This window comes from Mesorhizobium sp. BAC0120, assembly GCF_033542235.1.
In the GTDB taxonomy this organism is placed as follows: domain Bacteria; phylum Pseudomonadota; class Alphaproteobacteria; order Rhizobiales; family Rhizobiaceae; genus JAWRCU01.
In genome coordinates this window covers 56,382-171,724 of the sequence record NZ_JAWRCU010000003.1, presented here as the reverse complement: position 1 = coordinate 171,724, position 115,343 = coordinate 56,382, and the positions used below count along the sequence as shown (strand labels likewise).

Annotated in this window: 93 protein-coding genes, 1 pseudogene and 1 riboswitch (2 of these 95 cut by a window edge); of the genes and pseudogenes, 56 read left to right on the top strand and 38 right to left on the bottom strand. The window is 60.9% G+C overall.

The window, feature by feature from the left end; all coding sequences use genetic code 11:
• Window positions 1-740, top strand: partial view of an ABC transporter permease gene (locus tag SAZ10_RS07645; protein WP_318608618.1) — the 3' portion only. 217 nt of this gene lie to the left of the window's left edge; the window shows 740 of its 957 coding nt (coding positions 218-957); the start codon falls outside the window, past its left edge; the stop codon is at window positions 738-740.
• A complete protein-coding gene (locus SAZ10_RS07640; RefSeq protein ID WP_318608617.1) occupies window positions 740-1,990 on the top strand; it encodes a M20 family metallo-hydrolase in 1,251 nt (416 codons plus the stop codon). Before SAZ10_RS07645 ends, SAZ10_RS07640 begins: the two co-directional genes overlap by 1 nt.
• 252 nt (window positions 1,991-2,242) lie before the next feature.
• Here SAZ10_RS07640 and tet read toward each other — a convergent pair.
• Window positions 2,243-3,358, bottom strand: a pseudogene (tet, locus tag SAZ10_RS07635) (Tet(A)/Tet(B)/Tet(C) family tetracycline efflux MFS transporter); the annotation flags it as partial.
• A 157-nt stretch (window positions 3,359-3,515) separates the two neighbouring features.
• Between tet and tetR the strand changes: the two are divergent.
• Window positions 3,516-4,145 (top strand): tetracycline resistance transcriptional repressor TetR, encoded by a 630-nt coding sequence (gene tetR, locus SAZ10_RS07630; protein ID WP_318608616.1) that lies wholly within the window; start codon window positions 3,516-3,518, stop codon window positions 4,143-4,145.
• 6 nt (window positions 4,146-4,151) lie between these two features.
• Here tetR and SAZ10_RS07625 read toward each other — a convergent pair whose 3' ends face one another.
• Window positions 4,152-4,946, bottom strand: coding sequence for a GNAT family N-acetyltransferase (locus SAZ10_RS07625; protein WP_318608615.1), 795 nt, complete (start codon window positions 4,944-4,946; stop codon window positions 4,152-4,154).
• Window positions 4,947-5,070: 124 nt separating this feature from the next.
• Complete coding sequence (locus tag SAZ10_RS07620; RefSeq protein ID WP_318608614.1) at window positions 5,071-5,994, bottom strand: LysR family transcriptional regulator; 924 nt, start codon at window positions 5,992-5,994, stop codon at window positions 5,071-5,073.
• Between the two features lie 257 nt (window positions 5,995-6,251).
• Here SAZ10_RS07620 and SAZ10_RS07615 point away from each other — a divergent pair, with 257 nt between their 5' ends.
• From SAZ10_RS07615 to SAZ10_RS07575, 9 genes are all read left to right on the top strand, one after another.
• Window positions 6,252-7,286 (top strand): extracellular solute-binding protein, encoded by a 1,035-nt coding sequence (locus SAZ10_RS07615; RefSeq protein WP_318608613.1) that lies wholly within the window; start codon window positions 6,252-6,254, stop codon window positions 7,284-7,286.
• A gap of 131 nt (window positions 7,287-7,417) precedes the next feature.
• On the top strand, window positions 7,418-8,272 hold the full coding sequence (locus tag SAZ10_RS07610) for an ABC transporter permease (RefSeq protein ID WP_318608612.1): 855 nt from the start codon (window positions 7,418-7,420) through the stop codon (window positions 8,270-8,272).
• Window positions 8,269-9,063, top strand: coding sequence for an ABC transporter permease (locus tag SAZ10_RS07605; protein ID WP_318608611.1), 795 nt, complete (start codon window positions 8,269-8,271; stop codon window positions 9,061-9,063). The genes SAZ10_RS07610 and SAZ10_RS07605 overlap by 4 nt, the downstream gene beginning before the upstream one ends.
• A 41-nt stretch (window positions 9,064-9,104) precedes the next feature.
• Complete coding sequence (locus SAZ10_RS07600) at window positions 9,105-9,932, top strand: nucleoside phosphorylase (RefSeq protein ID WP_318608610.1); 828 nt, start codon at window positions 9,105-9,107, stop codon at window positions 9,930-9,932.
• Window positions 9,929-11,023, top strand: a complete 1,095-nt coding sequence (locus tag SAZ10_RS07595; protein ID WP_318608609.1) for an ABC transporter ATP-binding protein — start codon at window positions 9,929-9,931, stop codon at window positions 11,021-11,023. Before SAZ10_RS07600 ends, SAZ10_RS07595 begins: the two co-directional genes overlap by 4 nt.
• Complete coding sequence (locus tag SAZ10_RS07590) at window positions 11,020-11,958, top strand: carbohydrate kinase family protein (protein WP_318608608.1); 939 nt, start codon at window positions 11,020-11,022, stop codon at window positions 11,956-11,958. The genes SAZ10_RS07595 and SAZ10_RS07590 overlap by 4 nt, the downstream gene beginning before the upstream one ends.
• Window positions 11,955-13,013 carry an ADP-ribosylglycohydrolase family protein gene (locus tag SAZ10_RS07585; protein ID WP_318608607.1) on the top strand — a complete coding sequence of 353 codons (1,059 nt, stop codon included), beginning with the start codon at window positions 11,955-11,957 and terminating at the stop codon, window positions 13,011-13,013. Before SAZ10_RS07590 ends, SAZ10_RS07585 begins: the two co-directional genes overlap by 4 nt.
• Before the next feature lies 1 nt (window position 13,014).
• Entirely contained in the window at window positions 13,015-13,848 is an 834-nt protein-coding gene (locus SAZ10_RS07580; protein ID WP_318608606.1) for a creatininase family protein, read from the top strand.
• Window positions 13,849-13,883: 35 nt separating this feature from the next.
• Window positions 13,884-14,123, top strand: coding sequence for a hypothetical protein (locus tag SAZ10_RS07575; protein ID WP_318608605.1), 240 nt, complete (start codon window positions 13,884-13,886; stop codon window positions 14,121-14,123).
• A gap of 195 nt (window positions 14,124-14,318) precedes the next feature.
• On the opposite strand, the gene SAZ10_RS07570 is transcribed toward SAZ10_RS07575, so the two are convergent.
• The 7 genes from SAZ10_RS07570 to SAZ10_RS33565 all read right to left on the bottom strand — a co-directional run bounded on the left by SAZ10_RS07570 (window position 14,319) and on the right by SAZ10_RS33565 (window position 21,639).
• Complete coding sequence (locus tag SAZ10_RS07570; protein WP_318608604.1) at window positions 14,319-15,767, bottom strand: sulfatase-like hydrolase/transferase; 1,449 nt, start codon at window positions 15,765-15,767, stop codon at window positions 14,319-14,321.
• Between the two features lie 38 nt (window positions 15,768-15,805).
• Window positions 15,806-16,723 carry an NAD(P)-dependent oxidoreductase gene (locus tag SAZ10_RS07565; RefSeq protein ID WP_318608603.1) on the bottom strand — a complete coding sequence of 306 codons (918 nt, stop codon included), beginning with the start codon at window positions 16,721-16,723 and terminating at the stop codon, window positions 15,806-15,808.
• A 70-nt stretch (window positions 16,724-16,793) separates the two neighbouring features.
• Window positions 16,794-18,086 carry a sugar ABC transporter substrate-binding protein gene (locus tag SAZ10_RS07560; protein WP_318608602.1) on the bottom strand — a complete coding sequence of 431 codons (1,293 nt, stop codon included), beginning with the start codon at window positions 18,084-18,086 and terminating at the stop codon, window positions 16,794-16,796.
• A 62-nt stretch (window positions 18,087-18,148) separates the two neighbouring features.
• The gene (locus tag SAZ10_RS07555; protein WP_318608601.1) at window positions 18,149-19,009 is read right to left on the bottom strand and encodes a carbohydrate ABC transporter permease; all 861 of its coding nucleotides are present in this window, start codon (window positions 19,007-19,009) and stop codon (window positions 18,149-18,151) included.
• On the bottom strand, window positions 19,002-19,886 hold the full coding sequence (locus SAZ10_RS07550; protein WP_318608600.1) for a sugar ABC transporter permease: 885 nt from the start codon (window positions 19,884-19,886) through the stop codon (window positions 19,002-19,004). Before SAZ10_RS07550 ends, SAZ10_RS07555 begins: the two co-directional genes overlap by 8 nt.
• Before the next feature lie 230 nt (window positions 19,887-20,116).
• On the bottom strand, window positions 20,117-21,313 hold the full coding sequence (gene rhmD / locus SAZ10_RS07545; RefSeq protein ID WP_318608599.1) for an L-rhamnonate dehydratase: 1,197 nt from the start codon (window positions 21,311-21,313) through the stop codon (window positions 20,117-20,119).
• A complete protein-coding gene (locus tag SAZ10_RS33565) occupies window positions 21,310-21,639 on the bottom strand; it encodes an L-rhamnose mutarotase (RefSeq protein ID WP_412535176.1) in 330 nt (109 codons plus the stop codon). Before SAZ10_RS33565 ends, rhmD begins: the two co-directional genes overlap by 4 nt.
• A 121-nt stretch (window positions 21,640-21,760) precedes the next feature.
• Between SAZ10_RS33565 and SAZ10_RS07540 the strand changes: the two genes are divergently transcribed.
• From SAZ10_RS07540 to SAZ10_RS07530, 3 genes are all read left to right on the top strand, one after another.
• Window positions 21,761-22,831 (top strand): LacI family DNA-binding transcriptional regulator, encoded by a 1,071-nt coding sequence (locus tag SAZ10_RS07540; RefSeq protein WP_318608598.1) that lies wholly within the window; start codon window positions 21,761-21,763, stop codon window positions 22,829-22,831.
• A gap of 63 nt (window positions 22,832-22,894) precedes the next feature.
• Window positions 22,895-24,025, top strand: coding sequence for an ABC transporter ATP-binding protein (locus SAZ10_RS07535; protein ID WP_318608597.1), 1,131 nt, complete (start codon window positions 22,895-22,897; stop codon window positions 24,023-24,025).
• Between the two features lie 123 nt (window positions 24,026-24,148).
• On the top strand, window positions 24,149-25,069 hold the full coding sequence (locus SAZ10_RS07530; RefSeq protein WP_318608596.1) for an amidohydrolase family protein: 921 nt from the start codon (window positions 24,149-24,151) through the stop codon (window positions 25,067-25,069).
• Here SAZ10_RS07530 and SAZ10_RS07525 read toward each other — a convergent pair.
• Entirely contained in the window at window positions 25,066-25,695 is a 630-nt protein-coding gene (locus tag SAZ10_RS07525) for an XRE family transcriptional regulator (protein ID WP_318608595.1), read from the bottom strand. The two genes, SAZ10_RS07530 and SAZ10_RS07525, sit on opposite strands and share 4 nt — an antisense overlap.
• Window positions 25,696-25,812: 117 nt before the next feature.
• On the opposite strand from SAZ10_RS07525, the gene SAZ10_RS07520 reads away from it, so the two are divergent.
• From SAZ10_RS07520 to SAZ10_RS07500, 5 genes are all read left to right on the top strand, one after another.
• Window positions 25,813-27,408 carry an ABC transporter substrate-binding protein gene (locus SAZ10_RS07520; protein ID WP_318608594.1) on the top strand — a complete coding sequence of 532 codons (1,596 nt, stop codon included), beginning with the start codon at window positions 25,813-25,815 and terminating at the stop codon, window positions 27,406-27,408.
• 11 nt (window positions 27,409-27,419) lie between these two features.
• On the top strand, window positions 27,420-28,529 hold the full coding sequence (locus SAZ10_RS07515; protein ID WP_318608593.1) for a serine hydrolase domain-containing protein: 1,110 nt from the start codon (window positions 27,420-27,422) through the stop codon (window positions 28,527-28,529).
• Window positions 28,530-28,753: 224 nt separating this feature from the next.
• A complete protein-coding gene (locus SAZ10_RS07510) occupies window positions 28,754-29,728 on the top strand; it encodes a helix-turn-helix transcriptional regulator (protein WP_318608592.1) in 975 nt (324 codons plus the stop codon).
• A gap of 487 nt (window positions 29,729-30,215) precedes the next feature.
• Window positions 30,216-34,571, top strand: a complete 4,356-nt coding sequence (locus SAZ10_RS07505) for an autotransporter domain-containing protein (RefSeq protein ID WP_318608591.1) — start codon at window positions 30,216-30,218, stop codon at window positions 34,569-34,571.
• Window positions 34,572-34,831: 260 nt separating this feature from the next.
• Window positions 34,832-35,833, top strand: coding sequence for a S41 family peptidase (locus SAZ10_RS07500; protein WP_318608590.1), 1,002 nt, complete (start codon window positions 34,832-34,834; stop codon window positions 35,831-35,833).
• Window positions 35,834-35,920: 87 nt separating this feature from the next.
• On the opposite strand, the gene SAZ10_RS07495 is transcribed toward SAZ10_RS07500, so the two are convergent.
• Together SAZ10_RS07495 and SAZ10_RS07490 are read right to left on the bottom strand one after the other, a co-directional pair.
• On the bottom strand, window positions 35,921-36,436 hold the full coding sequence (locus tag SAZ10_RS07495; RefSeq protein ID WP_318608589.1) for a GNAT family N-acetyltransferase: 516 nt from the start codon (window positions 36,434-36,436) through the stop codon (window positions 35,921-35,923).
• Window positions 36,437-36,817: 381 nt separating this feature from the next.
• Window positions 36,818-37,702, bottom strand: a complete 885-nt coding sequence (locus SAZ10_RS07490) for an alpha/beta hydrolase (protein ID WP_318608588.1) — start codon at window positions 37,700-37,702, stop codon at window positions 36,818-36,820.
• 474 nt (window positions 37,703-38,176) lie between these two features.
• Window positions 38,177-38,384, top strand: a riboswitch (cobalamin riboswitch).
• A 206-nt stretch (window positions 38,385-38,590) separates the two neighbouring features.
• On the opposite strand from SAZ10_RS07490, the gene SAZ10_RS07485 reads away from it, so the two are divergent.
• Genes SAZ10_RS07485 through SAZ10_RS07475 form a run of 3 tightly spaced genes read left to right on the top strand, consistent with a single transcriptional unit; the run spans window position 38,591 to window position 41,365 of the window.
• Entirely contained in the window at window positions 38,591-39,379 is a 789-nt protein-coding gene (locus tag SAZ10_RS07485; RefSeq protein ID WP_318608587.1) for an ABC transporter ATP-binding protein, read from the top strand.
• A gap of 22 nt (window positions 39,380-39,401) precedes the next feature.
• On the top strand, window positions 39,402-40,349 hold the full coding sequence (locus SAZ10_RS07480; RefSeq protein ID WP_318608586.1) for an ABC transporter substrate-binding protein: 948 nt from the start codon (window positions 39,402-39,404) through the stop codon (window positions 40,347-40,349).
• 2 nt (window positions 40,350-40,351) lie between these two features.
• A complete protein-coding gene (locus SAZ10_RS07475; protein ID WP_318608585.1) occupies window positions 40,352-41,365 on the top strand; it encodes an iron ABC transporter permease in 1,014 nt (337 codons plus the stop codon).
• Between the two features lie 62 nt (window positions 41,366-41,427).
• Here SAZ10_RS07475 and SAZ10_RS07470 read toward each other — a convergent pair whose 3' ends face one another.
• From SAZ10_RS07470 to SAZ10_RS07450, 5 genes are all read right to left on the bottom strand, one after another.
• Window positions 41,428-42,624 carry a mandelate racemase/muconate lactonizing enzyme family protein gene (locus SAZ10_RS07470; protein WP_318608584.1) on the bottom strand — a complete coding sequence of 399 codons (1,197 nt, stop codon included), beginning with the start codon at window positions 42,622-42,624 and terminating at the stop codon, window positions 41,428-41,430.
• A 9-nt stretch (window positions 42,625-42,633) separates the two neighbouring features.
• Complete coding sequence (locus SAZ10_RS07465) at window positions 42,634-42,960, bottom strand: NIPSNAP family protein (protein ID WP_318608583.1); 327 nt, start codon at window positions 42,958-42,960, stop codon at window positions 42,634-42,636.
• Between the two features lie 47 nt (window positions 42,961-43,007).
• Window positions 43,008-44,369 (bottom strand): mandelate racemase/muconate lactonizing enzyme family protein, encoded by a 1,362-nt coding sequence (locus tag SAZ10_RS07460; protein WP_318608582.1) that lies wholly within the window; start codon window positions 44,367-44,369, stop codon window positions 43,008-43,010.
• Window positions 44,370-44,463: 94 nt separating this feature from the next.
• The gene (locus SAZ10_RS07455; protein ID WP_318608581.1) at window positions 44,464-45,630 is read right to left on the bottom strand and encodes a mandelate racemase/muconate lactonizing enzyme family protein; all 1,167 of its coding nucleotides are present in this window, start codon (window positions 45,628-45,630) and stop codon (window positions 44,464-44,466) included.
• A gap of 57 nt (window positions 45,631-45,687) precedes the next feature.
• On the bottom strand, window positions 45,688-46,398 hold the full coding sequence (locus SAZ10_RS07450) for a GntR family transcriptional regulator (protein ID WP_318608580.1): 711 nt from the start codon (window positions 46,396-46,398) through the stop codon (window positions 45,688-45,690).
• A 222-nt stretch (window positions 46,399-46,620) separates the two neighbouring features.
• On the opposite strand from SAZ10_RS07450, the gene SAZ10_RS07445 reads away from it, so the two are divergent.
• The 8 genes from SAZ10_RS07445 (at window position 46,621) to SAZ10_RS07410 (ending at window position 55,532) form a co-directional block, all read left to right on the top strand.
• Entirely contained in the window at window positions 46,621-48,099 is a 1,479-nt protein-coding gene (locus SAZ10_RS07445) for a sugar ABC transporter substrate-binding protein (RefSeq protein WP_318608579.1), read from the top strand.
• A gap of 78 nt (window positions 48,100-48,177) precedes the next feature.
• Window positions 48,178-49,137 (top strand): sugar ABC transporter permease, encoded by a 960-nt coding sequence (locus SAZ10_RS07440; RefSeq protein WP_318608578.1) that lies wholly within the window; start codon window positions 48,178-48,180, stop codon window positions 49,135-49,137.
• The gene (locus SAZ10_RS07435; RefSeq protein ID WP_318608577.1) at window positions 49,134-50,024 is read left to right on the top strand and encodes a carbohydrate ABC transporter permease; all 891 of its coding nucleotides are present in this window, start codon (window positions 49,134-49,136) and stop codon (window positions 50,022-50,024) included. The genes SAZ10_RS07440 and SAZ10_RS07435 overlap by 4 nt, the downstream gene beginning before the upstream one ends.
• A gap of 10 nt (window positions 50,025-50,034) precedes the next feature.
• The gene (locus SAZ10_RS07430; RefSeq protein ID WP_318608576.1) at window positions 50,035-51,132 is read left to right on the top strand and encodes an ABC transporter ATP-binding protein; all 1,098 of its coding nucleotides are present in this window, start codon (window positions 50,035-50,037) and stop codon (window positions 51,130-51,132) included.
• Window positions 51,133-51,433: 301 nt separating this feature from the next.
• Window positions 51,434-52,588, top strand: coding sequence for a mandelate racemase/muconate lactonizing enzyme family protein (locus SAZ10_RS07425; protein WP_318608575.1), 1,155 nt, complete (start codon window positions 51,434-51,436; stop codon window positions 52,586-52,588).
• Between the two features lie 28 nt (window positions 52,589-52,616).
• Window positions 52,617-53,366, top strand: coding sequence for a ribonuclease activity regulator RraA (locus SAZ10_RS07420; protein ID WP_318608574.1), 750 nt, complete (start codon window positions 52,617-52,619; stop codon window positions 53,364-53,366).
• 99 nt (window positions 53,367-53,465) lie between these two features.
• Window positions 53,466-53,894 (top strand): hypothetical protein, encoded by a 429-nt coding sequence (locus tag SAZ10_RS07415; RefSeq protein WP_318608573.1) that lies wholly within the window; start codon window positions 53,466-53,468, stop codon window positions 53,892-53,894.
• 201 nt (window positions 53,895-54,095) lie between these two features.
• On the top strand, window positions 54,096-55,532 hold the full coding sequence (locus SAZ10_RS07410; RefSeq protein ID WP_318608572.1) for a LamG-like jellyroll fold domain-containing protein: 1,437 nt from the start codon (window positions 54,096-54,098) through the stop codon (window positions 55,530-55,532).
• Between the two features lie 210 nt (window positions 55,533-55,742).
• Here SAZ10_RS07410 and SAZ10_RS07405 read toward each other — a convergent pair whose 3' ends face one another.
• The 4 genes from SAZ10_RS07405 to SAZ10_RS07390 form a co-directional block, all read right to left on the bottom strand.
• Entirely contained in the window at window positions 55,743-56,468 is a 726-nt protein-coding gene (locus tag SAZ10_RS07405) for a hypothetical protein (RefSeq protein ID WP_318608571.1), read from the bottom strand.
• Between the two features lie 789 nt (window positions 56,469-57,257).
• Window positions 57,258-57,917, bottom strand: a complete 660-nt coding sequence (locus SAZ10_RS07400; RefSeq protein WP_318608570.1) for a PIG-L deacetylase family protein — start codon at window positions 57,915-57,917, stop codon at window positions 57,258-57,260.
• Window positions 57,914-58,729, bottom strand: coding sequence for a glucose-1-phosphate cytidylyltransferase (locus SAZ10_RS07395; RefSeq protein ID WP_318608569.1), 816 nt, complete (start codon window positions 58,727-58,729; stop codon window positions 57,914-57,916). Before SAZ10_RS07395 ends, SAZ10_RS07400 begins: the two co-directional genes overlap by 4 nt.
• The gene (locus tag SAZ10_RS07390; protein WP_318608568.1) at window positions 58,726-60,021 is read right to left on the bottom strand and encodes a class I SAM-dependent methyltransferase; all 1,296 of its coding nucleotides are present in this window, start codon (window positions 60,019-60,021) and stop codon (window positions 58,726-58,728) included. Before SAZ10_RS07390 ends, SAZ10_RS07395 begins: the two co-directional genes overlap by 4 nt.
• 402 nt (window positions 60,022-60,423) lie before the next feature.
• On the opposite strand from SAZ10_RS07390, the gene rfbC (SAZ10_RS07385) reads away from it, so the two are divergent.
• Window positions 60,424-60,969, top strand: coding sequence for a dTDP-4-dehydrorhamnose 3,5-epimerase (gene rfbC, locus SAZ10_RS07385; protein ID WP_318608567.1), 546 nt, complete (start codon window positions 60,424-60,426; stop codon window positions 60,967-60,969).
• Between the two features lie 60 nt (window positions 60,970-61,029).
• On the top strand, window positions 61,030-62,001 hold the full coding sequence (locus tag SAZ10_RS07380) for an NAD(P)-dependent oxidoreductase (RefSeq protein ID WP_318608566.1): 972 nt from the start codon (window positions 61,030-61,032) through the stop codon (window positions 61,999-62,001).
• A gap of 266 nt (window positions 62,002-62,267) precedes the next feature.
• Here SAZ10_RS07380 and SAZ10_RS07375 read toward each other — a convergent pair whose 3' ends face one another.
• The 3 genes from SAZ10_RS07375 to SAZ10_RS07365 are packed head-to-tail and all read right to left on the bottom strand — an operon-like array spanning window position 62,268 to window position 65,890.
• On the bottom strand, window positions 62,268-63,425 hold the full coding sequence (locus SAZ10_RS07375; RefSeq protein ID WP_318608565.1) for a hypothetical protein: 1,158 nt from the start codon (window positions 63,423-63,425) through the stop codon (window positions 62,268-62,270).
• 49 nt (window positions 63,426-63,474) lie between these two features.
• Window positions 63,475-64,791, bottom strand: coding sequence for a DUF4910 domain-containing protein (locus tag SAZ10_RS07370; protein ID WP_318608564.1), 1,317 nt, complete (start codon window positions 64,789-64,791; stop codon window positions 63,475-63,477).
• Window positions 64,792-64,822: 31 nt separating this feature from the next.
• Window positions 64,823-65,890: an SDR family oxidoreductase gene (locus SAZ10_RS07365; protein WP_318608563.1), complete on the bottom strand. Its 1,068-nt coding sequence runs from the start codon at window positions 65,888-65,890 to the stop codon at window positions 64,823-64,825.
• A 580-nt stretch (window positions 65,891-66,470) separates the two neighbouring features.
• Here SAZ10_RS07365 and SAZ10_RS07360 point away from each other — a divergent pair.
• Window positions 66,471-67,364 (top strand): glycosyltransferase family A protein, encoded by an 894-nt coding sequence (locus SAZ10_RS07360; protein WP_318608562.1) that lies wholly within the window; start codon window positions 66,471-66,473, stop codon window positions 67,362-67,364.
• 21 nt (window positions 67,365-67,385) lie between these two features.
• On the opposite strand, the gene SAZ10_RS07355 is transcribed toward SAZ10_RS07360, so the two are convergent.
• Both SAZ10_RS07355 and SAZ10_RS07350 read right to left on the bottom strand, forming a co-directional pair.
• Window positions 67,386-68,378, bottom strand: coding sequence for a hypothetical protein (locus SAZ10_RS07355; RefSeq protein WP_318608561.1), 993 nt, complete (start codon window positions 68,376-68,378; stop codon window positions 67,386-67,388).
• Window positions 68,379-68,851: 473 nt separating this feature from the next.
• Window positions 68,852-69,913, bottom strand: coding sequence for an acyltransferase (locus tag SAZ10_RS07350; RefSeq protein ID WP_318608560.1), 1,062 nt, complete (start codon window positions 69,911-69,913; stop codon window positions 68,852-68,854).
• A gap of 1,145 nt (window positions 69,914-71,058) precedes the next feature.
• Between SAZ10_RS07350 and SAZ10_RS07345 the strand changes: the two genes are divergently transcribed.
• The 4 genes from SAZ10_RS07345 to SAZ10_RS07330 all read left to right on the top strand — a co-directional run bounded on the left by SAZ10_RS07345 (window position 71,059) and on the right by SAZ10_RS07330 (window position 77,084).
• Window positions 71,059-72,300, top strand: a complete 1,242-nt coding sequence (locus tag SAZ10_RS07345) for an NAD(P)-binding domain-containing protein (protein WP_318608559.1) — start codon at window positions 71,059-71,061, stop codon at window positions 72,298-72,300.
• Window positions 72,301-72,302: 2 nt separating this feature from the next.
• Complete coding sequence (locus SAZ10_RS07340) at window positions 72,303-74,156, top strand: thioesterase domain-containing protein (protein WP_318608558.1); 1,854 nt, start codon at window positions 72,303-72,305, stop codon at window positions 74,154-74,156.
• A gap of 271 nt (window positions 74,157-74,427) precedes the next feature.
• The gene (locus SAZ10_RS07335; RefSeq protein WP_318608557.1) at window positions 74,428-75,870 is read left to right on the top strand and encodes an exopolysaccharide biosynthesis polyprenyl glycosylphosphotransferase; all 1,443 of its coding nucleotides are present in this window, start codon (window positions 74,428-74,430) and stop codon (window positions 75,868-75,870) included.
• Window positions 75,871-76,118: 248 nt separating this feature from the next.
• Window positions 76,119-77,084: a hypothetical protein gene (locus tag SAZ10_RS07330; RefSeq protein WP_318608556.1), complete on the top strand. Its 966-nt coding sequence runs from the start codon at window positions 76,119-76,121 to the stop codon at window positions 77,082-77,084.
• A 93-nt stretch (window positions 77,085-77,177) separates the two neighbouring features.
• On the opposite strand, the gene SAZ10_RS07325 is transcribed toward SAZ10_RS07330, so the two are convergent.
• The 4 genes from SAZ10_RS07325 to SAZ10_RS07310 all read right to left on the bottom strand — a co-directional run bounded on the left by SAZ10_RS07325 (window position 77,178) and on the right by SAZ10_RS07310 (window position 82,695).
• Window positions 77,178-78,074 carry a glycosyltransferase gene (locus SAZ10_RS07325; RefSeq protein ID WP_318608555.1) on the bottom strand — a complete coding sequence of 299 codons (897 nt, stop codon included), beginning with the start codon at window positions 78,072-78,074 and terminating at the stop codon, window positions 77,178-77,180.
• Window positions 78,075-78,089: 15 nt separating this feature from the next.
• Window positions 78,090-79,958 (bottom strand): asparagine synthase (glutamine-hydrolyzing), encoded by a 1,869-nt coding sequence (asnB, locus tag SAZ10_RS07320; RefSeq protein WP_318608554.1) that lies wholly within the window; start codon window positions 79,956-79,958, stop codon window positions 78,090-78,092.
• 115 nt (window positions 79,959-80,073) lie between these two features.
• On the bottom strand, window positions 80,074-81,318 hold the full coding sequence (locus tag SAZ10_RS07315; RefSeq protein WP_318608553.1) for a glycosyltransferase family 4 protein: 1,245 nt from the start codon (window positions 81,316-81,318) through the stop codon (window positions 80,074-80,076).
• Window positions 81,319-81,327: 9 nt separating this feature from the next.
• Window positions 81,328-82,695, bottom strand: coding sequence for a nucleotide sugar dehydrogenase (locus SAZ10_RS07310; protein ID WP_318608552.1), 1,368 nt, complete (start codon window positions 82,693-82,695; stop codon window positions 81,328-81,330).
• 822 nt (window positions 82,696-83,517) lie between these two features.
• On the opposite strand from SAZ10_RS07310, the gene SAZ10_RS07305 reads away from it, so the two are divergent.
• From SAZ10_RS07305 to SAZ10_RS07285, 5 genes are all read left to right on the top strand, one after another.
• Window positions 83,518-84,402 carry a DUF6492 family protein gene (locus SAZ10_RS07305; RefSeq protein WP_318608551.1) on the top strand — a complete coding sequence of 295 codons (885 nt, stop codon included), beginning with the start codon at window positions 83,518-83,520 and terminating at the stop codon, window positions 84,400-84,402.
• 24 nt (window positions 84,403-84,426) lie between these two features.
• Window positions 84,427-85,431: a glycosyltransferase gene (locus SAZ10_RS07300; protein ID WP_318608550.1), complete on the top strand. Its 1,005-nt coding sequence runs from the start codon at window positions 84,427-84,429 to the stop codon at window positions 85,429-85,431.
• A gap of 216 nt (window positions 85,432-85,647) precedes the next feature.
• Window positions 85,648-86,994, top strand: a complete 1,347-nt coding sequence (locus SAZ10_RS07295) for an O-antigen ligase domain-containing protein (RefSeq protein ID WP_318608549.1) — start codon at window positions 85,648-85,650, stop codon at window positions 86,992-86,994.
• Window positions 86,987-88,186: a glycosyltransferase gene (locus tag SAZ10_RS07290; RefSeq protein ID WP_318608548.1), complete on the top strand. Its 1,200-nt coding sequence runs from the start codon at window positions 86,987-86,989 to the stop codon at window positions 88,184-88,186. Before SAZ10_RS07295 ends, SAZ10_RS07290 begins: the two co-directional genes overlap by 8 nt.
• Window positions 88,187-88,190: 4 nt before the next feature.
• Window positions 88,191-89,720, top strand: a complete 1,530-nt coding sequence (locus SAZ10_RS07285) for a lipopolysaccharide biosynthesis protein (RefSeq protein ID WP_318608547.1) — start codon at window positions 88,191-88,193, stop codon at window positions 89,718-89,720.
• A gap of 186 nt (window positions 89,721-89,906) precedes the next feature.
• Here the strand turns inward: SAZ10_RS07285 and SAZ10_RS07280 are convergent, their stop codons facing one another.
• A complete protein-coding gene (locus SAZ10_RS07280; protein WP_318608546.1) occupies window positions 89,907-91,220 on the bottom strand; it encodes a polysaccharide biosynthesis/export family protein in 1,314 nt (437 codons plus the stop codon).
• Between the two features lie 317 nt (window positions 91,221-91,537).
• Between SAZ10_RS07280 and SAZ10_RS07275 the strand changes: the two genes are divergently transcribed.
• Both SAZ10_RS07275 and SAZ10_RS07270 read left to right on the top strand, forming a co-directional pair.
• Window positions 91,538-93,106: a hypothetical protein gene (locus SAZ10_RS07275; RefSeq protein WP_318608545.1), complete on the top strand. Its 1,569-nt coding sequence runs from the start codon at window positions 91,538-91,540 to the stop codon at window positions 93,104-93,106.
• A gap of 11 nt (window positions 93,107-93,117) precedes the next feature.
• Window positions 93,118-94,008 carry a CpsD/CapB family tyrosine-protein kinase gene (locus SAZ10_RS07270; RefSeq protein WP_318608544.1) on the top strand — a complete coding sequence of 297 codons (891 nt, stop codon included), beginning with the start codon at window positions 93,118-93,120 and terminating at the stop codon, window positions 94,006-94,008.
• Window positions 94,009-94,041: 33 nt separating this feature from the next.
• Here the strand turns inward: SAZ10_RS07270 and rfbA are convergent, their stop codons facing one another.
• Window positions 94,042-94,920, bottom strand: coding sequence for a glucose-1-phosphate thymidylyltransferase RfbA (rfbA, locus tag SAZ10_RS07265; protein WP_318608543.1), 879 nt, complete (start codon window positions 94,918-94,920; stop codon window positions 94,042-94,044).
• A gap of 1,133 nt (window positions 94,921-96,053) precedes the next feature.
• Here rfbA and SAZ10_RS07260 point away from each other — a divergent pair.
• The 7 genes from SAZ10_RS07260 (at window position 96,054) to rfbD (ending at window position 105,501) form a co-directional block, all read left to right on the top strand.
• A complete protein-coding gene (locus SAZ10_RS07260) occupies window positions 96,054-96,410 on the top strand; it encodes a transposase (protein ID WP_318608542.1) in 357 nt (118 codons plus the stop codon).
• A gap of 1,087 nt (window positions 96,411-97,497) precedes the next feature.
• Entirely contained in the window at window positions 97,498-99,483 is a 1,986-nt protein-coding gene (locus SAZ10_RS07255) for an Ig-like domain-containing protein (protein WP_318608541.1), read from the top strand.
• Window positions 99,484-99,558: 75 nt separating this feature from the next.
• A complete protein-coding gene (locus SAZ10_RS07250; protein ID WP_318608540.1) occupies window positions 99,559-101,436 on the top strand; it encodes a type I secretion system permease/ATPase in 1,878 nt (625 codons plus the stop codon).
• Window positions 101,421-102,737 carry an HlyD family type I secretion periplasmic adaptor subunit gene (locus tag SAZ10_RS07245; protein WP_318608539.1) on the top strand — a complete coding sequence of 439 codons (1,317 nt, stop codon included), beginning with the start codon at window positions 101,421-101,423 and terminating at the stop codon, window positions 102,735-102,737. Before SAZ10_RS07250 ends, SAZ10_RS07245 begins: the two co-directional genes overlap by 16 nt.
• Window positions 102,738-102,965: 228 nt before the next feature.
• Window positions 102,966-103,544, top strand: coding sequence for a dTDP-4-dehydrorhamnose 3,5-epimerase (rfbC, locus tag SAZ10_RS07240; protein WP_318608538.1), 579 nt, complete (start codon window positions 102,966-102,968; stop codon window positions 103,542-103,544).
• Window positions 103,541-104,599, top strand: coding sequence for a dTDP-glucose 4,6-dehydratase (gene rfbB, locus SAZ10_RS07235; RefSeq protein ID WP_318608537.1), 1,059 nt, complete (start codon window positions 103,541-103,543; stop codon window positions 104,597-104,599). The genes rfbC (SAZ10_RS07240) and rfbB overlap by 4 nt, the downstream gene beginning before the upstream one ends.
• Window positions 104,599-105,501, top strand: coding sequence for a dTDP-4-dehydrorhamnose reductase (gene rfbD / locus SAZ10_RS07230; RefSeq protein ID WP_318608536.1), 903 nt, complete (start codon window positions 104,599-104,601; stop codon window positions 105,499-105,501). The genes rfbB and rfbD overlap by 1 nt, the downstream gene beginning before the upstream one ends.
• A 400-nt stretch (window positions 105,502-105,901) precedes the next feature.
• Here the strand turns inward: rfbD and SAZ10_RS07225 are convergent, their stop codons facing one another.
• Both SAZ10_RS07225 and SAZ10_RS07220 read right to left on the bottom strand, forming a co-directional pair.
• Complete coding sequence (locus SAZ10_RS07225) at window positions 105,902-106,582, bottom strand: response regulator transcription factor (protein WP_318608535.1); 681 nt, start codon at window positions 106,580-106,582, stop codon at window positions 105,902-105,904.
• 475 nt (window positions 106,583-107,057) lie between these two features.
• The gene (locus SAZ10_RS07220) at window positions 107,058-107,786 is read right to left on the bottom strand and encodes a Crp/Fnr family transcriptional regulator (protein ID WP_318608534.1); all 729 of its coding nucleotides are present in this window, start codon (window positions 107,784-107,786) and stop codon (window positions 107,058-107,060) included.
• 532 nt (window positions 107,787-108,318) lie between these two features.
• Here SAZ10_RS07220 and SAZ10_RS07215 point away from each other — a divergent pair.
• Window positions 108,319-109,434 (top strand): calcium:proton antiporter, encoded by a 1,116-nt coding sequence (locus SAZ10_RS07215; protein WP_318608533.1) that lies wholly within the window; start codon window positions 108,319-108,321, stop codon window positions 109,432-109,434.
• A gap of 2 nt (window positions 109,435-109,436) precedes the next feature.
• Here the strand turns inward: SAZ10_RS07215 and SAZ10_RS07210 are convergent, their stop codons facing one another.
• From SAZ10_RS07210 to SAZ10_RS07200, 3 genes are all read right to left on the bottom strand, one after another.
• Window positions 109,437-110,183, bottom strand: a complete 747-nt coding sequence (locus SAZ10_RS07210; RefSeq protein ID WP_412535187.1) for an RES family NAD+ phosphorylase — start codon at window positions 110,181-110,183, stop codon at window positions 109,437-109,439.
• Window positions 110,177-110,590: an MbcA/ParS/Xre antitoxin family protein gene (locus tag SAZ10_RS07205; protein ID WP_318608531.1), complete on the bottom strand. Its 414-nt coding sequence runs from the start codon at window positions 110,588-110,590 to the stop codon at window positions 110,177-110,179. Before SAZ10_RS07205 ends, SAZ10_RS07210 begins: the two co-directional genes overlap by 7 nt.
• A gap of 150 nt (window positions 110,591-110,740) precedes the next feature.
• Entirely contained in the window at window positions 110,741-112,078 is a 1,338-nt protein-coding gene (locus SAZ10_RS07200; protein WP_318608530.1) for a UDP-glucose/GDP-mannose dehydrogenase family protein, read from the bottom strand.
• Between the two features lie 474 nt (window positions 112,079-112,552).
• On the opposite strand from SAZ10_RS07200, the gene SAZ10_RS07195 reads away from it, so the two are divergent.
• The 3 genes from SAZ10_RS07195 to SAZ10_RS07185 form a co-directional block, all read left to right on the top strand.
• The gene (locus tag SAZ10_RS07195; RefSeq protein WP_318608529.1) at window positions 112,553-113,425 is read left to right on the top strand and encodes an alpha/beta hydrolase; all 873 of its coding nucleotides are present in this window, start codon (window positions 112,553-112,555) and stop codon (window positions 113,423-113,425) included.
• Window positions 113,426-113,604: 179 nt separating this feature from the next.
• The gene (gene alr / locus SAZ10_RS07190) at window positions 113,605-114,768 is read left to right on the top strand and encodes an alanine racemase (RefSeq protein WP_318608528.1); all 1,164 of its coding nucleotides are present in this window, start codon (window positions 113,605-113,607) and stop codon (window positions 114,766-114,768) included.
• Window positions 114,765-115,343: the 5' portion of a D-amino acid dehydrogenase gene (locus SAZ10_RS07185; protein WP_318608527.1), read on the top strand. 678 nt of this gene lie beyond the right edge of the window; the window shows 579 of its 1,257 coding nt (coding positions 1-579); it begins with the start codon at window positions 114,765-114,767; its stop codon lies off the right edge, out of view. Before alr ends, SAZ10_RS07185 begins: the two co-directional genes overlap by 4 nt.

Here is a 115,343-nt window from a genome sequence, read left to right as displayed (position 1 = left end):
CCTTTGTGTCGATGCTCACTGCGATCCTGAGCGCCCGCATCGGCGTGCCGATCGGGTACATAATCCCTATCGCGCTCGCAGCGGGCGCCCTGGTCGGCCTGCTCAACGGGGCGATCACTCTCTATTTCCGCGTCCACTCGCTGATCGTAACGCTGGGCGTCGGCACCTTCCTGCATGGCATCACCTTGTGGATGAGCGACAGCCAGACGATCAGCGGCGTGTCCCGCGTGCTCATGCAGTACGTCATCATCCAGCGGATCTTCGGCGTTCCCGTCAGCTTCTACTACGCAGTCGTGCTGGCCGCGCTCGTCTGGTATGCCCTGTCCTATACCGCCTTCGGCCAGCAGCTGCTGTTTACGGGCCGCGGCCGCGAAGTCGGACGCCTGACCGGTGTCGCCGTCGGCCGCGTGCGCATCACCGCCTTTGTCGTATCGGGCATGATGGGAGCCTTCGCCGGTATTCTCTATACGGGCACGACAGGGTCGGCTAACCCCACTTCGGGCACGACGCTGCTGTTGCCGGCCTTCGCCGCTGCCTTCCTTGGCGCCACCTGCATCAAGCCGGGCCGCTTCAATGCGTGGGGCTCCGTGATTGCTGTCTATTTCCTCGTCACCGGCATCAATGGCCTGTCGGTGCTCGGCTTCCGCACCTTTGTCCACGACCTCTTTTATGGCGGGGCGCTCGTGGTTGCGGTGATGGTTTCGCAGCTCGTCAGCGGGCGCAAGGAAAGGACCCTCTGATGAACTATCCGGCAAACAGGTCGCCTTCGACGATCTCGATCGACGCGGAGCGGCTCTGGTCACGACACATGGAAATGGCGCGAATAGGCGCGATCGACGGAACCGGGTCATGCCGGCTGGCCATGACGGCCGAGGATGCGGAAGCCCGCGAACTACTCGCGTCCTGGTGCAGACAGGCCGGCCTTGATGTGCATGTCGACGGGGCCGGCAACATGTTCGCAGTTCGCCCGGGCAGTGATCCCCAGCGCCTGCCTGTCGCCTCGGGCAGCCATCTCGACACGCAGCCGCATGGCGGCCGCTTCGACGGGATTTCCGGCGTGCTCGCTGCGCTCGAAGTCATCGAGACGCTGAACGACGAAGGGATCGAGACCGCTGCGCCGCTCGCCGTCGTGAACTGGACGAACGAGGAGGGGGTCCGCTACGCTCCCGGCCTTCTTGGTTCGGCCTGGTATGCTGGCCTGCTCGACGACGAAGCGCTTGCCCGCGTCAAGACGGCCGACGGCACGCCGTTCCTGCAAGAAGCGCGCGAGCGCGGCTGGCTCGGCGACAGCGCCGACAAGTTTCCATTGGGTGCCTTCGTGGAACTGCACATCGAACAGGGCCCGACCCTCGAGCGGGAAGGTCTTCAGGTGGGGATCGTGACCTCTGTGCAGGGGCTGCGCTGGCTTGACGTCGAGGTCAGGGGGACCGACGCGCATGCCGGAACGACGCCGCTGGACCAGCGGCAGGACGCGCTGTTCGCCTCGGCCCGCATGCTGGTGGCTCTGAACGAAATAGGACGCCGGTACGGCTCCGCGGCGCGGGTAAGCGTCGGCCAACTGCGGACGGCGACAGACGGTCCAAGCACCATCGTCGGTCATGCATCGTTCGTCGTCGACATCCGGCATCCGGATGCAGACACGCTCGAACAACTGACCCAGGAATGCGTAGCCGTCTGCGGGACGACCGGCAAAGCGTCCGGCTGCGAGGTGGCTGTTTCCGAACGCATCACCATTCCTCCGACGGCATTCCACGACACCTGCATCACGGCCCTGGAGCGCAGTGCGGAAGAGCAGGGATACTCCTGTCGCCGCATGGCAAGCGGCGCCCTTCACGACGCGGCCAATGTCGCCAAGGTCGCCCCGACTGCGATGATCTTTGTGCCGTGCCGCGACGGCGTCAGCCACAATGTGAAGGAATATGCTTCGCCGGAAGATCTGGCCGCGGGGACAAATGTACTGCTGCATGCGGTTCTGAAGCTCGCACGATAGAGCGGCAGCATGGGCCCGACCTCAAGCCGCGGCAGCTTTGCGCTCGGCGCAAAGCCGGGTGTCGGGCCTGGTCGAACGGAACGTTGACAGAGACATTCGGGACGGCTTGCGCTCCTGCTGAACGACCAGGCTCTTATGAAGCTCTTATAAGTCTCGCCGGCGATCGCCGTCGTCTGAGTTTGGGCCCCAATCTTCGCTTCGGGTACCGAGGCTGACCATTTCTTCGTAATTGCGGATCAGCGGCCGGCGCGCGGCAAGAGGTCTGCGGAGTATCGGCAGGCACACCAGATAGAGCGCCGCGCCCACGACCCAAGCCCAACCACTCCACGTTACCCTGGTCGAGGAATAAAGCACCGTGAACCCGAGCGGCCCAATAATAGAGCTTAGATTGGTCAGACTCGTGAGCATTCCTTGCAACGCTCCTTGCTCATCGCCACTGACGCTTCTTGAGAGCATCGCCTGCAAGGCGGGCATACCGATTCCACCGGCAGCAAGCAGGAAAAGTATCGGGAGCACCATCCATCCTTGGGTGGCAAATGCCAGAAAAAAGAATCCTGCCGCATCCGCTGCCATGGCAAAGAGAAGTGTGCGGTGTTCTCCGAGCCAAGTTGAAAGCGGTCCAGTTACGAACGCCTGGAAGATCGCATGCACTGCACCAAACGCCGCCAGCGACAGGCCGACTGTCGTGGTGTCCCACTGAAAACGGTCCTCCCCATAGATGACCCACAGGGCAGCAGGTACTTGGCCGATCAGTTGAACAATAAAAACGACGGCAAGAAGCGCCGCCAACCCGCGTAGCGGATTATCCAGCCGGAACAGGATGATTGGGTTGAAGCGAACCGGAATCCCGGTCTTGCCATGACCGCGGCCAGTCTCCTTGAGGAAGATGTAAGCAAGCAGGAACCCTCCGCCATTGATCATCGCGGCGGCAATGAATGGAGCATGAGCGGAGATGCCACCGAGCGCTCCCCCGAGTGCGGGTCCGGCAATCATTCCAGTGCCATAGCAAGCCCCCATGTAGCCGAACCAGCGCGCGCGGGAACTTTCCTTTGTCGAATCCGCAATGGTGGAGGCAGCCACCGCCCCGGTTGCTCCCGTGACGCCGGAGACAAGCCGGCCGATATAGAGCACCCATAATACAGGCGCTGATGCCATGATCATGTAATCGACCGCTGCTCCTGCAAGAGAAGCCAGAAGCACCGGCCGACGGCCTCGGACATCCGACAGTTGACCGAGAAGCGGCGCAAAAAGGACCTGCATCAATGCATAGAGGGATAGCAAAGCGCCATAATGTCCGGCCACCTGCCCGGAGGGCACAAGCTCACGCAAAAGCGTGGGCAGCACCGGCATTATGAGGCCGAACCCCATTGCGTCGAGGCTGATTATCAGCAGGGCAATGATGGAGGGCTTGTTCACTTGAAAAGACCCAGGACCTACTCCGGTAAGAACGGAATTTATCAATGATAAGGACGTGGACACGAACCTTATCAATGATAAATTGTCAAGCCATGAGAGCGGAAGATGGATGTCCAAACTGGATAAAGAGACCGTGGTCGAGGCGGCGTTGGAGTTGCTGAATGAAGTCGGCATGGACAGGCTGACCACACGGAAGCTTGCTGAGCGCCTCAACGTTCAGCAGCCAGCGCTTTACTGGCATTTTCAAAACAAGCGCGCCCTTCTCGATGCGTTGGCCGAGGCAATGCTGGCGAAAAGACACGCACGCGCGCTCCCCCATGAGGGCGAGGACTGGCGTGTATTTCTGAAAGAGAATGCCCTGAGCTTCCGAACCGCGCTACTAGCCTATCGCGATGGCGCGCGCGTCCATGCAGGCACGCGGCCGACACAGCCGCAGTTTGGAACTGCCGAGGCACAGATCCGGTTGCTCTGCGCTGCGGGCTTCGACCCGAAAGCTGCTGTCTGGGCGCTCGCAGCGATCAGCCATTATGTCATAGGGTCTGTTCTTGAGCAGCAGGCGGCCGACGTCGACCACGCGGTGCGACAAGAGTTGGACGCGCCTGAAGGGGCAGTACCCCCCTTTTTGCATGATCTTTTTTGCGAACTGCAAGATTGCGGAATGGATGCTGCCTTCAACTTTGGGATTGAAAGCCTCATTTCCGGATTTGAGCAGATGCTTGGCTCACCGAAGGCAAACTAGACTTGCCTAACGGGTGAAACTCGCGCTGTCGTTGGAAGTCGCGATCCCACAGACCAGATCCGGCTCGGGCCGAAGCCCGCACGACTCGACCATACGCCGGGATGGCACGTTCGAAGGCGACACGAGCTCATAGATGTGTGTGGCATCCAGCTCGCGGAACACACTGACGATCATGCGAGCGTTGACATAGTTGCCAAGGCCTTTGCCTCGCTGCGATTGCGCCACCGCGACGAGCCCACCCCAAGCATAGCCGTGATATGGACTGTAGGTATTGTGCGGCAGGTAGCCATGCGCAGCCGCCAAAACGGCTCCCTTGTCGTCGCCTACTGCCAAAGTTGTCGCCGGGCCAAACGCTCCAACGAGCAGCGAACCGGAAAACGGCACCACACCGGCTCCCCCCATGAGCGCCTGAATGCGCGCCGTGTACTCGCCTTCGGGATCGGTCGGCCTCTCCAAATCGATCAAGCCATTCGGCGGGCCCCGGGAGACGATCGTCTCCGACGCCGCCAGAGCAGTGGCCCGGTCGGCCAGGAACACATCCCAGGTGTCGAACCGGAAATTCCGCTCCGCCAGACGCGATTTGAGTTCCTCTGCCTTGCCCGCCGGGATCAGGCGGAAACCGCAGACGCCGTCACGGTCGATAAATTGCTCGATCCGCTCCCACCCGAGCCGATCCGTATCGTCGCAGCCCATCGTGCGGCCGGTCTGGCACAGGCCGGGCGTCGCGTTGCTGAAAGCGACGTTCGCTTCGGCCTGCGCTTGCAGGCGTCGCTGCATCTCCGTGCCGAAGTAGCCCGACATGGGAGTTCCCCTCTTGCAAGGAAAAGCATAATCGGTTCGGCGGACGCAGCCAATGAATTCCACATCTCGCCCCGTGAACCGTCACGCTCTTCAGGCGCTCACGGCACCACGTGACGTCATCTCGCTAAGCCGGCGGTGAATTCAGCCGGGCGTAATCGATGAACTCAGCCTTCAGGATTTCGATGAACAGTGAAAGGTAGCTGGGAAGCGGGCGGCGCCTCGGGCCAAGCATCGTCACGCGCGACGGTTCAATCACCCCGGGTTCGAGCGGAATCCAGATGAGCTTTCCTTCGCTGACTTCCGTCCGCACCCCGAGGGACGACATGAAGGCGATGCCGAGCCCTGCCTTGACCAGCGCGGTGACCATGCTCGGTCTTTCGGCGTGGGCCACGATCTGCTCAAACTCGTGCTCTCCCTGGAAGAGCGCGTTGAGGCGGCCGACCGAGAGCCAATGCCCGCCGGGAGCCACTACCGGATAGCGCGTGCAATCTTCCAAGGACACGCTGGCATGGTTTTCCAGCGGATGGCCCGGCGCGACAATGACACCGATCGGGTCGATCTCGGAATGGACGATGTCGACCCGGATGTTCGAGCTGACGTCGTAGGCAATAACGACATCGGCATCCTGGGTCAGCAATTCGTTGATCATGCGGTATGTGTCGCCGGACATCACAATATGATCGACACGTGGAAAGTGAGCTTGGAGGCGCGCCATCGCCCTCGGCAGGATGTTGTCGAAGAACGACTCGGAAATGGCGATCCGGATCGTGCCGCGCACGCCGTCGCTCCGCCCACCGATTTCCTGCATCAGGAGGGTGGTCTCGCGATCCCAGCGCTTGATCTGGGTCAGCAGCGCCTGCCCCGCCACAGTGGGACGTATCCCCCGCGGCAGCCGTTCGAACAGTTCGACGCCCATTTCCTGTTCGAGGAGCAGGAGCTGCCGGTTTACGGCCGAGGAGGCGACGTGAAGCTGATCGGCGGCCTTGCGGATCGAGCCGAGTCGGATGGCAGACTCGAAATAGCGAAGCGACGTCTTGAGAAGCTGCATCGATCCTGCCTGCCAGCGCTCGAAAAATTCGATCAGTAAGAGCCAATTTTGCTGCTAGCGCAACAATAAACGTTGCAGCTAGCATTCCGGAGTTGGGTGGCAAACCGCTTTGACAGGTCGGCTGTGCGAGTCTACCCGCACGGGCAGGAATCTCCCCGCAGGTATGAACGGGGAGCTCTCGCCGGCGGCGGCAGGCGTCGCGATTTCGATTTGCCTGCGTTTCGAAGGCGCAAGGCAAGAACAGTGAGGGGAGTGAGATGAGACTGAACAAGCTTCTGGGCACCGTATTCGCCGGCGCGACGCTGGCTTCGATGCCCCTTGGGGCACACGCGCAGGACTTTACCGGCAAAACCCTGGTCGTCGGCGTGTGGGGCGGCGATATCGAAAGGCTGCTGCGCCAGAACGCCGCAGAACCGCTGGAGAAGGAGACCGGAGCGAAGGTCGAGTTCGTGCTTGGCGGCTCGGGCGATCGGATGGCCCGCATCTATGCCGAGAAGAACAACCCGACCATGGATGTGGCGTTCGTCAACATCTACGAGGCCCCGCAGGCCCTGCAAGACGGCATTGTCGTGGCGCCCGATCCCGATGGCGACCTGTACAAGGCCATCTGGCCAGGCATGAACAATGGCTGCTACGCCATGAGCATCAACGCCCTGGGCATTGCGTACAACAAGAAGCTGATGCCGCAGCCGCCCGAATGGGCCGACATGTGGAAGCCCGAATTCAAGGGCAAGATCGCGCTTGCGCCGTACCCCAGCACGGAGTCCGACAGCATCCTCGGCATCGCCGCGCGGGTGGCGGGCAAGGACGAGCATGACGCCGACGCGGCTTTCGGCAAGCTGGCCGAGCTGACGCCGGTCGCGCTCACCTACACCAGCCTGGACGAGATCTTCGGCATGATGGACGCTGAGGAGGTGGCGATGGCGCCGATGATTTCCGGCTTTGTCATCGCGGCCCTCAAGGACCATCCCGACCTCGGCTTCGCCTTCCCGAAGAATCCCGGCCCGGTGGTCGTGCGCGACATGCTCTGCCTGGTGAAGAATTCCCCCAATCCGGAGCTTGCCAAGAAGTTCGCCGAGCTGGCGATCGGCGTCAAGAACCAGACGGACTATGCCGAGCAGCTCTTCTTCGGCCCGACCAACAAGAATGTCGAGCTTCCTGCCGACATATCAGACAAGGTCGTCGACAAGCCGGAAGAGGTGGACAGCCTGGTTCAGCTCGACTGGCCCTATCTCATGAGCCAGCGGAGCGCCTGGACCCTGCGCTGGAACAAGGAGATCCTCGGCCAGTAGGGGACCGTTACCTGAAATCGAGAAGGCGGCTGCGGACCTCTTCGTGCAGCCGCCTTCTCGGGCGCAGTCTCAGCGGCCGGGCTTTGCCTGGGCCGATGTGCGGCGCGTTCGGAGCCGAAAGCCGCGATCACATGAAGAAGAACGCAACCCTGCTTTTGCTGCCGGCTCTGATCTTGTCGGGCGGCGTATTCCTGGCGCCGTTCGTCTGGCTGGTGCTGTCCAGCCTCAAGGTGAGGGCTCCCGGCTCGCTGATGCTCCAGGACGGCCTCACTCTCGCCAACTATCATCGGCTGCTGGAGGATCCGTTCTTCGCCCGGGTCATGCTGGACACGGTCGTCCTGAGCGGCGTCACCACGCTGGCATGCCTGGTCATCGCATTGCCCGTCAGCCGCTTCATCGTCCGCAGGGCGGGCCGTGCCAAGGGCCTGCTCCTGGCGCTCACGCTCGTCCCTCTCGTCTCTGGAGCCCTGCTCCCCGCGCTCGGGCTCATCCACCTTCTGGGGCCGCTGGGGATCTTCAACGGCATCCTCAAGGCGTTCGGCCTCATCGGATCTTCCCTGCGCCTTCTCGGCACCAAGACGGGGGTGATCGTAGGCCTGGTCCAGTCGTTCCTGCCCCTGATGATCCTGCCGCTGGTGAATGCCATGTCGCGCCTGCCGCGCGACGTCGAGGACGCCGCGGCCTCGCTCGGTGCGCCGCCCGCCACGGTCTTCCGCCGCGTCGTGCTGCCGCTCAGCGTCCCCGGCATCGTGGCCGGAGCCGTGCTGGTGTTCTGCGCCTGCCTGACCAGCTTCGTGACGCCGCAGATCCTGGGCCAGGGCAAGATCGCGACCTTTGGCATCATCGCATATCAGCAGGCCGCGCTCGTGCTCGACTGGCCTTTCGCCTCGACGCTGGCGGTGGCCATGCTGGCCGTGCTGGCGGTGTGCCTGCTGGTGACGACCGGACTGCAGAGCCTTGTCACCCGCGGCAGGAGGGCCGCATGAAACAAGAGACGCTGCTCTCCGCCATCGGCGCGGTGTGGACGATCCTCGCCTACATCTTCCTGCTCGCACCGATCGCTGTTCTCGTCTTCGCCTCGTTCGACAATGCGGCATTCTTCCGCTTTCCACCGGCCGCCTATTCGCTGCATTGGTATGAGGCCGCGTGGGCCAGCGCCGAATACCGCTCGTCGGTCGGCGTCAGCAGCCTGGTCGCAGTGGTAGCCGGCCTCATATCGGTCGTCTTCGGCTCCTGCGCTGCCTTCGCGCTCTCCCGCTACAAGATACCCGGCGCCGGCATCATCACCGCCGTCCTGATGGCGCCGCTGGTGCTGCCGCTCATCGTGTGGGCGATCTCGCTGCTGCAGATCTATTCGATGGTCGGCATCAGCGGAACATTGCTGGCGCTGGTGCTCGCCCACGCCGTCGTCACCATGCCCCTGACCACCCGCATCATGATCTCCACCTTCGAGCGGCTGGACCCGCAGATCGAAGCCGCTGCTGCCTCGCTCGGCGCACCGCCTCTGACGGTTGCCCGTCGCGTCACGCTGCCGCTGGCCATGCCGGGGCTGGTGTCCAGCGCCGCGCTTTCTCTGCTGATCTCGTTCAACGACGTCGTCGTCTCATCCCTCATCGCGGGCGCCAGATGGCTGACATTTCCGGTGCGGGTCTACGCGCAGCTGCGCGGAGAAGGCATCGACCCCATCACGCTGGCCATCGGCGCCCTCATTATCGCCCTGGTGCTCGTCGTGGTCCTGCTGGGGGAATGGGCATTCAAATGGTCTCGCCAGCTCTAGCGCCGCCCCTCTCCCAGACACAGCACAGACCGAGGTTCATCATGTTGCAGGACTATCCCTATCTCGACCGCATGCCGTCCTTCGCCCGAGACGGGGTTCCGCTCCTCACCGGCTTCCGGCGTGACACGATCGCTCCATCGGTGGTCCTCGCGGTGCGTGATCCGCTGGTCGTCGGTGAAGGCGCGGCCGACGATGCCATCACCGCCTGCCTGGACGATGCCGTCGTGGTGGCAAGGACCGGGCTCTTCACCACCGTCAGTGGCACCTATCGGGGCGTGCCGATATCCGTCGTATCGGGGGGGAGCGGCTCCCCGGAAGCCGAGCTCGCCCTGATGGATCTCTTCAACTACACCGACGCCCGGACGGTCATCCGCATCGGCGGCTGCGGCGGCTGGGGCGAGAAGGTGGGTGTTGGCGATGTCGTCATCTCCTCCGGCGCCGTGCGCGACGAAGGTATGACCAAGAGCCATGTGCGTACCGAATATCCCGCCGTTGCCGACTGGCGGGTGGTGAGGGCGATGGCCGCCGAGGCGGCGGAGATCGGCTGCCCGCACCATGTCGGCATTACGCGCACCGGCGACAGCGAATATTGCGGCTGGGGGCGGCCTGGCCCCGACGGCTATCTGCAGGACGACCATAAGGGGATCATCGACTACTGGCGGCGCGCCGGCATCCTCAACACCGATCGCGAGACGGCGGCGGTGCTGACGCTTTGCACGCTCTATGGCCGGCGCGGCGGCTCCGTCTGCTCGGTCGGTGACAATGTCGTGACCGGTGAAGCGCATCGTTCGGGCGCCGGGCAGAACGCCGCGATCCTGGTCGGCCTCGGAGCGCTGGCGCGGCTCGCGCAGGAAGAGCAGGCAAGATGACCGACGCACCGGTGCAGCTTTCGATCGACTCCGTCGTCAAGAAATTCGGCGCCCTGACCGCGCTCAAGGACATTTCCCTGGACGTGTCGAAAGGGGAGTTCGTCGCGCTGCTCGGGCCGAGCGGCTGCGGCAAGACCACGCTGCTGAAGATCATCGCGGGCCTGGTCAAAGCGGATAGCGGCACCCTCACGCTGGAAGGCCAGCGCATCGACGACGTGCCGACCTACAAACGGGACATCGGCATCGTCTTCCAGAGCTACGCGCTGTTTCCGCATATGAGTGTCGAGGCCAATATCCGCTTCGGCCTGGAGATGCGGCGCGTGCCGGAGAAGGAAGCGCGCGAGCGGGTCGCCGAGGCCCTGGCCATGGTGAAGCTCGAAGGCTTTGCCCGGCGCATGCCGCAGGAGCTGTCAGGCGGGCAGCAGCAGCGCGTGGCGATCGCCCGCGCCCTGGTCATCCGTCCCCGGCTGCTGCTCCTGGACGAGCCGCTCTCCAACCTCGATGCGGTGCTGCGCAAGAGCGTGCGCGTGGAGCTGCGCGAGCTGCACGAGAATGTCGGATTGACCACGGTGATGGTGACGCACGACCAGGAGGAGGCCATGAGCATGGCCGACCGGGTCACCGTCATGGCTAATGGCGAAATTCTTCAGCACGACACGCCAACGATCATTTACGAGCGGCCCGCCACGGATTTCGTCGCCGGCTTCGTCGGAAATCCGCCGGCCGTGCTGGTCGATCTCGCGCAGGACGGCGGTGGCGGCTGGCTGGTTTGCGGTCAGCCCTACGGCCCTGAGACAGCACTCGGGCGGAGGTTGCACGGGCTGCCGGGCCGCGAACTGCGGCTCGGGCTGCGCCCCGAACGGCTGGCCTTCGTCTCCGGAGAAGCTTCGGCCGACTTCATCGGCCACATCACGTCCTGCGAGTATATCGGCGGGTCGTGGCTCGCGCATGTCGATATCGGCGGCGCCCGTTTGACCGTGCCGTCCGCGAGCCAGCCTCCCGCGCACGGTACGACCGTCTACATGACGATCGCAGACGGCGAATTGCTGGCCTATGACCGGGTTTCGGGTCAGCGGGTCGCCGCCTCGTGAGCACCGGCGCATTTTATTGTCTCGGCCCGGTCGTACTGGACAAGGTGGTCAAGGTCGATAACCTGCCCGGCCACGACGAGAAGGCCTTCATCCAGTCGATGACGGACGTCGCTGGCGGCCCGCCGCGCAATGTCGCGGCCGCCTTGGCCCGCTGGCGGGAAGAGGCACTGCTGATGGCGCCGGTAGGCGACGACGAGACCGGCCGTAGCCTGCTTGCCTCGCTCGAGGAAATCGGCCTGACGACATCGGGCATCGATATCGTCTCCGGCATGGCGACGGCTTTCACCATCGTCATCCTCGACGACACCGGCGAAAAGGCCATCCTCATCGATCCATTGGGCGAAGACACTCTGGCACGGATCGGTCGGCGCCTCGCGCCGAAGCCGCACGACATCGTCATCACCAATCTCTATCACGCCGGCGCCGTCGCAACGGCGATGAAACGCGCGCGTGCCGCCGGTGCCCGCGCCGCTCTGGACCTCGAATTGCCCGAAGCCAAGCGCTGGGGTTGGGAACAGGCCTTCGAAGTGGCCCGGCTGGCGGATTTCGTGATCGCCAATGCACAGTTGCTGGCCGGCTGGATTGAATTTGAAAAGCTCGACCTGCCGATGGCCGAGGCCGGCGAGCGGCTTGTGCAATTCCTGGCGCGGAACGGATCGAGAGCCTGCGTGACGTTCGGCGCGGGTGGCCTGATCGCCTGCGATGGCGAGACCACCTTCACGCTGCCGGCGCTGCCGATCACTCCGAAGAACACGACCGGAGCAGGCGACGTTTTCCTGGCCGCCTTCGCGAAGATGTCCGGCGAAGGAAGAGGTTTCAAGCAAGCCCTGATCTTCGCCAGTACGGCCGCCGGCCTGTTCGTCGAAGGCGGCCTTCCCGACTGGAGCACCGTTGAGCGGCGCGCGCAGCCGCTGATTGATGAAAGGATCAGATGATGCATGAGGTAACGCTTTCCGGCCGGGTCGAGCGGGTTCTACTCGCCGCCTGCGCCGGCGACGCGCTGGGTGCGGCCACCGAAGGGATGCATCCCGATGAGATCGTCGAGGTTTTCGGCGGTCCGGTGATGATGCTGTCGCCGCCGCCGCCGAAGGCCCCCTTCGCGCTGGGGCTCGCGCCGGGAAGCCTCACCGACGACGCCACGCAGATGCTCGTCATGGCGAGGATGCTGGTGGAACTCGACAGGGCGCCCACGCTGGCGGACGCAGTGGAGGGGTTGATGACCTGGGCGGACGACGAGGAAATGTTCCGCCGTTTCGCCGGACCGACGACGCGCCTGGCCGTGGAGCGCCTTCGCGGCGGCACCCCGCCCCTCGAAGTCGCGACGCCGGACGTCTATTCCTGCACCTTCGGCACATCGAACGGCGCGGCGATGCGCGCTCCGGCGGCCGGTTGCGCGCGCATCGGCGACCTGGCGGGAGCGGCCGAGCTGGCCTGCCTGCTGGCAGCGCCGACGCACAACACGCAGATCGCCTATGAAGGGGCGGGCGCAGTGGCCGCCGCAGTCGCCGCCGGCCTGGGGGGAACTTCCGGCGGTGTCTCCGCCATCATAGATGCCGGCCTCGATGGCGCCAGCTTGGGAGCTGCCCAGGCTCCGGTGAGCGGGCGCCTGACGGGAGGCGTGGGCGTGAAGCGGCGCCTCGCGCTCGCGGCCGAAATCGGCGAGCGCTTCGCGGGCGATATGGATGGCGCGGTGCGCGAGCTCACGGAAGTGATCGGCAACGGCGTGGCCATGGCGGAAGCGGTGCCGCATGCCTTCGGCCTCGTTGCCGCCGCCGAGGGCGACCCCTGGAAAGCCATTGTTGCCGCCGTCAACGGCGGCAACGACAGCGACACGATAGCCATGATCGCCGGTGCGATCGCCGCCGCCTGGTGGCCGGACGATGCCGTCCCCACCGGGATCGCGAACACGGTCAAGACCGTCAACGATCTTGATCTGGCGCCGGTCGCGGCAGGTCTCGTCGCTCTGGGCAAGGCCGGAAAGGCGCGCTGATATGGCAACTTCGCGATTCTGGTACGAACTCACCAGCGATGAAGCCGCGGCCTTGCCGGACAACTGCGTGGCCGTGCTGCCGGTTGCCGCCATAGAGCAGCACGGGACGCACCTGCCGCTCGGCACCGATACATTCATCAATCGCGGCATCCTCGAGCGCACGCGGGGTATGCTCTGCGAAACGGTGCCGGTGGTGATCCTGCCCGAGCAGACGGTGGGCGCCTCGCAGGAACATAGCGACTATGCCGGCAGTCTCTATCACCCCGCTCACAAGCTCATGGGCCAGTGGACGCGCGTGCTGGAAGGGGCCGTAAGATCCGGTCTGAAGCGGCTGCTTGTCTTCAACAGCCATGGCGGCCAGACGGGTCTGCTCGCCCCGGTGTGCCTCGATCTGCGGGTGCGCTATGACGTCGTCGCGGCCTATGCCACCTGGTTCGACGCCGGCTACCCGGACGGCCTCTTCGACGAGGTGGAGATGTGCTACGCCATGCATGGCGGCGCCGTCGAGACGTCGCTGATGCTGCATCTGCGGCCGGACCTCGTGCGCATGGGCAAGGCCGTCAGGGCGCCCTACGGCGCAGCTTCGATCGAATCGGCGACGCAGCAGCTGTCGGCTAACCCGAAGGAGGGCCGCCTGGGCGGCCTGGGCTGGAAAAGCCAGGACATCAGCATGCATGGCGTCGACGGGGACGCAGCCTCCGCCACGGCCGAAAAGGGGCGCCTGCTTCTGGACCACATCGCCTCGCGACTGGCGGACCTGCTCCGCGACCTTGCCGGCGGCGGACTGCCGCTGGTGAAGCACCCTCACCCTGCCTTCTCTCCGGCGGAGCGCTGAGGCTCCCCCAAAGGCGCCTTCTCTAGGGATCGTCGATGATGATGCAGTGGATGGAGGCTGTCGGATATCTCGCGACAGCACTTGTGGCAGGCTCGTCGCTTGCCCGGTCGATGATCATCTTGCGGACGCTCAGTGTCGCGGGATCGAGCATGTTCGTGTTGTACGGGCTGGCGACGCAGACTTACCCGATCGTCCTGCTCAATCTGTTCACCTGTGTGGTCAACGTCGTGCAGATTTTCTTTCTTCTGAGGAGAGACGAAAAGGTGCGGGCATAGGCTTGCTGCTGATGAGCTTGCGCTCTTGAGATCTTAGGCCTGCTCCGCAGCAAATGGCCTGTTGCACGCGGTTCTGAAGCTGGCACGGCAGATGGTGGCTAATCCGGCTGCGCCAGCTTCGGGTGCGTCCCTTTGTCCGTGAATCGGATTTATCCGAAAACCGCGACGCACTTTTCGGTCCGATGCACGGGATCGTCAGGAGATGTCGGGCTTCTCGCCGGGCGCAGGCGTGTAGCCGAGGGTCCCGCCCGCCAGGATCGCTTCACGCCCACCGTGAAGCGCTATCCGTACTTCCTGTTCGGCCTTGGCGGCGGCGTCCACTTTCACCGGATCGAGCAGCTCGCGCAAGGTGTTCCGCATCCGAACCAAGTCCGCATGATAGTGCTGGTCGCCAGCGAGGTCGTGCAACTCGTCCGGATCGTTATCCAGATCAAAGAGCTGCTCCGGATAGTTCACATAGTGCACATATTTCAGTGAGCCCTGCCGAAGCATGGTGATGCCGCCAGTGGAGCAGGTCGCATGATACTCGGACAAGACAGGGTATCGCCGCTGATCACCTTCGATCTGTGCCAGCAATGAGGTCCCGGGCAGGTTTTGGTCTTCGGCGCTTGGGCTCACGCCGATGAGTTCCAGCACGGTCGGATGGATGTCGACATGTGAGACCGGCGTCGAGATCTGTCTGCCTGCCGGTATGCCCGCGCCTTTGATGATCAACGGTACGCCGACCGAATCTTCATACATTGTCGACTTCCCGAACAGGCCGTTGCGGCCCATGTTATCGCCGTGATCGGACGTGTAGATCACTGTGGTGTCTTCGGCGAGCCCGAGCTTCTCAACAGCCTCCAGTACACGCCCCACCTGTGCATCCATGAATGTCACGAGTGCCAGGTAGGCCGAGAGGGCACGGCGAACCTGCTTCTCGGTGAAGCTGGGCAGGAAATTCATCAGCCGTGCATATTCCAGGATTGCGGGATGAAGATCGTCCTGGCTCGGAAGTTCCGCTGGCAACACGATCTCGTGCTCCGGATAGAGAGCCAGATATTCGGCTGGAGCCTGCAACGGGAAGTGCGGACATACGAAGGAAACAAAAAGCAGCCAGCCCGTCTCGCCCTCCCGTCCGTCAGCATGCGCGCCGAGCCATTCTGTGGCGAGCTTGGCAGTCGTCTCATCATATTGCTGATAGGCGGTGCGGCCCTCGCCGGCCTCTTCGATATACTTGCGCGCGCCGTGACGAACCGGCGGACCGTTACGGATCATTCCGACCAGGTCACCAAGTCCGCCGATGACATGCATGGGAGCTATCTGTCGCGAGAAACCGGTGTCGTCCGTGTCGTTACGATAGTGAAGCTTGCCGATCGAAACGCATTCGTGGCCCGCCTCGATCAGGCGATGTCCCCAGCCCTTGACCAAGCCGTCATAGGGGAAGGCATTGTCCCAGTAATGGTTCTGGTGCGGATAAAGTCCGGTCGCGAAGCCTGCACGCGCCGGCACGCAGATGGGTGACGTGCAATATGCTCTCGTAAAACGCGTTCCGGCGGCGGCCAGCTTGTCGATGTTGGGCGTCTTGACCTGCGGATGCCCTGCCACCCCCAGGCTTCTCGGGCCGTGTTCATCGGACATGAGGATAATGAGGTTGCGACCCACTCTTGAAACCTTTCACTGTCTGGTCGGATGGCGGGCGGTCAGTGCCGGCCCACTGAGAAAAGGCGGCATACCTGGGTGAAATCGGCATTCGACAGGCCGCTGGCCTCGGCCTCGGCGAAAAGAGCCGAGGATAGGCTGGAAAAATTCGAACGCGCTCCCGACTGCTTGGCGATGATGTTGTAGAGATGCGAATCCTTGGCAGCGATCGCGAGGCGGGCAGTCAGCTCCTCGCCGGCCGGCGCGATCATGAGCGGCGCCGTGTTCCGGAAAAGCGGCGTGTTCGCCATCCCGGGGGCAGCGGAAACGAAATCGACGAAGGCCTTGCTGGACAAGCCTGAGGCCTCGCAGATGCCGATTGCCTCCGCTATGGCGTTGAGCTGGACAAGGCCAAGACCGTTCTGGATGATCTTGAAGCGAGAGGCCGCACCCGGCGGACCGGCGATGGTGAAGGCTGAAGCCAGCAGCGAAACGACTTCAGCGATGAGATCCGGCAAATCGTCCTTCTGCGCGACGTCGGTGGCCGACAGGAGCATGTGCAGCTTACCTTCGGCGGCGTCGCGGATCGAGCCGACGACCGGCATCTCGAAATGTGCACCGCCCGCCGCGGCCACCCGCTTGCCTGTTTCGACAGCAAGTTCAGGCGGCACGGTTGAGAAATCGATCGTTGTCTGCCCGGGGATCAGGCGATCTGCCAGCCCTCCTGGCCCGCAATAGACCTCATGCACGGCCTCCGCAGATGGCAGGCAGGTCATCACGCATCGGCTGTCGTTGGCGGCAATATCGATCGAACTTGCGAGCTCGAAACGTCCTTCCGTCGCTGCCAGGCGTTTCATCCGGTCTTGATCGCGGTCGTAGCCCACGACGCGAAACTTCCCCGACTGTTCCAGACGGAGAGCAAGCGCCAAGCCCATGCTGCCCAGGCCGATGAAGCCGATCTTGGTGAGATGCTCAGTCATGGAACTTCCGAACAAGGCGAATGAAAGAAGCGTGCGCACTGCCGAGGGCGGTGCGCACGCTTACGGCTCTTTACTGACCCAAAGTTCGGTCGATTTCCCGGTCGGCATTCGAAAGTTCGTCATTGGCGTCGCCGCCCTGGATAATGCTCTGCAAGGCAGGCGTCACCGCGTCCAGGATCGCATTGACCTGGGGATTGTTGATGGGCAGCGGATCTGACACCGGCAGCGTATCGACGAATGCTTGGATATACGGGTCCGCGCCCATCTTGCCCTGTTTCAGGATGTCAAGGCGTCCGGTCGTGAGCTGCTGCGAGGTTTCGTAGAAGTACTCCACGGTATCCTTGTTGCCGAGCACGAAGGAGATGAACTTTGCAGCGAGTTTCTTGTTCTTCGCCTGCTTCGTCATGACAAGCATGTTGGAATTCTCGATCTGCTTCACCTTGCCATCGGCGGCGGCGGGCACCGGCGCGATCCAGACATCACCTTCCGGGGCGACTGAAAGCTTGCCGCCGGAGAGCTTCTCGACCAGACCGCGAAGCCACGGACCCTCGAAAATGAAGCCGGCACGACCCTGAGCAAAAACGTTTCGCGAACCCTGGATGTCGAACGCTTCCTGGCTGCAACCACGGCGGATTACGTCCCGGTACCAATCGAACGCCTTGCGCACGCCGTCATTATTGAAGGAGACCTTGCCCGACTCGTCGACGACCGAACCGCCATTCGCCCAAATGATCGGCAAAGCCCAGTGAGCCGAGTTGGGATTGCGTGCAGTGCGTAGGGATACACCGTAGATCTTGGCATCCCCGTCTCCACCAAGCGCGCAGATCTTGTCGACAGCGTTGGTGAACTCGTCCCAGGTCTTGGGTGGAGAATCGGGATCGAGTCCTGCCTTCTTCATCAGCGTGCGGTTGTAGCCCATGCTGATTGGGCCCGGCAGCCAGTCCAGTGCAAGAACTTTGGAATCAATGGTTGCGGCATCCAGAGAGGCCTTCGGGAACTGCGCGATCTCATCGGCGGGAAGATGATCGCTCAGTGGCTCCAGCGCGCCCATGCCGGCGAGCTGCGGAACCCAGCTCGAGGCGATCTGGATGACATCGGGTGCGTTGTTGCCCAGGATGGCGACTGTCGCCTGGTTGAGCGTGTCCTCGAAGGGGGTGCCGATATATTCAATCGTCACGCCAGGATTCTGCGCCTCGAAATCCGAGACGATCCTCTCCCATCCGGCCTTCTGAAAATCGAACAGGCCGACCCATCCCATCATCTTGATCGATTCTGCATGTGCGCTCGCGGCAACGCCGGTCGCAAGCGCCGAAGCCGCCAGAATGGCGGCCCATCTCCCAGTAGCTCGTTTCAACATCTTCATTTGCACTTTCCTCCCTATTGATCCGGAGAGAACGTCCCGTGCGGATCCGTTCTTCGCCGCTTTCAATGCTTGACCGCGCCGGCCGTAACCCCCTCCACGAACTGATTTTGAAAGGCGAGAAACAGCAGGAGAATCGGCAAGGTGGCCACAGTGGCCACGGCCATCATTTCCGGCCATTGATATTGGAACTCCTGGAGGAAAAGCAGGCTGATGCCGGCAGGCAACGGCCGCATCTCAGTCGACGAGGTGAACGACAGTCCGAAGACGAACTCGTTCCAGGAGGTGACGAACACGTAGAGCCCGGCCGCAGCCAGGCCAGGACGCATCATGGGCAGCACCATGTCGAACAGGATGCGCAAGGGACCCGCACCGTCGATATAGGCCGACTGCTCGACTTCGACCGGCAGGTCGTCGATGAAGCCCTTTGTCAGCCAGACCACGATCGGCAAGGTCAGAAGCATATGGCCGATGATGACGGCCGCATAAGTGTTGAGCAGTTGCAGAACCGACAACAGGTAATAGATCGAGATCATCAGCAGAGGCAGCGGAAAGGCCATCGAGGCCAGGAAGAACATCAGCAGCGCACTGGTCGACCAATGGCGAGCACGCGAAATGCCGTAGCCCGTCAAGGCGCCGACGACGGTTGTGACCACAGCCGTACAGGCCGCGATGATGATGCTGTTCAGGAAGAAGCGCGGCAGGCTGCCGGAAAAGGCATAGGCAATCGGCTTCCAGTTGGCCTCGGAGGGCCAGATCGTCGGCGGTACCCGAAAGACCTCGTCCGTCGTCTTGAAGGCGGTCAGCACCATCCACAGGACAGGCAGGAGCAGGAGCACGAGGCTCACGACTATGACGACGTAGCTCGCCACTGCGCGGGGATGGAGGCGGGGGAGAGGCACGCTCGCGCTGGATCCGCTAGTCATTGCGCGCGCTCACGAAGAACCGAAGATAGGCCAGCGCGAAGACAAGCAGTATGCACAGCCACAGCGTCCCGACGGTCGAGGCCAGGCCGAAATCCCAGCGCTGGAAGGCGAGCTTGTAGGCGTAGAGGCTGAGCGTCGTGGTTGCGTTGACCGGTCCACCTTGGGTCAGCACCCAGGGCAAGGTGATCTCCTGGAATAGCTTGACCCCCTGGAGAAGGCCCATCACGACGAGAATGTTCCTCAGCAGCGGGAGTACGATGTCCCTGAGACGCTCCCAGGGACCCGCGCCGTCGACTGCGGCCGCGTCAAGGATTTCCTTGGAAATGCTTTGCAGCGCTGCCAGCGAGACGACCATCATGAACGGGATCATCCGCCAGGCAAAGCCAAGGATGATGACCAGTCTGGCCAGATATGGATCGGCGAACCAATTGAGGTTGTGGCCGATCAACCCAATCCGCACCATGACGTAGTTGACGATCCCATAGTCGGCATTGAAGACCCACCCCCAGAGGATGGCGACCGAGATCCATGGCACGACCCAGATCTGGAACACGGCGACACGAAAAAAATACGTTCCGCGCAGGCCCTGGTTGAGCAAAAGCGCCAGGGCGAAGCCGGCGACCATGGAGATGGCAATTGCTGCGCCGACTATGACGAAGCTGTTTGCGAGAACCTCCCAGAACGTCCGGTCGCTGAGCAGATATGTGTAGTTGGACAGCCCGACGAAACGCTGGATAGGCCGCATCGGCGATGCGTTCGTCAGGCTAAGACGTACGCCGTTGATCACGGGATAGACGAGGAATATCGCGGATACCACCAGCCCGGGCGCGAAGAGCAATGCCAGCGTCAGCGGGCTGTGCTTGAGGATCAGCCACATGGCCAGAGGCTCTCGTTGCGGCCGTAAAGCCCGGTCGGTTTGTGCCCGCCGGCTTCAGCGTTGATCTCGGGCCGCGTCCTCATAGCTCTAGCCGGCCTTGGTGATTGCCGCGTCAGCGGGCTGTGCTTGAGGATCAGCCACATGGCCAGAGGCTCTCGTTGCGGCCGTAAAGCCCGGTCGGTTTGTGCCCGCCGGCTTCAGCGTTGATCTCGGGCCGCGTCCTCATAGCTCTAGCCGGCCTTGGTGATTGCCGCGTCAGCGGATATCGCAGCCAAATCCAGTTCCATGCCCCATCCCGGCAGGTCCGGGAGTCGCACGCGCCCGCGTTGCGGCAAGGGCTCGTCTTTGAACAGCGAGCCAAAGACAGGCTGGATTCGGTCGCACTGCGGACTTGGGTTGAGGTATTCGCAGAACGGGATATGTGGCTGGGTAATCACGAAGTGATAGCTGTAAGCGCCGCTCCCATGCGGCACGACCGGAATGTCATACGATGCCGAGATGGCTGAAATCCGGAGGAGTTCCGTAAGGCCCCCGCACCACATGACGTCCGGTTGGATTATGTCGATCGAACGAGTCTCCAACAGTTCACGAAAACCGTAGCGCGTATATTCGTGCTCGCCGGTGGTCCATTTCTGCCAGGGGCAGGCCTGCCGCAGTTCGCGGTAGCCATCTATGTCGTCTGGCGACAGCGCCTCTTCGTACCAGTTGATGTTGAGATCCCTCGTGGCCCAGGCCAGATCGATCGCATAACGCGGCGTGAGCGCCATCCAGCAATCGGCCATGAGTGGGAAATCGGGCCCAACCGCATCTCGCCACCGCGAGAGGAATGCAATGTTCTGACGCATTCCCTCACTGCCCTCGGCGGGTCCGTAGGGCAGCGGGACCTTGCCTCCGATGAAACCCAATTCCTTGCCGATGTCGGGCCGCGCGCCGGTCTGGTAGCACTCGATTTCATCGCGAACCTTGCCGCCAATCATCTGGTAGACAGGTTCCGAACGCAGCTTGCCGAGCAGGTCCCACAACGCCAGATCGACTGCGCTGATCGCGGCCACCGGGAGGCCCTTGCGGCCGTAGTAGAGACTGGATCGATACATCTGGTCCCACATGCGGTTGATTTCCGCAGGGTCGGAGCCGATGACGAAGCGGCTGAAATGCTTCTCGATCAGAAAGCAGGCAGGTGGACCGCCAAATCCGGCCGACACACCGACCGTACCGTCGGCGGCCTCGATCTCGACGACGATCCCGCCGAGCACATTGATGCCCCATTCGGTACGGCTGCCGCGATAATCCTTGTAGGTGGACATCGGGGTGGCGAATTTGGAATCGATGATCCAATGACCGCTGTCCTGGTCGTGGTAATCGGCGCCGCGCCCGCCGCCGCTGACAACGTAGGCCCGCATGGCCTTGATCTTCGGAAAGCGTCTCATCGGGAAGCTGCCGCTCCTGCGTGGTGAAAGACGGGGGTCATGAGGGGGAGAAACCCTGTTCGCGGATCTGGTCTGTTGTCCACGAGCTCCGCCATAGAGACTCGCCAGCGCGCCGCCGTCGGGTCCGCAGCCAGCACTTGCTTCAATTCATCAAGGTCGTCGCACTCGAAGTATCCGACGAGCAGGTCGTCCTGAAGGAAGATCGTGTAGTTTCGGTACCCCGCCCGATCCAGGGTCGCGCTCATCTCCGGCCATATGTCGCGATGAAGCTGGACATAGGCGCCCGCGCATCCGGGTTTGAGCCTCATGGTCCAAGCGTAGCGCAAGCCCCTTCCCCCTATTTTTTATATCGTTTATACATTCATAGCCGAGACGGCGTGTCAATCGGCAATGTTCGCGACGTCGGGGAGTTCGACCGGCGCCTCCAGCGAGCGATCCGAGGATAATATGCCGAGAGCGAAACGGACGAAGCAGGATTTCAGACGGCCGACCATTCGGGATGTCGCCGCCGCCGCGGGCATTTCCCTGGTCACGGTCTCGCGCGTGATCAACAACCATCCGTCGGTCAAGGAATCCAGCCGGCAGAGGGTTCACGAAGCGATGCGTGAACTGAACTATCATCCGGACGCGGCAGCGCAGAGCCTGCGACGGAATTCGAGCCGGATCATCGGCTTCCTCATGCCCGACTTCACCAACGGTGTGAATGCCATCATTGCCCAGCAGGTTGAGAGGGAAATGCGGCAGGCGGGCTACACCGTGATGCTTGCCTGCTCGAATTTCGATTCCGAAATCGAGATGGAGGCACTGAGGAAATTTCGCAGCAACCGGGTGGACGGAATCGTGCTGCAGATCGCCAATGAGCAGCATGCCGGGACGCTCCAGGTCCTGCGCGGCGTCGACTGCCCGCTTGTTCTCGTGGATCGCGATATAGATGTCCCTGCGGATGCGGTGCTGAGCAACCACTATGACGCCACCCGCGAGGCCATCCGCTACCTGTTGGGCCTTGGGCATAGGGACATCGCGTTCATCACGGCTGCGCAGTCCATGCGGCCGGGCCGGGAGCGACTCAGGGCGTTTCGGGACGAAATGGCTGCCCACGGCGTCACGCCCGGGCAACGACGCATCTTTCCTGACGCCCAGTCGATCGAATACGGCTATCGCGCTGCCTGCCAGATGTTCTCCGAGACAAGGCCGAGCGCAATCGTGGCGGCGGGAAATCAGATCCTTTACGGCGTGCTGCAGGCCGTGAGGGAGCATAATCTCAGGATACCCGAGGATATCTCCATTATCGGCGCGGACCATCGGATGCTTGCTACCGTGATGGAGCCGAAGATCACCATGATCGATCGCGAGTTGACGGCTCTTGGGACGGAGGCTGCCACCCTGCTGCTGGATCGCATAGAGGGCCGTTTCGAAGGTCCGCCGCGCCGGCTGCTCCTCCCGTTGAGCGTAGTGCTCAACGGCTCATGTCGACCAATGGACGAGAAAAGAAAGGCAGAGCCCATTGCGAGAATCTAGGAAAATGATAACGTTTTAACAAACTCGCGGGATCCGCTGGCATTCTGGTCGGGAGGAAGCATCATGGCAAGCGTCCGGCTGGAAAAGCTGAGCAAGAGTTTCGGTCAGCTTACGGTTATCGACAGTCTGGACCTTTCGATCGAGGACGGCGAGTTCATGTCCTTCGTCGGCCCGTCGGGATGCGGCAAGTCGACCTTGCTGCGGATGATCTGCGGCATCGAGGAGATATCGGCCGGCTGCGTCTTGATCGACGGCGCGATTGCCAACGACCTGTCCCCCAAGGATCGCGGCGTTAGCATGGTATTCCAGTCCTATGCGCTTTATCCGCATATGACAGTGCGTCAGAATATGGGCTATGCATTGAAGCTGATGAAACTTCCGAAGGCGGAAATCGCCCGGAAGGTCGAGGGGGTAGCTGACGTCTTGCGCATCGGCCCTCTGCTCGATCGCTATCCGCGCCAACTAAGTGGGGGGCAGCGCCAGCGCGTCGCCATCGGACGAGCGATCACCAGGCAACCGAAGGTCTTTCTCTTCGACGAGCCGTTGAGCAACCTTGATGCCGCTCTGCGTGTCGAGATGCGGGTGGAAATCGCGCGTCTCGCGTCCACATTGCGCACGACGATGATCTATGTAACGCATGACCAGACCGAGGCGATGACACTGTCAGATCGCATCGTCGTTCTGGACGGCGGCACGATCCAGCAGGTGGCAGCACCGCTCCAGCTCTATCACAATCCGGCCAACCGCTTTGTGGCGACCTTCATAGGCTCACCACGCATCAATCTCATACCGGGCCGAATATCGGAAGCCGACCCGGGCATTTTCGTGCCCGACAATGCACCTGGTTCCAACTTTGCACTTTCGACGCAGGTTGGCCGGCCCGGCGAAGCGCTGGAGGTCGGAATCCGACCAGAACACCTGACGCCCGTCGATGCGGACAATCAAGTGCTGGTGGGGCCGGTCGCGATTGTCGAACGGCTTGGAACCGACACCTATGCGCATGTCGACACGGTGGCTTCCGAGCGTCCCATAATCGTGCGGGTGCCGGGAGATGCGGTCGTGAAGCAAGGGGAACGCCTCCGACTAAAGCCGAACATGCGCCGGGCGCATGTCTTTGCTCAGACCGGTCGGCGCATTTCACCGGATCAGATCATTGGCAGCGGAGCGGGGGAATCGCATGGAGAACCAGCTTGATCTGCCTGGCAGGCACGCCTGGCTGCTGACGGCCGAGAATTCCTTCACTACGGGTGCCGCCTTCGGTCTGAGCAGCAGCCGCGCGACCTTCTGATCGAGTGGGGTCGAAAACAAAAAATTGCCATGCGGCCACACATTCCTGTTATCGATTGCCACCAACATCTCTGGGGCCTGGGCGAGAACCCGCGTTACCCTTGGCTCCTGGCCGACGGGGGACAACTCACCCCGTCCTACGATGTGTCGGAGTATCTGCACGACATGCGATCCCTCGATCTTATCGGGTCGGTGCATGTCGAGGCGGGTTGGGACCGAGGCGACCCTTGCGGTGAGACAGCCTGGCTGGCGGAGCGCATCACCGCTACAGGCTGGCCGAGTGCGGCAGTAGCCTATGCCGACCTCGCCGCTGACGACGTACAAGCCGTGCTCGACAGGCAGAGCAGCTTCAGCTTTGTGCGTGGGATCCGCATGCGGCTCGCCGAAGACCACCCCTCGCTCTTTGCGCTACAAGCAGGCGACAATCTCATGGTCGATCCCTGCTGGTTGGCGGGTTTTTCGCACCTTCGGGAGCATAAGTTCTCTTTCGAACTACAGGTCACACCCCGCCTCATGCCAGACGCGGCGACGTTGGCTGATACTTTCCCCGATACGACCATCATCGTTTCTCACCTCGGATTCCCGATGAACCGCTCGGCCGAAGGATTGGCAGGATGGCGTAGTGGACTTGGGAGGCTGGCCGAGCGCCCGAATGTGCTCGTAAAACTTTCCGGGCTGGCAATGATCGACCCGGAGATGAATCCCCGCAATCTGTCATCCCTCGTGGAGCAGGCCGTCGAACTGTTCGGGCCGAGCCGGGCGATGTTCGGGACCAATTTCCCGGTCGACGCGAAGGTGGTTCCGGCGAACGCTCACCTCGAACGACTTTTCGAAATCTTCCGCGGGTTCTCCGAGAGTGAACTGCACGCGATATTCCACGAGACCGCAGCCCGGATCTATCACATGCAATCTAGATCGTTCACCGGCAGTCGGGCTCCATCAGTGAACTAGCGAGACTTTCCGGCCGACTCGATCTCGTTCAGGCCAAGTAGCGTCTTTTCCATGTCCGCCTCCTCGCCAGAACAGACGCACAGCATCTCGGCGTCGCCCTCGCCGACAGAAAGATATGCGTGGCCCATCGTGGAATCGATGTAAACGCTCTCGCCCGCCTTCAGCCGCACCGGCGAGTACTGGTCCGTGTGCAGCTCGATTTCGCCCTTCAGCACGATCAGGAATTCCTCGCCGGCGTGGCGAGTGAGTGGCCCGAACTGTTCCAGGCTGCGGGCGCGCGCGAAGGCGCGTATCGGCACCATGCGTTTGTGCACGAGGTCGGTGGCAAGGTAGTGATAGTCATAGTTGCGCGTGAGTTGGCGCAGCGTGTTGGCTGGCGCCGTAACCGAACGGCGTGTACGCGGCGGCGGTTCGCTGCTGCCGCCACTCAGCAGTTCCGTCACATGAATGCCCAATCCGCCGCAGATCTGCAGCAGCTTGTCGTAGCTGAGCGACATCTGGTCGTTCTCGACCTTGGACAGGGTCGAGACGGCAACGCCAGTCGCGCTGCTGACGTCGTGCAACGTCCAGCCGTGCTTTCTGCGCAGGCTGCGCAGACAGTCACCGAGCCTGGGCTGTTCGTGCATTCCGGGGTTCCTCTCGAGCGGTCAACCATTCTAACCGAATCCGGCAGCTGGTCACTTTCGCACAGAGCGAATTTTTCCTATACGCTAAATCTACTAGCTGAATAGGAAACGCTCCCGATGAAGTCCCTGCTCCTCTTGCGTGCCGCCGTCCTCGCAACTTCCGTGTTCGCGGCTGGACATGCCGGCGCCAAGACTCTCGTCTATTGCTCGGAGGCGAGCCCCGAGACCTTCACGCCGATGATCGGGATCGCGGACTCGACTATGGACGCCGCGGCCAAGACGATCTTCAACCGTCTGGTCGAATTCAAGCCAGGCTCCACCGAAATCGGGCCGGCCTTGGCGGAAAGCTGGGACGTCTCGCCGGATGGCAAGGTCTACACTTTCCATCTGCGCCGCGCCGTGAAGTTCCATTCCAGCGCGCATTTCACCCCGACGCGGGACTTCGACGCTGACGACGTGCTCTATACTTTCAATCGCCAGCGTGACGCGAACAATCCCTACCACAAGCTCGGCAAGGCTTCGTACGAGTATTTCAACGCGCTTGGCCTCGGCTCCATGGTCGACAAGATCGAGAAGGTCGACGACTACACCGTTCGCTTCACGCTGACGGCGCCGAACGTGACGTTCCTCTCGGGTATCGCGCTCGACTACATGTCTATCATGTCACTGGAGCAGACCGAGAAAATGGTCGCTGCCGGCACGCCGGAACTGATCGACAGCGAGCCGGTCGGTACCGGCCCGTTCATGCTGCAAGCATACATGCTGGACAGCCAGATCCGCTATACGGCAAACAAGGACTATTGGGGCGGCGCGCCTAAGATCGACACGCTGGTTTTCGCCATCACGCCTGAGCCAACGGTCAGGGTGGAGCGGCTCAAGGCCAATGAGTGCCAGGTCGCTGCGCCGCCGCCGCCGTCCGCGATCGCCGACCTGAAGGGCGATCCCGACATCGACCTGCTCCAGCTCCAGGGGCAGAACGTCGGCGTGCTGGGCTTCAACGTCGAGCACAAGCCGCTTGATGATGCGCGGGTGCGCGCCGCGCTCGCCAAGGCGATCAACCGCCAGGCGATCGTCGACGCGGTCTACCAGGGTGCCGGCAGTGTGGCGGGCAGCGTGGTTCCGCCGGCGCAGCTTGGCGCCGTCAAGGACGCTGGGATCGACTACGATCCCGAAGGCGCGAAGAAGCTGCTGGCCGAAGCCGGTCACGCCGACGACCTCTCGGTGACGCTCTGGGCGATGCCGGTCTCGCGGCCCTATAATCCGAACGCACGCCGCATGGCCGAGCTGATCCAGGCCGACTGGTCAGCCGTCGGGGTGAAATCCGAGATCGTCAGCTTCGAATGGGGCGAGTATCTCAAGCGCACAGCCGCGGGCGAGCATGACACCTTCCTGCTCGGCGGCAGCAGTGACAATGGCGATCCCGACAACATGCTGAGCTATTTGCTGACCTGCGAAGGCGTCGCCGGCGGCTCCAATCGCTCCCGCTGGTGCGATGCCGATTTCGACAAGCTGCTCAAGGAAGGTCGCGAGACTTCCGATCCTGCCAAGCGCGCCGAGATATATCGCCAGGCTCAGGAAATCGTGAAGCAGAAAGTGCCCGTCGCGCCGATCGCCCATTCCGTCGTCTCGATCCCCGTGCGCAAGAGCGTGCTGAACTACGTGCTCGATCCGTTCGGCCGGCAGAATTTCGCCAATGTCGACGTCGCCGAATAGGGCCATAGCCGATGAGCTCAAAGCCGGAAAAGATCGACGGAATGCTTGCGGATTACATCGCACAGGGAGCAGTAGGAGCCTCGATTGCTTTCGCGCTCGACGGCCAGCCCACAGAGACCATCACGGCCGGCCTGGCGGACCGGCGCGACGGCACGCCGGTCACGCCTGACCGGCTCTTCAAGATCGGCAGCTGCACGAAGACATTCGTCGCCGCCGCTCTGGTCCGTCTTGCCGCGGACGGCAAGGTCGATCTCGGTGCGCCCATCGCACAGTGGTTCCCCGACCTGCCGGGCGCGAAAGAAATTGGCGTCAGGCAATTGGTCAATCACCGCAGCGGGCTACCGGAATTCGAGTACGACATACCGATGGATCCCGGCCGGGTCTGGAAGCCATCGGAACTCGTGGACATCGCCTTCAAGGCCGGCGGCCAGAAGTCTCCGGGCGGCCCGGCCGTGTACAACAATACCGGCTATGTGCTGGCAGGGCTGCTGATCGAGCAGGTCACCGGCGTGTCGCTAGGTGCCTATGTTCGCCAGGCGGTGCTGGAGCCGCTGAGCTTGCGCGACACCTGGTCACCCGCCACCGAGGCGTTCCCGAGCGAACGGCTGGTACGGGGCTACTACCATCGCCCGCCGCCGCCAGTGGGCGCGGGCATGGACATCGCCTCGGGTGGCGAGATGTGGCGCATGGAAGGCGTCTTGCCGTACTCGGAGGAGTTGCAGGACTCGTCCGACACGTTCCCCTATTCGGGCGCCTATGGCTGCGGGGATATGGTCTCGACGCCGGGCGATCTCGTTTCGTTCATGGGCGGACTGTTTGCCGGCAAAGTGGTGTCGCCAAGCTGGTTCGAGGAGATGTTCGGCAAGCGTGCTCCGGTCTCTTTCCCCGGCACGCGATTGCGCGAGACCGGAGCCGGCCTGTTCCAGAGCAGCTATGGCGGCCGCGATTTCTACGGACATCAGGGCAGCATTCCCGGTTATGTCTGCGTCATGCAGCACGATCCTGGAAGCGGGCTGACGATCGCCATGGCGAGCAATGTAGGCTCCGGCAACCGCCTGTCCTTCCAGGCAAGCGGGCTGCACGAGGTTGTGGACGAGGCCATACGCGCGATTCTGGATTGAGTTCGCCGACCGCTCAAACAGCAGCGATTTGGGATGCGGTTGCCCGTTCTTGAACCTGTCCCTGGTTAGCGCGTAAGTTGCGGTGTCATGGGACACATGCAAATTTCGCCAATGTTCGTCTCCTGCAAAGCTTGTTCATCCTCGGCCGAGACGATCGCGCTCGGCCCTCCCTATTGTTGCGGATGCAACTTTTACGGGCGAAACAGCGCTCGGGGGCGAGACAAGTGACCGTAACTCCGGTTCCGATGCAACGACTATCCACGGAAGACATTCCGCAACGTGAGCGGCTGTCCTTCGTGCATGATTTTGTCGGCCACTACATTGGCGGCCTGCGCTTCCGCCATCTCGACAGTGAGGACGTCCGCATCGATCTGGCTGCCATGTGGCTTCCCGGGGAACTGACCGTCGGCCAGACCTGGTTCTCTCCGGTGCATGGGGCGCGCGCACGCGACCTGCTCCAGGACGGGCGCGAGCACTATCTGCTGGCGACCCACAACGAGGACCACGAGCTCTCAGTCGACGGAAAAGATCCGGTCAGAGTAGCCGCCGGGGACCTGACGTTGGTGAACGAAGCCGTTTGCTCCGAATTCTGGTTCGGCAAGCCTCAGGCGGTCTATGTGATGGCGCTGGATCGACGGCTGCTCGCCAGGCTGGCGCCACGCGTGGACATGGAAGCGAGCTACATTCTCCCTGCAACGGCCCCCCACATGAGGTTGCTCACGGGCTATGCCGACAGTCTTCGCTCAAGCCCGCCGACCACGGAGAAGGCGAGCGAGATGGCCTCGCGCCATATATATGATCTCACCGCCCTGGTTCTCGATGGATTTGTGCGCGGCGGTGCCGAGCGCAACGAGATCAGCATTGCGGAGGCGCGATTGAAGCTCGTTCAGAAGGACATTCTCGAGCGGCTATCCGATCAAAGCCTTCACATCGATGCTGTCGCGAGACGCCAGGGTGTGACGCCGCGATACATCCAGCGTCTTTTCGAGAGTAGCGGCACCACCTTCTCGGATTTCGTTCGCGAGCACAGGCTTGAGCTTGCCTTCCGGCTTCTCAGGGAACGCGATCCCGGCTCCAGCACGATCACCGCTATCGCCCACGATGCCGGCTTTTCCGAATTATCGTCGTTCAACAGGGCGTTTCGGAAGCGCTTCGAAGCGACGCCGTCCGAGATCAGAGCGGCGACTCTGCTCAAATAGCTGTTCCTACCGAAAAATTGAAATAACGCCGCGCGACAGATGAAATCTGCCGCGGCGTTCGGCGCTTTGTGACACCAAACGCCTCAAAAAATCCTCTCCTGTTCGTCTCTTGCAAAGGTCATTCGTTCTCGACGGAGACGATCATGTAGGTCCCTCCGTATTGCTCTCAATAACCGGTGCGGAATCGTTGGGGGTATCTTGAGACGGTTGGAGATTTTCGGTGCGCAACTTCTTTTCGCGAGCTGCGATAGGGAGCGCAAGCCTGACGACCGGTGCGCGCGGCCACTAGCTGAAGCCGTGCCCACTCCGAAAAGGACCGGCAGCGAAAAGCCTGCCGGACAAGGGGCCACCTTCTGGCGATGGAGTTTCACGGCGTCGTCCGACCGACCGCGCCGCGGCTGAAACGGTTCCTCCTGAACTCATCCGAATGAACTCCGGCCGCCGAGATCGACGCGGTCACACCTCAAGTCCTTCCAAGGGGTAGATAATGAAAGCGCACAATTCGAAGCTCGCCGTGCGTTCCTTTTCCAGCCTGAAGACCAGTCTCCTCTCGGCAACGGCGCTGGTCGCGGCGGGAACGCTGCTGGCGAAACCGGCAGCCGCGGCCCCTGTCATCTACACCCAAAACGGCACCTATTCCGATGCCGTCACGGTAGGGAAGGCGAATTCGATACTTTATCGTTCCGGTGTGGACGCGGTCTTTGCCGGAACCGTTAACTATGGGGATGCGACGGGCGGACACCTTTTCCTCGGCGAGACGACAGCAAACAATGGAACGCTGGTTTTCGCGCCCACCAGCCTGACAGCCAGCCCGGCCTATAGCGGCGTCATCATTTCGGGCGGCGTTGTCCGCTTCGGCTCCGATGCGGCGCGAGACTTTTACAGCCGGGCCGGCACGATATTCGGCGTGGCCGGCGGGGTTTTCGATCTCTACGGCGTCAGTCAGACCGTCTATGAGCTGACCAGCCTGGGGACTGTGACCGGTGGCACGATCACCAATAACGGCGCCGATGCCGCCGTTCTCACGATATCGAACAGTGGCCTGTTTGCCGGGACGATCGCCGACGGCACCAATACGGTTGCGCTGCGCAAGGAAGGCGACGGCCTCCTCCAGCTGCGCGGCAACAACAACTATTCGGGCGGCACGACACTTGTCGGGGGTATACTCGATCTCGGCCATTCCAATGCGCTTGGAACAGGCAATCTGAATATTGAAGGTCTGGGTTCCGTCATCTCGCTCGGGGATCGAGTAGACATCGGCAACAGCATCGTGCTCGGCGATGCGGCGCACGCTGCGACAGTCTCCTTGCAAGTTCTCGATTCAGGGATAGGCTTTCTGGGCGGAGCCATCAGCGGCACCGGAGACATCTTCAAGACCGGCACTGGCGAACTCCGGCTCTGGGGCGCGCATTCAGTGGATGGGCGCATCTTCATCAACGCCGGCATATTGACGTCCGACGCGGACGCTGGCGGCGACATCTCCGATGCGGCTTCGCTCATCATCGACCGGAACGCGACCTTCCGCGTCATCGGGCAGGAGAAGGTGGGAGATATTGCCGGCACCGGCACGGTTCGCGTCGAGGCCGCCTCTCAGCTGACCGTCGGGCGGAACCGGTTCGATACGAGTTTTTCCGGCCGGATCACGGGGGAGGGCGTTCTTCGCAAGGAAGGTGACGCCACGCTGACGCTGCGCAGCAGCAACACCTATTCCGGCGGCACCTTTCTGGCGCAGGGGAAGCTGGTTGCAGCGGCCACGGGCGCGCTTGGCACCGGTGACCTGCGCGTCGGCGCCGCCACGCGGCTTGTCCTTGTCGACGGCGTCCGGCTCGACAACGACGTCACGCTTGACTGGTACAATCTCGACGTAGAGGTGGCGGGCGGAGGCAGCGCCACGCTCGGTGGGCGCATCTACCAGACCAATCCGGTGGAGAATCTGGAATTCTACAAACGTGGCAGTGGGACGCTCGTGCTCGCCGGTATGGGTTCGGAGGTGGACTTCGCGGAAGTCCAAGCCGGCACGTTGCAGGTGGATGGCTATCTGACGGCCCCCGTCACCGTGCTGTCGGACGCCACCCTCACCGGCATCGGCACGATCGCCGGCAATGTCGCGATTGACGGCATTCTGGCGGGCAGTTCCGACCAGAGCCTGACCATCGAAGGCAATCTCGCGCTGAACCGCAACGCTTCAGTCGATGTCAGGCTCGGCGCGCCCAGCAATGCTGCCCTCTTCGGCATCAGCGGCAACCTGACGCTGGATGGCTGGCTGAACATCGAGGATGCGGGTGGTTTCGGGCAGGGTGTCTATCGTCTGTTCGACTATGGCGGGGCGCTGACCGATAACGGACTCGAGGTCAATGGCCTGCCGGACGGCATCGCCCGCGGCGACGTCAGCGTCCAGACGGCGATCGCCCATCAGGTCAACATCGTGGTTGGGGATGCCCCCGGACCGGGCGAAGTCCCGACAATCCAGTTCTGGGACGGCGCCAACACTACCGCCGATGGACAGATCTCGGGCGGCGGCGGTACCTGGAACGCGTCCTCGACCAACTGGACGGACGCCAATGGCCAGGCCAACCACGCATGGGGCGGCCGGTTCGCCGTGTTCCAAGGCACCTCCGGTGTCGTCACGGTGGATGGGAGCAACGGTCCGGCGAGCGTGACCGGCATGCAGTTCGCTGTCAGCGGCTATCAAGTGAACGGTGGCCCGATCTCGCTCGCCGCGCCGCAGACCGTCATCCGTGTCGGCGACGGAACGGATGCCGGCAGCAGCTACCGCGCCGTCATCGCATCGAATCTCACCGGCCCTGGCGGGCTGGTCAAGGACGATCTCGGGTTTCTCATACTCGCCGGCAACAACAGCTATCAGGGCAACACGATTGTCCGCGCCGGCATGCTCGCGGGCAATGCGAACAGCATCCGCAACAACATCGTCAACAATGGCCTGGTGCGCTTCAACCAGAATACGGATGCTTCCTTCGCAGGCAGCATTACCGGCATCGGCCGCATGGAGAAGGAGGGTGGCGGCACCTTGCGGCTGACGGGCCTCAATACGCTCGATTGGGTGGTTCAGGAGGGCGCATTGTCCTCGACCACTGGCCTGTTTCGCAGCAATGTCGACACCCGCGATGCCGGCGTGATGCGTTTCGAGCAGAACGAATCGGGCATCTATGCCGGCAAGATCAGTGGCGCGGGCGAGTTGAGCTTCGCCGCCGGGGCCGGAAACACGATCACGCTCACCGGCGATTCCAGCGGCTTCACCGGTGAAGCCACGGTTGAAAACGGCGCCTTGGCGGTAAACGGCCGGCTTGGCGGCACGCTCGATGTGCTGGCAAGCGGCCGACTTCAGGGCATCGGCACGGTGGGAGACACGACCATCTCGGGCACGATCGCACCGGGCAACTCGATCGGCACGCTCAATGTCGCGGGCGACATCACCTTCAATCCGGGCTCGATCTATGAAGTCGAGACAAATGCCGCGGGGCAGTCGGATCGCATCAACGCCACCGGCACGGCGACGATCAATGGCGGCACCGTCCGGGTGTTGGCCGGAGCGGGCAACTACGTGCCGCAGAGCCTATATACGATCCTTCATGCCGATGGCGGGCGCTCGGGCACTTTTGCCGGTGCGACCTCGAACCTCGCCTTCCTCGATCCCTTGCTCAGCTATGACGCCAACAGCGTCTATCTGAGGCTGACGCGCAACGCTGTTGCTTTCCGGAATGTCGGCCTCACGCGCAACCAGATCGCCGCCGGCGGCGGCGTCGAAAGCCTGGGAAGCGGCAACGCAGTCTACGACGCGGTGCTGAACCTGTCGGCCGATCAGGCGCGCGCCGGCTTCGACCAGCTGTCGGGCGAAATCCATGCCTCGGCCCGCACCGCGCTGATCGAGGACAGCCGCTTCATCCGCAATGCGGTCAACGACCGCATCCGCGCGGCCTTCGCCGACGTGGGAGCGTCCGGCGGCACGGTCGTCACCTATGAAGACGGCAAGCCGCGGGCAGAGGAGGCGAGCACCGATCGCTTCGCGATCTGGAGTGAGGCGCTCGGCTCCTGGGGGCATACTGATGGCGACGGCAACGCGGCGCGCCTCAACCGCTCGACCGGCGGCTTCTTCATCGGTGCGGACGGGCTGGTGTTCGACAGCTGGCGCTTCGGCGCGGTGGCCGGCTACAGCCACACGAGATTCGACGTGGAGGATCGCCACTCGTCGGGCTCGAGCGACAACTACCATGTCGGCCTCTATGGCGGCACGCAATGGGGGGCGTTCGCTCTGCGCACTGGTGCGGCCTACTCCTGGCACGACATCTCGAGCAGCCGCAGTATCGCCTTCCCGGGCTTCAGCGACAGCCTGAAGAGCGACTACGGCGCCGCGACGGCGCAGGTGTTTGGCGAACTGGCTTCTGAGGTCTCGATGGGCGCCGCGCGCTTCGAGCCTTTCGCCAACCTCGCTTATGTGAACCTGCATACGGATGGCTTCACGGAAGAAGGCAAGGCCGCTGCGCTGACGAGCGCTTCGGCCAACACGGACGTGTCCTTCACGACGCTTGGCCTGCGCGCCTCGACGACCTTCGATGTCAATGGTGCGAACCTCACCGCCAAGGGCATGGTCGGCTGGCGGCATGCCTTTGGCGACGTGACGCCGCTCTCCACCCTGCGCTTCGCAGGCGGCGGCGATGCCTTCACGATCGGCGGCGTTCCGATCGCGCGCGATGCTGCGGTGGTGGAAGCGGGCCTCGACTACGCGCTGACGTCATCCGCCGTGCTCGGCATCTCTTATGGGGGCCAGTTCGGCTCGGGGGTCATCGATCAGTCGATGAAGGCAAACTTCAGCGTCAAGTTCTGAGCGCGAGCAAAGCCCCCGGGGCTGCACCGGGCCGATCGGGGGAGGAGCAATCCTCCCCTCGCATAGCTTGCTCCCCGGAGGGCAGCTGGACGCGGTGGACCGGAGTTCAACGCTCACGGGGCATCGCTGTGAATGTCTGTCGCCAGCTCAGAGTTTGCGATCCTGTCGCGAAAGTCAGGATTTCTGCGAGGTTGTATTCGCCATCGATTTGTCCAAAGTTGGCAATCGCCATAGTGCTTTGAATCATAACCGAGAGCCAGATGCCGTACCGCCGATCGCCGCTCCTAGCCGCCTGCTTCGCGACAATCTCCACGCTGATAGCGGTTCCATCCGCGACAAGAGCCGCGGCAGATTCCGACACGGCGCAGAGCGTGCCCTTGGATCAGGCATCGGTCGGGAAGGTGATCGGAAGTATCATCGTCGAGCTGCGCGAAGGCTATGTGTTCCCGGACAAGGGAGTGCAGGCCGCCGATGTGCTGGAGAAGGCATTGGCAGAGAACGCCTATGCCGGCGTGACTGATCCGAGCCAGTTTGCGGTGCGGCTCACCGAACAGCTCCAGGCGATCACCAGGGATAGCCATATGAGGGTGATCTTCGGCTTGCCATTCCCTAATCAGCCTCCACCTTCCACGCCGCAGGATGCCGGCTTTGAGGTGAAACGGCTAGACGGCAATATCGGATACATCCACTTGGCGCGGTTCGTTCCGCCTGAGGTCTTCAACCCAGCAGCCGACGACGCCATGCGCAACCAGTCGGATACCGCCGCGCTCATCATCGACATGCGGGACAACGGCGGCGGGCATCCTGAATCGGTAGCCTACCTCACCAGCTTCTTTCTCGATCCGGGCAAGCGCGTTCATATCAACGACCTTGTCTGGCGCAATCGTGGAACTTCGACCTTCAGAACGGAGGCGTTCTGGAGTTCGCCGACGCCGGTGAGCTATCTCGGCAAGCCTGTCTATGTCCTGGTTGGCCCAAAGACCTATTCGGCGGGTGAGGAATTTGCCTATGACCTGCAAGTGCTCAAGCGCGCGACCGTGGTCGGCGAAAAAACGCGCGGAGGAGCGAACCCGGGCGGTCTGAATGAACTCGGTTCCGACCTCTTCGTTGTCGTGCCGAGTGGCAGGGCGGAAAATCCGATCACGCACGGCAATTGGGGAGGTGTTGGCGTGCGCCCTGACGTCCAGGCTGCCCCTGGGACCACTCAGGAAACTGCCGTGGCATTGGTGATGGGCCGACTAGCCACGCCATTGACAAGGTAAGGTAGTCCCAACTTGAAGCCGATGCGCCAGCTTTCGCGCTGGCTCTTCTAGCTTGTGCCGTTGGTCGTGCCGCGCCACTGGCCCGCTTCAGGAGGCAGTTCCCTGGAGTTTTCTTTTCATGAAAATAGTGATGGGTTCCAGGCTGGCCGGAACCGTGCGGAAGCTGTCGCTTCTCTTAAAGCCAAAGGAATCGTAGAGCGCTATGGCGTCGCGCATGAATGTGACTGTTTCCAGCCGTACGACGGAGTATCCGTCCCTGCGCATCGCATCGATGCATGCGGTCATTAGGCCGCGGGCAACGCCTCTGCCTCGCATCTCGGGCCGTACATACATTTTCTGCAGTTCTGCGATATCGCCAGCTGACTTCGAATAGCCGGCACACCCGGCAATATTCTCATCTATCCGCGCCAGGAAGAAGCCTGCATCAGGCCTGCTGAACTTTTCCTGCAGGGTTTCGGGCGTGTGCCCGTAAATATATTCAATCAGTTCAGCATCTGGCACTCCGAAGTTGCGAGACTGTTCCGCGTCCCATTTTCTCATGGCATCGATCAGCGTGTGCGCCTCTTCAAAATCAGTTAGAGTATTTATTGCGCGAATTTTCATGATTTACACGTTCAAAATCAGATTGTGCCACCGTTGGGAAATGCAGATCATCACGGTCGGCTCAGTCCTGGCAATAATCCTGTCTACCGAACGGGAACTCTATCTGAAGAAGAAGCATAGTTCCCGGTCACTGACAATACACCGGGAGCAGAAGAAGCATCCTGGTTGCGCTATGGCATAGATGATCGGACAATTGGCGCCGCGGAAAACCCGAACGTCCGCGGCCAGATCTTTCCCGAGCGAAACGATTTTCGTAATCTCAGACGTGGTCGTTTGAGGGTGGCGTGGATCAATCGGACAAGATGGAGACTGTGATCCATGCTCTGCATGACGCATCGGCCGACGCCGATCGCCGGCGCTTCGACGACCGCATTCCAGCGCTTAGCCGGCGTCAGCGTTGATGCCGAGAAACTGCAGGATCACCCTCGCTGTCTGGTCAGGAAATTCCTCGTAGAAGGAGAGCTTGCCTTGCGGCAACTCAACACTCTCCACCGACGCGAGTGATGTGAGCGCGGTCATTTCCGCCTTCGACTTGGCGGGTGCCGAACCGCCATAGACGACCAGGATGCTCGACCTGACGCGCGTGGCCGCGTCGAGGAATGCCGTGCGATCGGCAAAGGGATCGAGTTCCCCGGTGACGAAGCGCAGCGAGGCATGGCGTGCGCCCGGCGCTTCGGTGACGGCGCGCTTTTCGGCCATTCGCTCTGGCGTCAGCCAGTCCGGGTCGGCATAGACATGGCCGCGCGCCATCATGCGGATAACAGGGCCGTTGACGTTGAGGCGATAAAGGGCCGAGCCGACGAGCGGTGGATCGACGGCTCTCGCAAGCCAGCGAAACAGCCGCATGCGCCGCCCTGTCATTGTCGGCAAGGGCCCGCGCCAGGTCGGCGAAAGCAGGCATAGCCGACCGGTGCTCGCCGGATGGTCGGCGGCCTCAGCCAATGCGTAGCCTGCTGCATGGCCGGCCGCGATCGTCACGGAGGGCTGGACGACGCGATCGAGCACGAAGCGGAGAAAGGCGCGATAGTGGTCGGGCCGCCAGTCGATTTTTGGGCGCGCAAATGTCCCGAAGCCGGGCCAATCGGTCGCCACGATCGAGAAGGCGGCGCCGAGCCGCTCCTGCAAGGGGCGCATCTCGGTGCGGGTCGAGATGGAGCTGAGCGCGGGCAACAGCAGAAGGCTCGGTCCTTGCCCAAAGCGGGTCAGGCCGAGGCGGATCCGCTTGCCGTCAGCCTCCCATTCGATCTGCTCTTCGCTACAATCCATGGCTCACCTGAATGGCGCAGGACCTCAGACGATTGTGCAGGCATGCATGCCGGCAACCAATTGTCGGCAGTCGCTTCGGTCGCTTGTTCCGCATCAAACCCGGTATTTCAAGAAGCCTGCTCGACAACATCACGAGAGGTTTGGAGCCGCTGGTTCGACTCCTGCGATACGTGTCGTCTCAGCGCTTCCTTGGTCTGCATCGCGGCTGTCTCAACGGGACAATGTGCGGCAGCTCCCTTGACGAATGTAATAACATAACATATCCCGTGGTCAACTCTCGCCGAGAAGGTAGCGAGCTTCCCCGAGGAGCGGCCGAAAGATCGATGATCGAAGGCTTCGCAGGCTGACAAGAGCGGCTGGCCGATTGCGACTTGCCACCGGCCGACTGCTCGCTATACGCCGCCTGAGCAGCGGCTTGAAAGGAGGAGAGCGACGGATCGGAAAGAATCGCCATTGCCACGACGCGACGGCCACAATAGGCTTCCGCATGATGGTGCTCCGAGTTGAGAAGATTCGGGGTGAAAAGGGAACGTGGTGCGGCTCTTCGGGGCCAAAGCCATGGCTGCCCCCGCAACTGTAAGCGGCGAGCAATATCCGAACAGCCACTGGCCGAAAGGCCGGGAAGGCAGGATGGCGCGAGGACCCGCGAGCCAGGAGACCTGCCATCATTGCGAGTTGACCGGACGGGGTGTGCCGGGAGGAAGCTTCGAAAGCGGCCTGGCGCCGCTATTGCGGCCGTCCTTCCGTGCCTGATCGAAAGAGGTATCGGTTGGAAGGCGTATCAGTTCTTCACAGCGTCGATGTACGCATCCGCTGGCTCGCCGACGGGAGGCCGGCGCGCTCGCAAGAGCGGGATCATGCTCTCGCGGCATTGCCAAAGGCAGTGCCATGAGCGCAGCGGTTCTCGAGGCGCGGCATCTTTCATGCCGGACCGAAGCCGGCATCAGCCTCGTCGAGGATGTCAGCCTGGAAATCAGCGCGGGCGAAAGGCTCGCCATCATAGGTCCCAACGGCGCCGGCAAGACGACGCTACTTCGCATGCTCACCGGCATGCTTCGGCCGAGCCAAGGGCTGGTCAGGCTCGCCGGCCATCGGCTCGACCGGCTGTCGGCGGCGGAACGGGCGCTGAGCATCGCCGTGGTCGGCCAGTCCGACCAGCCGGATCCGCGCCTCGCCGTGATCGATTATGTGGAGCTAGGCCGCGTGCCGCATGCGGGCCTGCGCCGCAGGAGCGAGGACCGCGATGTCGTCGTGGATGCGCTGAAGCGGACCAAATTGCTGCCGCTGCTTGCCCGCACGATCGGCTCGCTTTCAGGCGGCGAGCGGCAGCGTGCGCAGCTTGCCCGGGCCATCGCGCAGGAACCGAAGGTCCTCTTTCTCGACGAGCCGACCAACCATCTCGACCCTCGTGCCCGCGGCGAGCTTCTCGAGCTCGTGGCAGGGCTCGGGATCGCCGTCGTTGCGGTGCTGCACGACCTGCCGCTGGTCGCGCCTTTCGCCACGCGCGTGGCCGTCATGAACCGGGCGCGGCTGGCGGCGCTCGGACTGCCCCGAGAGACGCTGACGCCTGCCCTCGTGCGCGAGATCTTTGCGGTCGACGTGCTGAGATTGCCGCATCCGGGAGAAGAAGATCGTGAGCTGACGGTCTTCGACGTCCCGATCCGCCTTTCCCGCTGATCCCGATTCAATGGAGGACCGAATGAAACGCCTTGTGCTTTGCATTGCCGCCACGCTTGTTGCGCCGACGGCTTTCGCCTTTCCCGTCACCGTCGACAGTTGCGGCACGCCGCTGACCTTCGATGCGGCGCCGAAGCGCGCCGTCATCCAGGACATCAACATGGCCGAAATGGCCTTTGCGCTGAGACTGCAGCCTTCGATCGTCGGCCTGACCGGCATCACCGGCTGGTACAAGGTCGGACCCGAGTTCAAGGCAGAGCAAGGCTCGATCCCGGAACTCGCTCCCAAATATCCGACCTTGGAGAACCTCCTTGCGGTCGAGCCCGATTTCTTCTTCGCCGGCTGGTACTACGGCATGAAACCGGGCGGCGACGTCACGCCCGATACGCTTGCGCCTCACGGCATCAAGACGCTGGTGCTGACCGAAAGCTGCGTTCATCTCGACAAGAACCGGCCTGTCGCCTCGATGGATCTCCTGTTTGGCGACGTCGAAAAGCTCGGCCAGATATTCGATAGGGAAGCCGAGGCCGAAAAGCTCGTCGCCGGGTGGAAGGAGAGGCTTGCCGACATCACGGCCAAGGTCGGCGAGCGCAATGGCACGCGGGTGTTCCTCTACGATTCCGGCGAGGACAAGCCGTTCACCGCCGGCAAATTCGCAATCCCGACGGCAATGATCGAGGCCGCCGGCGGCAACAACATCATGGCCGACATGGAAACAAGCTGGGGCAATACCGACTGGGAAACGGTCGCCGCTCACAACCCCGAATTCCTGATCCTGCTCGATTACCAGGACGACGCCGGCTACCGGAAGCTGCTCGACTTCCTCAAGGCTCATCCGGCGATGAAGGAGACCGACGCGGTGAAGAATGAGCGGTTCGTCGCGCTCCGCTACGCCGAGCTCACCCCCGGCCCGGCAAACATCGAGGCGATCGACAAGATCGCGAGGGCGATGCATCCGGAAGCCTTCTGAGCTTGACGCCCCGACACTTCGGACCGGCAATTGGCGCGGGAGCGGTGCTGATCGTCGCTCTCGCGCTCGTTTCGATCGCCTATGGCTCGACGGTCATTCCGCTCAGCGAGGTGATCGCGTCGCTGGCACATGCGGCCGGCTTCGACGTCGCGGCCGTCTCCGGGCCGGTCGGTAAGATCGTCGTCGACCTTCGCCTGCCCCGAGCCATTCTCGCTATCTCAGTCGGCGCCGGCCTCGGCATCGTTGGCGCATTGCTGCAGACGGTGACGCGCAACGACCTTGCCGACCCGTTCCTCTTCGGTCTGTCGTCGGGAGCGGCCGCGGGCGCGGTGTCGGTCATCACTGTCTTCGGCGACCGCCTCGGCGTCTGGACGCTGCCGGTTGCTGCCTTCACCGGCGGCATCCTCACCGCAGTCGTGGTGCTGTTGCTCGTCGCCCGTATCCGCGGCCAGGGGCCGGAGCGTCTGATCCTCGCCGGCCTCGCCGTCTCCTTCCTGTTCACGGCGTTGACGAATTACCTCGTCTTTGCCGGGGACCAGCGTGCCGCCCACTCCGTGCTCTTCTGGACAATGGGTGGGCTCGGGCTGGCCCGCTGGGACAATATCGGCCTGGCAGTTCTGGGCGTCGCGGCAATCGCGATCTTTGCGCTCCGCAATCACCGCCGGCTCGACGCCTTCCTCGCCGGCGAGAACGCGGCCGAGAGCCTCGGCGTGCGGGTCGGCCGGTTCAGGATGCTGACCTTCCTCGCGGCGGCCTTCTCGACGGCGATCCTGGTCTCGGTCGCCGGCGTGATCGGCTTCGTCGGGCTGATGATCCCGCATCTGGCGCGCCGCATCGCAGGGCAGCTTCACCAGCGCCTCGTCGTCGCCTGCGCCGTGTTCGGCGCCGTGCTGCTCATGGCCAGCGACCTTCTCGCCCGCACCTTGCTGCCGCCGCAAGAGCTGCCGATCGGGATCATCACGAGTTCGATCGGCGCGCTCTTCGTCGTCGCCACTTTGATCCGCAGCCGTTTCTGATCGGGAGCAAAGCTGGGGCAAGATCGGCGCTCACAAAGAGGCCCGCTGGCTCACGAGCAATGTCAATCGAAGAAGCCGGCGTCCTCTTCTGCGAGATACCTCCTCGCGCCCTGCGCGTCGATGTCGAGACCGAGCCCGGGCGCCTCGAGCAGATCCACCATGCTGTCCTTCACGATCGGCCTGGGCAGGCCGACGATGATGTCCTCCCACCAGGGATCGGAAGCGCTCGGATATTCGAAGGCAATGTAGTTGGCCGGGAGCGTCGCGCAGACATTGATCAGCGCGCCCAGCCCCAAGAGGCCGTTCGCCGTGCCGTGGGGAGCCATCATGATCGAATGCATGTAGGCGTGCTCTGCCACCCATTTGAGCTCGGCGATGCCGCCGATGTCGGCCGGGTCGGGGCCGATGATGCGCACCGCCTGCGTCTCGATCAGTTCCTTGAAGTTGTGGCGCAGATAGATCTGCTCGCCCGTATGGATGGGCGTCGAGGTCGAGGTTGTCAGCTCGCGATAAGCCTGAGGGTTGACCCAGGGCACGTAGTCCCCGGTCAGCATGTCCTCGAGCCACATGAGGTTGTATCTCTCCACGGCCTGGGCGAAGCGGATCGCATCGGGCAGGAACCAGCCGGGGCCGCAATCGAGCGCCAGCGAAACCTTGTCGCCCAGCACCTCCTTCATGGCGATCACGCAGTCGATCATGTGCGCCATACCGCGCTCGCTGATCTGCCCTTGGCTCATGGCGCCGTGATAGGTCGGTGGCTGGGCGACTCCGTAGTGGAAGTCGGGCACATTGTACTTCATGTTGGAATGAAAGCTGATTCCCTGCTTGATCATGAAGAAGTTTTCGGGCCGCTCCATCATCCATCGGACGTCAGCCGCATAGTCTTCGGGCCTGTCGCCGGTCCGCTTCCTGCGGATCGAGCCGTTATAGACCCGCACCTTGTCCCGTACCTTGCCGCCGAGCAGCTTGTACACGGGGACGCCGGCGGCCTTGCCGGCAATGTCCCAAAGCGCATGCTCGATCGCGCTGACCGCGGCGCCATAGGGCTTGAACGAGCCACGTTGCCTGATCTTCAGCATCACGCGCTCGACATCCGTCGGGTCCTCGCCGATCAGCGCTTCGCGGAAGTGCAGCACGAAGGGTTTCAGATAGGGCTTGGTCCATTCCGCCTCGCCGAGGCCGTAAATGCCTTCGTCGGTGACGATGCGGACGACGGGATGCTTGCCGATAACGGCGCAGCGAAGGTCGGTGATTTTCATGGGCGGCCCCTATTTCACCGAAGAGAAGGCCGTGGGTGTCAGCAGTTGATTGGTGACATTGGCGACAATCTGTCCGTCGCGCTCAGACTCATCACGCGCCTTGAGCCAATCCGGATCGGTGGTGAAAGCCGTCCATTTCGTCTCGCGCTCGGCGAGGGATTCCCAGGCGAGGAAATAGGTGAGGCGCTGGTTGCTTTCGCCAACCATCGTCGTGAAGAATCCAGCCTGTCGGATGCCGTGCCTGTCCCACAGCGCCAGCGTATGGTCGGCAAAACGCTTGAGCAGCGCCGGCAGGCGGCCAGGCAGGCAGTCATAGACTCTGAGCTCGTAGATCATGGTTCTCCCCAAAGTGTTGCTCAGTCCCAATGCAGGTCGCAAGCCCATCAGCTCCATGTGCGGTCCCACGACCACTCGTCGTCCCAGCGGTCGGTCGGCTGCCAGATGCCACTGACGCCCGGCTGAAGGTGCTGCAGCAGCAGTTCGTCGTTGAGGTCGTCGATACCGAGGCCAGGCTTGTCCGTCACCGTGATGAAGCCGTCCTTGACGATCGGCTTGGGCAGGCCGATGGCGATGTCATCCCACCACGGCACGTCGACCGAGTGGTATTCGAGCGCCATGAAGTTCTCGGTGGCGACCGCCACATGCGCGGCGGCTATTGCCGCTATCGGACTTTCGGCCATGTGAATGGCCATGGCGACGCCGTGGTCCTGCGCCGCATCGCCAATCTTCTTCGTCTCAAGGATACCGCCCGAGGTCAGCAGGTCGGGATGGATGACCGAGATGCCCGATTTGAGCAGCGGCTCGAATCCTTCCTTGAGATAGATGTCTTCGCCCGTGCAGATCGGAACCGACGTCGCCTCCTGCAGCTGCCGGTACTGCTCGGTGTACTGCCAGGGGATAACGTCCTCGAGCCAGGCCGGGACGTATTTTTCGATCCGCTTGGCGAGACGGATGCCGTTCTGCAGCGAGATGTGGCCGACATGGTCGATCGCGAGCGGGATCTCGTAGCCGATGACTTCGCGGACTTCGTGGATGTATTGCTCGAGCAGGTCGATACCCTTTTCGGTAAAGTGCAGGCCGCTGAAGGGATGGCGCACGTTCTGCAGGTCATAGGCGGCATTGCGCAGCCGACGCTCTTCCAGCGTTCGCGCCGGGAGCCGGCCGGCATGCGTGCGGTAGCCTTCGAGCGTACCGGCGGGAGCCACGACCGTGCCCGGGATGTCGGCGATCTGCATCAGGCCCAGGTCCATCTTGAGGAAGGTGAACCCCAGGTTCATGCGCTCCTTGAGGCGCTTGCCGGTCTCGGTGCCGCTCGGCTTTTCCGCGTCGGTGTCGCAATAGATGCGCACATGATCGCGGAACTTGCCACCCAGCATCTGGTAGATCGGCACGCCGTAAGCTTTGCCGGCGAGGTCCCACAGCGCGATCTCAATTGCCGAGACACCGCCGCCCTGCCGCCCGTGGCCGCCGAACTGCTTGATGCGGCGGAACAACCGGTCGATATCACAGGGGTTCTCGCCAAGCAGTCGGCTCTTGAGCATCAGCGCGTAGGTGGCGCTAGCGCCGTCGCGCACCTCTCCCAGGCCGACGATGCCCTGGTTGGTGTAAATCTTGAGGAGTGCCGAGGTGAACGGCGCGCCTGTGATCTCGGCGACGCGCATATCGGTGATGCGCAATTCGCTCGGGCCCGACGCGATACGCACATTGTTCTCGATCGCCTCTCCGGGCGTGCTGCGGCTCGTCATCTTTCCTCCTCGATTTTTCAGGATTGGCTGCTTGACTGGCCCTTCAGCCTGGCAATGGCCCGCGCTCCGCCCGTTAAGTCGGCACGGAGCGTTGCTAGCCCAACTCGATCTCGTGGGCCTGCAGGTAGTCGCGGTTCACCTCAATGCCGAGACCAGGCCTCGACGTCAGCTTGAGGCTGCCATTCGAATTGTCGAGCGGTCTGTCGATAAGGTGGTTGTACTTGCCGAGGTTCCATTCCGACGTTTCGAGCCTGTAGAAGTTGGGAACGGTCATCATCACCTGCGCTCCGGCAACCACGTTGATCGGTCCCGCGGCGTCATGTGGCGAGACCGGGACGTAGTAGGCCTCGCACAGGGCCGAAATCTTCTTGAGCTCGGTTATGCCGCCGGTCCAGGTGACGTCCGGCATGATGTAGTCGGCGAGCTTGTTCTCGAGCACCGGCACGAAATCCCACTTCGTGTGGCCGCGCTCGCCCCACGAGATGGCGGCACTGACCTTCTCACGCACCTGCTTAAGGGCGTTGAGGCTCTCGGGCGGGCAGGGCTCCTCGAACCAGTCGATCTGGCCGGCTTCCTCAAGGCTTCGACAGAGGCGGATGGCGGTGGGGACGTCGAAGCGGCCATGCGCGTCGATGAGAATCTCGACATCGGGCCCCGCCGTTTCGCGGATCAGAGCCGTGAGTTCAGCGGCTTCGCGCTCGTCCTTGCGGGTCATGCTGCCATCAAGGTAGCCATCGCGCTGTTCGCGGGGCAGGCCATCGGTACTGCGGCCCTGATAGGGAAAAGGATCGAACTTGAGCGCGGTGTGTCCGGACTCGACGATGTCCCGAATCTCGCGGACCACAGCCTCCTTGCTGGTGAATCTGGCCTGGTTGGGATGGGTGTAGAGCGCGATTTCATCGCGTACCGGTCCGCCCAGCAGTTCGTAAATCGGCTTACCGAGGACTTTGCCCCGGATGTCCCAGAGGGCTATGTCGATGGCGCTCACGCATTCCACGGCAGCGCCGCGGCTGCCCATGTAGGTGAAGCTGCGGAAAATCTTGTGCCAGAGGTGCTCGATGCGGGCCGGATCCTCGCCTTTCACGGCGACGCCGATCTGCCGCAGGATCGTGCAGAGAGCGCGGTTGGCGAGCCTCGTGGTGGTGGTGATCTCGCCCCAGCCACTCACCCCCTCGTCGGTCATCACCTCGACGAACAGGAACTCCCCCCAATAAGAAGCATCGGACTTGATCAGCCACGGCCGAATACTCGTGATTTTCATCCCAATTCCCCTTTTCTGAAATGGTCAGGCTGACGAGTTCTGGACTGACCTGTCGTTCTATCCGGCGCGAGCAGCGTTGCGCGCACGCATGTGTTCGAGAATATGCCGGCCGGAACCCTCGACATGGCGGGCAATGAGTTCGGCCGCTTCGTCGGCTTTTCCCGCTTTCACGTGCGCGATGAGTTCGCGGTGCTCGCGCATGATCGCGGCGCGCCGTGCCAGCGTGAAGTTGAAACGCCGGCTCACCGCTCGCAGCACTTCGCGATGCTTCCACCAAAGCTCGGCGGCATGGCGGTTGTAGTGCCGCTGATACATCACCGTGTGGAAGGCTGTATCTAGCTCACTGTGCAGGAGTGTGTCGGCGAAGTTGTTCTCTTCAATCAGCCCTTGGATGCGTTCCAGTTCGGCGATGTCCTCCGCGGTCGCCATATTCACGAACCATCGCGTCAGGGCTGGCTCGATCAAAACGCCGATTTCGTAGATATCCCTGACGAAATCCTGATCTATGGGTCGGACGCGCGCTCCGCGGTTGGGGACAAAGGTGACAAAGCCCTCCCCACGCAACAGCTGCAGGGCCTCGCGCACGGGGTTGGTCGAAGTGCCGTGTTGCCGCGCGAGATCGGCGACGACAAGACGTTCGTTGGCGGCGAGCCGTCCCTCGATGATGTCTTCTCTGATCAATTCATAAAGCGAAGCACCCTCGCTGGATGCCCCGAGGGGATCGGTCCCCACGGGTGGCTTGGCTTTGAAAGCGCTTATTTCGGCCAATGACGACTCCTGCACGGTCAATACACGTTGTGACCGATATCACGCACGATTTCTACAAACAATGTACGATCTGGCAGCGTTGACAGACAATCTGTGATCTGAAAACCTATCAAGCGATCGAGGGGATACATTGAAATTGGCAGAAAGGCGCAGCCCCCGCGGTCGAACGAGCAAGGACCGCTTGCCCCGGCGCAGAGCGGCATGGGAACGTGGAGGATACCTATGACGAGGATTACGCTCGGCGGTGCCATTCTGCGTGGCACCGTTTCCATCGCTTTAATGGCATCGCTGATGTCTTCGTCGGCGCTGGGTGCGCCGCCGGTCGACCTGAACAAGTGGTCGCCGGAATATGTGCGCGCCATTGCGGGCACACAGGATTTTGACACGGCGGCTGATTGCGCCAAGGTCACCCCTCTCGACTACAAGGGGCGACTGACTTTCTGGTATCAGGGCGTGTTCGAGGGCGATCCCGACCTCTTGCGCCAGTACTACAAGGATTTCTTCGAGACCTTCCGCAAGACCTATCCGAACATCCAGCTCGAGGAACAAGCCCTCACTTATAACGACCTTCTCGACAAGTTCCGCACGGCGCTTCTGGGCAATGCCGGGCCGATGGCGGTCCGCCTGCAAATCCTGGGTGGGACAGAGTTCGCGTCAAAGGGCTATCTGCAGCCGCTCAAGCCCGAGGATGTTGGGTATGCGACCGAGGATTTCTGGCCCGGCGCCATGAAGGCCGTGACCTGGGAGGGGGTGACCTACGGCATTCCGACCAACAACGAGACGATGGCGTTCATCTGGAACGCCGACATCTTCAAGCGTGCGGGTCTCGATCCGGACAAGGCTCCGGCAACCTGGGACGACGTGGTCAAATATTCCAAGCAGATCCACGACAAGCTCGGCGTTGCCGGCTACGGCCTCGTGGCTCGCAAGAATGCCGGCAATACGCCTTATCGTTTCATGCCTCAGCTGTGGGCCTATGGCGGCGGCGTCTTCGACGAAGCCAGCGCGAGCCCGACCTACGGCGAGGTCGAGCTGAACAGCCCGCAGAGCAAGGCGGCGCTGCAACTCTCGTACGACATGTATGTTCGCGACAAGTCGGTTCCGGTTTCGGCACTCACCAACCAGCAGGCCGATAACCAGCCCCTGTTCCTCGCCGGCCAGCTCGGCATGATGATCTCGCATCCATCCGATTACAATGTCATGCTCGACCTGCAGAAGAAGGCGACGGGCTCCGACAAGGACAAGGCGCAGACCGTCATCGACAACATGCGCTACGGCCTCATACCGGCTGGTCCCGACGGCAAGCGCGCCGTCGTGTTCGGCGGCTCGAACATTCATATCCTTAAGCCCGAATATGTCGACGGCGGCAAGGTGGACGAACCGGCTGCAAAGGCTCTTATCTGTATGTGGGCGAGCCCTGAATGGTCGCTGAAAATGGCTTACGCCGGCTCGAATCCGGGCAACCTCAACGGCTTCAAGACCAAATGGATGAAGGAACGTCTGGACAACATCAAGTTCCTCGACGTCACGACCTCGATGCTGCCTTACGGCATCCCGTTCCCGGCGCTGCCGCAGTCCCCGGAGATCATGAACATCATCATCCCGGATATGCTGCAGAATGCCCTGACCGGAGCGATGACCGTCGACCAGGCAGCGGATGATGCTGCCCAGAAGGTAAAAGACCTCATGGGCGGACTCTAGTCCGAGCCCGGCATACGATCCTACCGGCTGCACGACCGGAGCAGCCGGCTCGTTCCGAAGACATAAGGGCATGCCACAATGACGATTGTGACCGGCGAGGCCGAGGCTCGCCGAAGATTACAGCCCGGTAGGTCCGGCGTGCTCCTGGACGTATGGGACCATCGCGCCGACTACGCGTATGTGCTGCCTGCGCTCGCCGTGATGCTCATCGTCATCGCCTATCCGATCTACTACACGATCGAGCTGTCGTTCTTCAAAACGCCGCCCGGCCTGCAGCTCCGCGACAAGATCTTCATCGGCTTCGACAACTACACGACCATCCTCACCAGCCCGGTGTTCTGGAAAGTCACCTGGAACACCCTGATCTGGACAGTGGGATCCACCTTCATCTCCTTTATCCTCGGATTCGCGACCGCGCTGGCGCTCCACCGCGAATTTGTCGGCCGTGGCGTCCTGCGCGCTATCCTGATCATTCCCTGGGTCATCAGCGCGGTCGCCGCCTCCTATATCTGGAAGTGGATCTACCATTCGGACTTCGGGATCATAGGCGCGGTGCTGGTGGGCCTCGGATTGGCCGACCGGCCGCCGAATCTCATCGACAGCGTCAGCACGGTTCTGCCCTCGCTGATCGTCGTCAATATCTGGCGCGAGTTTCCGTTTGCCATGATCATGATGATGGCCGGCCTGCAGACGGTCCCCGACCAGTTGCTGAGCGCCGCAAGAGTCGACGGGGCCAACGCATGGCAGCGCTTCTGGCACGTCACGTTCCCGCACTTGAGGAACGTCTCGACGGTGACGATCCTGCTGCTGGCGGTGGCCAACTTCAATTCCTTCATCATTCCCTGGATCATGACCGGCGGCGGGCCGTCGAACGCGTCGCATATATGGATCACGCACATTTACGAGCTCGCCTTCGGCCGACAGCTCTGGGGTGTGGCGGCGGCGTATTCCGTACTCCTTTTCCTCATCCTGATGACGCTGGGCTATTTCTACGTCCGTGCGCTGAGCGGCAACGAGCGGAAAGAGAGGGGCGCATGAGCACGATTGCCGAGACAGCCCTTCGAGCCCGGGCCGGTCGCCGAATGCGCATCGACGGGTGGCGGTGGGGCGGTCGAATCTTCCTCGTCTTCATGCTGCTTTACACGGCGGTCCCGATGATCTGGATGCTGATCACCTCGATCAAGTCCGGGTTCGCGGCGATGCAATTCCCGCCGCAATGGTGGCCGGAGGCGCCTACGCTTGCCAGCTACCAGAAGCTACTGGATCCGCAGAACAGCGTCGGCCAGGACTTCCTCCGTTTCTTCTGGAACAGCCTTCTAGTGTCGACCTTCACGACAATCCTTTCGGTGATCGTGGCTGTCCCCGCGGCCTACGCCTTTTCCCGCTTCAGCTTCCCCGGCCGGAACTTCCTCTTCTTCGCCGTGCTCCTGCGCAACATGTTCCCGGCGGTGATCTTTCTCGTGCCGCTCTTCATCCTGATGCGCGCGCTCGGGCTGGTGAACACGCATGGCTCGCTGATCCTCACCTATCTCACCTTCGGCCTGCCGCTGGCGATTTGGCTGCTCAAGGGCTTCTACGACAACATTCCGGTGCAGCTCGAGCAGGCGGCACGCATCGATGGGGCTACGCGGTTCCAGGCCTTCATCAGGATCGTGATGCCGCTCTCGACGCCGGGAATCCTCGCCACCGCGATCTATTCCTTCATCGGCGCGTGGAACGAGTACATCTACGCCTACACTTTCCTCACCAAGAACGAGCAGTTGACCCTGCCGGTCGGCATCCAGCGCTTCTTCTCGGAAAACACGACGGACTTTCCCGGCCTGATGGCGGCCAGCTTCATGATGAGCGTGCCGGTCGTGGTGCTATTCCTTGTCCTGCAACGGTTCTTCGTACGCGCACTCACAGAAGGCGCTGTCAAGCACTAGGGAGTTGCCGATGGCCCACGTGGTCCTCAAAGATCTCGTCAAGACCTATGGCAGCTTCAAAGCCGTAAATGACGTCTCGCTGACGGTCAATGATGGCGAGTTCGTTGCGCTCGTCGGCCCTTCAGGCTGCGGCAAGACAACCACGCTCAATCTCGTCGCGGGGCTGATCCCGATCACATCGGGCGACATCGTCATCGGCGACCAGGTGGTAAACGACCTCGATCCCAAGGATCGGGACATCGCCATGGTCTTCCAGAACTACGCGCTCTATCCCAACAAGACGGTCTTCAACAATCTCGCCTTTCCTCTGCAGATGCGCAGGCAGCCCCGCGACGTGATCGACCGGAAGGTGCGTGAGGCGGCGAGGGTGCTCGACATCACGCACCTGCTCGACCGCAAGCCGCGAGAGCTGTCGGGCGGACAGCAGCAGCGCGTCGCCCTCGGCCGCGCCCTGGTACGCGACCCGGCGGTGTTCCTGATGGACGAGCCGCTGTCCAATCTGGACGCCAAGCTGCGCGTACAGATGCGCAGCGAGATCAAGCGCTTCCACCACAACCTCAACGCTACAGTGATTTACGTGACGCACGACCAGCTCGAGGCGGTCACCATGGCCGACAAGATGGCGGTCATGCATGGTGGCGTGCTGCAGCAATACGACACGCCGGCCAATGTCTTCGCGAATCCCGTGAACACCTTCGTCGCAAGCTTTGTCGGCAGCCCGGCGATGAGCCTGATGCCCGTCGATATCGTCGCCAAGGGCACCGATACGTTCCTCCGGGGCGCCGGCGGATGGGAAATGCCGCTCTCTCCGATCAACGCGCGCAAGGTCGGCAATGCCAGCAACGGCAAGGCCGTGCTCGGCGCGCGACATTCGACGCTCAAGCTCCATAGATCCGAGCAGCCCGGCGCCGTGCCCGGCAAGGTCTATAGCGTCGAGCCGACGGGCGACATCACCTTCGTCCAGGTTTCTGTCGACAGTGAAACGGTGAATGTAAGCCTCGAGCCGAGCAAGGTGATCAAGCCCGACGAGAGCGTGTGGATAGAGTTCGACCAGGACAGGATGCATCTGTTCGACGGCGCGACGACGATGGCGCTGAAGGCGGCGTAGTGATGCGGGCTTGTCCTGTCCCGATAACACGGGCTGCAGCGTCGACATTCCCATTCGTCCAACGTTTGCGCCGCCCCTCATCCGCCTGCCGGCACCTTCTCCCCGTAAACGGGGAGAAGACGGCTGCGCGCCGGTTTTCGCCAGCCTTCATCGTTGCCGATTTGCGAAACCCTAACTGCCGGCATCTCTCTCCCCGTTTACGGGGAGAGATGTCCGGCAGGACAGTGAGGGGCAGCGCTTGCGACCGAGAATATGCGGCTACATCGTGCGTCGCTGATAACCTAATTCCGCACGCCAGCCCATGAAAATTACCGCAATCACTCCCTATCCGACATGGGTCGGCATCAGGAATCAGCTCATCGTCAAGGTGGAGACCGATGAGGGTATCTACGGTTGGGGCGAGAGCGGTCTCTCCGGCCGCGAGAAAGCGGTGATGGGCGCTATCGAGCACTATCGCGAGTTCCTGGTCGGCCGCGATCCATTTGCCATCGGCGCGCTCTGGCAGGAAATGTATCGCAGCCAGTATTTCGAAGGCGGGCGCGTGCTCACGGCGGCGATCTCGGCGATCGACATCGCCCTGCACGACATCAAGGGCAAGGCGCTCGGCGTGCCGGTCTACCAGCTGCTCGGCGGCAGGCAGCGCGACCATATCCCTACCTTCGCAACGACCAGGGGACCGTGCGGACCCGAGACGGTCGAGCAGGCGAAGGAACTCGTGGCTATGGGGTGGCGCGCGATCCGCCTGTTTCCGGCCGATCACGACAACCGCGGCATTTACGAGCCGCGCCAGAGCATCGCCGAGACCGCGAAGTGGTGTGTCAAGGCGCGCGAGGAACTGGGCGATGCGGTCGTGCTCGGGGTCGACTACCATCACCGCCTCACGATCGCGGAGGCGGCCAGCTATTGCCAGAAGATGCCGTCGGGCACGCTCGATTTCCTCGAGGAGCCGATCCGCGACGAAACCCCGGAAGCCTATGAGGCGCTGCGCAGGCTGACCGACGTGCCCTTCGCCATCGGCGAGGAATTCTCCAGCAAGTGGCAGTTCCTGCCCTACATCGAGCGCGACATTCACCAGTTCAACCGGATCGACGTCTGCAATGTCGGCGGGCTGACGGAGGCGATGAAGGTCGCCGGCTGGAGCGAGGCACACTACGTGGACGTGATGCCTCACAATCCGCTCGGGCCGATCTGCACGGCTGCGACGATCCACTTCGCGGCGGCAGTCCCCAATTTCGCCTGGCTCGAGACGCGCGCCTCGCCCGGCGAGCTCTACCACGGCTTCGACGATGCCGGGATCTTTCCCGTACAGCCGCGCCTCGACGGCGCCGTCTATGAGGTCGGCGACGCGCCTGGCCTCGGGGTGGAAGTCGATGAGACGGCGGTGAGGAAACAGAGCTTCAAGTTCTGGGAGGCCCCGCATCTCAGGCGCACCGACGGCTCGGTCACCAACTGGTAGGGCTGCGGCCCAAAGGAGAAACTCTTCCATGACTCACACGCCCGATATCAAACGACCGCCCAGGGAGATGATCGATGCGCTTAAGGACATCGGCGCGGCGACGATCGCCGGCACGCTCGGACACATGGGCATCAGGCAGCCGCACATGGTCGGGCCGGTAAGCTGGAACAGAGGCAAGTCGATCGTCGGTCCGGCGCTGACGCTGCAATTCATGCCAAAGCGTGAGGATCTCTACGGCGAGGACGAATACAGCGATCCCGAGAAGCAGCTCCACCGCCACGTGCTCTATCATGTCAGGGAAGGCGACGTGGTGGTCGTCGATGCGCGCGGCGATATGACCGCCGGCGTGTTCGGCGATATGATGTCGACCTATTTCAAAGGGCGTGGCGGCGCCGGCATCGTCATCGACGGCTGCCTGCGCGACTACCCCAACCTCAAGAAGCTCGATCTGCCACTTTGGGTGCGCGGGTGGACGCCGGCCTTCCACACGCAGACCGGCCTGATGCCCTTCGCAGTCAATGTGCCGATAGCCTGCGGCGGTGTCACCGTGATGCCGGGCGACATCATCGTGGCCGACGATGACGGCGCCGTCGTTGTTCCCGTTGCGCTGGCACCACAGGTCATTGAAACAGCCAAGGTACATCACGAATGGGAGGACTTCTCCCGTATGAAGCTGATGCAGGGCGCGCCGCTGCAGCGCTACTATCCGCTGCATGAGGATGCTCGCGAGGAGTATGAAGAGTGGCGCAGAACGAGCCGGCTCGAAAGCTCAAGTTAGCATTCGCGGAGGTCGAAGCCGAACTCTTAGACTTGGCAGATGCAGGAATATCTGCCGGATCGTGCCAAACCTGTAGCCGGCTGCTAGTATGGCGGCGCCATGGAGCTCTATCACCGCACCTACGCGACCGAAGCCATCATCAAGCATGGCTTTCGCGACGACGAGCGTGATTACCTGCCATTGCATGTGCGCCACGGTGTCTGGGTTTCGGACCAGCCGCTCGATGAGGAGGCCGGCGCGCTCGGCGACGTAGTGCTGGTTATCTCCGGCGTGCCGGAAGCGGATGTCGTCGAGTTCGAGTGGACTTTCCCCGGCCGATCTCAGACGGTCCGGGAGTTCCTTGTGCCCGCCGCCGTGCTCAACCGCTTCCCCATCGTCGGCATCTACCCGGACTCCTGGCTGTGGGTTTCCGGCCATTTCGAACATGTGGGCCAGCTCATCGACATGAGGCCGGTCCTGGCCAGGCATGAAGAGGAAGAGGGGCAGCCGCAGCTTTCTGAAGGCAGCGGGCCTTCGGCCACCAGCTGAAGGCTGATATCCTGCAGCCCCGCCCATTCGTGGTAAGCCGAAAGGCGGCGTTCAAGCCAAGGCGAACGACATTAGACTGCCGAGCCAATCCAGCCGCGGGTTGCCGGCTGGTCACTACGCGCGCTTCCGGCGGGCAGATGGCATGCTCGCGTCAACAGGGAGATATATGCGCACCGTCACCGCGTAATCCGTGTTTTTGTCATGAGAGAGTCCGGTCGCAAGCGTCGAGTCTCACTGACGCGTCCCGCGGTTCTGCTAATTCTGGCGGCCACTGCTGTCCCCGTGGAGATGCGGCCACCAGGTTACGCAACGCTGGATTTCACGCTCTATCCTGCAGACTTCGTCGAAAACCTAGCGGGATATGCACCTCTGGGACTGGTTCTTGCGGCGTCAGGCCCGCTGCGAGCCGTAGTCGCTGCAGCCCTGATCTCCGCGATCGCGGAAGTCAGCCAGTTCGTGATGATGCACCGAGACCCCTCGGTAATAGATATCCTCGCCAACACCATAGGCGCAGCATTCGGGGCCGGCATCAGCACCCGCTTCAAGGTCGGGCCGTTAGAACTCAGTTTGAACCGGTGGACCGGATTAGCAGCGGCGTTCGCAGCGTGCGCCATCGTTCTATGGGCCTTCATTCCTTCGGTGGCTCCCGTAAATCCTCGAGGATTCACATCGCCGGGTATGCTCGAGGCGCATTGGAAACTCGACGAGCCGGGCGGGCCCACCGCAGAGGATTCCTCCGGGCACTACCTGAACGGGCGCTTTCAGAACCTACCCAAACGCGTTCCGGGAGTCCTCAATGGGGCCGTCGCATTCGATGGCGTAACCGATTCCATCGACTTCGAACCGTCCACCGCTCTACGGATCGCCGGCAGCATGACCATCACAGCATGGATCAATTCGTCCGTGTTTCCAAAGGATGACGCAGCCGTGGTGTCGCAGTTAAGCGGGAGCGCCGGATATCAACTCGACACGACGGTAGACGAAGGACCGCGCACGATTGGGTTCAAGTTGACCAACGCATATGGGCAACTGATGGCTCGGTACGGAGCTACTCCTCTAGGCTTGAAGACATGGCATCACATCGCGGGCGTATACGACGCTCCGGCGCAGACTTTGGACGTTTACCTGGATGGCGAACTGGACAACGGCTTTCTTGTTGGTCCGGTAACGTCACGGCAGCGCAGCTCGCGCGCGGGCGTCTCCATCGGGAGGCGTAGGGACATGGAAAGTTTCGAGTTTGCCGGTGCCATCGACGATGTGCGTATCTACTCCCTGGCGCTGACCAAAGCGCAGATAAGAAGGGTGATGCATGGCGACAGTGTCGATGATTTGACGCAGCGCGATACACACCCGCAAATGGCCGAGCGCATCCGCATGTCCGATGACGAGGACACGCGAGTGCCACTGTCGGCGGTTGCCCTGGGAATGCTGACGGCAATCGCCATTCTTGGCCTCCGGCCCTCGTCCGGTCGAGCGGTTTGCCTGCTTGCCAGCCTTCTTGCGGCGTTGCTGTTTCTGTTTCCTGTGTCCGGCTATCTGCCCTTGTTCAATCTGTGGCTAATACCACTGTTGTGTCTCGCCGGAAGCGCGTCCGTGGCGCTGGCACCGCAGAGCCGCTTAGCGGATAGCGGCTTCTGACGGGCCAGCCGAGATTTTCGCTGCGCTCGAGTGCCGTGCGAAACCAAACCATGCATTCCATGCAGCGCAAGGTGAGAGTTGCGGCCGGAGCGATCTGGCTTGGCTTCGCAAACGGTTCGTTTGCTACTGGCGACCGCTCCGCCGGAGTCGATTCACCCCTTACCGGCGCTCGACGGTCTTGTTCAAGAAGCTGTCCGTCGGGTCACCTGATCATGCTGCCCGTGTGAGGACGAACCCGATTTCGTCGGCGGCAAGTTGGGCGCCACGCCGTACCGTATCTGCCGCCTTGAGTCCGCCGACGAATCTGCGGAACACCGGGGCCTCCCCGAGAGTCTCCAGGGCGAGGCCCAGCTGGCCGCGCGCCGGTTTTCTCTGAGGCCATAGCTGCATCCCAAAATAGCGGGCGGCCAAGCGATCGATCTCGCCGCTAAATTGCACCAATAGCGCGCGACGGGCATTTTCTGAGACAGCCGCCAAGCCGTTGACGTCCATGGCTGGCTTCTCCGAGGGGCGCAACGCAACGACGACCGCGTCCCAGTCGTCGCGGGTCAGCAGCAACGGATGAGGAAAGGTTTGCACCTTGGCGCCGCGGTTAGTGAGCGCACGCTCGATGAACGGGCCGCAGGGTGTATCGCACAAGACGGCGACCCTGGCACCCGTAGGATCCAAGCCGGCGTTGCTGATCAGTCGGCAGCATAGTTGCGCCAGGTCTGGGAGCTGCTCGATGGCCGGATGGCGCAGGTTGGGCACCGCGACTTTGATACCGACTTCGTCGCAAGCATCAAAATCGACGAGACCCGGCCGGACTTCCCAAGGTTCGGCCATGAGCGCCACTACGGCTGTGGAAGGGAGCAGCTCGACAATGGATCGCGAGATCGGCCCGAGTTCGGGACTGCACACGAGAATGTCGACATCGCGCCAGGCGAGTGGATCCATGCGTCTCACTATGTGGATGTGGCCGGCCACATTTGCGAGCTCTTCCCTCGGAAATTCGTATTGCCGGGCCTCGTTCGCGCGCGGTCGTCCCCTCGGTTCTCGCGCAACGGCGATAACCTGCTTTGCTCCAGCCAAAGCCGCCGCTGCGACAGCGATTTCCTCGGCGGCACTTGCGACTACGACCAACCCCGTGAGATCGAGCCCCATAGTTGAGACGAACCGGCGAAGAATATCCAGCGCCTGCGAGTGACCGGCTTCCGAATGGTGGAGCCGTCCTTGATCAGTCGCTCCGCCGAGCGGGGCGGATGATTCTCTCCCCAGATTTTGTGTGCCATGGTCCCCCCCCGCCACTGCAAGTGGCGTGTGCATGCCCTGAAATCCTTCGACTTGCGTGTTGGCCATCTAAGATCTGCTGCGGCCTGACTGTCCACGGGTCGTATGCCGACGCCGTCGACGGGTTCTCCCTTCTTTTGCAAGTACCCTCTTTTGCTCGGATTGCCATCATAGCAATCAGGTGGGCCTTCCCGCGCGAACTCTACCTAATTCGGTCGAAAACGCAGACGCAGCATTGATGTGATCACTTGACCAGTCATTACTCGGACAGGCTCCTAGCACCGACTTAAGGCCGTGAGTCCAGGACAAAGGGTTCAGCACCATCGGGGAGCCTAGCTTCAACTGTCTCGACATAGTGTCAGTGGAATTGCCGTTGGATCCGACACTGGCGCTCACGCGATCGCCCGATGCAGCCGCCCTTCGAAGTGCACTCGCCGAGCTCAGCTGGCATGCATGTCAACCGTATGACAAAGTCGCCTTGTGAACCATGAAGGCCTCGGCGAACCCGTCCTTGGCACGACACTCCATCCCGCGAAGCCGCGCCAGGCCGCGAAAGGTCTCGGCGTCGAACCAGTCCTTTGATCGTTGGCTGCCGAAATGCTTGAGCAGCAACTCGAGCTTACGGCTCAGCAGTTGCTCCGTCAGCGGTGCGTAGAAATTGGGGCGGCCCAGATCGCCGTCCCATTTCGGGATTTCGTATTCCAGGATCAGATGATCGCGAAAGAGGTTCCAGGTGATCTGGTTCACCTCCCGATGATCCTGATGTGCATCGTCCCGACGGTGTGTGAAGACGACGTCAGGTCTGATGCCGGTGCTCAGCGCCGCCACCCATTCCTTTATTTCCCGTCCTCGAGCAGGGAAGAAGCTGTCGTCGAAGTCAGCGATCATGACGTTGGGGTTTCCTGCACCCTCCAGGAAGTCCTGCGCCGACGCGCAGGCTTCCTCGATGCGCCGACCTCGCGCGCTCAGCACACACCAGTGCACGTCGAGCTTCAATCCCGCGGCGATGAGGGACATGAGCGTACCGCCCGCGCCGATCTCGATGTCATCGGAATGGGCGCCGAGGCAAAGTACGCAGAGGCTTTCGCCGGGACGTCCGAGCGATAATGTCCTCATGAGATGGCGACTGCGAGCCCGCCCTTGGCGCTCCGTTCGCGCATCTGTCGGTTCCAGGGCATGTTGCCCTTCTCGACCATGTCCTCCAGAACCTGCCAGTCGCGCAGCGTGTCCATTGCGCGCCAGAAGCCTTCGTATTTGTAGGCCATCAGCTGGTCTTTCTCGATCAGCCGCCGAAACGGCTCGACGACGAGTTCCTCGCCCTCGCGCATGTAATCGAAAATCTCAGGCCGGAAGAGGAAATATCCGCCATTGATCCAGATATCAGAGGCGGTCGACGTGCGGAATTCGCGTACTCTCCCGTTTGCAGTTATATCCGCCAGATGGAAAGTGAGAGGCGGGTGTACCGCCAGGAAGCAGGCGATCTTTCCGCTCTCGCGGAAACGGCGGATCATGTCATCGAGATCGACGTCGCTTAGCCCGTCGCTGTAGTTCGCAAGGAACATGTCGTCGTCCTGGACGAAATGCCGCGTAGCCCACAGGCGTTCACCAATGTTGCGCCAAATGCCCGTGTCCATGAGGGTGACGCGCCAGTCCTTGTGGTTCTCGTTGAGAAGCTGAACGTTCCGCCCGTCACCGCTGATGACGCAATCTTCGAAGCTCTGGGGCCGGGAATTCAGGAAGAAGTCCTTGATGACGTTCGCCTTGTAGCCAAGGCACAGGATAAACTCGTCATGCCCATAGTCGCTGTAATATTGCATCACGTGTCGCAGGATGGGCTGGTGGCCGAGCGGGATCATCGGCTTTGGCACGCTCTCGGAATATTCGCGAATTCGGGTGCCAAGCCCGCCGCAGAAAAGGACGACTTTCATGACTTGTACTCCTCGGGATCGATAACGGCGACGAAGGGGATGGGCACGACGAACTTCGCCCCCCAGGCCGCGACGTGCCGCATCTGCCGGGTGATCTCGTCTTTCAGATTCCAGGGTAGGATCAGGATGTAATGCGGCTTGGCCTCGTCGATCGCTTCGATCGGCCTGATGGGGATGTGCATGCCGGGCGTGAAGCGCCCGTGTTTGTACGGATTGCGGTCAACGGTGAAATCGAGGAAATCGGTGCCGATCGCACAATAGTTGAGGAGCGTATTGCCCTTTCCCGGAGCACCGTAGCCGCAGATGCTCTTGCCCTCGTTCTTCACCGAGATCAGGAAGGCGAGCAGGTCGCGCTTGGCGCGACGCGCGCGCTCCGCAAAGGACGTATAGATCGTCATCTCCCTGAAGCCCCGCCTCTCCTCGCGGTCGAGCAGGTCTTTGACCGCCGTGCTCGGGCTGTGATCGCTCTCGGCATGGGCGAGATAGACCCTCAGCGATCCGCCATGGGTTGGCAGTTCCTCGACGTCGATGACCTTCAGGTCGTGCCGTGCGGCCATGATCTCGATCGTCGTCAGCGAGAAGTAGGAGAAGTGCTCGTGGTAGATCGTGTCGAACTGGTTTTCCGCGATCAGCCGCTCGAGATGAGGAAATTCCAGCGTAACGATCCCGTTCGGCTTCAGGAGCAGCTTCATGCCGGCCACGAAATCATTGAGATCGGGGACCTGCGCCAGCACATTGTTGCCCACGATGAGATCGGCCTGCTTGCCTTCCCCGGCGAGCGTCTTCGCCAGTGCTACCCCGAAGAAGTCGACCCGGGTCGGCACGCCCCTTTCGATCGCGACCTTGGCGACATTGGCCGCCGGCTCGATGCCGAGGACGGGCACGCCGAGCGGCAGGAAATGTTGAAGCAGATAGCCGTCATTGCTGGCGAGCTCGACGACAAGGCTGTCGGATCCGAGCCCGAGCCGCTGCGTCACCGCCTTGCAGTAGCGCTCGGCATGGGCGACCCAGCTGGTCGAGTAGGAGGAAAAATAAGCATATTCGGTGAAGATCTCTTGAGGGCTCACATATTCCGGAAGCTGCACGAGGAAGCACCCCTCGCAAACCATCACATGCAGCGGAAAATACGCTTCCATCCGGTCGAGCTGGTCGGCGGCGAGAATGCTCTCGCAGGGCGGCGACATGCCGAGATCGACGAAAGTGCGCCTGAGGGGCATACCGCAGAGCCGGCACGTGCGACCGTGCAGAGCCGCCATATGGTTGCGCTGCGCCTCGACTGAGTGAACATTCATGAATCCCACTCCGAATTGGATCCCAGTGTCGGCGAGGTCAGGCGTCGGCTGCGCTTGCCATTGGGGGAAGCAATAGAGGCCAGGACTGGGTTCTGCCGACTTGGCCATCCGATAGGCGAAATAGTCACATTGAGCGATTGTCGGCCAGCGCAACGGGCGATGGGGCCATTAAGGTCATCCGTGCGGGTAGGAAGAGGTAGGCCCGTCTACCCTTTTGGGGCAGGGCGGTCCGCCAAGTAATGAATGTTCAGCGGAGCCGGGCTGGCGCATCGTCGAACAGAGGCGCCGTTGTGTGAGCTTCGTTGTGGCAGCATGATCTTATCCGAAACATCTGCAACTTTGCTGCGCTGACCTTCGGTTCGTTATCATGCTCGAGATGTCGGGCGACCTGAGGCTGTTCGCATGCTCTTCCACGAAACCGGACTGCAGGGCGCCTGGCTTATCGAGGCCGAGCCTGCCTATGACGAGAGAGGCTTCTTCACGAGGACCTTCTGCGTCAGCCAATTCGCAGTGCAAGGGCTTGAGACCAGCTTTGTCCAGCACAGCATGTCGCATTCGACACACAAGCACACCTTGAGGGGGATGCATTTCCAGCGTACGCCCCATGAAGAGGTCAAGCTGGTCAGCTGCGTCGCCGGCGCCATCTTCGACGTCATCGTGGATGTGCGGCCCGAGTCGCCAACTTATCTGAAGTGGGCAAGCTTCCATCTGACGCCGGAAAGTCTTCACCAGCTCTACATTCCAAGAGGCTTTGCGCATGGCTTCCAGACGCTCGCCGACAACTCGATCGTGAATTACCTGATCTCCGAATTCTACACGCCTGGCGCGGCAAGCGGCCTTCGCTTCGACGATCCCGAGTTGGGGATCGAGTGGCCGGCCGACCCGACCGCCATGTCAGAAAAAGACCGCAATTGGCCGCTGCTCGCAACACCCGCTTATGCGAGCTGACCAAGCCTGTCATGTGACGGCGTGCTTGCCCGTCTCTAATCAAGAAAGAGCTGAATAGGAATGATTGAGGGTCCCCGAAACGATCACAAGTTTTGCGATCTCAAAATTCTCGTCACAGGGGCCAGCGGCTTCATAGGGTCACATCTTTGCAGCCGATTGTGCGACGAAGGTGCCGAGGTCCACGCGACCTCTCGGCTGGATCGCAAAAGTGAGCGCGCTGGACCGATTTGGTGGATGGCGGATATGGCTGATCTCTCAGTGGCCCGCCGTGTGCTCGCCGACGTGAAGCCCGACATCGTTTATCACCTGGCAGGATCGGTCGGCGCCGGCCCTGATCTCGGCTTGGTCGTGCCTGCCTACCACAGCCTGCTCACGAGCACCGTCAATCTGCTTGTCGCGGGAACGGAGATTGGTTGCCACCGCGTCATTCTGACCGGCTCCTGTACTGAGCCTTTGCCATATCGCACCCAATCATCGTCGCCATACGCCTTAGCGAAATGGGCCGCATCCGCCTATGGCCGCATGTTTCATAGTCTCTTTCAGGCACCTGTAGTCATTTTGCGGCCATTCATGGTCTACGGTCCGGCACAAGCGTCGAGCAAGCTCATACCGAGCGTGATACTGTCGCTCCTTGCTGGAATCTCACCAAAGATTTCTAGTGGGAAGCGCAGGGCAGACTGGATTTATGTGAGTGACGTGATCGACGCATTTGTTTCGGCAGCGACGGCGCCGGGTATCGAGGGGACAACGATTGACCTTGGTTCTGGCAGTCTCGTCACAATTCGCGGCATCGTCGAGCGACTGACCGCGATTGTTGGCAGCGATGCCAAGCCAATGTTCGGCGCAGTTCCTGACCGGCCGGATGAAAACGAGATCGTGGCTGACACTGCGTGCGCGTCCGCCACGCTAGGCTGGGTACAAAAGACCGCGCTCGAAAACGGTCTTCGACAGACCGTAGAATGGTACAAGGAAATAGTAAGGAGCCAAGAGGCACGCCAACTGAACGCAACGGGTTTCGACGCGGGTCGATGAAAGCGCATGCCGTGTTGTGGCAGTTCCGCACCTTCCCGGACCAGACCAGTGGAAGAGCGGCGACGCGTGCCTATGCTGCACGTGTCCGAGCGCTAGCCGCATGTCAGACTCCATGCAGCCTGCGTCGCGTCGCTCTTGTCGCAGGGCGGGTGTCGCGTCGGGCAGCGACGAGCGTATCGGCACATAGGGTCGAGCTGCCGACGCGACAGGCGCCGGCGACAAGGCGATCCGAAGAGCCGCATCGAATGTGAGAAGTGTGGGCTAGTTTAGTTAGCCGCCCCGGCGAGCCGTGCGTCAAAGCGCAGGATCTTGTCGCCCAGCTCTGTGCCGTCGTCATAGAGGCGAATCACCTCTTCCGGAAGCATTTTGCCGTCAGCGGCGCAGATGTAGTCGCGCATCGTCGTGCCGGTTGAGCGCGAGTCGACATTGACCGCTCCGCGATGCCCGACCACATCGTCGTAATGGACCGTCCGGAAATCGATGCTGTAACGGGCCAGGTTCGTGGTGTTCGGTACTGTCTCGTGCAGTTGCGCGCCCGAAAACAGGATGATGGCACCCGCCGGCGGCAGATACCGCAGGGATTTGCCCTGCAGCTCCTCTTGCGGCTTCGGCTGCTCGCGCGTGTCGCTTTTTACGTGTTGAGCGGCACTCGCGCGGTTTTTCGTGTTCCACTCGTAGTAGTTATAGATTTCCGAGTTGTTCTTGACCGGCTCCTCGAAATACTCCGGGTAGAAGCCCATCGCATTGTTCGCGTCCAACTGATAGATCGGCAGCCACCAGTTTATTTGGCACATCGGTGCCGAATACCACGTGTCGCGGTGCGGGTGGAAAGCATAGGCGATGCCCGATGAAAGGAAATGCGAAGGATACGCCGACCGCATGCGTGGCACGTCGAAATAGAGCCTCTCGAGGTCGACCCCGGTCTCCCTCATAATCTGCGGAATAAGCTCTTTGCATTTCGGATGATGGATAAACGCTGGTTTCAGCTTGGCAAGGATGGCGGCCACATCCTCTGCGGACCGATGCTCGTGAATTGTGCGGGGATCGCGCCCCTCGAAGGCCGTGTCCAGCATCTCTCGAGCGAACGCCACCAGGGCCTTGCTAGCTGGCGTGGCCGAAAGGATTATGATGTCACCTGAATAGAGGCGCCGCCGCCGTTCGTCGTCGGTGAACTCGGGATCAAAATAGACAGCTGCCATGATGCGTCCTCGATTGGGCGCCGGTGGAACCGGCTGCAAAGCTTGAAAATGCGAGCTGCCCCCTTCGGGATGGGCGTCGCTGAGACTATACGGCGGCGCTGCTGCGCTATCGACCACTCCCTTTGACGTATCGTTCGCTACCCGCGCACCGTTTGGAGAACGATCGATTGTTTGGCGCATAGCGGTACCGGCCGGTGTCTCGCTGGCTTCCCAAACGCAGATCATGACGTCGCTCACAGCCGGGGCAGGATGAACGGCTCCGTTCCAATTCATCCTATTTGGCCGGTCGCGTCTCGGCGAGCAGGCCGTGGTCGCGCAGAAGGCGCGCGGCAGCTGCAATCTCGGCAAACGAAATCCCTGAGCGTTCGGCGATAGCAAGCAACGAATTGGTGCCGTCGGCAAGATTCAGAACCCAGAGCATGGCCATTGCGCGCTCACTCGCCGCCTTGTCACCACCCAGCGCGCCATAGAGGCCGCGACGCCCGAGTTGTGGTTCGCCTTTCGGGTGGAGATTGAGCGGCGTCCAGTCCTCTTCGACGATATCGATGACGTCCATCAGCATCCGATACGATGAAGCCAGATGCTCAGAGCTGATGAAATCGAGATTGTCTGCGGACGTGTGGTATTCCGGAAAAGTGCCGAATGCGCTGCGCTGGAAGAGGCCGACCGGCAGGTTGAAACCGGGCGAGCAGAATTGGCGCTCATCGTAGCCGTAGGGAAAAAAATCGAGCACGCGTGCAGTACTGGCTGGATGCTTACCGACGATATGCGTCATCGCCCGGTCGATGAAGGCGTCACTCCGCCGGCTGCGCTTGTAGGTCGGACCGCCGCCGTCCCCCACACATGAGACGACCAGCCCGTGGTCGATCAAGGAGAGACGCTCCTCATTCGCCGCAAGCCAACACAGCGAACCGATGGTTCCAGGAATAAAGAGGAAGCGATAGCTGTACCGTGTGGTTCGCACGCTGAGATCGCGTGCAAGCAGCGTCAACATTGCCAGACCGGAACAGTTGTCGTTCGCAAGCGACGGGTGACAGATATGCGTCGTCAGAAGGAATTCGCGCCCGCTTCTGCCGGCATGGCAGTATTCCCCGTAGGTGAGGGAACCGTCTTTCAGCTCGCTGTCGATGAGCACGCGGTAGCGGCCCTCGGCGAGAGAGACGAGCAGGTTGTGCGGCATGCAAAATCCCCACTGCTCGGCGTAATAGGACGTACGGTAGGGAATGACATCCGGTTGCGCAGGGATCGTGAAGACATGCTCCTTGAGTTCGGAAAGAGTGACGATCCGGTCGACTGGGGCGCTGTAGTTCAGGACGCAGAGATTTGAACGCTGCAGATCAACGATCCTGCGGCCCGCCTCGTCCTCGAGATAGGCATCGCGGATCACCCACTCTTTCGGCACGATCCAGTCCAGAACGGGCGTACCGGTCGGGACTTCGCGCTTTTCGATCGGCACATATCGGCTCAGGACCTGCAGCGTGTCGCGAACGCCCTGGCCTGTGATACTGCGCATCATCGGAAAGAGCGTTGCGGCGAGCTCGAATAGCTCTTCGCCAGTTGCGCAGCATGTGGGTTCCGCGGGTTCGGCCATGATGCTGCCAAGATAGGCAATCGCTGCCGGGTCAGTTCAATGCGACGGTGAGCGCCGCCGTGCTTTCGCGAGGCACGCGACGCAGATCGCTGTTGAGAACACCCGTCCTTATCAGATGTCTGATATGCGCAATCCTCTGGTAGCGCGGCCCCTCGAACTGACCAGGCGTCAGCCGAGATGATTTGAGCACTTCAAGGAGCTGGAGCGCTCCCTGGCGGGCGTCGTGGCGGGGGACGGCACCCGGCAGGAGACGGTGCAATTTGCTGAAATCGACCCGGTACGAACGCTTGTCGGGCCCGGCATCGCCGGCAAAGGTGAGCTGACAGTCCGGCACCACCTCCGTTACGACCTGCGCGATATCGCGTATGCGGTAATTCTGCTCACTGGAGCCGACGTTGATGGCTTGATTCCACACGGCTTCCACGGGCGCGGCGAGACCGGCAATGAATGCGCGGCAGATGTCCTCGACATGCACGACAGGTCGCCAAGGGCTTCCGTCTGATTTCAGAAAAATCAGCTTTTGAGAAACTGCCCACGCCATCAGGTTGTTCAAGACAATGTCGAAGCGTAGCCGCGGCGAGACGCCATATGCGGTGGCAGGCCGAAAATAGACGGGGCAGAAACGCTCGTCGGCCAGCTTGGAAATATGCTGCTCCGCGAGCACCTTGGATTGGCCGTACGGTGTAACCGGATTGAGCTCGCCGGTCTCATCGATGAGGTCGCTCTCGGACACGCCGTAGTTGCTGCAGGAGGAGGCAAACAGGAAGCGCCGTACTCCGGCTTCCTTGGCAATGCGCGCGAGGCGGACACTTGCTCTATAGTTGATCGCGAATGTGAGGTCCGGGTTGAGATTGCCAAGTGGGTCGTTCGACAGCGCGGCGAGGTGGATGACCGCCTCGACACCCGCCATGTCCTCATGGACTGCATCTCGAATGTCCTTGCGCAGGCTTGGGACATTCGCGAGCTTTCCCGCCGGCGCAAAGGTGCAACGCTCATAGAGATTGGCGTCGTAGCCGACTACCTCATGCCCCGCAGCAATGAGCATAGGCACCATTACCGCACCGATGTAGCCTTGATGGCCGGTCACCAGAACTCGCATTGCTCTCTTCCGTTACTGTACGCGACAACTGTGTAAATACGCTGAGGGCGCGCTGCACCGCGAGCGCCTCAATTGGATGAAACAGTTAAGTTTGTCGGATAGCCGGGGGTAGAACCTCAGCGGGTGCCACGGCGAGGATCATTCGACCCATAGGGGCTTTTATGCCAAGGGCAGCATAGCCACGACGACTCCCGTGAAAGTAGCCGGCGCATGCCGCTCGCACTGATCACAGAAAGCATTCTACGCGGCGGACCGTGCCAAACCAGTCTGGAGAACGTGCGAATTCGGCTGCCCAGCAATTTCGAGATGGGCGGGCTCAATCGTGCGAAAGAGACTAAAAGAGGTAAATCGGGGACCCCCAAGCCAATCCGAAATGAGTGGTGCTTTCAAATAATGAGTTCAACTAGGCTTTCCAGGTTGCTTGCCTCAACTGGGCGTCTGATACCCAGCTTTGCAGAGATAAATGAATGGCCACCCTCTTTATAGATCATTCCGATCTCGACCACGATACGCGCTCCCAAAATACTCTATTCAGACGAGGTCACGCGTCGTTACGCCTGCCAATTTCGGGAGGACACAGTTGAGTGAAAGCATCCCGCGCGTTTCTATCGGCCTCGCCGTGCGCAACGGGCAGGGTTCGGTCGAGCGCTGCATCGAGTCAATCCTGCGACAGAACTTCAAGGATTTCGAGATCGTCATCAGCGACAATGCGTCGGACGATGGGACAGCGGCTACGATTGCGGCGTACGCACGCGCCGACCGGCGCATAAGGCTCCACGTCAACGAGGTCAACATCGGTCTGCATGAGAACATGAACCGCGTTCTACGCCTGTCGCGCGGGACGTTCTTCCGCTGGATCAGCGCCGACGACTGGCTCGAGCAAGGATGCCTTTCGGCCTGCGTGGAAGCGCTTGAAGCCAGAGCTGAGGCGATTGGCGTGACGACCGGGTTTACCGCCCACGAGCCTGCGGGGGCGATGAGATACGAAGATTTCCGAGGCGAGTTTCCAACGTCGCCGGACCCCTCTCGCCGGTTCGAGCGGATGCTGTGGTTCTATCACGCAGGGGACGCGAAGTACGATCCGGTCTACGGCATGTATCGGCGAACGCGCCTGATGGAGACCGGGCTGGTTCGTCGCTCTGAGAGGACGGACTGGCTGCTTAGCGCCGAGTTGGCACTGAAGGGTCCGATCATCCACCTGGCCGACCGGTTTGCGAACCGCACGCGCACATCCCTCGTCGGCTGTGATCGAGCGGCGCTCAGGCGTCGTCTCGATCCGATTCGGAGCGAGGATCTGAAGACTTCGCCGGGCCGAACCTACGGCGACCTCCTCGATCTCGCGGTGTCAGCCAACCTCACCGATGCACAGCTGCACCGCTGTCGAGTGGCCCTTCGTCGCTTCTGGGTCAAAGAGATGATCAGGGTCGCTCGGTCGCGGCTTGCCGATGCCCGGCATCGATCATTGGGCGGCTGAGCTTCAGAAGAGTGGGCCGGTTCACGAGCGCTCGGGGTTGTCGACTCTTTTGAGCCAGGACTCCCGCCAAAACGGATAAATCGCGCGCGGACAGAACCATCGACCACAAACGCTTCGCTCGCCAGAGCAGGCAACCCCGTCCAGGATGATGCAATCCTTGGGGATCGATAGCATGCGGCCGGTCTTCTCGTCGATTATCCGCTGAACTCTGTCCTTCACACGGAAGGTGCGGCCGCAGAAGGGAAGCATCTCGCGGTCGAAGGAAAGACCACGGTTCGTGCCGGACTGGTCAAGCGTGACCGCAATTTCCTTCGGCGACCTTACTTCGACGAGCTCGCCCCGCTGCAAGTTGAGCGGTGGGCCCTCAGGCGTACATTCGGTCGAGCCGCGAAGCGGAAGCGTCTTCAGCAACCCCAGTTGGAATGCACAATCCATTAGAAATGCTCGAATCAGCAGGCCTATGAACCGCAGCCGTCCAAAATTGCCGTTCGTCAGCTCGCGCCAGTACTGCCGGATGTCGGTGCGCTTGAGCGGCTCGGAAGCTTTGAGCGCGTCGGTCGCCTGACACCGCCAGATCTCGGATCGGTTGCCTGCCAGCTCGCGCATGGACCGGGTCGCAGCTCTGGCAACTCGTTCGAGCTCTGCAGAGTTAGCATCGCTGGTGCCTGGATCTGTCGAGTTGGTGCCGACCCGGCGAAGCCAGGCTTCCCGCCAATAAATCATACAGCCAGCTTGGCATCCTCCGTGAGCTGAGCCGTCGCAGCGGAGATCCCCTAGGTATACAGTGTCGCGCATCCGGCGCGATCCGCTCTCGTCCACCATATTGCAGGTCTTGTCGACTCGTCGTGACACAGTGTAGCGCTTCCCTATATGGGCAATCATCTCCGGCATGAACGGCATGCCCTTCAGGGTGCCGTCCTTGTCCAGCGTCGCCAGGATTTCTGCTGCGGGTCGAACTTCGACAACGTCACCCGGACGGAGCGGCGACCCGCCTACAGATGCATCACGATTCACGGCTTTCCCTTCCTCTCGATGCTCGAAAACTATCAAATCCAGGGTCCGGAGCGACCTTGCCGTCAAACCATTTGCCAGCTGGACCCAAGGCAGAGGATCCATTGAGCAGTCGGGCGAACCAACGCCACCATACACGGGACACGGCGCCGGATTGCCACTCAGAAAAGCGGGGGTACCGAGTCCGATAGTCGTAACCGAGAGTAACCAGCCCAGACTGATTGTCGTAGGATTTCCCATGATACAGGATCAGAACATCGCCCTTTGCCGGTGCGGCCTGGCATCTTCCAGGTTTGAGGAATGTAAGGGCATGAAGCACGCGGCATTCACCCCACGTTGCGGAGATCAAAAACATGCTCCTCGTCGAACGTGGTCGCCCAGAAGTCGAGGCAAGCAGGCGGCCTCGTTGCACGTCATGGTCAGGCGGCGGACCGGGGACGAGAGCCTCCTCGCCGACCTCAGTCGCAGCAGCTGCCCTAGTCTTTGTTGAGGTTGGGTTGAGGTCGCTTCTGAGATTTTAGAATTAATCTCCGCGCCGGCAATTCGAGCCAGTGATAGCTGATGGATGCAACGCCCAAGGCACTAGTGACTGTCAATACTGCCCGGGCGAAGTGCCGATCGGGCAGAAACCAACCCAAGCACAGCCAGATCGGAAAATGCCAAAGATAATAGCCGTAGCTGATGCGACCAACATAGTTTATCGCTCTGAGCTGCATCGTCTTCGCCAATCGGCTATTGGGTTCTGTGAGCAGTGCGATCAAGATCCAACCTGAGCAGACGGCCGTCATGGTCATGCCAAGCTGGTAATAGTTGCTATCCCACTTCAGCCAGATCGCAAACGACATCATAGCGGCGAGTGGAAGCCAAACATGTCTCGCCATGGTCTCGCGCCAACTAAGGCGGATCGGCGCGAGCGCCAATAGACAGCCGATCAGCAAATTATCGAAACGAGTATCGAAGCCGGCATAGGTCCGCATCGGACTCGAGCCGTCGAGCCACAGATAGTCGCGCCAAACGCTGCATATCAAAAGCAGCATTACGCACGCGATAATGAAATGGTTCCGACTCATCCAACGCGTCGCCAGAATTAAAATTGGCGGCCATAGCAGATAGAACTGCTCTTCGATTGCGAGTGACCATGTGTGGGTGAGAAATCCGGGCGAACCGATATGCAGCGCCACATCCCAGTCCATCAGGTAGAAGCCCGCCGCGGCCGCCGCCCACAGATGCACTTTGGCGAAATCCATTTTATGCGCCCATATCGCATAGGTCATCATCAACGCCGTATACAGCGTCAGCATGACAATCAGTGCCGGCATCAGCCGCAGGGCACGGCGAAAATAAAACTGGCCTAGGTTAATGCGAGTGCTATGGGCCAATTCTTCGATCAGGATAGACGTTATCAGGTAGCCACTGAGCACGAAGAACATATCGACGCCGACGAAACCACCAGGGAAACGACCGTGCAGCACGTGATCGAGCGTAACCAGACCGATCGCCAAAGCCCGTAAGCCATCCAATTCGGGGCGGTAATTCATCTAATCTTCGCGCAGCCCTCTGTTCACGGCTGGTGAAGCGGCCGATCTCTGTCCCCGCCGTTGAACGCGCGCGGAAACTCTTCCTACTCGGCCGCAACGCGGGAACGCTCGGTCGAGCTTGCGCCGGTATAGTCAGTGGCGGCTCGACTCAAGCGCCTCCAAGACTACCCGCCAGCTGATCCCAACGGATGGGATCCGTTGGGCAGGCGGGCGAACCAACGATAGCATACACGGGGCGCGGTGTCGGAGTGCCACCAGAAAGCGAAGAAATCGACTCCAATAGTCGTAGGCGCGAGTAAGCAGCACAGGCTGATCATGGTAGAGCCGGGTAGCGTCGATCACTGTCACCACAGCACACGCAACCACGGCCCACCGAGCCTTTCGCGGTGGCTCTGGCGACAGTGTCGGCAGCGACAGCTCCTGGCATCGAGGGCGCGACGATCGATCTTGGTTCGGGCAGTCTCACCTCCGTCCGCGCGATCGTCGAGCGATTGGTCGCAATCGTTGGGCAGTGATCTTGATCCAGTGTTCAGTGCATTCCCGACCGGTCAGGCGAGAACGAAACGGTAGCAGATACTGCCGGCGCATCCGCAAAGCTGGACTGGAGGGCGACGACCTCGCTCGAAAGCGGTCTCCGACAGACCGTCAATCGTAAGGAAAACGCCACTCGCCAAGGTGCTCGAGCTGGCTAGAGCGGCCGACGCCGGATAAATCCGGGCTGCCGCTCTATCCACTTGTTTTTGCTGCATTTGTGCCACGCCTAATGATTCCACTTGTCTGCAAAATGCTGGAGTGGCGCTGGCGCTCTTGATGTCGTTCCACCTTGGCGATCTCGAGGCGGCTTGGTGCGCGCCGCGGGGCTCGCCTGTCATCTTCCGCCAAGGCAAGCGCTATCCTCAAGTGAGCACAAACGAAGGAAGTAGTGCTCTACCACTATACTGCTTTAGCGTGGGCGTGGTAGCTAACTCTATTGCATTTAACTTGGCAACGGAGGGTCGGTATGGCCCATTTGCGTGCTCGAAACACGCTGGCGCCTTGCCGGAATCGGACGCTTTACCGGGCGATGCTTACTAAGTGCTGTTAGCAGCGGCCGCTCCTGCCGGGTCGACGGAAATTTTCGCGACGTGGATGGGAGAATGCCTGCAATGGAGGAATCGAGCGTAGACGTTGCCGTTATAGGGGCAGGTCCCTACGGCCTGTCCATCGCGGCAAACGTCACGGCGACTGGCCGCACTGTACGCATCTTTGGACAGCCGCTTCAGACTTGGGCCAACGCCATGCCGCTTGGCATGAAACTGAAGTCAGATGGCTTCGCGTCGAACCTGTCGGCGCCGGCTCCCGGTTTGACCCTGGCCGAATTCTGCCGGCACGAAGGCATTCCCTACCACGACACCAAGCAACCTGTGTCGCTCGATACCTTCGTCGCGTATGGTCTGGAGTTTCAGCGGCGCTTCGTTCCATACCTCGAGACGGTAGACGTTCGCAGCATCGAGCGAAGTGGCGGTGGATTCAGGCTGACGACTGACGACGATTCGACATTGCTCGCTCGGAACGTCGTGCTGGCCGTGGGTGTAACGCATTTTAGAATAGTGCCGAGGGAACTTGCAGGCCTGCCCGCGTCGTTGGTCAGCCACAGCGCTGAGCATCATCGCGTCGACAAATTCGCCGGGCGCGACGTTGCTATCGTGGGCGCAGGCGCCTCCGCGGTCGATCTAGCAGCCGCCTTGATTGACGTCGGGGCAGCACCGACGATCGTGACACGGGCGGACAGGATCCGGTTCAATGCAGAACCAGGCCAACCGTCGCTCCTGAGGCGGCTGATGAATCCCGCGTCACCGCTGGGCCCGGGTTGGCGAAGCCGCCTTGCGAGCGATCTGCCGCAACTGTACCGCCAGCTGCCAGACCGCTTGCGACTGGACATCCTGCACCGGCATCTCGGGCCGCAGTCTGTGTGGTATCTTCGCGAGAAGGTCCTGGGTCGGGCCGATATCCTGACCGACCATCATGTCGAAGAGGCGGCGCTGGCTGGCCACCGTGTTCGCCTAAAGCTGCGCGATGCGTCCGGTTCATCGAAGAGCCTCGATGTCGACCATGTGATCGCTGCGACGGGCTATTGGCCCCAGACCGAACGCCTGCACTTTCTCGACAAGTCGTTGCGAGGAGCAATCCGCCATGCCGCAGGAGTACCAATCCTGTCGCGGAATTTCGAAACTTCGGTTGCAGGCCTTTATGCGACCGGATTGGCGGCTGCCGGCAGCTTCGGCCCCTTGATGCGCTTTGTTGCCGGCGCCGATTACGCAGCCCAACGGCTTGGCCGACATTTCTCCCAGGCCCAGGGAAGTCAGGATGCCATTGTTCCAGGCAGCAGGGTACCACAGGCAATCTAACCATGGATGGCGCTGCTGTTCTCGAGTCCAGCGACTGTCAGGCCGCATCAAGCGGGGGAGCACGAGTGGAGGCGTTGCCGCTTGAACTCCTGCGTGATGGCACAGCCGACGAAATTGTGTTCCTGTTCCCAGGCTTGGGAGGCGACGCTCGCGAGATGGCGCCGCTGGCTGGGCGCTTGGCGACGCCCGGGCGTATTTTCGGCGTCTCCTACTTGCCCCAAAGCGGAAAAGTCGAGGCTGTTGCTAGCTTGGCTGCTTCGGCTGTCGCTACCTTGCGCTTCGTCCAGCCGGGCGGTCCATACCGGCTGGTCGGCTATTCGTTCGGAGCGCTCGTTGCGGTGGAGGTGGCCCGGCAGCTGAAGCGGGCGGGCGAGCGGCTCGCGGCACCGATCCTGATCGATGCCTATTACGACCAGAAGTTCTGGCCTGCAAAAGCGTGGTGGCTCGGGCAGGCCCGCAGGACCGGAGTCCAACTCGCTCGAATCGGCAAACTGTCACCAGGCCCGGCGCTGCGCGAACTCATGTTCCGAGCGGGGCGATTGACTCAACGGCTCTGGTCGAGATGGCGGGGCTCACTGCCGAAGAGTGGCGAACCAGCTCCGACGACAGGCGCTGCCGCGAACGCTACCGCATTGCAGAGCTACGATCCGCCGTTCTACTCCGGCTCCCTCATACTCCTCAGTGCAACCGACTCGACGATGTTCGGTTGCCGACCGTCGGACCTCTGGCGTGGGAGAAGCGGAAGCCTTGTCACCGAGGATGTCGCCGGCAACCATTTCGATCTGGTGCGCAATCCAGCGTCGCTGGAGCGCCTGGCGCGGGCGGTCGACAGGCACTTGGACCCGAGTGGGCGTGCGCACCAACCTGTTGCCCTGATTGTCACAACCTTCCGCTGGCCGGCCACTGCTGGCCTTGCAGCAGCCCTCACGCGGGCAGGTTTTCGAGTCGTCGCGTTTTGTTCGCGCCGGCATCCGATGCGCCGTCAATCACGACTAGTACTGTACCGCATCCCATGGCGGCATCGCGAGCACGCGCTCAAGTCGCTTGTCGCGCGGGTCGATCCTGATCTTGTCTTACCCTGTGACGAGCCTGCCCTGGGACTGGTTCGAAATATCGGAGTCGGAGATCAGGGCTCGTGGCCGGACCTCACTCGCTCACAAATAATCGAGATCGCGTGCGCCAGCGGGGTCGAAGCGCCGCCGGCGCGATTTATCGACAATGTTGCGGAACTCGACAAATGGATTGAAGCACATGGATTGCCGGTCGCGCTGAAGACAGACGGCAGTTGGGGCGGGCGCGGAGTGGCCATCGCCCAGGACCGGGCACAGGCCGTCCGCATGTGGCGGCGCCTATCGCACGGCCCCGGTCTGTTTCGCACCATGAAACGGGCGATCGTTAATGGAGATTCCAGCTTTCTGCGGGATCTGTGGCGCGGCCGCAAGCCTCAAGTGAATGCTCAGGTCTACGTAGCCGGGCGCGATGCCAACGTTGCGCTCGCTGTCAAAAACGGGAAGGTGTTGGCCGCTGTGGCGGTGGAGGTTCTGGAAACAAGATACAAAAACGGCCCTGCCAAGGTAGTGCGTGTGATCGACCACCCTGGAATCCTTTTGGCCGCCTGCAAGGTCATGGAGCGGTTGCGTTTGACGGGACTCGTCGGGATCGACTTCATTCTCGACGCGAATGGGACCGCTCATCTGATCGAAGTCAACGCTCGGGTCACTCCGACCTGTCGATTGGCGCTCGGTGGCGATCGAGATCCGGTTGCAGCTTTGCGGAGCTCTTTCCCTGGCGCAGCGGCGCCTGCAGTGGTTCCGAGCTCCTTTGACGAAGTCATCGACCTCGACGCACTTGATTGACCGATCTGTCGTAAGGTCGCCCGCATACCGGCTCGATGCTGGGGCACTGCATTAGGCTGATCTTCCTACGGGTGAAACCCGTTGCGGCAAGCTCAGCTGCCCCGTGCTACTCCTTCTGAACGATCGTGACCCGCCACAGTGTGGAGACCGTACTCGAACAACACCCTTAAGTAGCCGTTTCCAGCGACACCAAACCAACTGAACCTGCGGCGGTAGCAATCAAGGCAGGGCGTTGCGGGCCCGTCAGGCACGGCCCCTGTATGTGTCGAGAATGGATGCATCGTCGATCACCAATCTGGAGCGCACGAGAGACTATGCGGCGGGTTCGGCGCGCCAGTCGATCGTCTCCTACCGCAGCGTCGAGCTGATTGCCATTCTCGTCGATGCGCTGGTCGTGCTTCTGGCATGCGCTGTCTGGAGTGTGCTTTCCGCTGGCTCCGGACGTCAGGCCGTACTGCTCACACTGAGCATCACTCCGATGGTGTGCGCACTGTTCATACCCGCGGCGAAACTGGCGAGCTTGTATCATCCATCGGCATTCCTCGTGGAGAATTCCTGGACCTACAACGTCGCTCCACTTTGGCTCGGCACAATGGTTTTGCTGGGCATCGGCTTCTCCATGCTGCAGCCTTCTGAATTTCTTACAAAAGCAGGGGTCGCCTTCACGCTGGTTGGCCTGGTTGGGCTGCTGGCCCACCGAGCTTGCTGGCGCTTGCTGGCCCGCAGAGCCGCGACGAGCGGGAGTTCTCCCGGGCGTCGGGCAATGCTGATCCACCAAGGCAGCTCCTCTCCGTCCATGGGCGCAGCGCCGGACTTGCGGCGATATGGAATCCGTATCGAGCAGAGATTGAACATCGGGTCGGTGGAGGACAGCGAATCGCTCGTGCGCCAACGGATCGAGCTGGCCGTGGGGATTGCCCAGAACTCTGATGTGGACGAAGTCCTCATTGACGTGGATGTGCGCGAATGGCAGCGGCTCAAGCCGCATATGGCCTGCTTGCGGCAGCTGCCAATCCCAGTTTCCTTGATTGCGCGCGACTGGCTTGCCGAGTTCGTCAGGCAGCCGGCGCACATGCTGGGCTCCTCAATTCTCGTTGAAGTTCAGTGTCCTCCACTCAAGCTCTGGGAGCGGGTCGTCAAGAGGATGATGGACCTCACCGTTGCAACGATTGGCCTTGTGCTGTGCAGTCCCCTACTGGCCGTCATAGCTCTCATGATCAAGCTCGAGTCGCGTGGGCCGGTTCTGTTCCGGCAGACCCGCATCGGATTCAATGGCAAGGCATTCAAGATTTACAAGCTCAGGACGATGACTGTCCTCGAGGACGGTCCTGATATCCGGCAAGCGACAAGTGACGACGCACGCATAACTACTCTCGGGCGCTGGCTCCGGAGGACCAGCATCGATGAGCTGCCGCAGTTGTTCAACGTCTTGAAAGGCGACATGTCGATCGTCGGGCCTCGGCCGCATGCCGTGTCGCACGACAGTCAATTCGGCCAGCTTATTGCCGATTACGCGTTTCGGCGTCGGATGAAGCCGGGCATTACGGGTTGGGCGCAGGTGAGTGGATGTCGCGGCGCAACGCCTGAAGTCGAGATGATGACCCGCCGGGTCCAATTGGACATGCTCTACATAGAGAGCTGGAGCATTTGGCTCGACATCAGCATCATCGCGCGCACCGCAGTTGCGGTAATACGGGGTGAAAATGCCTACTAGTGGATGGAAATCTGCCGTTTTGTGTCATGCTTCACGGCGGCGATGACTCTGTCCATGATCGGTCACGATTCCTATGCGCATGCGCCAAAGTCGTATGCGTCCGCGCCCAAAAGGTCCCAGAACAGATGCAGTGATGGGGCTCTCTGCCGCGCCCGGTCGAGGGCGGCTGCTCCATGTTGCGACCGGTCGATACGATCCTAATAATCGCGGAGTAAGCTATGCGGCGTTTGAGCTCGGCAGCATTATCCTTGGCTCTCGCTGGTACCGTGATTTCGGCCGGCGCTGATTCACAGCCTCGCTTTCTAAATGATTCCGCTGCTCCAGCCCCGATTCACGAATCGACCCTATCGCCGAGTTCTGCAAGGCCGATTGTCTGGACTCAGTTATCTGCTTTGCACCCGTCGAAGATCGGATTCCCCGATGCGACCACAGTGGGACCTGCTGCTGGTACGGTCTTTCGAGATTTTGCAGGAGAGCTTGAGATCCACCAAGATGGCGCTGTCATCGATGGATGGCGGGTTAAAGGCGCCATTACAGTTGACGCAAACAACGTCACCATTCGGAACTGTGAAGTCAATGCAACGGGCGAAATCTGGGGAATCAGCCTGGCGGACGGCCACTCAGGCCTCAAAGTCACAAACTGCCGGGTCTATGCAGTTCCCGTGGCGGACGATTACGACGGCACGCACACTCTAACTGGAATTGGAGGCGATCAAATCGAAGTTGGCTTTAGCGACATCTCCGGAGTGGAGAATGCTATCAGCACCGGAAATGGCTACATCCATGACAACTACATTCACGATTTTGCTGCCTGGGATGGGCGCGACAATCACACCGACGGCCTTCAGACCTATGGCTGGGAGGGAGCCGGAGGATTGAGGGTCATTCACAACACCATCATCGGCATCATTACGGGAGGGACCTACACTCCGACGCGCTATCTGGCTGGCAGTTCTGCGATTGCGCTCTCCGAAGCCATGCACGATCTCACCATAGACGGCAACCTGTTCGCTGGCGGTACCTATGCGCTATATGGACCTTCGCAGAAAGGCTCGTCACCGAAGAGTGTTCATGTCACGAACAACAGTTTCTCCAATTACTATTTTCCGAACTGCGGCCAGTTTGGATTCAGTGATGGATTCAACCCGAAGGCACCGGACTTCGTATGGTCGGGAAACGTAGTACATGAAACCGGCGCAATCATAGGGCCGTGAGGCCTTTGCCCTGCCCTCTCTCGTCTCGATGCGGCGGTGGAGAGGAGAGATTGAGCTGGATGGACGAGCGAAGCGTCGCACCGCAAGTATCATCTATCTCCGATTCCACGCACCTGAGATTGCTCGACCGTCACCCTGGAGCAGAATGTCGACCATCCGGGCGCCGCGATAGATCCGTATTCGGGCTAGGCAGAGAAATGCCAAAATGCGCTCCCATGGCCCTGAAACGCGCGGCGAAAAGAGCAGCGTGCGGAACTCGAATAAAGGAGATACTGCAACCGCGATCGCCCTGCCGAGCCAACGCAGCACGGCGAGGCGATTGGATCGAATGCGTTCGTAGTCGTGAGCAATGTGCCTGTCCCACTTCTGCGTCAATTCAGCAAATGTTTCTCGGGCGGGGTGAAATACGATCATCTCCGGCACATACCGTATGCGGTAACCTGCTGCGCCAGCGCGCAAACCCCAATCGCGATCTTCGGCAACGTCAATTCCTGCGAACGGTCCCACGCTTCTGACGACTGAGGGAAGGGTTGCCAGATTGCCTGTTCCCGAAAAGCCTTCTTGGATGTGTTCGTTGTTACGATACGAATAGATGCTTTCATAAGGTTCGAGGAACGTGGGGCGGGAGGACTTGTAGCCCACTCTAACATCCCCACCGATGATGTGAGTTTGGCCATCAGCAAATGCCTTCTCTATAGCCGCAAGCCAGTTTGAATCGGCCCTGCAATCTGCATCGATAAATGCGAGAATATTTCCTCGCGCCTCTTTAATGCCGCGGTTGCGCGCTGGGCCGGGCCCCGGCATTGGCTCGGAGATGAGCCGAACATCGGGCCACGCCGAACAGGTCGAACTGGGGAGTTGATTGGAGCCATTGTCAACAACGATAATCTCGATCTCGGCTGTGTAGTTCTGCTGCGCGTGCAACGCTTCGAGCCCGATCCTGAGATATTGCTCCTGATTGAGATGAGGGATGATGACAGAAATCAACATCGCAAATAGATCCCGTCAGAAGAATTCCCGAAGGAAAGTCTCCAAGGAAAAGAGAGACCATAGCAATTTGTCATGGTTCTGGCGTCCTTGCGTGTGTTCCTCCAGCAGTTGCGCGATCGCGGTACGATCGAGATAACTGCCGCTCACGCTATCGGACGCGAGAAGGAGAGCCCGCGCGGGTTCGCGAAGAGGACCGCAAAACCAGTCCGCTACCGGCATTCGGAATCCGTTCTTTGGTCGACTCAGCACGGCTTTCGGAAGCCGCGGTCCCAAAGCGGCGCGAACGATCCATTTGGTTACCCGTCCACGAATTCGCCAATTGTCCGGCAGGGTGCTCGCGAATTCGGCAAGCCTCACATCCATAAAGGGCGCGCGGCCTTCTATCGACGCGGCCATGGTCATTACGTCCATCCGCTCGAGCAAGTTGTCGGGCAGCCAAGATGTCTGGTCGAAATGCAAAACGCGACGTAAAGGCGAGCTATCCGGCCTCTGCAGGAAGGGCCGTTCGTCAAGCTTGCGACAGGGCTCGGGCCCGACCCACAGCCGTTCACTCTCGATCGACGTGCTCGCTCCGAACCAGGAGATCATGCGGTCCTCGAAGCGCCGCTCGCGTATGGCCCTCCCGGCAATCCTTAGCCTCCTGGCTCGAGCAGGCGCTGGTGAAGTCAGCGCCAGCAGGGCGCGACCGAGGGCTGAGAGCAGAACCGATCCTGAGAGCCCTCCCAAATACCTTTCGATCAAATGTTTCGGATAGCCGGCAAACATCTCATCCGAGCCCTCGCCAGACAGCACAACTTTGACATGTCGCGCGGCTTCGACGGACATTGCATAGATCGGGAGGTCGGCTGGCTCGGCGATAGGGGCAGCACGGTGGCGGCTGAGCATCGGCAGCAGCTGCGTCAGATCCGCCGGCCTTATCTGCACGGGGTTATGGATAGTACCGAATTGGCGCGCGAGCTCGGCAGCTGCCGGCAGTTCTGAGGCAGGATCCCCCTGAAAGCCAACAGAAAAGGTGTGCACCCGTGACGCGCCGAGATGAGCCAGTGTCGCGACGATCGCCGAGGAATCCAGCCCGCCTGAAAGGAAGGCACCTACCGGTACATCGGCTCTCAACCGCAGCTTGACCGCCTCGTCAAAAATGCGAAGGAAATCCTCTACGGGATCGGAGCAGAAAGTCCGTTCAACAGCCGCTTCCTCAGGAGCAGCCCAATAGCGCCGAGAAACAGTCTTTGCATTCCGCCAGGTCAGATAGGTTCCAGGAGGCAACTTGCGGATGCCGCGGAAGAAGGTGGAAGGGCCCGGCGCATACCGCCAGCGGAGGAACTGGTGCAGCGCATCCACATCGAGCTCGGCGCGGATATCAGGATGCGCAAGCAGGGCGCTTATCTCGGAGCCGAACACCAGTAAGGGTCCGTTGGCGGTCTGACGTTCGGCGACAAAAAGAGGTTTCTTGCCGAACTGATCTCGGGCCAAGACGACGCTTCGTTCAAGATCGTCGTACAAGGCAAAAGCGAACATGCCTCTGAACCGAGATAGAGAGTCCTCTCGCCAGGCTCGCCACGCTTCGAGAACAACTTCAGTATCCGACTGAGTCGTGAACTTCGCGCCACGCTTCAGAAGCTCGTCTCGGATTTCGATATAATTGTATATTTCACCATTGAACACGACGGTGAGTCGACCGTCGTGGGTGGTCATCGGCTGAGACCCACCTTGGAGATCAATGATAGACAACCGACGATGCCCAAACCGGGCTTCCGTTCCGCTGCAAAGGGGCAGCACCACCTGTCCTTCTGCATCAGGTCCGCGATGCCGGATTGCATGCATCATGTCCTGAAGGGTTCGGTCATCCGCCGGTGGTCCTATCCATCCTGCAATGCCGCACATGCGCAAAAATGCTCGCTGTTAAAATGCTGTGTAGCAGCTAAGGCGAAACCGGGTTTGGACTGCAATTCCGCCTTTTTGGTACCGTCGCCCTCAGTTCAGGGTACCGCGTCGGAATTTATCGCGCCGCCTTCTGGTACGCGGCTATGAGCTTGGGGACCTGATGGCTCCAGGCCAGTTCCCGCTGCAATCGGCTGCGCCCGAATTCGCCCATCGAAGCGCGCATCGCCGGGTCACCGAGCAGCAATTCGATCTTGTCGGCGAAGTCGACCGGATCATTGGGACGGGCATAAAGTGCGGCCGATCCCGCTGAGATACGTCCCTCGGTCACCTCGAACTGAACGATGGGCTTGCCAAATGCCATGTACTCCAGAATTTTGTTCATGGTGGATTTATCGTTCATCGGGTTCACCCGATCAGGGTTGACGCATACGTCCGCCGTGGAAAGCGCCGTGAAAAGGACCTCGTCGGGCACGCGACCAGTGAAAGTGACGTATTCGTCCAGATTCATCTCGTGGCAAAGGCCCCTGAGCTGTTCGAGGTCCGGCCCGCCGCCAACAAGCACGAACTGCACGTCTTCCCGGCCCCGCCCATGAACTAGTTGTCGGGCGGACTGCAGCAGGAGGTCGATACCCTCTTGCGCGCCCATCACCCCGACATAGCCAACGAGGAACTTGCGACCTTTCTTCAGCGAAACATCCGGCGGATAGACCTTGATGCGCGTCAGGTCAGGACCGGAACGAACGACGAAGACATCCTCGCCGCGCTTTCCCCCGCGGATCAGCGCAATTTGCCGATAGCTTTCATTGGTGGAGATAACGACATCCGCGCATTTGAAGGTCAGCCACTCGAACAGACACAAAAGCCGCCAAGGTCGGCCGCGTTTTCCGAACTTCGCTTCGTAGAGTTCTGGGTTTATGTCGTGATGATCAAAAATAAACCGCTTGCCCATCAGCTTGAATGGGAGCGCAACTAGGAAGATGAGATCAGGAGGGTTGCAGGCGTGAATGGTGTCGAATCCATGTCGGAACAATACCTTCCAGGCCAGCCGGGTTTCGTGGAGCAGTGCGGCGCCGTATTCGAGAAGAAACTCTAGGGGGCGCTTGGCCTCCAATGGCAGCCTATGTCGATAGATATGGATGCCTTCAAGTGTTTGCTCCGGTTCCTCCAGGCCCTTACCGGTCGGGCAAATTATTGAAACTTCGGCGCCAGCGTCCCGCAATGCTCGCGCTTCCTGCCAGACGCGCCGATCGAACGGTACGGGCAGGTTTTCCACAATGATCAGCACTTTGCGGGTGGCGAGGCTCCCTTCGAGATGATGGCCGCGGTACCTGGGCTCTGATAGTGAGGTAGCGACCGGCATAGTCGACACTTACGCCACGGCGCGTTGAACTACTCGGGAAAGACCCTCGCCAATCAATGCGTCAGGTTTTATGTGCGTTACGTCGGGCGATGCCGGCTGACTGTCGTAAGCATTTCCAAGCGTGCCGATGTCGACCACGTCTTGGGTTGACGGGAGAGAAAGCAGGCGCGCTGTCCGGTTGGCGAAGATCACACGGTCATATGGCCGACTCTCGGCTTCCTGCTTCGTCACGAGGAGACTGGCGAATTGTGGCAGGTATGACCAAGCATAGCCGAGATTGGCACCGACTAGCTTTCCGGCGTCCACGGCGGGGTCGAAGATCGAGAGCTTGTAGCGTTCGCGCAAGAGGCTGCGCGCCAAATCGACGTTAGGACTCTCCCTCAGATCATCCGTGCCAGCTTTGAATGCCAGACCAGCCAACAGCACCGAGGCGCCAGGTCGCAAACCTTTGGTGACTAGCTGAAACAGGCGATATTTGTGCGCATCGTTGGAGCGCATTAGTGAGTCGATTAGCGGAGCGTTGATGCCGCAGTCGGCTACGATGTTCTGGAGCGCGCGAACATCCTTGGGCAGGCACGACCCTCCAAAGGCTCCCCCCGGCCGCAGGTAAGATGGCGAGATGTTGAGTTTGGTATCGGAGACGAAGACCTCGTGCACTTTCCCCGGATCGACGCCGAGTTGCAAGGAAATGCGCCCAATCTCGTTCGCAAACGCGACCTTGACGGCGTGCCATGTGTTGTCGACGAATTTGGTAATTTCGGCCTCTGCGAACCTGGTGATGAAGCGCGGCGCATCGATCCCGACATGAAGCTCGTCGGTTGTCGCGTTTGTTGTGCCGTCCTGAGTGCCGATCACGACTTTCGGGGGCGCGAAGTAGTCTGCCACCGCGGAGGATTCCCTTAGGAACTCGGGGCTATAGACAAGCTCTACACTGCGATCGGAATCGCCTAGGGTTGCCGCAAAGATGGGCTGGATCAGCCCATCCATGCTGCCCGGCCGAATCGTTGAGCGATAGACGACCGTGAGCGGCTTTGTGCGGTCCCGCCCTACGTGGAGGGCTATCTGCCTCGAGACTTCGGCTACAAACCGCATATCATGGGCGCCATCCGGCGCGCTAGGAGTACCAACGCATACGATCGCAGCGTCGCAGCCGTCGAGTTCGTCGTTGACTTCGCTAAAGGCCGATATTCGTCCCGCTGCCAATCCGCACCGCAGCATTTCGCTCAAGCCGGGCTCGATTATAGGCGCGACGCCAGAATTGATCGCCTCCACCTTGGAGCGATTGAGTTCGAAGCCGAGCGCTTCATGGCCCTCGTGAGCAAGACAGCAGAGTGTGGTGAAGCCCACATACCCAAGCCCAAAAACAGCGATTCTCATTTGAAGCAGCTGCCTCCAGAAACCTTATGCCCGGCCCGCCTGGGCGGTTGATTAGCCCCAAGCCAATCGCAGGCAGCTTTTCAAATCTCGATCCCGATCGGCAGCTATCCCTTGAGTGAGACTACCGCTTCTTTTGGGTAAGTCGGGTGAGTGTTTCGGTTCCTCGGGGTACCCGTGTCCCTCGCCAGACTTAGTGGTAAGCCAGCCATGGCCCTCTCGCGATGTCAGCGTAGTCCAAGACCTGCGGCCTGCGACTGCTTGGCGCGGTAGCTCCGCTCGAGCCGGCGAAGGTCAGGGTCTACGATCGCGGCGTCACCCTTCTGGCCGAGCGATTGGCTCGCATAGGATTGCGGTCGTTGCTTCGTGGCGCCTGGCCTGGCAGTCCTCAAGCGCCCGCGCGATCTGAGAGGCGAGGATAGTTGCCGAGATGGGTAGGTGGCTCGTCCAGCGAAGCGCTATGACAAACAGCCAATTTGGCCTGAAAGCTCCATCGCCGTTCCGCGAATGTTTCTACTTCTTTCGGCCGATGGCCGAGTTGTCCCTCGCCGAATGGATAGTTGCGCAATGCCTCATCTCGCGGCGAGACTACTTGAAGACAGCGGCGCGCCAGCGGTGCGGGGAAACATGTCATGGTCTTTGGACCCTTCATCTGCGAGCGCATCACAGACACTCCGATCAGCAGCGTGCTGAAACAAGGTTCGTCTGTCCCAGGTTCGACCAAGTTCGTCTCGTCGCCGCAATTACTGTGCTACTGCGCGACAGCCTTGCTGGATACTGACGATGGGATCGATCCTCGGAGGTAGGGCAATGACAAATGTCGCTTTGATCACCCCGAGCTTCGCGCCGGATTTCGAGTTGTGCGCCGACTTGCACCGGTCAGTGTTGGACCACGCTCCCGACTGTGCTCACCACCACATCATTGTGCCCCGGGAGGACATCAAGCTGTTCAGCCGCCTGGCCGGCCCGCGGACCCATGTTCACTGCGAGGCCGACTTCCTGCCGCGCGGTTTTGTTTCAATTCCGTTCAGCAAATTCACGATCAATCTGCGGCGACCGGTTCCCCCGGTCCGCGGCTGGATCCTGCAGCAGTTGGTGAAATTGGCCGCCGCAGCCGCATCACAAGCCGACGTAGTCGTGCTCGTTGACTCCGATATTGTGTTCATAAGGCCGTTTACCGCTGAGACGTTCGTCAAGGATGGCCGCGTTCGCTTCTATCGCAAGGCCGGCGGCGTCGACGAGCGACTTCCCCGGCATATGATCTGGCACAGCGTCGCCCGCTCAATGCTCGGCCTGCCCCCGGCCGAGCCGCCCTATCCCGACTACATCGCCTCGCTACTTGCCTGGGATCCTGCGATCGTTCGGCAGATGCTTGCCCGTGTGGAAACGGCGACAGGGCGCCCATGGGCCACGGCGGTCGCCGGGCAACTCCACTTCTCCGAATGGACACTTTATGGCGTGTTCGTCGACAATGTCCTCAGTGCGGCCGCCAATTCCAGCGCCTCCGACGACCCGCTGTGCCTGGCCGACTGGAGTACGAGCCCATTGACCCGCGAGACTGCGGACAAACTCCTTTGCAGGCTCAAGCGCACCGACATCGCCGTGATGATTTCTGCCAAATCCCGCACCCCGCTGGAGGTTCGGCGCACAGCCTTGGCGGCGCGTCGAGCGGCGCTGACCGCAGATGTCCCGCTGCGACGGGTTGTGTGAACCAGGATGAGGGGAACAGGGCAAATGGTGGGCGTATCCTGGCAAGCCGACAGCCTTTCGCAGCCGCTCTCGTATGAGGTCGAGAAAACTGTTCTGGATGTATCGCACCCGCGGGCGACTGAAGCACGCCAATACCCGGCGTCGCAGCGGCAGCTGTCGATTGTCATCGTGACCTACAACAGCGCGTCCGTATTGTCCGGGTTGCTGGATTCTCTGCCGAGCGGGCTGGAGGGAGTCAAACAATTCGAAACTATAGTAGTCGACAACGACTCTGCCGATTCCAGCCGAGACATTGCACTCGCTCACGCAATTCGGCCGAAAGTCATAAAGATGAGCCGAAACGCCGGTTACGCGGCCGCCATAAATGCGGGAGCCGCTGCGACCAGCCCGGATGCTGATCTGCTGGTTCTCAACCCCGACATCCGGCTCCTACCTGGTGCAGCAAATTTGCTTGTCAGTCGGCTAGCAGATCCATTGGTGGGTGTCGCTGTGCCGCGCCTCTTGACGGAGGACGGAACTACCCGCTGGTCACTGCGCCGCGAGCCGTCCGTTCTGACGGGGTGGACGGAAGCCATTTTGGGGGGAACCCTCGCTGCTTACATCGGCACGGGCGAAATGATTGGTGACGCCGCGACTTACGATCGGGACTGCGTGATCGAATGGGCGACCGGGGCTATTCTGGCGATTGCAGCACGAGCCCGCAGCGTTGTTGGCGATTGGGACGAGTCGTTCTTCCTATACATGGAGGAAGTGGACTACCTGCGAAGGATACGTGAGCACGGGTTCTCGGTAACTTACGTTCCGCAGGCAACAGCGATTCACATCGGGGGAGAATACAGCGGGAACCCCAGTCTCTCGGCCCTCCTGGCCACCAACAGGATCCGCTACCACCGACGTCATCATGGGCCGCTATCAACGGCCTTGTTCAGGCTGAGTATCATCGTGGGGGAAGGAATACGTGCGGTTCGCAAAGCGCCCGGGCACAGGGCCGCGATGCGTGCCGCACTCTACCACGGTATCGGCAGGTGAACTCAGGCGGCACTAAGATCGTGGTCGCCGTCGCCATACCTAGCCATGTACAGGAGTCGGGAAACCGGCCCCGCTCGAAACAGAGGTCTGGCTGCGTCATGTTTCGGATCGCAGTTTACTGTCGCTGACTGCATGGGCTCCGCTATGCAGACGGCCAAAGCTGGTTCAGATCTACGGGCTAGATCATCGGACCGAAAACTGCCCGGCGGTTCTCGGATGGATCCGATGCTGAAACAAAGAGATGGGGCGACGTGGCGATCCAATTTGAACGCACGCCGCTCCAGCCCTTTTCGCCCGCCCGAAAAGCAACTGCCGTCGCATGGAGCAAAGAGGGAGAAGTTACATTGGTCGGTAGCGCTCTTCTTGATTGCTCTTGTCGTGCCGTGGGTATTTTACTTCGGAACCCTGCGGATGTCAGTTTATCGGATAGTGCTTCTGGTGATGGTCTTCCCGTGCCTGCGCATGTGGATAGCCGGAAAAGCAGGGCGAGTCCGGATCGCAGATATTGTGCTTATGCTCTACGTGTTCTGGGCAGCACTCAGCATTGCGTTGATAAATGGGCTTGACGTGTCGTTTAAAACGGCAGGCATCGTCTTTATCGAAACGATGGGGCCTTATCTTTTGGCGAGATGTTATGTAAGAAAGCCAGATGATGTATACAACGTAACGAAAATACTATTCTGTATAGTTGCTGTTCTATTGCCATTCGCGATTGTGGAGTGCTATACGGGGAATAACATCTCGCGAGAGTTGTTCGCGATGATCCTGCCGACGCGCACGGAAGCAATGCCGGCGCGATGGGGTCTGACCCGGGTACAGTCTGTATTTGATCATCCAATTCTATTTGGAGTTTTTACAGGCGGCATTCTTGCCCTCGTGAACCTTGTTTTGTGCTACCAAAAGAACATCTTTGAGCGCTTGTTTATGACAGGCATCGTCGGAGCTACGTCGCTCTTGTCGGTTTCATCCGGACCGCTGACCGCTTTGGCCGCCCAGGGAGGGCTGTTATGCTGGAACGGGGTCTTCGGCACGATCAAGTCCCGCTGGAAAATCCTGATAGCGCTTCTCGCTACTATCAGCATAGCCATCGAATTGGCGGCCAAGCGATCAGTGCTGGACATAGTTATCAGTTATTTCCTGTTCGACCCAGGCTCGTATTGGTATCGCAGGCTGATATGGATGTATGCAACGGCATCAGTCTCGAACCATCCGTATTTTGGCGTTGGCTTGAACGAATGGAACCGTCCGGAATGGATGGGTGCGAGCATTGACAATTTCTGGCTGTTCCATGCAGTGCGCTATGGATTGCCCGCTGCCGTGCTGATGCCGCTGGCCTTTTTCTCAATCTTCCTCCCGTTAAGTGCCAAGAAGGGGCTGGACGCAGAGCTGGCCGAGTATCGGACCGCCTTTCTGATTGTTCTGACGGGATTCTTCGTAGTCGCGTGGACGGTTCATTTCTGGGACGCCACGTATGTTCTGTTTACCTTTGTCCTGGGCAGTGGGGTTTGGCTGCTGGATGTGCAATCCAAGGACACAGCTCCCTCAAAGGCGCAGCATGTTTGAACCAGTTGCGACCTCATCTGCAAAGGCGAACAATGCACGCGACGTCGTGTTCACCTTCTATCAGGAGAGCTGGAGGAATGCGGCCGGCCGCGAGATGTACATGGCGGGGCCGCGGCTCCTGGCTACCCTTATGTCTGAGCCGTCGGTGCAACGGCTTTTGGTCGCTAATCCATACCGATCGGCACCGATACAGTGGGCGAGGCGGCTAATTGGTCAGTACGCGGCGCCTTTCCCGGCAGGTGCGACCCGTGCGCTGGTCGAGCCAATGCGGCTCCGACGGCGCGACCCAAGCTCAGTGCAGTCCCTGGAACGGGTCTATCAGGCTTACGATCGGGTGCTGGAGCGCGCCGCTATGAGGCTCGGCCTCGAGAGGCCGGCAGTCATAGCTACGAGTCCGTTTGTGGCGGGCTTCTCGCCACTGCGATGGGCCGGCAACATCACTTTTTATGCCTGGGACGATTGGCCGTCCGGCCTGCCGGTCCGGCGATGGTGGACAGCATATGAGCAGGCGTTCGCCCGAATCCGTGACTCGGGACGGGCCGTGGTTGGCGTATCGCAGGCCATTCTCGATCGGATTCAGCCGACCGGACCGAGTGCCCTCGTTTCGAACGGGGTGGCGCCTGAGGAATGGCGGCAACCAGGTCCCCCTCCAGCCTGGTTTGCTAAACTTCCCGCGCCGAGGATCCTCTATGTCGGTGCAATGACCGGTGAGCGCCTCGACTGCGATGCAATTGGCGAGACTGCCGCCCGGTTTCCAAGTGGAACTGTCGTGCTGCTCGGGCCGGTTCACGATACAGGAATCCTCAATCAGCTTCGCCGATACCCCAACGTTCGGATTCAGCCACCGGTAGGCCGGCTGGAGGTGGCGAGCGTTATCCATGCGGCCGAAGTCTGCATCATGCCTCACCGCTTTAGCCGCCTCACGACTGCAATGAGTCCGGTCAAGTTGTACGAGTACTTGGCGGGAGGTCGGCCGGTCGCCGCTTCGGATCTTCCGCCTGTCCGGGCCGTCGACCCGCGAATTGTGCTGGTGAAGGAAGGGTACAGCTTTGCAGACGGAGTGGAGGAAGCACTCAGCCGAGGGCCGCTCGATGAAGCCGACCGTCAGACCTTCATTGATGCGAACTCATGGGGACGACGCCATAAGCACATTCTCCGGGTCGCCCTCGGTCGAACGGCGGCGGAGGATTAAGAACATGGCGGGGGTTTCCGTCGATGGAGTCAGCCAAAACGCGCTCGTGCCGCATGATTCCGATGTGAGCATGGAGGCTGGGGGTCAAGGTCCGAGCGTCGGTCTTCGAACCAATGTCGCCAGTGGAGTTCGCTGGGGCATAATAGTGTCGATCGCCACGCAGGTTGGTCGGATCGCATTCATGTTGGCGCTCATGCGCTTGCTAGGGCCGCGGAACTTCGGCATCGTGGGTCAAGCTGCGGTCATCATCGCTGTCGCTCAGATTTTTGTTCACTTCGGTCTGGCAACCAGCATCGTTCAGCGTCCCCAGCTCGACCACAACGAAATTGGCACCGCGTTCTGGCTCAACGTAGCAGTGGGCCTCGTGCTGGCGATTCTGGTGGTGTTCAGCGCGCCCATCCTGTCGGCGTTCTTCAAGACGGAAGAGCTCACCACGGTTCTTCAGGTGCTTTCGCTTTCACTCATCCTGAGATCAGTAGCTCTCGTACCGAGCGCTTTGCTGACGCGGAACATGCAATTCCGCAGCCTTGGAATTATTGAAGTAGCAGGCACGTTCATCAGCGGCATAGTTGGGATCGGGGCCGCTGCTGTTGGTGCGGGTTATTGGGCACTGGTGATTCAGACCGTATCCCTAGAGGCCATTTGCCTGCTCTTGGTTCTGTACATCAATGGCCTGCCCGATCTTCACTGGTCAGCTGCGACCGCCCGCTCCCTCTGGTCGTTCAGCTCACGGATATTGGGAGCCGACTTGGTGAATTATGTTTCGGGCAATCTTGACAAAGTCGTGGTCGCCAAGTTCCTCGGGGCGACGGCGCTTGGCCTGTATTCGCTCGCTTTCCGGATCCTTCAGCTGACACTGAGTGTTTGCACGCAGGTGGGTCGAGTCATCCTCCCGACGCTCGCGCGTCTTCAGGGTGATCGAGAGCGACTGGCTCGCGCATTTCTCAGCATAACCGAGAGCGTTTCACTTGCTGTCTTTCCGGCGATGATTCTCACTATTCTGATCGCTCCGGTAGCGGTGCCTGCGGTAGTTGGGGAAGCCTGGGCAGACGCGGTCCTTCCCTTACAGTTGATTTCCGCGATGACGATTCCCTGGATCTTGATTTCGTTTATGGGGCCTCTCACGGTAGCCGTGGGGAGGGCAGACTGGGAATTTTACTGGTCGATTCTCAATATGTTGGCGATGATAGTAGTCATTCCGATCGGGCTGCGGTGGGGCATTGTCGGAGTTGCGACAGCTTATTTGATCATGCTCAGCATACTCACTCCCGTCCGCTTCGCGATTATCCAGCGACTGATACCAATATCGGTCAGAGCTTATTCTCGCGCCTTGGCCCCAGCCTCGGTTTCCTCCTTAGTTCTTGCGGCTGTTTGGTTGCTCACGGACGTGTTGCTTCAAGGTAAGGCGAATCAACTACTCATCATCTTGGCAGCGTCCGTTACCGGTGGTGTAGCCTATATGGTTGCCTTCAAACTCGTATGGCCCGACGACTTTCGTCGTGAACTCGAATTCGCTCGCCTGGTCTTGCGGTGAGTTCGGGTAGAAGGGGCCCGTCGAACCCTAACGCCAAGATAGCGGGAGTTGGGGACAGGGACAGATGCTGAAGATCTGGGTGAGCTGAGCGACGGTCGCCCAGGTCCGGCGGCCGCCATCGCGTCTGCGTTGCGGGGTGACGCGCGATCTTCCAAATTCTAGCAGCGCTATTGCTTCAGTTGCCCACTATTGTCCGGCATCGGTTGCAGAGACGTCGGCAGGTGTTGCGGAGCCCATCGCGTCAGGCGCCTTGTCTTTCGGCATTTCTGTTTCGACCTTCAGCACGTCTCCAGGCATAAGCGGAGTGGACTCGGATGCCGGCAACTCCGCGGACCCCGATTGACCTTGCCGGACAACAGCAAATCTCAGTTCGGAACTGCCATCCGCAGCCTTTAGATTCCCGGTGCTGTCACTCAGCAGCAGATGCCGAAGCGTCTCTTCGCGCGAGTTCAGCCGCGCGAGATCGCCCTGCGAGTCCCGCAGTTGTGTCGCAATCTCAGTTTGCCGATTGTCGTGAATGCCGAACTCCTGGCGTGTTGCGTCGCTCAGGCTCTGGTGCGCCCTCATCGTTGCGATGTTGTCCTGGCTATGAGCGGCTCTCATCTGTGCGAGCATGCGCCTCAGTTCCGACCATCGAGATGCCGGAGTGATGCCTTGCTCGACCAACTTGGAGATTGAAGCGACCTCTTTCTGAGTTTGCGCGATCTCATCGATTGAGTCCTTGCTCTGGACGTCCAGCATTTGTATTTCATTTTTGTACATGTCGCGGAGTTCGGCCAGTGACGTCAACTGCCGGTTGGTCTCGTTAGCCCTGGCGGCGAACAGGGAACGTTCGAGTGCGACGACCTCCTCGGCGAGTTTGCCGTTGCCATCCGTCGTGAGTTCGGGCGGGAAGTGGATCTCAGTGTCCCCGGCAATCTCGGCCTGGAGCCTTGCCATGCGGCCCAGCAACCGCAATTTGTCATTCCGGATTGTTGCAAGCTCGCCGCGGAGCGTGATCGTGTCCGGCCGCAGTGTAGCCGCGGGTGGTCGGTAGCGGCCGCCGGCGATGGCCAGCGCCTGTAGGGCGGTCAGTCCCGGTCTGAACGGATAGGCACCGGGCGTGGTTACCGCACCAACCACGTAGATCGGCGGATATTCGGCGATTTCCACGGTAACTTCCGGAGCCGCAAGAAGCCGCATCTTTTCCCGCAATGCGCTCGCGATACGGGCGGCAACGTCGGTCCCTGTCATGTCGCTCACATGCAGCGAGCCGATCACGGGAAGCCCGAGCGTGCCCTGCGGGGACACAACGAAGGTACCGCCTAAGGCTTCCCATCGCTGGTATTCGCCCTTCGAGGGATTCCACTGAACAATCGCGACTTGGATTTTCGTGTTCGCGGCAAGGCGGTATTCATCTGCGTGCGCCGGCGTTCCTAAGGGCGAGCACACCGCGCAGATCAGAGCGGCTGCCGTCAATCTCCCCTGGCGATCGAAAAATCCTGGAATTCCTACACGCATTCCTTGCTCCCGTCGCGGCCGCTTACCCGGCTGCGCCTCATGAATCAGCGTTCAGGGTATGTTTCCGACAGAGCAGGGTGAACGCGGGAATCGGAGCGGAATGCGATGTCCAAAAGAATGATGCCCCTAGATCGGAAGCGGGAGGCCGAGCGCATCACCTCGACCATACGAAGCCCTTTCTTCTCGATACTCTCCAAGCGAGTTTGACTTCGCCTGCAGCGGATTCGTGCTCGGGGCATCGACCCGCCAGTCTGGCAGAGCATGCACACCGGTGGGCAGAACGGTTAGGTCTTCGCGGTGGCGAGCGAGTCGGTGTCATGGACAGCCAAGACGTCCGCTTCTATTTTTCGGTATTCCTCCGGCGGCTGCACTACTTTCTTCTTCCTGTTGTGGCAGTTACTCTCGCCGGCTCCCTGGTCGCGTTCTACCTGCCGCCCGTATATGTGGCGGTCGCGAAGATATTGGTCGAATCGCCCAGCGTCTCGGCGAACCCCGACCGGCCCGCGGTGCCTGCCGACCCCATTCAACAACTGCAGGTGTTAGAACAACAGCTCACCACCACGGCGAGCCTGGTTGCCATGGCCGAGAAATTTTCGATTTATCCTGCGGCCGACTTGTCGGCCGATGAAATTGCCGACGACATGCGTGCGAGGACCAAAGTAGAGCCGGTCGAGTTCAGCAATCTGGGCGGTAGCAACGGCGCAGTCGCCTTTGCGATCTCGTTCGAGGCAAGCGATCCCGTTCTCTCGGCAGATGTTGCCAATGCCTACGCGAACGCGATCCTCGAAACGAACGAGCGCCAGCGCAAGGCGAGGGCGGGCAATGCACTTGAGTTCTTCAGGCGCGAGGTGGCCCGTCTCGGAGCCGCGCTCAACGAAGCGCAGGACGCAGTTCTGCGCTTCAAGCGGGAACACGAGGACGCGCTGCCTGACAGCCTCGAGTTTCGTCGCATGCAGCAAACCACGTATGACGAACGGCTTCGGCAGCTGCAGCGGGAAGAAGTTTCGCTCCAGCAGAGGCGTTCGGCACTTGAACAGATTTTGACCGCTCCACAGCTATCGGCCGCTCCGACGACGGGCCGCGCGCCGACGCCCGACGAACTTACGCTTGCCGATCTTCAGCGGCTTTTGGGAGAGCAGCAGGGGATATTCAGTGAGGACAGTCCAAATCTCCAAATGCTTCACTCGCGCATAGAGGCAATCGAGAAGCGGCTCGCACAACAACGCGCAGCGCCGGTGGATATCTCGCAACGCAAAGACGTCTCCCCCGAACTTCGCATGCAGTTTGCAGATATGAACGGCCAACTTGAATTCATCGCGCAGGAGAAGGAGGCGGTTAAACGCACGCTGGCCGATCTGGCCCGGTCGACCGCGGACACGGAAATGAATTCAACGGTGCTGGGCGCGCTGCAGCGGACTTACGAGACCACGCAAGCGCAGTACACCGAAGCGACCTCCAGGCTCGCCGAGGCATCAACAAAGCAGCGCATCGAAACGGAACAGGTCGGTCAAAAGTTCTCCCTCATAGAGTCGGCCGCGCCGCCGCGAAAGCCTTTTAAGTCCCGGCGCCGACTCATTGCCCTAGGCAGTTTGGCGGCGGGAATCGGCCTCGGATTCGGTCTCGTCGTTCTGGTGGAGTTCTGGTCTCCGAGCATACGGCGGCCCGCCGACCTCGCCTTCGCGTTCGACGGACAACCTTTCGCGACGATACCGTACATTTTGACGAGCGGCGAAATGGTCAGGCGAAGGATCAGGGCAGCCTCTCTCGTTCTCGTTTTGCTGGCTATGATCCCCGGCTTTCTGCTCATAAGCAAGTATTTGACGCCTCCGATCGGGACAGCCGCGAATTCAATCCCCACTGAGAACAGAGCAGGCAAAGAAATGTAAGAAATGGAAACATGAGCGCACAGATAGAAGCCAAACCAGTCGAACAGACCGAAGTGGATATCGAATCTGTTCGGGATCAGTTCTACAAAGAAGTGAATTTCAACAACTCGATGGAAGCTCGCATTACGAAGCAGCTGAACCTGCGGCCAGCGCCGACGCCTTCCATTGAAGGCGCTGCTGCGCCGCCTGCAACATCGGCTGATCAGCTCTGGGCTGCGTTGGAGCGCGCCGAGCTAGATCAATCCCAGGCTCGCCGCGGCCGCATAGTCGCATTTGCTCAGTCGGAACCTGCATATGCCAGTTTTGACGTCTTGCGCACCAAAGTCTTGAAATCGCTCAAGCTGAACAATTGGACGACGGTTGCGGTCACTTCGCCTGAGCCGGGGTGTGGAAAGTCCGTCCTTGCCGTCAACCTGGCCTTCTCCATGGCGAAGCTGGAGAATTGCCGGGTTGCGCTCCTGGACCTGGATTTTCGCCGACCACAGATCAGCGCGATTCTCGGCCCGGAAATGGCCCGCCCGACTGCCGATTTCCTTGAAGGCCAAAGCCCGATAGAGGGCGCTTTTGTGCGCTATGGCGACAACCTTGCGGTGAGCGCCGGCAGGCACGGGGTCAAATTTCCAGCTGAGCTGCTCCAGAGCCAGTCTGCTCGTGCGGCCATGGTTGAGGTGCGCGAGCGGCTGGGTGCCAACGTCGTCCTGCTCGACCTGCCGCCGGTCCTCGGCTGCGACGACGTGCTGGCTTTCCTGCCCAATGTCGATTGTACGCTCCTTGTGATAGGGGCTGGGCTAACCAGCATCGCGCAAGTTCGCCGGTGCGAGCAGGAACTTGCAAGCGAGACGAATCTTCTCGGAATGGTGCTGAACAAATGCTGGCACGGAGAAAGCCACGGATACTACTGAAATGCAGCAGACACGATCGGTGGCCGGTTGGCATTATTCGTGTTGGGACGGCAGTTGCATGAGGTAGGTCCCGTAGCCGGTCTTGGCCAGCGGCTTTGCCAGCGAAAGCAGGTGATCGGTATCGATCCAGCCATTACGCCACGCGATCTCCTCGGGCGATGCGATCTTTTGACCTTGACGCTTCTCTATCGTTGCAATGAACTGCCCAGCTTCCAGCAGAGAGTCGTGGGTTCCCATGTCGAGCCATGCATATCCGCGCCCCATCAGCTCGACCTGGAGCTGACCCAATTCAAGATACTTCTGGTTCAGATCGGTAATCTCCAGTTCGCCTCGCGCGGATGGGGTAACCGAACGGGCGAAATCGATCACTTTCGAGTCGTAATAATAGAGGCCGGTGACCGCAAAGCTGGACTTCGGTGTCTGGGGCTTCTCTTCGATCGAGAGGACGTTGCCCACGCGATCAAACTCGGCCACGCCATATCGCTGCGGGTCCTGGACGCGGTAGGCGAATACCGTTGCACCGGTGTCCCGCTCGCCGGCGCGCGCCAACAGACTGGTCAGCGTATGGCCGAAGAATATGTTGTCGCCCAGCACCAGGGCGCACGGATCCCGTCCGACGAAGTCAGCGCCTATCAGGAAGGCCTGGGCGAGTCCTTCTGGACGAGGCTGTATGGCGTAGTCGATCTTGATACCCCATTGGCTGCCGTCGCCCAGCAGCTGGCGGAAACGTGGTGTGTCGTCCGGCGTCGAGATGATCAGGATTTCGCGCATGCGGCCCAGCATCAGCGTCGTGAGCGGGTAGTAGATCATCGGCTTGTCGTAGACCGGTAGAAGCTGCTTGGAGACTGCCAAGGTTGCGGGATGCAGGCGCGTGCCCGCCCCCCCTGCAAGCACGATGCCTTTGCGATTCATGGCGTGCTGTCTTTCACGAGCATGGCGGGACTCCGCGGTTGACGGTCACGTTGCCGGGACGCATCCGCCGATGCGGTTGCCGATTCATTGCTGGACAACGGCAAAAGATCGCAGATGAATTTACTCGCTCTGATCGGCGTCTTGCTGGATGCTGCTCGCCCGCGGAATAGATTGCGCCCCGACAAATCATGCAGCCGAGCCTAGCTTCGACGCGTATCGCCGGCGAGACATGCATTCGGCGTAGGCGGTGTTCCTTGACGAGGCGCTGGTGGGCTCAAAACAGCCGCCTGGCGGACGCCGAGGCTGTGGGATGGAAACCCCGTCATTCGGTCCAAGAGCATCGCGGCTTACACATTTTTGATGTATTGCGCACTGCAAGGAACTGCTTTCAACTTGGATACATCTATGCCCCCTGAGAGAAAGGGCAGAGTTGTTCCAATGTTTCTGAAGTCAGCCAATTTTGACTGGATATCGATGGCGGGTTCTTTCTACGTCTTGATCGCCTGCCTGTTCGCTGCTCGCACATATGAGGAGGGTCGTACCTCAAAAGAAGGCGGTCCCGTCTGGCGTGCAATCGGGCTTCTCCTTTGCGCTGCGTGGCCGGTTCTGATCGCATTGGTTGGGGTTGTGGTGCTGCGGCAAAGGAAGCACCGTTAACTGGCTGACACGCGGCGCCGTCCCGTCGGCCATGCGCGCATGACGCTTTCTACAGGCGGACGCTTCTTGTGTTGCTTATTGGCCTAACGGCGGTCGGCACGTTGCGGGTGCCATCGGCGCTCAGGACAGTGGTCAGCCTGCTCAGGCTTCGCGCCACGGGATATCACCACGTGCCTTGCCATCCTTGGCACGCATGCGCGATGCCATGGGCAGGCCGCTTCCCGTCGATGGAAGATCGCCTCCGTCTCCTGGACCTGTCTCCACGAATGCGAGGGAGGCGCCACCGCCTCGGCTCCTTAATGCTAAAAGCGTAGCTGAGCTGTCGATCGTCCGGCCTCAAGATGAGGGATCGGGCTGCCGAAAAAGCACAGGAACGCGCGATTTCATTGCACCGAAATAGCGCCTGAAGTGCGCAAGGAGCCAAGTGGAACCCAGTCTCCAGCGCGGAGATAAATTGGGGCTCTCTCGGAGAAACTATGCCTAAAAAGGCGCGCAAATTTAGTCGCGAGGAAAAGGTTGCGGCGGTCATTCGCATGCTCGCCGGCGAGAGTATTACTGCCCTTTCCGCTGAATTGAACGTTCTGCGCAAGGACCTCTACAAATGGCGCGCGAATTTTCTGGCCGGTGGGCCGCCAGCGCTTCGCGGGCCGGGCCGCCCTCCCGCGCCAGCCAAGCAGGAAAGGTCGGGGGGCGGTGCTGCGGAAGCAATGCAGGCCAATGCTCATCGACGGATAGCTGAGCTTGAACGCAAGTTCAGGCGGCAGCAATCTGAGTTGAAGGCGATCCGGAAGGCCCTGCAGCAATTCAAGCGTTGGCATGATGGCCCCAGCTGAAGTCAGTTCCGCGGTCGAGGTGCAACCTCGACTTGCGCCCAGCTCTGCCTGCCGGTCGGCAAAAATCGCAACTTGGCGGTTCACTATGCCAGCACCTACGCTCCGCCCGGGTTGTGGATAAATAAATCGCTCATTCGGATGTGAATGGCTTGTTAACCAAGTTCCGCCCAGAATCACGATTTCGCCATCAACCCTTCCCCCGTCCAGCATTGCCGCACGAGGGGTACCGGTCGCACCGGTAAATGGGGACAGGCGCAGCCATCCGTCGCGGCCGTTGGATTAGCGTAAGCCTGCTTCGATGGCCGGAATGCCCTAGTGCGCCTGAGTTACCTGTTTGGCTCCGGCTGGATCGCCGTAGCACCCCTCGTCCGCGCGGGCTGACCATGGTCATCCGCAGCCGAATACGTCCTGAGGTGTTCGTGGACTGTGCAGCCAGCCGACGCGAGGAGCGAACCACAAGGTTAGGGCGGCGTGCGTTCAACTGCATCGCTAGACCGCTCGAGTCCTTTGTTTATGCATCGTTTTTAGGCGAAAATCGCTATCCACTTTTCGGCCCGACGCTCTAGCCCGGCAATCTCCCTTGGGGTCTATTCCGGGCGTGCACCCGCAGGCCGACTGGACCTGCGCTTGCGTCCGCAAAACGCTGCGCCCTGCGATCCGGATCCTGCGTCCCGCTCATCCAACTCGCGGGCGAGCGTCCCCTCCCGTCGGCTAGCATGCGCCTGAATCGCCGCCAGCTCTACAGCCGACTTGCGAAACAGATTTACCTAGGGCATGGGCTTTTCGCGGAAAGGTTGTCCCCAGTATCAGAGAAATCAGTCTAAAGGTCCGTCTGCGATAAGCCTGCGCGACTAGTGCTTGATCGAGGCAGTCTAACCTTACGGCAGCCATATTTCTGGGCGAAGTTGTGATAGTCAACTGTTATAGTTGGTTATTTCTTGTGAGTTGCGGGCTGAAACAACCGCTCGTTAGTGAGGGGCGGGCAACGGGACTACGCCTTTAGAGGTAGACACTGGTTTCCTCATCGAGCGTGCCCACGAAAAAAAGGGCGGGGAAAAAACAAAGCATGAAAGAGAGAGGTAGCCACATGGCAAATCCCCCGTCGATCACTTCGTTTTCGCCCGACAGTGCGACCGTCGGCGACGGCATCACAAACAAGAGCACCCTCACACTGACCGGCACGGCTGCGGCCAACAGCGCGGTCAAAGTGTATGACGGCACGACCTTGCTGGGCAATGTGACTGCGAACTCTAGTGGGGCATGGAACTTCACAACCGCCAAGTTGTCGGATGGCGCGCACAGCTTCACGGCGGCAACCACTGTGAGCGGTGGCGGCACTGGCAGCACGCCTTCCGGATTTCCCGACGCATCAACAACTGGTGTACCGGCAGGGAAGGTGCTCACCGACGTCAGTGGCAGCTTTACTTCAAGCTATGCCGGACAGGTCATTGATGGGCTCAAGGTCCAGGGCGACATCATCGTCAACAATCCTAACGTAATAGTAAAGAATTGTGAGGCGAAGAGTATCATAGTAAACAACGGCGCCGACGGCACCACTATCCAAGATAGTGACATCGTTGGTTACAACAAACCCGGGGCGACCGGTATTTCTATCGTTGGTGCTGACCGCATAACGGTAGAGCGCAATGATATCAAGGGATTTGAGAATGGAATCTGGTTGGAGTCGAGCAATTCTCTGATCAAGGACAACTATTTGCACGACTCCATTCCTTATGATCCGAAAACAGATCCACATACCGATGGACTGCAAATCCCCGGTGGCAGTGGCGTTTCGAACAACCGGATCGTTCATAACAACTTCGATCTGGCACCTCACGACAACCCCAACGGCGACAGCGGTGCTAATTCCTGCATCACGATGTCGGGCGCGACCAACATCGACATCAGCGACAATCGGCTTAACGGCGGCGGGTATAGTGTCTATTTCGAGGGCGCAACGACCGGCTCTGACGTTACGAACAATGTCTTCGGCGGGCACGTTTTCGGCTATGTTGCCGGCACAGCAGAAGCAGCGCAGACCTACAGCGGCAACGTCACGGCTACCGGCGCCTCAATTCTCGGCGGCAGCGCGCCGTCGGCAAATGCAGGCACGAGCACCTCGGCGACAACCGAAACATCGGCGCCGCTACTGGTAAAGGTCGATACCGTGGCACCCTCGGCTCCGAAGGTCGTGGCATCGACTTCCGCGGCCGACCTGGCGAAAACGCATGTCGAAGCACTGACCGGCACTGCTGAAGCCAACAGCACCGTGGCGGTCTTTGACGGCACGACCAAGATCGGCACTGCAACTGTCAACGCCAGCGGCGCCTGGAGCTTTACCACCAAGGCGTTGTCCGTCGGCAGCCACAGTTTTACGGCCACTGCGACTGATGCCGCCGGCAACACCAGCGCGGCTTCCTCGGCGGCGACGGTAAAAATTGCTGACGGGACAACTACGAACCCGACGCCTACCGATCCGACGCCTACCGATCCGGCGCCTACCGATCCGGGCCACTCCGGCTTCGATATCACGGGTCTCTGGCAGGCTACGGCGGGCGGCGCCGTCAAGGTCACCGGCACGTCCGACCCCGGCCATATCGTTAAGTTCTACGACGGCTCGATCTATCAGGGTTCGGTCAAGGCGGGGTCTGATGGATCTTGGACTTTTGCCAAGTCCCTGTCGAACAACGGCGTCCACACCCTTACGGTCAAGGAGGTCGACAGCTCGGGGAAGGTCGTTTCTGAAAGCTCGGGGGCGGCGATAGTCGGGTCGACTAAAAACGACACGATTACCGGCACCAAGGGCAACGATCTGTTCTTGGGAAAGGGTGGTGATGACACATTCGTATTTGCTGCGAACTTCGGTAAGGACGTCATCAAGGACTTCACCGCAACCGGAACGCATCATGATACATTGCAGTTCAGCAAGAGCGTGTTCGACAGCTTTGCGAGTGTCCTTAGTCACGCGAGCCAGGTTGGCGAGGACACCGTCATCTCCGCGGGTTCAGACACGCTTACTCTGAAGAACGTCAAGCTGAGCAGTCTGGACAGCCACGACTTCCACTTCGCGTAAAGCCGGCTTCTGAAGCCATGAGGCGCGATCTCACGATCGCGCCTCTCGACGCAAGAATCTGGTGGGGACAACGCCATGGCTATGTTTAAGCGGCGGCGAGAAATTGCGCCGGCTGCAAATCTCAATGAGATCAAGCCTTCGAAAGCCGTTGTCGGTCAGGCCGCGCAAACCCGCGGCCGCCGGCTATTCTCCGGCCACGGCTGGTCGAATGCGAAATACGAGGAGCACCGCTCGGAAATCTCGACATTTCTAGTGTCTTGTCGCCGGATCTTCTGGGCTCTCGCGCTGTTCAGCGGCCTCAGCAATCTTCTGATGCTGAATGGCTCGTTCTTCATGCTTCAGGTGTACGATCGCGTCTTGCCGGGGCGCAGCATTCCGACGCTGGTCGCACTCTTGGTCCTTACGACGATGCTGTACCTGCTACAGGGTGGACTCGATCTGGTCAGGAATCGGATCAGCGTGCGTATCGGCCGCTATCTCGACGAAAGGCTGGGGCTGCGAGTCTACGACGCGCTGGTCAGGCTGCCTTTGAGGACGCGCGGCGACGGTGATGGCCTGCAGCCGCTGCGCGATCTTGATCAAGTGCGCAATTTCCTTTCCAGTGGTGGCCCGACTGCGCTGTTCGATCTGCCGTGGATGCCAATCTATCTGGGCATCTGCTTTCTTTTCCATTTCTGGATCGGCATGACCGCCTTGGCAGGCGGTGTCGTTCTTGTGGGACTGACAGTTCTCACGGAGGCACGGACCCGAGGACCAGCCAAGGCATCTTCAAGGCACACTGTCTTGCGCAATGCGCTGGCCGTGGAGGGAAGGCGTAACGCAGAGGTCCTGCAGGCTATGGGCATGAGGCGTCAGGCAGCATTGCGCTGGCAGGACGTCAACGAGAAATATCTCGCGGCCAGCGAAAGATCGAGCGATATTGCCAGCGGGCTTGGTGGATTCTCGAAATTCTTCCGCTCGCTTCTCCAATCGCTGGTTCTTGCAGTCGGTGCTTATCTGGTCATCAACCAGCAAGCGACTGCCGGTATAATTATCGCGGGCTCAATTCTTACAGCTCGGGCGCTCGCCCCCGTGGAAATCGCGATTGCCAACTGGAAGGGCTTCATCTCAGCGCGCCAATCCAGCGCTCGTCTGGATCAGTTGCTCAAGCTGCTGCCCGGTGAGGAGGAACCGCTCGAATTGCCCCAGCCAACCAGCGCGCTGGAGGTCGAGAGCCTCTACGTCGCAGCCCCGGGTTCCGAAAAACCGCTGCTGTCCAACGTCTCGTTCTCGGTGCAAAGCGGCGATGCAATCGGTGTGATCGGCCCGAGCGGTGCCGGGAAATCCACTCTTGCGAGGGCGTTGGTCGGAGTCTGGCCGCATGTGCGGGGCAAAATCAAGCTCGACAATGCCGTGCTCGAACATTGGTCTTCCGAGTCGCTCGGCAGGCACATTGGCTATCTGCCTCAGACCATCGAATTGTTCGACGGCACCATCGCGCTCAATATCGCTCGTCTTGATGCCAATGCGACCGCAGCGGCGATCCTGGACGCTGCGAAGGCCGCAGGCGTGCACGATCTCATTCTCTCGCTGCCCGATGGCTACCAAACGCGCGTAGGCGAGGGCGGGATGGCGTTGTCGGCCGGCCAACGCCAGCGCATCGGTCTGGCCCGGGCATTCTACGGGAATCCGTTCCTGGTCGTTCTCGATGAGCCGACATCGAACCTGGATTCCGAGGGCGAGCAAGCGATGACGGAAGCGATTATGAACGTTCGCCGTCGTGGCGGCATTGCCGTCGTGATCGCCCATCGCCCAAAGGCACTTGAAGGTGTCAGTCACGTTCTGGTCGTCGGAGATGGCAATATGCAATCGTTCGGGCCAAGAGACGAGGTGCTGCCGAAGGTCTTGCAGCCAGCTGTACCGCTGAGGGTAGTTGCCGAGGGCAAGGGAGGCACGCAATGGCACGTGAACTGATACCCCCGGCGCTGCGATCTATCCAGCGCTACATGATCGCCGGCATGGTCATCTTCGCCGTCGCGACGTTCGGGATCGGCGGTTGGGCGGCGACTTCGCAGCTGTCCGGCGCCGTAATCGGGGAGGGCGTCGTCGTCGTCGACTCCAGTGTCAAGAAGGTCCAGCATGCCACGGGCGGGATCGTCGGAGAGCTGCGCGTCCGGGAGGGCGATCACGTCAATGCCGGAGATATCCTGATTCGGCTTGACGAGACGCAGACGCGGGCCAACGCCACAATTATTACCCAGAGCCTAGATGAGCTGCTCGCGCGTGAGGCTCGCCTCGAAGCGGAGCGTGACAGTGCCGAACAGATCGTGTTTCCGGCGGCATTGATCGAGCGTAGCCATGACGACGCCTCCGAGGCAGCACATGCGATCACCGCGGAAAGGGCTCTATTCAAGTTGCGTCAGGAAGCGAGGACCGGCCAAAAGGCCCAATTGAGCGAGCGGGTCACGCAACTGCAGGATGAAATCAAGGGCTACACGGGACAGATCGACGCCAAGCAAAAGGAAACGGACCTGATCCACAAGGAACTCGAGGGAGTTCGCGCCCTGTGGCAGAAGAATCTCATATCGATTGAACGGCTGACGTCCTTGGAACGCGAAGCGGCTCGTCTCGAAGGCGAGCGCGGCCAACTGATGGCAACGATCGCCCAATCCAAAGGCAAGATTTCGGAAACCCAGCTTCAGATCATACAGATCGACCAGGATCTGAGAGCGGAGGTCGGCAAGGATTTGATCGAAACGCGATCCAAGCTTTCCGAGCTGTCTGAACAAAAGACGGCCGCCGTGGACCAGCTTAATCGGATCGACATTCGAGCACCCCAGAGCGGCCGTGTTCATGAGTTGTCGGTGCACACGGTCGGCGGCGTGATTGCGCCGGGCGAGCAGATCATGCTGATCGTGCCGGACGCGGATGCGCTTACGATCGAGGCCAAGATCGCGACGCGCGACATCGATCAGATCTATGCCGGCCAAATTGCGACGATGCGATTTCCTGCTTTCAATCAGAAAACCACACCGGAAGTCGAGGGTTCGGTGAACATGGTTTCCGCCGATCTCACGCAGGATCAGCGAACGGGCGTCAGCTACTATACGGTTCGTCTTGCCCCCAAGCCTGGGGATTTGGCGAAGCTGGGATCTTCCAAGTTGGTGCCTGGCATGCCCGCCGAGGTATTCATCAAGACATCGGCACGGACGGCGATGTCCTATTTGCTGAAGCCGCTGATGGATCAGGCCGAACGAGCATTCAGGGAAGATTAGAAAGTCTCCTGGCCGACGAAATCGCGCATCTGCGATTCCTTAGGAGTACTGGCTGCTGCGGCGGCGGCCAGTGCCCATGTCTGAATGTGGTAGGCCGCGATCCTGTGCGTCCGACAGGAACTCTGCTATTTCTCGCCGATCAAGTGCTTGCATTGCCGAGGCGCTCGGTAAGGCGGCATCGCAGCACAACTGCGAGGGCATGCAGCCGAAATCGGTGGAAGCTGGATCATGGAGGTTCGCCGCACAGCACTGCCCGAAGTCGTCGAGATCGTGCCGGGCAGGTTCGGCGATGACCGCGGGTTCTTCTCGGAAGTATTCAACGCCGCCCGTTTCCGGGAGGCTGGGTTCAACCTCGATTGGGTGCAGGACAACCATGTGCTGTCGCGGCAGGCCGGCGTGGTTCGTGCGCTCCACTACCAACTCCCGCCGATGGCGCAGGACAAACTCGTTCGCGTAGCCCGTGGGCGTGTCTTCGATGTCGCTGTCGATGCGCGGAAAGGTTCACCGGCCTACGGCAAATGGGTGGGCGTCGTGCTCTCGGCCGAGCGCTGGAACCAGCTTCTCGTACCGAAAGGTTTCCTGCACGGCTATATGACGCTCGAGCCGGATACCGAGGTGATCTATAAGGTCTCGGCCTTCTATTCACCGGCCCACGAGCGTGGCGTGCGCTTCGATGATCCAGAACTCGGTATCGCCTGGCCGCTTGGGGGGCTGCTTCCCATCCTTTCCGACAAGGATCGCGCCGCGCCATCGTTTCGCGAGGCTGAAAACCCCTTCGTCTTCGACCAGAGCGAGATACCAGCGTGAAGGTGCTTGTCACAGGCGGTGCTGGCTTCATCGGCTCGGCTGTTTGCCGGCATCTGGTATCGGAATGCGGCGACACAGTTGTGAATGTCGACCTGCTGACCTACGCCGGCAACTTGGCCTCGCTGAAGTCGATCGAGCAAAGCCCGAACTATTTCTTCCATAAGCTCGATATCTCGGATGACCGAGCTATCCTCGGGCTGCTGCGCAGGCATGAAGTCGATGCCGTCATGCATCTCGCTGCCGAAAGTCACGTCGACAGGTCGATTGACGGGCCTGCCTCCTTTGTCGAAACCAACGTGGCGGGCACCTTCCGCCTGCTCGAAGCGACGCGGGTCTACTATTCCGGCCTGACCGGCCAGAAGCGCGAGCGCTTCCGCTTCCTGCACGTCTCGACCGACGAGGTATTCGGCGACCTACCCTTCAATGGCAGTTTGTTCGACGAGCGGACAGCCTATCGTCCCTCCTCCCCGTACTCAGCTTCGAAGGCGGCGTCGGACCATTTCGTGAAGGCCTGGTGGCATACCTACGGCTTGCCGACGCTGGTAACGAATTGCTCCAACAATTATGGGCCTTTCCACTTTCCTGAGAAGCTGATCCCTCTCACCATCCTCAATGCGCTGGAGGGCAAGCCGCTGCCCGTCTATGGCACCGGAGCAAATGTGCGGGACTGGCTGCACGTCGAGGACCACGCCCGCGCTCTGCGCATGGTGCTGGCTGAAGGGCGCCCCGGCGAGACTTATCTCATCGGCGGGCGTGCCGAGCGGGCGAATTTGGAAGTGGTCTATGGAATCTGCGATCTCCTCGACGCTCACGCAAGACTGCCTGCCGGCCGGCCGCGCCGTCACCTTGTATCATTCGTCGTCGACCGCCCCGGGCATGACCGCCGTTATGCCATCGATCCGACCAAGATCGAGACCGAGCTTGGGTGGAGGCCGCGCGAAACCTTTGAGAGTGGTCTTCGCAGGACCGTGCATTGGTATATCGAAAATGAGGATTGGTGGCGGCCTCTGCGCGACAGGCGGTACAGCGGTGAACGGCTCGGGAAGGTGGGTTGATGCGCATTGCCGTCACCGGGCGCAAGGGCCAGTTGTGCTCGGCGCTCCAGCACTTGGCCTCGTCACAGTCCGGGATCGAAATAGTGGCCGTCGGCCGGCCGGATCTGGATCTGGCCGACGAGCCGTCGGTCCGCCGCGTCCTGAAGACAGTCCATCCGGATCTCGTCGTCAACGCCGCCGCATACACCGCCGTCGACAAGGCCGAGGATGACCGGGAGGCTGCCCAAGCAGCGAACGCGCTTGGCGCTGGCTATGTAGCCGCCGCCTCGGCCGAATTCGGTGTTCCGATACTCCAACTTTCGACCGACTACGTCTTCGACGGGGAGATGTCCCGACCTTATCGGGAGGAAGACCCAACCAATCCTCTCGGGGTTTACGGGGCGACCAAGCTCGAAGGCGAACGGGCGGTCGTCATCAACCCGCTACACGCCATTCTGCGCACGTCATGGGTGCACAGCCCGTTCGGACCGAATTTCGTGCTCACCATGCTGCGGCTGGCACTAACGAGGCCAGAAATCGGGGTCATATCCGACCAGATCGGCAGCCCGACGGGCGCACTTGATCTCGCGGATGCTATTCTCCGCATCGCTCGAAAGCTTGAGGGAAACCCTCGCGACGACAGGTTGCTTGGCATTTTTCATGTATCTTCCCAAGGATGGACCAGTTGGGCCGATTTCGCGAGTTTCGTTTTCGAGGTCAGCGGTGCGGAAGGTGGACCTGTGGCGACGGTGAAGCCGATAAGCACAGCCGAGTACCCGACCCGCGCGAGGCGGCCACGCGATTCTCGTCTCGACTGCGGACGCTTGCGCCATAGCTACGGCATAGAACTGCCGGACTGGAGGACGGGGGCCGCAGAAACCGTCCGGCGCATTCTCGCAGGGGACCACCTGCTTCGGACTTAGACTAAGACCCGCGTTGGAGCGCGGCCGCCTGCTATTGCATGCGTGCCGGAGCTGGTAGTGAGCTTGAAGCCGATGGTGCCTACACCGGTATCCTTCGTAAGATCGAGCTGGAAACCGCTTTCGCCCGACCCGCGTTTGGAAATGATGGCGGCATCGTCAGCCGGGAATGCGGCCTCGGAACCGCCCTTGTGCCTCGAACCCTGACGAATTGCTTCGTCGTTGCCATGGGCGTAGGCAGTGCAACAGGCAAAGCCCTGACGATGCGGGACGCACGAGTGGTCGTTGCCGCTCGCGCGCGCCGACATTTGCCTGTGCCTTTGATATGTCTGATCCGATCACGGCCAGTAACCCCCCACGGTTTTCCCTGCTGGCATACGGCATCTTGAATGGCCGTGATTAGCTAGGCCATCAGATCCCGCAACTTATACGCGACCTCAGTCCGGTTCGTTGCCCGCAGCTTCTTCATGATGTTGCGGATATGAACCTTGACCGTGCTTTCGCAGAGGTTGAGCTCGTAGGCGATGATCTTGTTCGCCTTGCCCTTCCTCAGCGCGTCCACCACAGCCGCCTCGCGGGTAGTGAACATGCCGTTGAGCGGCCGCGCCCCGTTTGCGGTGGCGTGAATGACGTCGCGAAGCGCGAGCACCGCGTTCGCAGGGACAAATATCCCACCCGCTCTGGCAAGGCCGATTGCCTCGGCTGCGACCTTTACCTTCACGCTGGTTGGGATGTAGCCCCGGGCGCCACATTCGAGGGCCGTCAGGATCTGGTTCGGGTCGTCGGAATCGGCTACCACGATGACAGGGATGTCGCCAAACTCGGTAACTAGGTGCGACACCTCAGCCGAAACGCTCTGATCGGTGATTTTTCTACTTCCGAGGATCACCAGGACGGCTGAAACGTCCACCTCGGTGTCCGTGTCGCGAAGCTCCTCGAGCGAACCGACCGCCTTGATGTTGAACTTCGGATTGTGCTCCAGGAGACTCCGAGCGAGACATTCCCGCTCGAGCGCCCGTTTGTCGATGATGACGATCGGGCTTTCAGTTGCGTAGATTTCCTGCACCTCCTCCAGATTGTCCAACTCCTCCCCTACCAGAGGGAGATTGGCGCGCTGCACTGTCCTAGTTGAATTGTTCCATAATTCGGGAAATTGCGAGAACCCCATCGGTCATACTCCCTGAACATACCGCGGATTTCATTTCCTATCCCCCGGACTTAATTTCACTCACTACTCGATACGCATCATTCGTCACGCATTACGCACGCTGCACTCACCAGGCGCATACGCGCTGTCGACGCATTACCACTGTCATACGATCTGGGATGAAGCCCCCCCAAACCTATGAAGGCAACCCTGCCGATTGGGGCAGGGGCGTCGCCTAGACGGCCGCCCAATTCGCCGTCTAAGCTAGATTGAATATTAGCCCATTGTGGAAAATGCGCACTAATCTCGATTAACGATTTGTCAATTATTTTGGAGATGGTTATTTTAGCCGAAAGTATTACAACTATAAATTGAAGATCCGTCGCGCACGCAATCGGCACGGGCCGCTCGCTTAGCCGACAAAATCCTCTCTCAGATCGAGGTAGCCCGGATCGAACAGTGTCATCTCAAGAAGGTTTCGCCTGTCGAGCAGTTCGACTGTCCAGTTGCGAAAGCTCATGAGGCCCTGCTCGCGCAGATCACGTAGTACCCTGTTCGTGTGGATGGCGGTCAGGCCAAGGGCGTCGGCAAGATCTCCCTGTGTAAATGGAAAGTCGTACCGGTCGCCTGTGCCGTCGCCGGCCTGCTGCAGCCGGTAGGACGTCTCCAGAAACAAGAACGCTGTTCGCTCCAGCGGGCGTCGACGCGCCACGTTGGCGAGGTGTTCCGTCGCAATACTGTGGTTGCGCGTCATCAGCCGCATCATCGCATGAGCGAGATAGGATGAATAAGCGGACAAGGGCCGGTGATTCTGGGCTTCTATCTCGAACACCGTTACGTCGGTGGTGGAGCGCACCGACCTGTCCGCGATCGGACTGCTGCTGATGAGATCGCCCCGCTGCGCGAAATCCACGACAAGCCGTTGACCGTTTGACATGGATTTATAGGAGAGAGCCCATCCTGAAGAGATGAACAGATGCGGCCGCCCTGGGCGCCCCTCTTCTGCGATCGTGGTTCCAGCCGGGTAGAAACGCTCTGAAATCGGGATGGACCGGATATCCGCGATATCCTTGCCGGATGGAATGAGTTCCAAAGGCGGTTGCTGCAAAAATCGCAGAAATTTTTCGGTAGCCGCCCACATGCAGAGAACCGCTCAGCTATCGATCAGATATTTGCTTAATGTCAACGTCGTCCCCGTGTTCCGGCTCCCGCCTTTCTCAGCTTCCCGACCCTTCTTACGCGGACAAAAATAAGCCTTCTCAAGTGTCAATTCTATTCTGGCTTGACCAAAAGGTGTCATACAAAACAAAACAATGTGTTTATTGGATTGGAACTTACTCATTCTAGGCTCGTGGCCTGAGAAAGGCCTCCCAAAATCCCGAATCAAGCACAAATTTATTAATTGTTCCACTTCTCCAAAAGGACGGGAACTTAGTTGAGTTAACATACTGCCTAATGACGATGGCAAAATAACACCCGCAAACGGCGGAGCGTGGGCCTTTGGAAGGAGTAGTCAGCCTGCAAAGCGCTTCTTTCGATTGTCTTCAATCTCCCTTCCGGGAGCGGCCAAAAAGGAGTTCTTTTTGCGCAACATCGCTCACGGAGCATCGGGCAGTATTGGTCCCTCCCAAAGAATTCGGTACCTTCAGCCTCTCGTACAGGGAGGCTGACAAATGGCAGCCGCTTGGCCTTATGTTGGGCGATTTATCCGTAGCGAGTGGTTCCTAGGTGTAGGCCTAGCGACGGTCGTCGTCTTCTATCTCTTCGAAAGCCAGCTATTTGCCGGACTTGGCAACCCGGCCTGGTTCGCTGCACTGTTCGCATGGCTGTTTGCGATAGTGCTGGGGTCGGCGCTCGGCGTGGTACGACATGCTGAATGTCTCTCTGAACGGCTGGGGGAGCCTTACGGCACACTCGTGTTGACGCTTTCGGTCACCTCGATCGAGGTGATGAGCATCACAGCAGTGATGCTGCATGGCGAGAACAATCCCACTTTAATGCGAGATACGCTGTTTGCCGTGGTGATGATCGTGCTCGGCGGCATGGTCGGTGTGTCGCTGCTCTTCGGTGCGCTCCGTTACAAAGAGCAATACTATAATCTGCAGGGCGCCAATGCCTATCTCGGGGTCATTGTGCCCCTTGCTGTATTCACCCTCATCCTGCCCGACTTCACCATAACAACGCCCGATCGGACGCTGTCTGGCCTGCAGGAGCTCGGACTGGCACTGATGTCGCTAGCGCTCTATGCGACTTTCCTCGTCCTCCAGACCGGCCGGCACCGCGGCTACTTCACGCTCGGCGACGAAAAGGAGCATCATCCTGCCGCGGCCGGGGACATACGAATCCTGCCGCATGTGAATCTGCTTCTCGCCTATATCGTGATTGTCGTGTTCCTGGTGGAGCACCTGGCAAAGCCGATCGACTATCTCGTCGAAACCTTGCGTGCTCCGGCGATGCTGGGCGGCATCACGATGGCAGTGCTGGTTGCCACACCTGAAGCGCTGGGGGCGGTCCGCGCAGCTCTCGCTGACCACCTCCAACGGTCGGTCAACATCTTTCTCGGGTCCGTGCTTGCCACCATCGGCCTCACTGTGCCGGCCATGCTTGCCGTCGGGAGGCTGACGCGGCACGAGCTCATACTCGGCTTGGAGCACTCTGATCTCGTTCTCCTGATCCTCACCCTTGCCGTCTGCGTCATTACCTTTGCCAGCGGGCGAGCCAACCTCCTGCAGGGCGCAGTGCACGTTCTGCTGTTCCTGGCCTTCGTGCTGCTGATCTTCCAGGGCTGACCTCACAGGATCCTTACGACCTGCCGGGTCGCTGCGTCCCTATAGAGGTCCACGCGTTCGCCATCCCAGTGGTATTCCAGATGCCGGCCCTGCATTGGACTGGCGGCGAGGTCGGGATAGAATAGCCCGGCGCATTCGCCTCCCTCGCAGCGAACACTCGGATAAACGATGCCGTCCGAACCGACGGATCGGAGCGCGGCGCCCAGTGCCTGGCCGGCGTGATAGTCGTTCGAGTCGAGAACTGCGGATCGAGCGGCGTTCCATTCGTCCGGAACAGAAGGTTGAGCGCTGTTTGCGCGCAGATCGTGTAGCCGGCCGGCGACGTGCATCACGATTTCCCGAAACTGCGAAGTCCAGCCGGCCGGTTCCTGCGTCATGCGCATGAAGCGGCTGTGATGATGAATGGTCTCGAAGAGCGCCACCTCGAAGCGGTCACCGACGTAGAGCACGCCGAACGTTCCGTTGCTGAAGCGGCTGGGCCGGTCGGGGCTCACATGAGTGAATGGCGCCATCAACCAGCTCGCACCGGGACCGCCGACGCGCCGCTCGGGCATCACGAGATCGAGGTTGCCGATCGTTTCCATCACGCGCGGATTGGTCTTCTGCTCGCCCGACAGGAGCAGCGGCCAGTCGGCGGGGTCGGCGATATCCTCGAACAGGTCGATCGGCGGGTAGATGCTGCGGATGATGCGCACCGCACCTCGCCAGTCAATCGGCGAGACGGGAACCGCTTCCGGACGGATCACCAGGCGCCGCGCTCGGCGTCGAGATAGCGGCGCACCCGCATCAAATCGGTGAGCTCGCCGCCAAGCATGACGTCGAGCGCGCTTCTGCCGGCAAAGGCCGCATTCGGCGCCTTGATCCAGGAATAGGCGCGCTGCGTCTCGCGGAAGATGATGCGCAGCGCCTTGTGGATGCCCATTATGTTGGAAAGGCGCGCCTTGCCGTCGCGATCGATGCGGCCGGGTTCGCCGCCCTTCCATCGACGATAGGTGCGCAGCGGCAGATCGAGCAGCGTCGCGGCCTCCTCGTCTGTGATAGCCCAGAGCCGGAAGAGATTGACTGCCGCGCGAAACATGGCGGCCGCTTCCTCATCGGTGATCGGCGAAGGCCGAAAATCACGCTCGGCCGTGTCGACGGGCTGCAAGACGGGCATGATCGACAACTCCAATATGGCACTATCTAATCAATTTAGTGCCATATGGCAAGATGTGTCAGGAATAGTAACGCCGCGCACTCGCGGCGTCAGCCACGAATGCGCGACCGGATATGGTCGCCCAGATTTCTTACGCGAATCGAAACCCGGTCAGGCCTGCCCAGCTTTGGCTACGTGGCCGGGGCTCACGCGCCCTATCCCGGTGTAGGAAAGGCCGGCTGCCTCGACGTCTTCCGGGTCGTAGATATTGCGCAGGTCGATGAAATTGGGTCTCGCCAACAGGCTCTTGATGCGATTGAGGTCGAGCGCGCGGAACATGTCCCATTCCGTCACGATGACCAGCGCATCGGCACCGGCCGCGCAGTCGTATGGGTCGGAAGCAAATTGGACGTCCGGCAGCTCGCCCTTGGCAATGCGCGCTCCCTGCGGGTCGTAAGCCCTGACCTTGGCTCCGAGATCGATCAGCCCTTGCACGATCGGGATGGAGGGTGCTTCGCGCATGTCGTCGGTCTTCGGCTTGAAGGTCAGCCCCAATATGGCAATCGTCAGGTCACGGATCTCGCCTCCGCAGGCATTTGCGATCTTCCTTGCCATGGAGCGCTTGCGGCGGTCGTTGACGGCGGCGACCGTCTCGACGATGCGAAGCGGCGCGCCGTGCTCCTCGCCAGTGCGGATCAGCGCAACGGTGTCCTTGGGAAAGCACGAGCCGCCATAGCCCGGCCCGGCATGCAGGAACTTCGACCCGATGCGGTTGTCGAGACCCATGCCGCGGGCGACATCCTGCACATTGGCGCCGACCGCCTCGCAAAGGTCGGCCACCTCGTTGATGAAGGTAATCTTGGCCGCCAGGAAGGCATTGGAGGCGTATTTGATGATCTCGGCGCTTCTTCGGTCGGTGAAAAGGAAGGGCGCCCGGTTGAGGTAGAGCGGCCGGTAGACGAGCTCCATCACCTCGCGGGCACGCTCGTCATTGACGCCGATGACAATGCGGTCGGGCCGCCGGAAATCGTCGATCGCCGCGCCTTCGCGCAGGAATTCTGGATTGGAGACCACGCCGAATTCCTTGTCGGGCGCCGACTCACGCAAGATACGCTCGACCTCGTCGCCAGTGCCGACAGGCACGGTCGATTTTGTCACGATGACCTTGTAGCCGTCGAGGTGATGGGCGATCTCGCGCGCGCATTCATGGACGAAGGAAAGGTCAGCGAAACCGTCGCCGCGCCGGGCGGGAGTACCGACGCAGATAAAGACCACGTCGCTTGCACGAACGGCGGCCGCGACATCGGTCGAAAACGACAGCCTGTGCTGGGCGACGTTTTCCTCGACAATCTCGTCGAGCCCAGGTTCATAGATCGGCATTTCGCCGGCGTTCAACTTGGCGATGCGCCCAGCGTCCTTGTCGGTGCAGATGACGGTATGGCCGAAGCCGGCGAGGCAGACGCCGGACACCAGACCGACATAACCGCTGCCGATGATTGCGATATGCATCTCAGCCTCTCCAATAAGAAATGCTGCTAAAAATAGCCGCGCGGCGTTGGCCGGCGACGCAGATCATAATGGCTTCGGCGGCAGCGAACAGCAAGCCCGCCATCGTCGGGAGAGTCGCACACCTCTCGGCAGCCGCGCTCCGCTAGCGTGTGCTCGCGCGGCCGCGACAACAACCTGCGACAGGGACTCCAGGCAAACCTTGGTAGAACAACCCGGGCATTTCTACTTGTGCAGCGCGGCAAGTTGACCCAGGCGCCCTCCCGTTCATTCACAACCGCAAATCGGCTAGGAAGTGCTGCCGCTCGGGCAGCTGAGCGGCTGCGTTGCGGCCCGGGGCTGACGCTCCGTCCGCGTCTGGATGGGCAACCTGCCTGACCTGAACGAATGGGAAGGTGGAGAGAGCTGCGGCGCCGCTCGAAGGCCATGCCAGGGAAGGTGCTGGGTCGCAGCTTCGTGTTGGAACGACGGTTGGGCATGCCTCAGATCGGACCGCTCCTGAAGGCGCTCGCGATCCTGCTGGTCCTTCCTCTGGTCTCGTGCACCGCGCTTACTGTCTATAACGACCTGGTTCCGCAGAACCGCGCGGAGGAGGTCGTCACCAGCGACATCGCCTATGGCAGCGAGCACCGGCAGAAGCTCGACATTTACAAGCCTGCCGGGGGCGCCGCGAACAAGGACGTGGTCGTGTTCTTCTACGGGGGTTCGTGGAAGCTCGGCCGCAAGGAAGAGGTGAGCTTCGTTGCCAATGCGCTCACGCAGCGTGGTTATGTCGTGGTTGTGCCCGACTACAGGCTGGTTCCGGAGGTCACCTATCCCGCCTTCGTGGAGGACAGCGCGAAGGCGATCGCCTGGACCTACCGCAACATCGCCAATTACGGCGGGAATCGGCAGCGCATATTCGTCGCCGGTCATTCGGCCGGCGCCTATAATGCGATGATGGTGGCGCTTGGGCCGGAGTTCCTCGGCAATGAAGGGTTGTCGCCGTCGATCATGCATGGCGTCATCGGCATTTCCGGCCCCTATGATTTCCTGCCGTTCAAGTACATGGCGGAGCACCGCGCCTTCGATTCGGCGGCGCCCGATCTCGCCTCGACCCAACCCATCAAACGCGTCGCCGCCAGCCGCGGCACGCCACCCGTGCTGCTGCTTGCCGGCGCGTCCGAAACGCTGGTCCCGCCGAAGAATCCGCGCGAGCTCGCAGCCGAGCTTCACAAGGCGGGCAAGCCGGTCAAGGTGATTCTCTATCCGGGCGCGCGCCACATCGACACGTTGCTCGCCTTCTCCAAGACCCACCGCAAGAAGGCCGCCGTGCTCGACGACATGGTTGCCTGGATGACGAGCCATTAGATCAGGATGAAACGGATCCAAGCCATTCATCCTGTATCGAATCTTGGTTTTCGGGGCGATCCAACCCGAAAACCTTGCAACTTTTTGCTGTCGCTGAGCTCCGGCCCGCGGTCATGCCGCAGCACCGGCTTGACCCTGCGGAAGTTGCCCGTCCATCATCTCGAGTCTAGTGATTGGCCATGATGAGACAGCAGAGTCCTGCCTTTTCAATGGCCGCCGCCGGGGCGGTGCTCACCGTCGATCTCTCGGCGTTGCGCGAAAACTACCGCGTGCTGAAGCGCAAGCTTGGCGGCGTGCCGCCTGCCGGCGTCGTCAAGGCGAACGGCTACGGTCTCGGCGCGGCAGCGATTGCCGGCGTGCTGGCGGAGGAAGGCTGCGAGACGTTCTTCGTCGCGCACCTGCCGGAAGCCGAGGCGCTCCGTCTCGCCCTCGGCCAAAAGCCGGCGATCCATGTGCTGAACGGCATTCCACCCGGCGCAGAGGAGGAATGTATTGAATGGAGCGCGATCCCGGTGCTGAACAGCCTGGAGCAGATAGAGGCGTGGCGCAGGGCCGCAAGCCGTGCCGGCAGACCGCTTCCCGGCACGCTGCAGGTCGACAGCGGCATGTCGCGTCTCGGGCTGCCGCCGGCAGATGTCGAACGCATCGCGGCAATGCCGGACGCCTTCGACGGCATCGAGATCGTCCATGTCATGAGCCATCTCGCCTGTGCCGACGAGCCGGACAACCCGGCAAACGAAGCACAGCTCGGCGAGTTCAAACGGCTCAGCGCGATGTTGCCCAAGGCTCCCTCCTCGCTTGCCAATTCCTCGGGAATCTTTCTTGGCGAAGCATATCATTTCGACCTTGCCCGTCCGGGCGCCGCGCTCTTCGGCATCAACCCGACCCCTGGAAGCCCCAACCCGATGCAGCAGGTCGTGCAGCTTGCGGCGAAGGTGATCCAGATTCGCGAACTGCCGGCCGGTGCCGGCATCGGCTACGGCCATGATTTTCAAGCGGGCGCGCCCATGAGGACTGCGACCATCTCGCTTGGCTATGCCGACGGCTGGCTGCGCGGCGGGGCGGCCGCTGCGTGGCTCGAAGATACGAGGTTGCCGTTCGTCGGACGGGTCTCGATGGACAGCATCATCCTTGACGTGTCGAGCTTGTCGCCGGATAGGCTGAAAGCGGGAGATCTCGTCGAGCTGATCGGTGCGCGCCAGACCGTCGACGACGTCGCTGCTCTTTCGGGCACGATCGGCTACGAGATCTTGACCTCGCTCGGCGGCCGCTTTCATCGCGTCTATGCCGACGAAGAAAAGCAAGAAATGGCGGAATTTATCCGGACGAGGTGGCAGGGGTGAGAATAGTTGTTCTGGGCAGCGGGGTGATCGGCGTCACCACCGCGTATTATCTCGCGGCGGCCGGCCACGAGGTGACGGTCGTCGACCGCAAGCCCGGCCCGGCGCTGGAGACGAGCTTCGCCAATGCCGGCGAGGTTTCGCCCGGCTATTCTTCGCCCTGGGCCGGGCCAGGCGTCCCGATCAAGGCTATCAAGTGGCTGCTCATGCGCCACGGGCCGCTGGTGATCAGGCCCGCCATTGACCCGGCCATGTGGCGCTGGGTCTTCATGATGCTCTCAAACTGCACTTCGGCGCGCTACGCGGCGAACAAGGCACGCATGGTGCCGATTGCCGAGTATAGCCGCGACCAGCTGCGCGAGCTGCGAGCTCTGGCCGGTATTGCTTATGACGAGCGTAGCCAGGGAACGCTCCAGCTGTTCCGCAACAAGAAGCAGCTCGACGGGATCGGCGGCGATGTCGAAGTGCTCAAGCGGTTCGGCGTGCCGTTCGAGGTGCTCGACCCCGATGGCTGCATCGCGGCCGAGCCGGCGCTGGCCAAGGTGCGCGGCAAGTTCGTCGGCGGCTTGAGGTTGCCG

Coding starts and splice junctions, on each gene's coding strand:
- asnB (WP_318608554.1), bottom strand. CDS start 79,958: ATGTGCGGCATTGCAGGATGGATAGGACCACCGGCGGATGACCGAACC.
- SAZ10_RS07520 (WP_318608594.1), top strand. CDS start 25,813: ATGAAGTCCCTGCTCCTCTTGCGTGCCGCCGTCCTCGCAACTTCCGTG.
- SAZ10_RS07315 (WP_318608553.1), bottom strand. CDS start 81,318: ATGCCGGTCGCTACCTCACTATCAGAGCCCAGGTACCGCGGCCATCAT.
- SAZ10_RS07615 (WP_318608613.1), top strand. CDS start 6,252: ATGAGACTGAACAAGCTTCTGGGCACCGTATTCGCCGGCGCGACGCTG.
- rfbD (WP_318608536.1), top strand. CDS start 104,599: ATGCGCATTGCCGTCACCGGGCGCAAGGGCCAGTTGTGCTCGGCGCTC.
- SAZ10_RS07295 (WP_318608549.1), top strand. CDS start 85,648: ATGGATCCGATGCTGAAACAAAGAGATGGGGCGACGTGGCGATCCAAT.
- SAZ10_RS07425 (WP_318608575.1), top strand. CDS start 51,434: ATGAAAATTACCGCAATCACTCCCTATCCGACATGGGTCGGCATCAGG.
- SAZ10_RS07435 (WP_318608577.1), top strand. CDS start 49,134: ATGAGCACGATTGCCGAGACAGCCCTTCGAGCCCGGGCCGGTCGCCGA.
- SAZ10_RS07375 (WP_318608565.1), bottom strand. CDS start 63,425: ATGATCTGCGTTTGGGAAGCCAGCGAGACACCGGCCGGTACCGCTATG.
- alr (WP_318608528.1), top strand. CDS start 113,605: ATGATGAGACAGCAGAGTCCTGCCTTTTCAATGGCCGCCGCCGGGGCG.
- SAZ10_RS07215 (WP_318608533.1), top strand. CDS start 108,319: ATGGCAGCCGCTTGGCCTTATGTTGGGCGATTTATCCGTAGCGAGTGG.
- SAZ10_RS07550 (WP_318608600.1), bottom strand. CDS start 19,886: ATGTGGCTGATCCTCAAGCACAGCCCGCTGACGCTGGCATTGCTCTTC.
- SAZ10_RS07495 (WP_318608589.1), bottom strand. CDS start 36,436: ATGAAAATTCGCGCAATAAATACTCTAACTGATTTTGAAGAGGCGCAC.
- SAZ10_RS07540 (WP_318608598.1), top strand. CDS start 21,761: ATGCCGAGAGCGAAACGGACGAAGCAGGATTTCAGACGGCCGACCATT.
- SAZ10_RS07460 (WP_318608582.1), bottom strand. CDS start 44,369: ATGACGAGCCGCAGCACGCCCGGAGAGGCGATCGAGAACAATGTGCGT.
- SAZ10_RS07440 (WP_318608578.1), top strand. CDS start 48,178: ATGACGATTGTGACCGGCGAGGCCGAGGCTCGCCGAAGATTACAGCCC.
- SAZ10_RS07390 (WP_318608568.1), bottom strand. CDS start 60,021: ATGAATGTTCACTCAGTCGAGGCGCAGCGCAACCATATGGCGGCTCTG.
- SAZ10_RS07380 (WP_318608566.1), top strand. CDS start 61,030: ATGATTGAGGGTCCCCGAAACGATCACAAGTTTTGCGATCTCAAAATT.
- rfbC (WP_318608567.1), top strand. CDS start 60,424: ATGCTCTTCCACGAAACCGGACTGCAGGGCGCCTGGCTTATCGAGGCC.
- SAZ10_RS07345 (WP_318608559.1), top strand. CDS start 71,059: ATGGAGGAATCGAGCGTAGACGTTGCCGTTATAGGGGCAGGTCCCTAC.
- SAZ10_RS07625 (WP_318608615.1), bottom strand. CDS start 4,946: ATGTCGGGCTACTTCGGCACGGAGATGCAGCGACGCCTGCAAGCGCAG.
- SAZ10_RS07200 (WP_318608530.1), bottom strand. CDS start 112,078: ATGCATATCGCAATCATCGGCAGCGGTTATGTCGGTCTGGTGTCCGGC.
- SAZ10_RS07370 (WP_318608564.1), bottom strand. CDS start 64,791: ATGGCCGAACCCGCGGAACCCACATGCTGCGCAACTGGCGAAGAGCTA.
- SAZ10_RS07500 (WP_318608590.1), top strand. CDS start 34,832: ATGCCGTACCGCCGATCGCCGCTCCTAGCCGCCTGCTTCGCGACAATC.
- SAZ10_RS07340 (WP_318608558.1), top strand. CDS start 72,303: ATGGATGGCGCTGCTGTTCTCGAGTCCAGCGACTGTCAGGCCGCATCA.
- SAZ10_RS07290 (WP_318608548.1), top strand. CDS start 86,987: ATGTTTGAACCAGTTGCGACCTCATCTGCAAAGGCGAACAATGCACGC.
- rfbC (WP_318608538.1), top strand. CDS start 102,966: ATGGAGGTTCGCCGCACAGCACTGCCCGAAGTCGTCGAGATCGTGCCG.
- SAZ10_RS07585 (WP_318608607.1), top strand. CDS start 11,955: ATGATGCATGAGGTAACGCTTTCCGGCCGGGTCGAGCGGGTTCTACTC.
- SAZ10_RS07535 (WP_318608597.1), top strand. CDS start 22,895: ATGGCAAGCGTCCGGCTGGAAAAGCTGAGCAAGAGTTTCGGTCAGCTT.
- SAZ10_RS07310 (WP_318608552.1), bottom strand. CDS start 82,695: ATGAGAATCGCTGTTTTTGGGCTTGGGTATGTGGGCTTCACCACACTC.
- SAZ10_RS07285 (WP_318608547.1), top strand. CDS start 88,191: ATGGCGGGGGTTTCCGTCGATGGAGTCAGCCAAAACGCGCTCGTGCCG.
- tetR (WP_318608616.1), top strand. CDS start 3,516: ATGTCCAAACTGGATAAAGAGACCGTGGTCGAGGCGGCGTTGGAGTTG.
- SAZ10_RS07505 (WP_318608591.1), top strand. CDS start 30,216: ATGAAAGCGCACAATTCGAAGCTCGCCGTGCGTTCCTTTTCCAGCCTG.
- SAZ10_RS07560 (WP_318608602.1), bottom strand. CDS start 18,086: ATGAAGATGTTGAAACGAGCTACTGGGAGATGGGCCGCCATTCTGGCG.
- SAZ10_RS07420 (WP_318608574.1), top strand. CDS start 52,617: ATGACTCACACGCCCGATATCAAACGACCGCCCAGGGAGATGATCGAT.
- SAZ10_RS07350 (WP_318608560.1), bottom strand. CDS start 69,913: ATGAATTACCGCCCCGAATTGGATGGCTTACGGGCTTTGGCGATCGGT.
- SAZ10_RS07335 (WP_318608557.1), top strand. CDS start 74,428: ATGGATGCATCGTCGATCACCAATCTGGAGCGCACGAGAGACTATGCG.
- SAZ10_RS07245 (WP_318608539.1), top strand. CDS start 101,421: ATGGCACGTGAACTGATACCCCCGGCGCTGCGATCTATCCAGCGCTAC.
- SAZ10_RS07195 (WP_318608529.1), top strand. CDS start 112,553: ATGCCTCAGATCGGACCGCTCCTGAAGGCGCTCGCGATCCTGCTGGTC.
- SAZ10_RS07595 (WP_318608609.1), top strand. CDS start 9,929: ATGACCGACGCACCGGTGCAGCTTTCGATCGACTCCGTCGTCAAGAAA.
- SAZ10_RS07530 (WP_318608596.1), top strand. CDS start 24,149: ATGCGGCCACACATTCCTGTTATCGATTGCCACCAACATCTCTGGGGC.
- SAZ10_RS07565 (WP_318608603.1), bottom strand. CDS start 16,723: ATGACTGAGCATCTCACCAAGATCGGCTTCATCGGCCTGGGCAGCATG.
- SAZ10_RS07280 (WP_318608546.1), bottom strand. CDS start 91,220: ATGCGTGTAGGAATTCCAGGATTTTTCGATCGCCAGGGGAGATTGACG.
- SAZ10_RS07205 (WP_318608531.1), bottom strand. CDS start 110,590: ATGCCCGTCTTGCAGCCCGTCGACACGGCCGAGCGTGATTTTCGGCCT.
- rfbA (WP_318608543.1), bottom strand. CDS start 94,920: ATGAATCGCAAAGGCATCGTGCTTGCAGGGGGGGCGGGCACGCGCCTG.
- SAZ10_RS07275 (WP_318608545.1), top strand. CDS start 91,538: ATGGACAGCCAAGACGTCCGCTTCTATTTTTCGGTATTCCTCCGGCGG.
- SAZ10_RS07250 (WP_318608540.1), top strand. CDS start 99,559: ATGGCTATGTTTAAGCGGCGGCGAGAAATTGCGCCGGCTGCAAATCTC.
- SAZ10_RS07270 (WP_318608544.1), top strand. CDS start 93,118: ATGAGCGCACAGATAGAAGCCAAACCAGTCGAACAGACCGAAGTGGAT.
- SAZ10_RS07325 (WP_318608555.1), bottom strand. CDS start 78,074: ATGTTGATTTCTGTCATCATCCCTCATCTCAATCAGGAGCAATATCTC.
- SAZ10_RS07300 (WP_318608550.1), top strand. CDS start 84,427: ATGGTGGGCGTATCCTGGCAAGCCGACAGCCTTTCGCAGCCGCTCTCG.
- SAZ10_RS07525 (WP_318608595.1), bottom strand. CDS start 25,695: ATGCACGAACAGCCCAGGCTCGGTGACTGTCTGCGCAGCCTGCGCAGA.
- SAZ10_RS07605 (WP_318608611.1), top strand. CDS start 8,269: ATGAAACAAGAGACGCTGCTCTCCGCCATCGGCGCGGTGTGGACGATC.
- SAZ10_RS07470 (WP_318608584.1), bottom strand. CDS start 42,624: ATGAAAATCACCGACCTTCGCTGCGCCGTTATCGGCAAGCATCCCGTC.
- rhmD (WP_318608599.1), bottom strand. CDS start 21,313: ATGAGACGCTTTCCGAAGATCAAGGCCATGCGGGCCTACGTTGTCAGC.
- SAZ10_RS07410 (WP_318608572.1), top strand. CDS start 54,096: ATGAGAGAGTCCGGTCGCAAGCGTCGAGTCTCACTGACGCGTCCCGCG.
- SAZ10_RS07405 (WP_318608571.1), bottom strand. CDS start 56,468: ATGGATCCACTCGCCTGGCGCGATGTCGACATTCTCGTGTGCAGTCCC.
- SAZ10_RS07255 (WP_318608541.1), top strand. CDS start 97,498: ATGGCAAATCCCCCGTCGATCACTTCGTTTTCGCCCGACAGTGCGACC.
- SAZ10_RS07480 (WP_318608586.1), top strand. CDS start 39,402: ATGAAACGCCTTGTGCTTTGCATTGCCGCCACGCTTGTTGCGCCGACG.
- SAZ10_RS07490 (WP_318608588.1), bottom strand. CDS start 37,702: ATGGATTGTAGCGAAGAGCAGATCGAATGGGAGGCTGACGGCAAGCGG.
- SAZ10_RS07365 (WP_318608563.1), bottom strand. CDS start 65,890: ATGCGAGTTCTGGTGACCGGCCATCAAGGCTACATCGGTGCGGTAATG.
- SAZ10_RS07640 (WP_318608617.1), top strand. CDS start 740: ATGAACTATCCGGCAAACAGGTCGCCTTCGACGATCTCGATCGACGCG.
- SAZ10_RS07465 (WP_318608583.1), bottom strand. CDS start 42,960: ATGATCTACGAGCTCAGAGTCTATGACTGCCTGCCTGGCCGCCTGCCG.
- SAZ10_RS07220 (WP_318608534.1), bottom strand. CDS start 107,786: ATGTGGGCGGCTACCGAAAAATTTCTGCGATTTTTGCAGCAACCGCCT.
- SAZ10_RS07575 (WP_318608605.1), top strand. CDS start 13,884: ATGATGATGCAGTGGATGGAGGCTGTCGGATATCTCGCGACAGCACTT.
- SAZ10_RS07445 (WP_318608579.1), top strand. CDS start 46,621: ATGACGAGGATTACGCTCGGCGGTGCCATTCTGCGTGGCACCGTTTCC.
- SAZ10_RS07610 (WP_318608612.1), top strand. CDS start 7,418: ATGAAGAAGAACGCAACCCTGCTTTTGCTGCCGGCTCTGATCTTGTCG.
- SAZ10_RS07485 (WP_318608587.1), top strand. CDS start 38,591: ATGAGCGCAGCGGTTCTCGAGGCGCGGCATCTTTCATGCCGGACCGAA.
- SAZ10_RS07580 (WP_318608606.1), top strand. CDS start 13,015: ATGGCAACTTCGCGATTCTGGTACGAACTCACCAGCGATGAAGCCGCG.
- SAZ10_RS07400 (WP_318608570.1), bottom strand. CDS start 57,917: ATGAGGACATTATCGCTCGGACGTCCCGGCGAAAGCCTCTGCGTACTT.
- SAZ10_RS07620 (WP_318608614.1), bottom strand. CDS start 5,994: ATGCAGCTTCTCAAGACGTCGCTTCGCTATTTCGAGTCTGCCATCCGA.
- SAZ10_RS07600 (WP_318608610.1), top strand. CDS start 9,105: ATGTTGCAGGACTATCCCTATCTCGACCGCATGCCGTCCTTCGCCCGA.
- SAZ10_RS07415 (WP_318608573.1), top strand. CDS start 53,466: ATGGAGCTCTATCACCGCACCTACGCGACCGAAGCCATCATCAAGCAT.
- SAZ10_RS07395 (WP_318608569.1), bottom strand. CDS start 58,729: ATGAAAGTCGTCCTTTTCTGCGGCGGGCTTGGCACCCGAATTCGCGAA.
- SAZ10_RS07260 (WP_318608542.1), top strand. CDS start 96,054: ATGCCTAAAAAGGCGCGCAAATTTAGTCGCGAGGAAAAGGTTGCGGCG.
- SAZ10_RS07515 (WP_318608593.1), top strand. CDS start 27,420: ATGAGCTCAAAGCCGGAAAAGATCGACGGAATGCTTGCGGATTACATC.
- SAZ10_RS07555 (WP_318608601.1), bottom strand. CDS start 19,009: ATGACTAGCGGATCCAGCGCGAGCGTGCCTCTCCCCCGCCTCCATCCC.
- SAZ10_RS07430 (WP_318608576.1), top strand. CDS start 50,035: ATGGCCCACGTGGTCCTCAAAGATCTCGTCAAGACCTATGGCAGCTTC.
- SAZ10_RS07455 (WP_318608581.1), bottom strand. CDS start 45,630: ATGAAAATCACGAGTATTCGGCCGTGGCTGATCAAGTCCGATGCTTCT.